Here is a 113214-nt window from a genome sequence, read left to right as displayed (position 1 = left end):
GTCGCCGAGCAGCACCTCGGTCAGGCGCAGATACGCGTCCCGGTCGAGCAGCGCCCGAGCGACCCGGTGCGCGTGGAGCCGGACCCCCGTCTCGCGGTGCCCCAGAAGCGCACGCAACTCCCCCTCCAGCAGCGCCGGTTCGATGTCCAGCGACCGCTCGGTGAGCACGGCCAGCGCGCGGCGGACCCGCCGGGGCTCCGGCGACCGCAGCAGGGCGACCAACTCCCCGTACGGGAGGGAGCCCCCGTCCCGTACGGGCGCGGTGGCTCGGGCGCGGAGGGCGCGGAGCGCCGCCTGCTGCCGTGCGGCGGCCTCCGGGCCGTACGGCGGTCCGTCGACGAGGACGATCCCGGCCTCGGGGTGCTTCTCGGCCAGCCGGGCGAGGAGAGGCGTGCGCCGGAGGCGACGACCGGTGAGCAGGGCGAGCAGGCCCACCTCTCCCGCGGCGAGCCGATCCTCCAGGTGGACCGCCAGGGCGTCGCCGTTCACGGACCGAAGCGCGGCGTACGCGTCGGCCCGCGCCTCGGTCGGGCCGTGCTGCCACAGGTCCACGAGCAGGGGCAGCAGCGGTGCGAGCCGCCGTTCGTCGCGGACGGCGGCGGCGAGCCGGGCGACCCGGTCGGGCCGGAGCTCCGGATTCCGCAGGGACTCGGGGGCCGCCTCCGTCAGGGCGTCCGCCAGGGCGGCGCCCGCGTCGCGGACCGCCGACTCGTCGACCCGGCCGCGCAGGTACGCGTCGAGCACGGCGGCGCGCGGCGCCGGTTCGGGCCAGTGGACGAGGGTGCGGGCGGCCGTGTTCCGCTCCTTCGGGTCGCCGGTCCCCAGCGACAGGAGCAGCCGGTCCCGTCCTACGGCGGAACGGAGCTCGTCCGGGTGCGAGTGCTGCGCCGCCGCCGGTCCGGGTTCGGCTTCCGCCAGGTTCCACGGCGGTGTGTCGAGCGGCTGAAGGGACGTCATCCAGTCGACCAACGCCTCCCGTACGTGCTCCGCCGCCCCGCCCCACACCTCCACCAGGGCGGCCGACAGCGCACGCGATCCCGCCGGGCGCGGCCGCCGCCGGAAGTCCGCCAAGATCCCCACATTCCCCGCGGCGGCGGCGAGTTCGCCGTACCAGGCCGATCGCGGGACCTCACCGGCCTCGACGCCGAACGCCTCCCGCAGCACCCGGATCCCCGCCTCCGTCGGCTCGGGGCCGCGCGCTGCGCAGGCGAGTTCGCGGTCGAGATCGGCGCGGACGACGACCGCACCGGCGAGCCGCAGCAGCGGCAGGGTGGAGCGGCGACCCGAGCGGCGCACCGGCAACCCGCGTACGGCGGCGATGACTTCGGAGCGGTCGGCGACTCGGCCGGCGACGGACTCCAGCAGGCCGAGGAGCCCGTCCCGCTCTTCTCCCTCCGCCTCCGCGAGGCCGTCGAGGAGGAACGTGGCGTGACGGGCGAGCGCCGCGCGCTCGTGCACCGACCACGGCGCCGGGCAGATCTCCGTCGGCAGCACCGCCAGGACGGCCCTCCGGGCCCCGGCCGTGGTGGCGGCGAGCTCCAGCCACTCGGAGAGGTAGGGGCGCGTCGCGCCGAGCCGGACCGCGCGCCGTCGGGACGCGGCGAGGCGCAGGGCGGCGTCCGGGTCCCAGCCCTCCTCCGTGAGGCGGCGCAGGTCGGACTCGGCCTGGCCCGTTTCGGGCGCCGTGGTGGCGAGCGCGGCGCGCAGGCGGGCCCGGGCGGACGCCTCGGTGGCGTGGTCCGCCGCCTCGGAGAGCGTGGCGGCGAGGGTGTCGCCGAGGAGGGCGCGCAGGGCGTCGAGGAGGTGGTCCCGCAGGCCGGGGTTGTCGTCGTGGGCCAGGCGGTCGAGCAGGGCGGGGACGGCCCGGGGCGTTCCGGCGGTGGCGAGCGCGCGGGCAGCGGTCTTGCGGACGTTCATGACGGGGTGGGCCAGACAGGCGGCGATCGCGTCCGACGCCCAGCGGGCCCCGGCGTCGCCGAGGGCGCTCAGGGTCTGCCGGACGGTCTGCGGGTCGCGGTCGGGGCCGGTGAGCGCGAGGAGCGTGGCGGACACGGCCGCGACGCCGTCGCCGGTGGCGTCCCGGGCGAGGAGGGCGACGACGTGCTTGCGGACGTGCCGGTCGGGGTGGCGCAGAAGGTGGTGGACGCGGCGCCGGACCGTGCGGTGCGGGGCCTGCGGAAGGTCGAGCAGCACCCGGAGCAGGACGGCCTGTTCGCCCGGCGTGAGTCCGGGCCGGTCGAGCAGGCCGAGGACGACGTCCGTGACGAGCGCCGGACCGGCCTCGTCCCGGAGCGCGTCCAGGAGGCAGACCGGGCGGATCCTGCCGCGCTCCCTGAGCCGGCGCCCCAGGGAACCCAGCGCGTTCACGGCGGCCTCCGGCACCACCGGCTCCGCGTCGGGCACGGGTGCCGCGCCGCCGGGCTCCCAGGCGGCGGCCGCCTCCCCGGCGATCCGCAGCAGCAGGTCGGCGAGAACGGGCAGGAGACCCGGGCCGGCGTGCGCGGCCAGGCGTTCCAGGGCGGCGAGGGGACGGTCCGGGTCCAGGTGGGCCGCGAGGAGGGCGAGTTCGCGCTCGTCGGGTCCGCCGAGGTCGGCGGCGATCCGGGCGGGCAGCTCGGCCGCGTCGAGTCGGGCGAGCAGCTGCCGCCGCACCTCGGGGTCGTCGTTCAGCAGCCAGACGAGTTCCAGGGCTCGCTTCCGATGACCGCGCAACGCCCGTTCGACGCGGGCGGGTTCAGGCCTCGCAGTGTCGTCCGGGGCGACCGCGTCGACACCGAGGCCCGTGCCCAGGACGCGTACCGTCCGCTCGCCGCCCACGGCCTCCAGCGCGTCGAGCGCGTCGGCGGGGGCGTGCGGGAGGGCGTCCAGGACGGCGTCCTCGGTGCCGGGGTCGCGCAGGGCACGCACGGCCTTCAGGAACGGCCCGGGTGCCTGGGCGCGCGGCAGCAGGCGCGCGATCTCCTCGGCGACCGGCAAACCCCCGGCCCCCTGCCCGTCGAGCGCGACGAGCAGGTCGAGCCGGCGCGGCCACCCCGGATCGGCCGGGGGCGCGTCGACGAGCAGACGCAGCAGTGCGTGCCGCGCGGTGAAGAGCACCGTCGCGACGGCCTCGGCCGGCACGGTGTGGTCGGCGAGCGCGAGGGCCAGGACGGCCGGCACGTCCGCGTCGGTGACGAAGTGGCCGCGCCGGTGCATCGCCCGCAGACAGTCGACCGCGGGCCCTGCGAGCAGCAGCGGGTCCGTCCCGGCGAGGTCCAGGACGGCGGTCACGTCCTCCCGCCGCGCCCACCCGCCGTACAGGGCCAGCGCCCGCCTCCGTACCCGGGGCGGCGTACGGTCCGCGTCCATGGCCACCCACCGGAGCAGGTCTCCGTGCCCGTGCGCGGCAGCCGCGGTGAGCGCCGCGTCGACGACCGCGGCCGACATCCGCGGCGGGGGTGGTGCGAACTGCTCGGACGACGAGGGCAGAACGGGCGACGGGAGCAGCGCGGGCGGCGCGGGCGGCGAAGACGGTGCGGGCGACGGGGGCGGCGCGGGTGACGGGGGCGACGGGGATGGCCCGGGCACCTCGGATGATGCGGGCGACCCGGGCGACTCGGACGACCCGGATGCCCCGGCGAGGTCCGCTGACCCGGACGCCGCAGGCGCCTCCGGGGTCCCACAGGTCGCGGACACACCGCACGTCCTGTACGCCCCGGACACGCCGCACGTCCCGCACGTCCCGGACACCCCGCACACCCCAGGCGTTCCGGAGACCGCGAGCAGACCGGCCCACCGGGCTCGTGGCAGCGGCTCGGACGCGGCCCAGGGCGCGGCGAGTTCGATCAGGGCGTCCCGCACCACGGTCTCCGCGGACGAGTCCAGCAGCCCGTTCAGGACGCCGCGCACGTAGCGGGGCGCGAGCCCGCCGGTCCGCAGCCCCTCCCCGGCCAGCCGCAGCGCCTCCGCCTCCAGCACGGCGTCCCCGGTGCCGGCGAGGGCGCCGACGAGTTCCGCCACGCGCGCGGGCGCGCCCGCGTGGGGCGCTCCGACGGCTCCGGCCGGCTCCACGCGCGCGTGGACCCCCCGGACCGCCTGGTACAGCACCTCTCCGCGCGCCTCGCGCCCGAGCACCGCCGCGGGGTCCCGTACGAGCTCCGCCCGCACCAACGCCACCCGCACGGACGGCGCGAGCACGTCGTCCGGCCACTCCCGCCACCCCCGTGGGGGCACCCCGGCGGCGGCCGCGGCGAGCGCCGCCTCGGGGCTCACCGGGAAGGGTTCGGGAAGCTCCGGCCACGGGCCGGCCTGCGGGTTCGACGGTGGACGCACCCAGGGATCGTACGGTCCGGGAATTCGGATGAGGGGACGGAGGCCCGTCTGGCACACTCGCCCCGCAGACAGAAAGGCTCGAACGTGCACGCGAAGGACACGGCCCCCAGGGCCGACGAACCCGCCGACGCCCAGGGGCCGTACGAGACGCACGTGACCGTCCGCTGCACGACCCGGCCCGAACGGGACCGCCTGGAGGCGTGGGCGGCGCGCCGGGGCCTGAAGCTCACCACGATCGTGCTCGCGCGGGGCCGGACGCCCGTCCAGCCGATGCTCACCCTCCCCGACCGGACGGGGCACCCGTCGCTGGTGGCCGCGCTGCGGGCGGACGGGTTCGAGCCGGTGCGGGTGAAGGTCGAGACCGTGCCGTGGAGCACGGAGCCGGCCGGGCCGGGCGGCGGCTACCACGAGCACCACCTCAAGCTGGCGCTGCCGTCTCCCTACGACCGTGCCGCGCTCGAAGCGCTGGTCGTCCCCCACGGGGCCCACGTGTCGTGGAACGCCCGCCGCGTCCTGCCCGGCCCGGAGGGCCGCCACGAACGCTTCGTGACGCAGCGGCACCCCGGCCCGGCGCCCGACGCGCTCCGCGCCTGCGACGCCCTCCTCGCGGACCTGCTGGCCGCCGGATACGCCGTGGTCGGCGAGGAGCGCGAACGGGTCCTCCACGACAGCGACCTCACGGTGGACGCGGGCTGGCTGGAACCCGACGACGGCACCGGTACCACGGACCGTCCCGACACCCCGGAGAAGACGGCATGAGCGACGACGGCACGAACGACACCGACACCAGCGGCGACACGAGCAGCGACACCGGCACCGGCGCGACGTGGACCGATCCCATCCCGAACGGCCCCGGCACGGCCGGTGAGTCGGCCGCCGAGTACCGGCGGCGCCAGAGCGCGCACCCGAGCACGCTGACCGCCGGCGTCGGGGCGGCGGCCGTCCGGCACCGCGCCTTCGACCCCGCCCTGAAGCACTTCCGGGACGCCTTCCGTCCCACGGACGACGTCATCGAGGACCCGCGGCTGCGCGCACGCTGGCAGGCCGCCCGCCGCTCCGCCCTCGACCTCGTCCTGGCGTCGGTCGCCGGATCGGCGTGGGCGGACTCCCTCGTGCTGCGGGGCAGCATGCTGATGTCGGCGTGGTTCGGGGAGGCCGCCCGGCCGCCGAAGGACATCGACTTCGTCGTGGTCCCCGAGACCTGGCGCATCGAGGAGCCCCGGACCAGGACCATGCTCGACGACATCGCCCGGTCCGCCGACCGGCTCGCCCGCACGCTCGACCTGGACCTGGTGATCGACGCGGCCGGCGCCGTGACCGAGTACATCTGGACGTACGAACGGGTCCCCGGCCACCGTCTCGTGCTGCCGTGGAGCGCGCCCGGCCTGCCCGGTGGGCAGGTGCAGCTCGACTTCGTCTTCCACGAGCGCCTGCCGACCCCGCCGCGGCCGGCGGACGTCGCCGGCGTGCGCGTGCGGGCGGCGGACCGCGAACTGTCGCTGGCGTGGAAGCTGCTCTGGCTGAGCTGCGACATGTATCCGCAGGCCAAGGACCTGTACGACGCCGTCCTGCTCGCCGAGAGCTGCACCCTGCCGCGCGCGCTCCTGGAGGCGGTCATGGACGAGGCCGACGAGTGGCCGCTGGGCGTCGGCGTACCGCTCGACCTAGCCGTCTTCGAGCGGGCGGCCCGCGAAGTCGACTGGTCGGCCTTCCCCGACGACCACGGAGACGCCGACGCGGCGTCCGGCCCGTCCCTCCGCGAGGAGCTGGCGTCCCGCCTGGTGGCGGCGCTGGCCCCGACGTTCGCCTCCTGAGCGGCCCCCGGCCGGGCGCCGGAGGGGCGTTGTCAGACCCTCCCGACAAGATGGGTCCATGACCGCGATTCCCGCCGCTGAGGCGCACTTCGTCCTGTCCGGTTCCGCCGACTACGCGGACGCCCTCGACCGGCTGCGTGCCGCGTCCGGTGCCTACTACGCGGGCGGGAACAGCCCGTTGGACGACGCCTCGTACGACGCGCTGCGGCTGGCCGTGCTCGCGTGGGAGGCGGCGCACCCGGGCGAGGCGCCCGGCTCGCCGACCGGGCTCGTGGCGGACGGCGCCGCGCCGGAGGGCGACGTCGCGCACACCACCCCGCTGCTGAGCCTGGACAACGTGTTCGGGCCCGAGCAGCTGGTCGCGTGGGGCGCCTCGCTCCAGCGGCGGCTCGGCCGGCCGGCGGAGGGCGGGTTCACCGTCGAGCCGAAGCTGGACGGCGCCGCGGTCGCCGCCCGGTACCGGGACGGGCGGCTGGTGCGGGTGGTCACGCGCGGCGACGGGACGCACGGCGAGGACGTCAGCCACGTGGTGGGTTCGGTCGTCGGGCTGCCCGAGCGGCTGGCGGAGCCGGTGACGTTCGAGGTGCGGGGCGAAGTCCTCTTCACGCACGAGCAGTTCGAGACGGCGCAGCGGGTGCGCGCCGAGCACGGCGGCGCGCCGTTCGCGAACCCGCGGAACGCGGTGGCGGGGACGCTTCGGGCCAAGGACCGGCCGTACCGCCTGGAGATGGCGTTCTGGGCGTACGGCGCCGTGGACCTGGACGGCGGATCGTTTCTGCCGGTGGGTGCGACGCACGCCGAGGTGCTGGCGGCGGTCGCCGCGGCCGGCGTCCGGACGACGGCCGACACCCCCGCCGGGCTGCACGTGGTCGACACCGTCGCCGAGGCCCAGGCCCGGGTGGACGCCATCGGCGCGCTGCGCGCCGGGCTCCCCTTCGGCATCGACGGGGTCGTGGTGAAGGCGAACAGCGCGGCCGAGCAGGCCGAGGCGGGTCTCGGCAGCCGTTTCCCGTACTGGGCCGTCGCGTACAAGCTGTCGGCGGTCGAGCGGCAGACGGTGCTGCGGGACGTCGTGTGGGAGGTCGGCCGCACGGGCGTGCTGGCGCCGACCGCCGTCCTCGACGCGGTCGAGATCGACGGCTCCACGGTCTCCCGCGCCACCCTCCACAACCCGGCGGACATCACCCGCCGCGACCTCCACCTCGGCGACACCGTGACCGTCCACAAGGCCGGCGACATCATCCCGCGGGTGCAGGCGCCGGTGGTCGAGCTGCGTCCGGAGGACGCCGTGCCGGTCCCGCTGCCGTCCGCGTGCCCGAACTGCGGCGGCGACATCGACAGGAGCCAGGAGCGCTGGCGGTGCGCGAAGGGCGCCGGGTGCGCGCTCGCCCCGCTCGTCGAGTACGCCGCCGGGCGCGACGTCCTCGACATCGACGGCCTGGGCAGGACGTACGTCAAGGCGCTGATCGACGCCGGCATGGTCACCGACGTGGCCGACCTGTTCACCCTCACCGAGGAGCAGCTGGCGGTCGCCTCGGGCAGCGCCCGGCGCGGCGCGAAGCTCGCGGAGCAGGTGGAGCTGGCCCGCAGTCGCCCGCTGAGCCGGGTCTTCTGTGCCCTCGGCATCCGGGGCACCGGCCGCCGCATGTCGCGGCGGCTCGCCGCCCACTTCGGCACGATGGAGGCGATCCGCGCCGCGAGCGCCGAGGACCTGCTGGCGGTGGAGGGCATCGGCCCGGAGAAGGCCCCGGTCGTCGTCGCCGAGCTGGCGGCGCTCGCCCCCGTGGTCGACAAACTGGTCGCGGCGGGCGTGAACATGACGGAACCTCAGCCGTCCGGACGCCCGGCGGCCGATGAGGCGGAGCCGGCGGACGCCGAAGGGTCCGCACCCGCGGCCGGCCCCCTCGCCGGCAAGACGGTCGTCGTCACGGGAAAGATGACCGGCCGGCTCGACGGCTTCGGCCGCTCGCGGATGAACGAGCTGATCGAGCGGGCCGGCGGCCGGGCGGGCAGCGGCGTCAACGGAAGGACGAGCTACCTCGTCGCCGCCGCCTCCCCCACGGGCAAGCCCAGTTCGAAGACGGTGGCCGCCGAGAAGCTCGGTGTCGAGGTCCTCACCCCGGAGGCCTTCGCCGAGCTGGTGGCCGACCACCTCTGACGGCCCGGCCCGTCGCGCCCCGGCCCCGCCCGGCGGCGGATGCGCCGCCGGGCGGGGCCGGGGCGGCAGGGTCGGTGCTAGGGCCTGTCGTCAAACTCCCGCCGTCGCCCGGAGGGCGGCCCCGCGGCGTCAGGTGCGTGCTCTCGGCGTGCCGGGCGCGAGGCCTCGTACGGGACGTACTTGGCCTTGTGCCCGGTGCGGCGAGAGTGCGTGCATGGCGTCGCGGGGCAGGCGGGAGTTCGACGACAGGCCCTAGACCGCCCCGCCGCCCTGCGCGGGCGTGCGCCGGCGCGGCCGTCGCTCGCCGCCGCGTGCGGCGGACGTGGCGGGACCGTCGGCCTTGGCCGCGCCCGCCGAGCCGGAGGACGTACGGCGAGCGGTTCCCCGCCCGCCGGCGGCGGAGGCCCGTCCGCCGGTCTTGGCGCCCCCGGCGGCAGCGGCGCCACCGCGGGCACCCGCACCACCGCGGCCACCCGTGCCGGCGCCGGCCTTCGCTTCACCGCCGTTGCCGGAGCCACGGGTGCCACGGGCGCCTCCGTTGCCACCGGCGCCACGGGTGCCCGCCTCGCCGCGGGCTCCGGCGGCGGCACCGGTGCCGCCGCCCCCGCCGCGGCGTCGCCGCGGCGGACGGGCACCGGCTTCGCCCGCCGGCTTGCGGGCGGGGCGGGAGGCCGCCGGGGCGGCCTGCTGGGGCACCTCGATGGTGACGGCGACGCCGGACGGCTCGCGGGCGCCGGTGAGGGTGGTCAGCTCCGCGTCGCTCGACTTCAGGCGGGTCGTGCGGGGCTGGATGCCCGCGTCCCGCATCAGCTTGGTGACCTCGTGCTTCTCCTCCGGCAGGACCAGCGTGACGACGCTGCCCGAGCCGCCGGCGCGGGCGGTGCGGCCGCCGCGGTGCAGGTAGTCCTTGTGGTCGCCCGGCGGGTCGACGTTCACGACGAGGTCGAGGTCGTCGACGTGGATGCCGCGGGCCGCGACGTTCGTCGCCACCAGCGCCGTGACCTGGCCGTTCTTGAACTGCTCCAGGGTGCGGTTGCGCTGCGGCTGGGTGCGGCCGCCGTGCAGCGCCGCCGCCCGGACGCCGACGGACAGCAGCCGCTTGGCGAGCCGGTCCGCCGACCGCTTGGTGTCGAGGAAGAGGATGACCCGGCCGTCACGGGCCGCGATGCGGGTGGTGACGGCCTTCTTGTCGGTGGCGTCCTGCACGTGGAGCACGTGGTGCTCCATCGTGGTGACCGCCCCGGCCGACGGGTCGACGGAGTGCACCACCGGGTCCGTGAGGAAGCGCTTCACCAGCTGGTCGATGTTGCGGTCCAGGGTGGCGGAGAACAGCATCCGCTGACCGTCGTCCCGCACCTGCTTGATCAGCTTGGTGATCTGCGGCAGGAAGCCCATGTCGGTCATCTGGTCGGCCTCGTCCAGGACCGTGATGCGGACGTCGTCGAGGACGCAGTCGCCGCGCTCGACGAGGTCGTTGAGACGGCCGGGGCTCGCCACGACCACCTCGACGCCGCGCCGCAGCGTGGCCGCCTGCTTGGTGATCGAGAGACCGCCGACGATGGTGGCCATCCGGAGGTTCACGGCGGTCGCGTACGGGGCGAGGGAGTCCGTCACCTGCTGCGCCAGCTCGCGGGTGGGCACCAGGACCAGCGCGAGCGGCGCCCTGGACTCGGCCCGCAGCCCGGCCGTGCGGGCGAGCAGCGCGAGCCCGAAGGCGAGGGTCTTGCCGGAGCCGGTCCGTCCGCGCGCCAGCACGTCACGGCCGGCGAGCGAGTCGGGCAGGGTGGCGCCCTGGATCGGGAAGGGCGTGGTCACGCCCTGCGCGGTGAGGGTCGCGAGCAGTCCCGCCGGCATGTCCAGGGCGGCGAAGTCGTCCACGGCCGGGAGGGCGGGCGTCGCGCTCTCCGGCATGCGGAACTCGCCGACCGAGGCCGAGGAGGCCACCGAGGAAGGAACGGAGAGGGGAACGGAGCCTCGCTTGCTCGACTTCCGGGGCCTGCGGGACATAAAAATTCTGCCTTTCTTCGAACAGCACAAACCGGGGTCCGCACCACGAAGGTGCGAACCCCGGCGGGCGACGGACTGACGTCCGGCGGCGATCAGGCGGGGACGATGTTCTCCGCCTGGGGGCCCTTCTGGCCCTGCGTGACGTCGAACGTGACGCGCTGGCCTTCCTGGAGCTCACGGAAGCCGGAGGCGTTGATGTTCGAGTAGTGGGCGAACACGTCCGGACCGCCACCGTCCTGCTCGATGAAGCCGAAGCCCTTTTCCGCGTTGAACCACTTCACGGTTCCCTGTGCCATGACCTTCTCCTTCTGTAGGCAGAGGCCCCATCCGGAGATGCCGGTAAAACGAATAATGCGCCTGCGGAAAAGCATTCCGGTCAGGCGCACATAGGTTCATGGGTACCACAACTGCAACACGACCACCGTAGCACGATCCGGGCCGCGAGTCAGGGGAGGGGCGCACCGATTCGCCGAACGCCCCTCCCCCGCTTCCCGCCCGGCGGCTCAGGCGGTGACGGCCGCCAGCAGGTTCGCCGCGATCATGAGGACGACCCCGAGCCGGTGCACGGCGAAGCCGGTGCGGCGGGCCCGCATGATGTCGCCGGACCGGAAGCCGAGCAGGTACTGGCGCAGCCGCAGCAGCGAGGCGGGCAGCATCACCAGGACGAACCACCAGGGGGCGACGCCCACGAGGCTCGCGACGGCGATCGTCAGGAACTCGGCGAGGGAGAGCGCGCCGATGAACCGGGCGTTGCCGCGCTCCGAGACCAGGGCCGCGACGGTGGGCCGGCCCACCGCGCGGTCGCCCTCCACGTCGTTGGTGTTCGAGTAGACGCCGAACATCAGCGGGCCGAAACCGAAGAGCACGGCCTGGACCAGCAGGAATCCGGTGGCCTGCCCGGTGACCATGCCGTACGGGAGGATCACCAGGGCGAAGCCGAGGGCGACCAGGTAGAGCTCCTGGAAACCGTGGTAGCTGAGCTTGACCCCGTAGGAGTACTGGAGCGTCACCACCCACAGCACGACCAGCCCGATCGTGGTCCAGGCGGGCCGGTGCGGGGCGAGGAGGGCGGTCGCCCCGAACAGCAGGGCGGCCAGGACGGTACTCCCCCAGGCGAAGCGCAGCGCCTCGGGCACCGTGAGCGTCCCCGCCACGAGCGGCTTGCGCTGGACGTTGCGCAGCGGGTGGTCGGGGCCGTAGTTGGTGATGTCGCTGCCGTCGCGGAAGCCCGTGACGTCGTCGAAGGCGGTCATCGCCATGAGCAGGAGGACCTGCCCGACGAGGAAGACGCCGAAGAGGGCGGCGGTCCGCCCGGTGAGCGCGTCGGCGGGCGGCAGGACGGCGGAGAGGGCGATGAAGGTGCCCAGGTAGTAGTCGTAGACGTCCAGCTTGCCGAGCCGCGCGTAGATCCGGAGCCTGCCGGCGGCGGGGGCGGCGGTCGGCCCGTCGGGGGCGGGCGCGGTGGTCGTCGTGAGCGTGGAGTCTGTCATGTCGCCTCGGAGCGTGGGGTGGAGAGGGGGACACCGGCGGGGCGGCGGCCCTGCACGGAGTAGAGGACGCCGGTCGCGGCGGCGAACCCCGGGTCGCGCATCAGCGCGCCGAGCCGGTCGAGCTCGGCGGGGGTGAAGCCCTCGTCGAGGAGCCGGGGCGCGAGATGGGCGAGGTGGTGGAGCTGGAGGCCGAGCGCGGGGGTGCCGGGGGCGCGCACCAGGACGTGCGGCCGGATGCGCAGGCCGGTGAGGCCCGCCTCGCGCAGGGCGGCGGGGGCGCGGCGGCCCCAGGTGGGGTCCCCGCCGGCCGCGCGCATCAGGCCGGTCTTGGCGGTGGTGAAGCGCTCGTACAGCCGGGCGTCCTCCGGGGAGGGCGCGAGGAGGCACGGTTCGTGCCCGGCGTCGAACTCGTCGACCTGGAGGAGTCCGCCGGGTCGCAGCGCGCGGACCAGCCGGGCGAGGACGGCCCGGCGCTCGGGCAGGTGCTGGAGGACCAGGCGGGCGATGACGAGGTCGTAGGCCGCTTCGGGCAGCGGGTCGGTGACGACGTCGTGGGCGAGGACGGTCAGCCCGGGCGCCGGGGCGATCCGGCCCGGTTTGATGTCGGTGGCGGTGACGGTCCCGCCGGGCGAGACCAGCCGCAGCAGCGCGTGCGCGACGCTGCCGGCGCCGGCGCCGATCTCCAAACAGTCCATGCCGGGCGTCACTCCGGCCTCCCGGAGGTGGCCGAGGGTGAGGGGGTCGAGGGCGCCTTCGAGGGAGGCGTGGTGGCGGGCGCTGTGCGGGCTGTCGTTGTCGAAGACGTAGCCGCCGGGCGCGGCGGGCGGGGGCGCGGTCACGTCAGGTCCAGCGGCCGGTGCCGCAGGTCTCGGCGCTGCCGGTGAGCTGTTCGAGCAGGACGGCGCGGCGGACCTTGCCGGTGGCGGTGCGCGGGACGTCGTCCCAGGCGACGACGGCGGGTTCGGCGAGCGGCGGGAGGCCGTCGGCGGCGTGCTTCCAGTGCGCCGGGTCGAGGGTGCCGTCCTCGGTGACGACGACGGGGAGCGGCGGGGCGCCGCCGGTCCGGGCGAGGACGACGCACTCCAGGGCCTCGGGGAGCCGGTCCTCCAGCATGTCCTCGGTCCGGAGGCAGCTGAAGCCGGGGAGGTGGTCGACCTCGCGGTCGAGGAGCCGGACGCTGCCGTCGCGGGCGATCGTCCCGATGTCGCCGGTGTTCCACCAGGGGCCGTGCGCCTTGGCCGCCCAGCGTTCCGACTCGCCGGGGTAGTCGGGGGCGAGCGCCCTGGTGCGGCAGAGGAGGAGCCCGGGGGTGCCGGCGGGCACCGGGAGGAAGGTGTCCGGGTCGACGGCCTTGAGGCGGGTCTTCAGGGGGACGGGGCGCCCGAGGTCGCGCGCGGTCGTCGGGGTGCCGTCGGCGGCCCGGGCGACGGAGCGGCGGGTGTGGAAGGCGAAGGTCAGCGGCCCGGTCTCGCTCTGTCCCCAGCCCTGCATCCACAGCGGCCGGCGCCGGGTGCTCGCCTGGAGGTAGGAGCGGATGACCGGCGGGTGCACGGCGTCGTAGGTGCTGATGTAGGTGCGGACGTCCCGGAAGGGCTGGTCGAGGCGGCGGGTGAGCGGGCGGAGCCGTACGTAGTGGGAGGGCAGCGCCTCGACGACGGTCGGCGGGTGGGCGCGCAGCAGCAGGTCGGCGGTGTCGGGCCGGCCCTGGGAGTCGATCGAGATGTGCCGGGGGCCGCGGACGGGGGCGACGGCGGTCCAGCAGATGGTGCGGCCGTGGGCGTAGGAGCTGGCGTTGAAGAGGCTGTCGTCGCGGCGCAGGCCGATGCGGGGGGTCGGCAGGGTCTCGAAGCGGGCGAGGTGGTGGATGAGGGTGCGGGTGGTGTGGGCGACGAGTTTCGGTACGCCGGTGGTGCCGCTGGTGTGGACGACGACCAGGGGGGCGTCGTCGTCGCGGGGGTGCGGTCCGGGGTCGGGCCGGCCGCCGAGTTCGTCGATGTGGACGGTGCCGTCGGGGAGCCCGTCGCGGGGGCCGAGGACGACGGTGGTGCGGGCGGTCCCGGCGAGGTCGACGGCGGGGTCGCGGCGCAGGACGTCGGCGTCGGTGACGAGGACGGTGGGGGCGCAGCGGTCCAGGAGGACGCGCAGGACCTCGGGCGCGAGCCGGTCGGAGAGTTTGACGGGGACGGCGCCGGTGCGGACGGCGGCGCAGGCGAGGAGGTCGTAGTCCCAGTGGTTGGCCTTGACGATGGCGACGCGGTCGCCGGGGCCGGCGCCGGCGGCGGCGAGGGCGCCGGCGGTCTCCCGGACGAGCAGGGCGAGTTCCGGGACGGTCCATTCGGTGGCGCCGGCGCCGGTGGGCGAGGGGGCCAGGTCGAAGGGGCGGTCGAGGTGGACGCGGGTGGCGGTGCCGGATTCGGCGAGTTCGTCGAAGAGGGTGCCCAGGTCGTGGGGGGTCATGCGGCGGTCTCCTGGGGGGCGGTACGGCCCCGGTGGGGGGCGAGGTGGGCGAGGACGCGGGCCGCGGCGAGGGCTCCGGAGCGGGCGGCGCCCTCGCTGGAGGGCCGGGCGGCGACCCAGTCGCCGGCGTACTCGACGGCGCGGGCCGGGCGGCGCAGGAAGGCGGCGCGGACGGCGAGGGCGCGGGGGGTGAGCTCGGGCATGGCCTCGGGCCAGTGGTGGACGTGGGTGGCGGTGAGGGCGGCGCCGAGGCCGGGGACGTACCGTTCGGCGGCGGCGGTGAGCCGGCGGGCGGCTTCCTCCTCGGTACCGGCGGCGAGTTCGGGGAGGTGCCGCGGCGAGGCGAGCAGGCTGATCAGGCCGGCACCGGCGGGGGCCCGGTCGGCGCACTTGAGGTGGTCGGCGATGACGCAGGAGAGCAGGGGTTCCTCGACGGCGGGGGTGAGCAGGGCGTAGCCGCCGCCGCGGGGGGCGAGGCGCCGGTCGAGGGCGCAGCTGACCTTGAACATGGGCCGGAAGGTGGAGGCGGCGACGTAGCCGGCGTCGGCCGGGTGGGGGCCTCCGGTGAGCTTCAGGGCGACCGGGGCGGGCACGGCGAGGACGACGGCGCGGGCGGTGAGGGTGGTGCCGTCGACGGTGAGCCGGGCGTGGTCGCCGTGGTCGGTGACCTCGTCGACCCGTCGGCCGTACCGGGTGTCGAGTCCGGCGGCGAGGCGGGTGGCGAGGAGGTCCATGCCGCCCCGGTAGGTGCGCCAGGCGGAGACGGGTCCGACGGCGAGGAGCAGGCCGACGAGGGGTGCGGCGGCGCTGCGTCCGGCGTCCCAGCCGAAGAAGGCGGAGGAGAGCGGTTGGAGCAGGTGGTCGTGGAGGTCGGGGTGGTAGGCGCGGGCGGCGTCGGCGACGGTGTCGGAGCCGAGCGGGGTGGTCTCGGGGTGGTCGTGGTCGATCTCGGCGCGGCGGCGTCCGCTCCAGGCGAGGAAGCGGGCCAGGGAGGGGCGGGCGGCGGGCACGAGTCCGGCGCCGGTGAGGACGGCCCGGGGTTCGCCGACGCCGTTGTGGGGTCGGCCGCCGCGCCACACGGCCATGGGGCGGCCGATCCGGGGCACGTCGTGGGGGGTGAGTCCGGCGCGGCGGATCAGCTGCCAGGTGGCGCGGTAGCCCTGGGCGGAGATCTGTTCGGCCCCGGTGTCGATGGTGTAGCCGTCGCGGCGGACGCTGCGCATCCGGCCGCCGGGGGCGTCGGCGGCCTCGAAGACGCACACCTCGTGGCCGTTGCGGCGCAGTTCGTGGGCGGCGGCGAGTCCGGCGAGGCCGGAGCCGATGACGGCGATGTCGAGGTCAGGGGTCATGCGGGGGTACTCCGTGCGGGGCGGGGGCGGGGGGCGCGGCCCGCCCGGGGCGGTGCGGTCACCGGCGGGTGCGCAGGACGTGGCCGCGGACGGCGTCGGTGACGCGTTCGACCTGGCTGTCGGTGAGCCGGTGGTGGACGGGCAGGGAGAGGTGGCGGCGGGCGGCGTCGCGGGCGTGCGGCAGGCCGGGGCCGGGGCGTGCGGCGGCGACGGGGGCGAAGGCGGTCTGCTCGGGGAGGGTCCTCGGGTAGTAGACGTGGGTGTCGACGCCCGCGGCGGAGAGGTGGTCGCGCAGGGCGTCCCGGTCGTCGGCGAGCAGGGTGTAGACGTAGTAGCAGCGGCCGTCGGTGCCGGGCGGCGGGGTGGTGATGCCGGGCAGTCCGGCGAGGTGTTCGGTGTAGTGGGCGGCGATGCGGGCGCGTCGCTCCAGGCGGGCGTCGAGGCCGGCGAGCCGGTGGAGCTGGAAGGCGGCCTGGATCTCGTCGAAGCGGCTGTTGACGCCGATCCGGTGGTGGAGGAAGCGGTGGACGCCGTCCTGGCCGTGGTTGCGGAGCATGCGGACGGTGCGGCCGGTCTCCTCGTCGCGGGTGACGACGGCGCCGCCTTCGCCGGGCATGCCGAAGGACTTGACCTGGACGAAGGAGTAGAGCCCGGCGTCGCCCCACAGTCCGGCGGGGGTGCCGTCGAGGACGGCGCCCTGGGCGACGGCGGAGTCCTCGACGAGCCGCAGGCCGTGCTCGGCGGCGAGGGCGGTGAAGCGGGGCATGTCGGCCATGACGGAGAACATGTGGGCCGGCATCAGGGCCTTGGTGCGTCCGGTGACGCGGGTCTCGGCGTCGGCCGGGTCGAGGGTGAGGGTGAGGGGGTCGATGTCGCCGAAGACGGGGACGGCGCCGGTGTGGAGGACGGCGGCGGCGAGCGGGGCGCAGCCGAAGGCGGGGACGATCACCTCGTCGCCGTCGCCGATGCCGAGCGCGGTGAGGATCAGTTGGAGGGCGGAGGTGCCGCTGGAGCAGGCGACGACGTCGGCGGCGCCGAGCCGGGCGCGCAGGGCGTCCTCGAAGGCGCGGGTGCGGTCGCCGAGGATGAACTTCTGGTCGGCTCCGGTACCGATCTCGTACAGGAGCCGCAGCAGGGTGTCGCGGTCCTCGTGGAAGAGGTCGGGCGGGAAGAAGGGGACGCGGTCGCCGGGGGCGGCGGTCGGCTCGGCGGGCCGGTCGCTGGTGGTGGTCATGCGGGCACCTTCCCGGTGTGGAACGCGTGGACGGCCGCGCAGACCCGGTCGACCTCGGCCTCGGTGAGATCGGCGTGGAGGGGCAGGGCGACGGCGGCGCGGGCGGCGGCCTCGGCGGCGGGGAAGTCGCCGGGGCGGTGGCCGAGTCCGGCGAAGCAGGGCTGGAGGTGGAGCGGGCGCGGGTAGTACGTCTCGGTGCCGATGCCCTGGTCCTGGAGGTGGTCGACGAGCGCGTCGCGCCGTTCGGTCTCGATCAGGTAGACGTAGAAGACCTCGTCGGGGGCGCCGGTGACGGCGGGCAGCCGGGTGACGCCGGGCGTGTCGCGCAGGCCCTCGTCGTAGCGCCGGGCCAGGGCGGCGCGGTGGCGGATGTCCTCGTCGAGGACGGTGAGCTTGGCGAGCAGGACGGCGGCCTGGAGGTCGTCCATCTTGCTGTTGTGGCCGATGTGCACGGTCTCGTTGGAGATGCCGGGGAAGTGGGCGAGGGTGCGCCCGGTGCGGCCGTGGTGGCGGAGGGCTGCCACGTGCTCGGCGAGGTCCGGGTCGTCGGTGAGGACGGCGCCGGCGTCGCCGAGCGCGCCGAGGGTCTTGCTGGGGAAGAAGGAGAGCACGCCGCCGCGGCCGTGCAGCCCGGCGTGGACGCCGTGCTGCCGCATGCCGATGCCTTCGGCGCTGTCCTCCAGGAGCGTGAGGCCCCGGTCGGCGGCGTAGGCGGAGAGCGCGGCCATGTCGGCCATCCGGGAGAAGAGGTGGACGGGCATCAGGAACCGGGCGCCGTCCGCGTCCTCGTCCCGGATCGTGTGGGGGCTCATGGCGTACGTGTCCGGTTCGACGTCCGTGAAGACGGGCCGGCCGCCGGCCAGGACGACGGCGCTGGCGGTGGCGACGAAGGAGTACGTGGGGACGAGGACCCGGTCCCCCGGGCGCAGCCCGCAGGCGCGGAGCAGGAGCACCAGGGCGTCGGTGCCGCTGTTCACGCCGATGACGTGGCGGGCGCCGGTGTACCGCGCGAGGGCGTCTTCCAGGCGGCCGACCTGGCGGGAATGCGAGAACTTGCCGTCGGCGAAAATCTCGTCCACTCCGGCCCGCAGTTCCGGCCAGATCTTTTCGAACGTCTTCGCCTGGGAGAAAAAGGGAATGCTGGATCGCGTCACGCGGAAACAATTCTTCTCGGCCGACGGGACGCCGGCGTCAACTGGGGCCGGGGAGAAGGCCCGAGAGGGATGAGGGGCCGGTCACTGCCTGCCCTGGAAGCCTGCCGGGCGAGCGTAACAGCGCGAAGATCGGCGTCACGAATCCTCAAAGGAAATTCATACTTCTCGGTGATCATGTCACCGATTTCCTTGACCGGTGTCGCGCACGGCGGCGAGATTCTTCGCTGCGTCCCGCCCGAATCACCGAATGGAACAACCGTATGAGGCAGCCCCTGATCATCGGACTGGGCCGGGCCGGCGCCGGGCTGCACCTGCGGGCCCTGCGCACCGCCCTGGACCGCTCGCCCGGCCTGTGGCACGGGCCGGTGGTCGCCGTCGATCCCCGGCCCGGCGAGCGGGCCCCGGTCCCGGACGGGGTCACCGTGACGGCCACGCTCGGCGAGGCCCGCGCCCTGCTGCCCCCGGAGCGGGCCGTGGTCCACGTCTGCACCCCGCCCGCCACCCGGGTCGCCGTCCTCGCCGAGCTGGCCGCCGCCGGCTACCGCGACCTCGTCGTGGAGAAGCCGCTCGCCGCCGACGCGGACCGACTGGACGCCGTCACCGAGCTGGTGGACCGGTACGCCCTGCGGGTCGCGGTGGTGGCCCACTGGCCCGCCTCCGCTCTCGCCGACCGGCTGCGCGCCCCCCTCGCCTCGGGGGAGCGGGGGCGGCTGCTGCGCATCGACGTCATCCAGCACAAGCCGCGCTTCACCCGCGGGCTGCGCCCCGACGACGGCCACCCCACCGCCTTCGACGTGGAGTTGCCGCACTCCCTGGGTCTGGTCCTGTCGCTCGCGGGCCCCGCCGAGGCGACCGACGCCCGGCTGACCGACCTGCGGATCGGGGAGACGGTACGCCCCGGCCTGGGCGGCGCCGTGCTCGACCTGCTCCACGCGAACGGGGTGCGCACCCGCATCCACTCCGACCTCACCGCCCCGGTGCGCGAGCGGCGGGTCGCCCTCACCTTCGAACGCGGCGCCCTGGTGGGCCACTTCGCGCCGAGCGACGCCGACGACCACGTCCAACTGGACGTCGACGGGCGCCGCGAGGTGTTCCGCGACGACGCCCTGACCGCCTTCCTGCACCGGACCTACACCCGCTTCGCCACCGTCCCCGCCGAGGAACCCTCCTGGGGCGCCGACTTCGCCCTGCACGCCGACGTGGTCCGCATCCTCGACGCGGCCAAGCGGCTCTGCGCGGCGGACGCGGCCGGCGGGCGCGACGAGGAGGTCCGCCGTGCCGTGGCCCGTTGACCTGACCGGCCGGATCACCGGCATCGGCGACGAGGCCGCCCCGGGACTCGACGACCAGATCGCCGTCGCGCGGGAGTTGGGCTGGTCGTCCCTGGAGCTCCGCAGCCTCGACGGCACCGCCCTCGCCGACCTTCCGGCGCGGGCCGTACGGGAGGCCGCGGCGCGGCTGCACGCGGCGGGGCTCGGCGTCGTCTGCCTCGACTCCCGGATCGGCAACTGGGCCCGCCCGGTGACCGGCCCCTTCTCCGCCGACCTGGACGAGCTGGACCGGCTCGCCGAGCACGGCAGGGTGCTGGGCTGCCGCAGCCTGCGCGTCATGTCGTGGACCGACGGCGGGCTGCCCGAGGAGGAGTGGGCGGCCGCGGCGATCGACCGGATGCGGCGGCTCGCCCGCCGGGCCGAGCGGCTCGGCGTCGAACTGCTCCACGAGAACTGCGCCGGCTGGGCCGGCTCCGACGCCGACCGGACGCTGCGGCTCCTCGCCGAGGTGGACAGCCCGGCACTGCGCGTCCTCTTCGACATCGGCAACGGCGTCCCGTACGGCTACGACGGCCTCGCCCTCCTGGAACGGCTGCTGCCGCACGTCGCCCACGTCCACGTCAAGGACGCGCTGCCCGGCGACCGCCCCGGCGAGGCCGTGTACACGCTGCCCGGCGAGGGCGTCGCCCGGGTCGCCGACTGCGTACGGCTCCTGGAGGAGCACGGCTACCGGGGCGCGTACTCGCTCGAACCCCATCTCGCGGTGGTCCCGCACGAGGGCGTCCGCGGCGGGGGCACCGACACGGCCGACCCCTTCGTGCGGGCCGCCCGGCGTCTGGCCGACCTCCCGGTCCCCGCCCCCGCGGTCCCCTCCCCCAGCCCGGCCCCCGACCGGCCCCGCACTCCCGCCGGTGTCGACACGGGCCTGCTGCTCCACCTCCTCCACACGCCCACCGCCGGCCCCCTGGAGACCGGCCCCGACGCGCCGCACCACCTGACGGCAGCCCTGCGCGCCTACGCCACCGCGGCGGCCCGGCACGGCCTCACGACGGTGCGCCTCGGCCCCCCGTCCGCCGAGGCGGTGCTGCGCGACGACACCCCCCGGCCGGTGCGCCGGGCGGTCGCCGCCGACCCCTCGTTCCTGGCCGGCCAGCCGAGCCTCCTGCTGCGCCTCGGCCCCGAACTTCCGCGCGAGCGCACGGTGATGTTCAACGTGCACCTGGACACGGTCGCCGGCGGCGGCCCGCCGGCCTTCGACGGAGCCCGGTTCCACGGCCGGGGCGCCGTCGACGCGAAGGGCCCCGCGGTCGCGCTGCTCGCCGGGATCGCGGAGGCCGCCGCGCGCCGTCCCGCGATCGGGCGGGACGTCGCGGTCCTCGTCCAGGCCGTGGCCGGCGAGGAGGGCGGGGCGCTCGGCACCTTCGGCACCCGGCCGCTCGTGGAGGCGGGCCACGTCGGCCGGCTCAACGTGTTCTGCGAGCCGACCGGGCTGCGCCACCTGCCGCGCGCCACCGCCGCCGCCACCGCCCGCGTCACGGTCGAGGGCGAGGACGCCGTCGACGACCGGCCCGGCGCCGGCCACAACGCCACCGTCCTCCTCGGCTTCCTCGCGCAGCACCTCGCCGCCGCCCTCGGCCGGGCACCCGTCGGCGGGCCGCCGCCCACGGTCTGCGTGGCGGGGCTGCACACCGGCACCCTGCACAACAAGGTGCACGGCACCGGCGGTCTGCTGCTGAACCTCCCCTACGCCACCGCCGAGGCGGGCGCGGCCGCCGAGCGGGCGCTCGCCCGCGCCCTCGACGAGGGGCTCCGGGAGTTCACCGCCCGCTTCTCCGGCCTGCCCCTGTTCGCCCGCACGGCGGCCGACGCGGCCCGCATCACCCGCCTCGACTGGGAGAAGCGCGGCCTGCCCGCGCTCGGCCCCCAACCCGCCTGGGGCGAGGAGCTGATGGCCCGCGCGGGCATCCCCCGGTGGCCCGACGACGAGCCCGCCTTCACCTGCGACGCGATCTGGCTGGACGGCACGGAGACCACCTTCACCACGGTGTTCGGCCCGGGCTCCCTGGACGCCAACGGGGCCCACGCCCCGGGCGAGTTCGTCGACCTCGCCGATCTGGAGGCCTTCGCGGACCGCGTCGCCGCACTGCTGACGGCCTTCGCCGACGACCTCCGGTCCGGCGCGGAACACCGCGCCCTGCCGGTACCTACCGAGAAAGCAGGAACCGCATGACGTCCACGCTGCCCGACGGCGCCGTCCCCCGGAGCACCGGTCCGGCACCCGGAGAGGGCCGGGAGGTGACGGTCGCGTACGAGACGCTGCTCGACGAGACCGCCGCCCGCTTCGTCCGGCTCGGACTCCCCGAGGGCCGGGCCCGGCTGGCCGCCGAGGCGCTCTGCTACGGCGACCTGACCGGCATGGACTCGCACGGTGTCTTCAACCTCGCCCGCCTCTACGAGCCGCTGCTGCGCTCCGGCCGCGCCGACCCCCGCGCCGAACCGCTGATCCTGCGCGACCTCGGCCCCTGTGTGGCCGTCGACCACCGGCGGGCGCTCGGCCTGTGGGCGGCGTCGGAGGCGATGGACCTCGCCGTGGAGCGCGCCGCCCGCTGCGGCATCGGCCTCGTGTCGGTGCGCGGCGCCACCCACTTCGGCTGCGCGGGCGTGCACGCCAAGCGGGCCGCGGACCGGGGCATGATCGGCGTCGTCGCCTCGAACTGCGGCGGCCAGCGCATCGCCCGCCCGCCGCTCGGCGCCGCCGCCCTCCTGGGGACCAACCCGCTGAGCGTGGCGGCCCCCGCCCTCGAAGACCGCCCGTTCGTCCTGGACATGAGCACCACCGTCGTCCCCACCGGCCGCGTCCGCACGGCCGCCCGCGACGGCCGCGAGGTCCCCGAGGGCTGGCTCACCGACGACGCCGGACGGCCGGTGCGGGACGCGTCCGCCTACGACCGGGGCGAGGCCTGGCTGGGCTGGCTCGGCGGCACCCCCGCGACCGGTGCCTTCAAGGGCTTCGGCCTCGGCCTCGCCGTGGAACTCCTCGCCGCCGTGCTGCCCGGCGCGGCCAGCGGCCCCTCCCCCGCCGCCCTGGAGGGTGACGGCAGGCCGGGCGGCACCGACGACGACATCGGCTTCCTCGTCCTCGCCGTCGCGCCCCACGTGCTCCGCGACGGCTTCGACGACGACGCCCGCGCGATGTTCGGCACGATCCTCGACTGCCCGCCGCTGCCCGGCCGGGGACCGGTCCGCTACCCCGGTCACCCGGAGGCCGAACGGGCCGAGCGGCGGCGCGCCTCGGGCGTCCCGCTCTCCGCCGCGCTCCACGCCGAACTGACCGCCCTCGGCCTCCGCCTCCCGCTCACCCCGGAGGAGAACCGATGACGGCCGCCACCGGGCGCCCCCTGCGCCTGGGAATCGCCGGGCTCGGGGTGATCTCCCGCTTCTACGTGGCCGCCGCCGAGCGGATGCCCGAGTGGGAGCTCGCCGCGGTCTGCGACCTGCGCGAGGAGGCCCTGGCGCCGTTCCGGGGCCGAGTCGCCTGCCACACCGACCACCGGGAGCTGCTCGCCGCCGGCCCGCTGGACGCCCTGGTCGTCGCCGTGCCGAACCACGCGCACGCCGAGGTGTGCGCGGACGCGCTCCGGGCCGGCGTCCCGGTCTGCGTGGAGAAGCCGCTCGCCCTCGACCCGGCGGACGGCCACCGTCTGGCCGCGCTCTCGAAGGAGTACGGCGTCCCGCTGCTCACCGCCTTCCACCGCCGCCACAACGACCGGGTCCTCGCCCTGCGCGACCGGCTGCCCGCGCCGGACGCGCCGGTGCGGGTGGAGTCCGTACGGGTGCGGTACCTGGAGCGGATCGAGGAGCACATCGGCACCGACACCTGGTACCTGGACCCGGCCCGCTGCGGCGGCGGCTGCGTCGCGGACAACGGCCCCAACGCCTTCGACCTCGTCCGCCTGCTGCTGGGCGAGGCCCCGCTGGAGGTCGTCGCGGCGAAGGTGGGCCGGGACGGTGCCGGCACCGACCGGCAGGCCGTGGTCGAGCTGGCCGGTCCGGGCGGCCGCGGTGTGGTGGAGCTGGACTGGTCGTACCCCGGGGAGGTCAAGGACGTGGTGGTGCGGCTGAGCGACGGCACCGAGCTCTCCGCGGACATGCTGGGCGGCCGGCCGGGCTTCAAGGAGTCCCTGTGGCACGAGTACGAGGGCGTGCTGAGGGAGGTCGCGGGGCTCCGCGCCCTGCCCGACCCGTCCCGGGCCGTCGAGGGCGGGCTGGCCGCGCTGGGCCTGGTCGCCGACGTCTACGCGAGGGAGGCGGCCCCGTGACCGCGACCCCGGTGGTGCCGGCCGCCTCCCTGGACGCCGGCCGGCACGAGAACGGCGCCAAGCGCGCGGTGCGCGGGACGCTGGTGAAGGTGCTGCTGCACGAGCGCACGGACCGGGGCATGACTCTGGAGCCGTTCGCGGCCCGCTGCGTCCGCCGGGGCGAGGTCCACGAGCTGTTGACGACCGACCGGTGGACCGACGTGCCGGGCGCGCGGGTGGACCGGGTCGGCTTCCTCGGCTTCGTGGAGCTGGAGGCCGGCGGGGTCGTCGACCGGGGCGACACGGTGCTGATCGGCGGGGAGCCGGTGGGCACGGTGCTCGGTTTCGACGGCTGCCACCTGCCCAACCACTACAACATCGTGATCCTCTCGCCCCGGCTGCTCACCGGCCGGTCGCTGGCCCTCGAACCCGAGACGACCGTGGTCTTCGCCCCGGCCGGCTGAGCCGGGTGCGGCGCGCACAGGAGAACGGCCGGCCGGCACCCCCCGAGAGGGTGCCGGCCGGCCGCCGTCGGCGCGGGGAGGCTCAGCCGAGCAGCTCGACGTCGAGCTCACCGGTGTGGAACTTGCGCACCGCGTCGAGCAGCTCGGTCTCGGAGAGCGAGCCGTCCTTGTCGGCGTCGATCTGCTGGAAGGCGGCACGGCCCTCCCGCTCGTCCAGGCCGATGGCGCCGAGCCAGGCGGCGAACTCGGACTCGTCGATGACGCCGTCCTCGTTCTTGTCGGCGAGGGCGACGATGCCCTTGGTGACCGGGCCGAGGACCGGGTTGAAGGTGGCGGCGCCACCCTCGACGACCTCACCGGCGGCCTGGAGGAACTGCGCGCGGTTGATCTGACCCTGCGCGGAGACGCCCGCCTTGTCGGCGAGCAGTTCGAACATCGCGGTGAAGCCGTCGCGGAGCTGCTTGCCCTTCGCCGACTCGGGGGTCTCGCCGAAGGCGCGGGCGATGTTGGCGGCCTCGGTGACGAAGTCCGAGGGCTCCAGCACGCCGTCGCCGTTCACGTCCCACTTCTCGAAACGCTTGGCCAGACGCTCCTGGGCGATGGTCATGAGATTTTCTCCTTAGATCTTTCCGTGGTGCCGTTCGGACGGGCGTCCGGACGGCCTTTCCTCGGTCCCGCCCTGCGCGCCGGGGCCGGACCGGAGGTCTGTGGGGTGCGGGGCAGCGTCAGAGCCGCACCACGCGTCTGCCCTCCGCCGTCCCCCGGGTGTCCAGGACCGGGCAGTCCGCGCCGTCCCAGTCGGCGGACCGGTACGCGGCGTGCTCCTGGAGCAGCACCACCAGGTCGCTGTCGGCGAGGGCCTGTGCGCACGAGCGCCGGCGGGGGACGGGAACGCCGTCCACCTCGAAGCGTTCGACGTACGGGTCGTGGTAGGAGAGCCGGACGCCGAGCGCGCCGAGGGCCCGGGCGACGGGGTACGCGGGTGACTCCCGGGTGTCGGAGATGTCGGCCTTGTAGGCGACGCCGAGCAGCGTCACCCTCGCCCCGGCGGGGTCCTTCCCCGCGGCGACGAGCAGGTCGCGGGCCCGGTCCGCGACGTGTCCGGGCATGGCGTCGAGGACGGCGCGGGCGGCGCCCAGGGTGTGGAAGGTGAAGCCCTGTTCGGCGGCGTGGCTCATCAGGTAGCGGGGGTCGACGGGGATGCAGTGGCCGCCGACGCCCGGGCCCGGCCGGAAGGCCGAGTAGCCGAAGGGCTTGGTGTCGGCGCAGCGCAGCACGTCCCAGATGTCGATGCCGACCCGGTCGCAGTAGAGGGCCACCTCGTCGACCAGCGCGATGTTGACGTACCGGTAGGCGTTCTCGAGGAGTTTGGCCATCTCCGCCTCGCGCGTCCCGGCGGCGACGACGACCTCGTCGACGAGCCGCTCGTAGAAGGCGGTCGCGTGCTTGGCGCAGAGCTCGGTGCAGCCGCTGACGACCTTGGGGGTGCTGCGCAGGCTGTAGCGGCGGTTGCCGGGGTCGATGCGCTCGGGCGAGTACGCGAGGTGGAAGTCCCCGCCCACGCGCAGCCCGTGCGCTTCGAGGAGGGGCCGGACGATCTCCTCCGTGGTGCCCGGGTGGCTGGTGGACTCGACGCAGACGAGCACGCCGGGTTCCAGGTGGCGGGCGACCGTGCGAACGGCCGTCGTCAGGGGTAACAGGTCGGGCTCTCCGGCCGGGGTGAGGCCGGTGGGCACGCAGATGACGACGGTGTGGGCGCCGGCGAGGACCGAGGGGTCGGTGGAGGCCCGGAAGCCGGCGGCGCGCATCGCCGCGACGTCCTCGTCCGGGATGTCCTCGATGTGCGAGCGCCCCCGGCCGAGTCCCTCCACCACCTCGGTGTCGACGTCGAAGCCGACGGTCGCGAGTCCTGCTTCGCAGGCCCGGCGGGCCAGCGGAAGACCGACGTAGCCGAGACCGACCACGGCGACTTCTGTGAACATGCGTCCCCCCGTGATTCACTTCCCGCACAAGGAAGTTGAATCAAAGATTCCGTTTGCATTGACAGGATTGCATGCGATTTCGCGTCTCCGCGCAATCAATGCGCGAGTTCGCTCGCATGAGTGAAAGGCCCTGCCTCCAGGTCGACGCGAACCGTCGCGCCGACCGGGGTGGCACCGCCGAAGGCCTCCGCGGCCCGGGCGGTGACGGTGCGCCGGCAGACCTTCCCGGTGGGCCGCAGCGGCATCCGGTCGAGCACCAGGAGGTACTCGGGAAACTTGCGGCGCTCCAGCCCCCGGGCCGCGAGGTGCGCGGTCACGGCGTCCAGGGCCGGCGCCGGCACCCCCGGAGCCGGGCGTACGACCGCGCACAGCCGCTCACCGAACTCCTCGTCGGGCACGGGCACGCACACCGCCTCCGCGATCCGGGGGTCGGTACCCAGCTCCCGTTCCACCTCAGCGGGACTGATGGTGTAACCGCCCCTGATCACCACGTTCTTGAGCCGTCCCAGGACCCGCAGCCGACCCGCCGCGTCGAGGGCGCCGAGGTCTCCGGAGCGGACCCAGCCCGTCTCCGTGCGGTAGCGGGCGTCGAGTTCGGGGGCACCCACGTAACACAGCGGGGTCATCGGACCCTTGGCCTGGATCTCGCCGGGCTCTCCCACGGCCGCCGGCGTGCCGTCCGGGCGGACGATCCGGATCGCGGCCACGGCGGGGTCGGGAACGCCGGCGGTGTCCCCGGCCGGGGTGACGGTGTGACAGTTGACGCCGTCGGAGGAGCCGTAGACGGTCACGACCGGCACGCCGAAGCGCTCCCGGCAGGCGGTCGCGGTGGAGTCGGGCAGCGCGGCGCCGCTGGAGACCACGGCCCGCAGGCCCGGGGCGGGTTCCCCCGGCAGGCGGGGCAGGTCCGCCATCCGCCGCAGCATGGTCGGCACCCCGAAGAAATGGGTGGGCCGGTGGTCGACGATCGCCCGGAGCGCCTCGCGGGCGTCGAAGCGCTCGCGCGTGATCAGGGTGGCGCCGAGCGCGGCGAGCGCCACCGGGACGCCGAGCGAGCCGTACGAGGAGGCCAGCGGGACGAGGACGAGGAAGCGGGGCGGCTCCGCCGGGAAACCGGCGAGGGCGCGTACGTACGCGGCCCGGCCCCCGGCGATCGCCTGGTGGCTGTAGGCGACCAGCTTCGGTTCGGCCTCGGAACCGGAGGAGACGAGGAACCGCGCCGGGGCGCCGGCCTCGGCGGGACGGTCCGCCGGCCGGAAGGCCGTCCGGGGCACGGCACGGTCCAGGCCGTCCGCGCCGGACGACGTACGGAACACCGCGCGCGTCCACGGCAGTTCCGCCGCCACCCGGGCGTCCTCCGGTTCGCTGAGGACGGCTCCGCCCGCCCGGGAGCGGGACAGCAGCGCGCGGGTGTCGCGGACCCCACCGCCGAGCGGGTACGGCAGGGCGACCGCACCGAGGGCGTAGACGGCGAGTTCGGCCGCGGCGGCGAGCCGCCCGTTGGGCAGGCGCAGCGCGACGACGTCCCGGGCGCCGAGCCCCGCCTCCGCGAACAGGCCCGCCACGCGCAGCACGTCGGCGTACAGCTCGCCGTAGGTGAGGGTGCCGCGGTCGTCGACCACCGCCTCGCGGCCGGGGAAGGCGAGGGCGTTGCGCCGGAAGAGGGTGAAGAGGTCGGCGTCGGGACACAGCCCCCGGGCCTCCCAGGCGGCACGGTCGGCGCGCGGCACCCGGTCGGGCAGCTCCAGGCCGTTGCGGGAACGCCAGAGGGTCTCCCGCACGGCGGACGTCGCGGTCATCGGGGTTCTGCCTTCCGGGTGGTTCGGGTGGGGCGTGGGGCCTCGGCGCGCCGGACGCGGGCGTCCGGCGCGCGTGGACGGGCGGCCGCGTCAGCGCGTGGGAGCGGCGGATCCGGGGCGGCGGTGCCTCACGTGGAGGCCTCCTCGGTGAACGTCCAGGGCGCGGCCGGGCGGGCGAACGGGTGGTGCTCGTCCGGCGGGAGGACGGCGCGGGCGAACGCGGGGTCGCGGGCGAGGCCGGCCAGATCGGTGCGGACGGCGACCGACGGCAGTCCGGCCGCGCGGAGGCCGGCCAGCCACTCCTCCGTCGTACGGCTCCGCAGCCGCTCCCGCACGCCGTCGGGACCGTGCGCGCCGACGGCCCGGGCGAGCTCCGCGGGCCTGGAGCGGGCCCGGGCGCCGAGGTGGAGCAGGCCGTCGGCGGTGGGCAGCGGGTGGTCGAGCGGGGAGAGGGCGACCCGGCGGCCGGCCCGGGGCACCAGGGCGGCGGCGGAGAGCAGCGAGGAGTGGACGCGGGCGCCCCGGTGGGTGTGCTCGCGGGTGAGGAGACCGGCGAGGACGGCCTGGGCCAGGACCAGTCCGCCGAGGACGTCGGTGACGGTCATCAGGGAGGGGGCCGGGGGTTCCTCCGAGGGGCGGAGGGCGGCGGCGAGGCCGCCGTGGACCTGGGCGAGGTAGTCGGTGCCGATCGGCGGGACGGGACCGAGGGCGGTGCCGAATCCGGAGGCGGAGGCGTGCACCAGGCGGGGGTGGAGGGCGTGCAGCGCGTCGGCGTCCAGGCCGAGGGCGCGGTCCTTTCCGGGGGCCCAGTTGTGGAGGAAGACATCGGCGCCGGCGGCGAGTTCGGCGACGGCGGCGCGGCCCCGGCGGGTCGTGAGATCGGCCTCGACGACGGTCTTGCCGTGGTTGAGCGCGGAGAAGCGGACCGAGCAGCCGGCGGCGACCGGCGGGAGGTGGCGCAGGGGGTCGCCGCCCGGCGGCTCGACGCGTACGACTTCGGCGCCGAGCATGCGCAGGACGTGGCCGGCCATGGGGCCCTGGACGCGGCGGGCCGACTCGACGATCCGTACGCCGGCCAGCGGCAGGGCGTCCCCGCGGAGCGGCGCGGCGGCCGGAGGCCGGGGCGGGGCGTGGGGGGCGGGGTCGAGCGTCCAGGGGGCGAGGCCGGGCGGGGGCGTCGTGGACGCGCCGACCTCGGCGACGGAGACGCCGTGTGCGGCACCCGCCTCGTGTACGGCAGCGAGGGGCAGGGCCAGGACGGCGTCCCGGAGCTCGGCGGGGAGGGGGCAGACCGCCGTTCCGAAGCGGGACTGGAAGGGCAGCCAGCCGCGGCCGGCCGTGCGCGGCGGGACGCCCAGTCGGCTCCAGAATCCGGCCCAGGCTTCGGGGTCGAGCGTCTCGATCTCGACGCGGGCGCCGTCGGCCGTGACGAGCGTGGCGAGTCCGGACGGGCCGCCGGGCGGTGGGGCGTCGTCGGGCGCGGTGGCGGCGGCGAGGTACTGGGTGACCGTGAGCAGCGCCCCCTGCGCGAGGGAGGTGCCGGTGCGCAGGGGCGGGCGGCCCTGGGCGCGGGCGAACAGGGCGGCCGTGACGCCCTGGGCGGCGAGCACGCCGGTGACGGCGGAGACGTACTCCGCGGTGAGCGGGGCGGGGGCGCCGGTGGCCCGGCCGTGCACGTGCATGACGCCGCAGGCGGCTTGGACGGCCCGCTCGTCGCCGGCGTCGATGCCGACGGGACCGGTGCCGCCGACGGTCCAGGCGGGTCGGTTCCGGTCGCCGCCCGGCAGGGCGCCGAGGGTGCGGTCGAGCAGCGCCCCGGCCACGGTGCGGGCGGTGCGGGCGGGGTCGGCGGGGGCGGAGTGTGCCCTGGTGCGGGCCTCCTCGGACAGGGTCACCTACGCCGACCGCCTTCCCCGTCCCGCCGCATGCGCCGTCCCTCTCCCGCCTCGAAACGATCTTTCCAACGGGGGAGAACAGCGGACGGGCGTCGGGGGCACGGCCATCGGCCCGGCTTCCGCCCGACGGGCGAGCGTTCGCACGGCCGTCGGGGAGCAGTACCGGCCACTGCGGGGACGGGGCGGATCCGTGAGCGGGCGGCGCCGGATCTTCTGCGTGCCGGTCAGGTGCGGGTGACGGCCGGGGAGAGGGCGTGCAGGCGGAGCGCCAGCTGTATCTCCAGGGCCCGGGACGGCGCCTGCCAGTCGGGGCCGAGGAGCCGTCCGACCCGCTCCAGGCGCTGTGCCACGGTGTTCACGTGGACGTGCAGGTCGTCCTTGGTGCGGGCCGGGCTCATGCCGCTGGCGAAGTAGGCGTCGAGGGTGCGCACCAGGTCGGTGCCGCGTCGCCGGTCGTAGGCGACGACCTGCCCGATGGTGCGCTCCACGAAGCCTCCGATGTCGCGGCCGTCGGCGAGCAGCAGGCCGAGGAAGCCCAGGTCCGCCGCGGCGGCGCCCTCGCCCGCGCGCCGCAGGAGTCCGAGGGCGTCGAGGCAGCGGCGGGCCTCCTGGTACGCGCCCGCGACCCGGTCCGGGTGGTCGAGTGGGTCCCGGACGGGGGCGGAGGCGCCGACGGTGACCGGTTCGCGGAGGGTGCCGCCGAGGTGGCGGGCGGTCTGGCGGGCCAGTGCCGAGGCGTCCTCCCCGGGGCCCAGCGGCAGCAGGAGGACCGTACCGCCGTCCCGGGCGGAGGCGAGGCCGCCGCGGGTGGCGGCGAGGTGGGAGGCGGCGGACCGGAGCCGCTGCCGGTCGGCGCTCTCCCTGCCGGACCGCTCGGTCTCGTCGGCGGGGCCGGTGCGGTCGACGCGGGCCGCGAGGACCACGTGCGGGGCGTCGCTGTCGGCGCGGAGGCGGGCGGCGCGCTCGCGCAGCAGGCGGCGGTCGCGGTCGGGGGCGTCGAGGAGGTCGTCGAGCAGTTCGCCCCGTACCCGCTGTTCTGCCTCGCCGGCCGAGCGGCGGGCGAGCAGCAGCAGGGAGGTGACGAGGGCGGCCCGCTCCAGGGTCCGCAGGTCGACGGGGTCGAGGTCGGGGCGGCCGCGCAGCACGAGGGCGCCGAGGTGCTCGCCCCCGGCGGAGACGGCGGCGATCCAGTCGTCGCCCTCGCGGACCGCGTGCCCGCCGGAGCGGCGGGCGGCGCCCTCGGGGGTGGTCCCGGTGAACTCGACGGTGCCGCCGAGGACCTCGGAGACGGCCTCGGCGACGTCGTGGACGCCGCCGCCGCGCAGCACCAGTTCGGAGAGGCGGTCGTGGACCTCGGAGGCGCGCTCGATGACGGCGCTGTGCGCGCGGATGATGTCGTTGGCCCGCTCCAGCTCGGCGAGGGCGGAGCGGGTCTCGGCGAGCAGGTTGGCCGTGTCGATGGCGACGGCCGCGTGGGCGGCGAAGGAGCCGAGGAGGGCGACCTGCTCGCGCTCGAAGACCCTGGCGCGGCGGTCGGCGGCGAAGAGCACCCCGATGACCTGGCTCCCGAGGCTCAGCGGCACGCCGAGGATGGCGACCAGGCCCTCGTCGCGGACGGCGGAATCGATGGTGCCGGTGTGCTGGAAGCGGTCGTCGCCGAAGTAGTCGGCGGTGACGTAGGGGCGGGCGGTCTGGGCGACCAGGCCGCCGAGCCCTTCGCCCATGCCGAGGCGCACCTGCTGGAAGCGGGCGGAGACGGAGCCCTCGGTGACCCTCATGTAGGTGTCGCCGGCCACCGGGTCGTTGAGGCTCAGGTAGGAGACCTCGGTGCCCAGGAGGGCGCGGGCCCGCTGGACGATGGCGCGCAGCACGGCGTCGAGGTCGCGGAGTCCCGCGAGGTCGTGGGCGGTGGCGAAGAGCGCGGACAGCTCCGCCTCGCGCCGTCGCCGGCCCTCCAGGTCGGCGCGGACCCGCAGGGCGAGCTGCTTCGCCTCTTCGAGCCCGGCCAGCACCTCGGGCTCGGCGCCGCTCGCGCGGGCGAGGAGCACGGGCCGGTCGTATGCCTCCGTGGCGGCTCCCCGGGCGAGGAGTTCCAGATAGGAGACGTGTTCATGGGACATGGACACAGGAATACCGGGCGGACGCGGGCCCGCACCACCCCTGTGGACGGCCCCTGTGGACGACTCCCGCCGAGTTCGTGCGGTTGCCGGGCCGTGGGCTCAGTCGTCGGTCGCGGTGCGGAACCAGGTGGGGCCGTCGGCGAGCGCCTTCTCGATCCTGCGCAGCGAGAAGCGCTTCATCTCGGGGAGGGCGTCGACCTCGAACCAGCCGACGTCGATCGACTCGTCGTCGTTGACCCGGGCCTCGCCTCCGACGGCACGGCAGACGAAGGACACGTCCATGAACTGGCAGATGTCGCCGTTGGCGTAGACGACGGGCTTGCGCAGGGTCTCGACGAGGAGCACCCGCTCGGGCACGCAGCGCACCCCGGTCTCCTCCTCGACCTCGCGGACCGCGCAGTCCGCGGGCTGCTCGCCGGGCTCGAGGATGCCGCCGATGACGGCCCAGGCGCCGGTGTCGGCGCGGCGGCCCAGCAGGACCCGGCCCCGGTCGTCGAGGACGACGGCGCTGACGCCGGGCAGGAAGAGCAGCTGGTGCCCGGCGGTCCTGCGCAGTTCGCGGATGAAGTCGGGGGTGGCCATGGGTCCGACCCTAGATCATCTTCCGGGCCGGCCCGCGGGCTCAGGTACGCGTGCGGCGGGCGCGGACGCCCCGGGCGGCGGCCCAGCCGAGGCCGGCGGCCGCGACGGCGGCGAGCAGGGCCTCGGGGAGGGTGCCGAGCCGGGTGGCGGGGGTCCGCGTGGAGCGCAGCGGAACCTCCTCGACCAGGTAGTCCGGGGTGAACATGGCGGTCTGCGCGACGATCTCGCCGTCGGGGCGGATGACGGCGCTGACGCCGCTGGTCACCGGGACGACGACGGCCCGGCTGTGCTCCACGGCCCGGACGCGGGACATGGCGAGCTGCTGGTAGGTCATCTCGCTGCGGCCGAAGGTGGCGTTGTTGCTGGGGACGGTGAGCAGCTGCGCCCCGTGGGTGACGGTGTCGCGGACGGCCCAGTCGAAGGCGGCCTCGTAGCAGGTGGCGAGACCGACCTTGGTGCCGGCGAGGTCGAAGACGCCGACCTCGGTGCCGGGGCCGAAGTCGCGGGCGACGCGGTCGACGTCGCTGTTGAAGAGGCGGACGACGGACCGCAGGGGGATGTACTCGCCGAAGGGCTGGACGTGCCGCTTGTCGTAGGTGGCGACGGGTCCCTTGCCGGGCTCCCACTGGATGAGGGTGTTGCGGAGCTTGCCGGTGGGCGGGGAGACCACGGCGCCGACGACCGTGGGGGCCCGCACGGCGTCGACCGCGCCCTCGATGACGGCGGCGGCGTCCGGGTTGGCGTAGGGGTCGATGTCGGAGGAGTTCTCCGGCCACAGGACGAAGTCCGGCTGCGGCGCGGTCCCGGCCTTCACCTCGGCGGCGAGTTCGCGGGTGCGGGCGGCGTGGTTGTCGAGGACCTGGCGGCGCTGGGAGTTGAAGTCGAGGCCGAGGCGGGGGACGTTGCCCTGGATGGCGGCGACGGTGGCGGTGCCGTCCTCGGGGGCGGCGCTGACGAGCGGCAGGGCGGCGAGGGCGCCGGTGACCGGGACGAGCACGGAGAGCGCGGCGGCGGCCAGGGGCCCGCGCGGGACGGTGCCGGTGGCGCGGTGGAGGCGGACCAGGCGGACGGCCTCGTAGAGGCCGAAGCCGCAGAGGGCGACGGCGAAGCCGAGCACGGGGGTGCCGCCGACGGCGGCGAGGGGCAGGAAGATCCCGTCGGCCTGGCCGAAGGCGATCTTGCCCCAGGGGAAGCCGCCGAAGGGCACGCGCGCGCGTGCCGCCTCGCCGAGGATCCACACCCCGGCGGCGAGGACGGGCCACCAGGGAAGGCGCGAGACGGCGGCGACGCCGAGTCCGACGACGGCGACGAAGAGCGCCTCGACGGCGGCGAGGGCGAGCCACGGCACCGGGCCGACCTCCTCGCCCGTCCAGACGAGGAGCGGCAGCAGGAAGCCGAGCCCGGCGAGGTAGCCGAGTCCGAAGCCGGCGCGGAGGCGGCGCCCGTGGAGGGCCAGGGCGAGGAGCGCGAAGGCGGGCAGCGCGAGCCACCACAGGGGGCGCGGGGGGAAGCTCAGGTAGAGCAGGACGCCGGAGAGCAGGGCCGTTCCGGGGCGGACGAACCGCTGGAGCCGGGCGAGACGGCGCGGCCGGTCTTCGGTCGCGGTCGGATCGTCGGCGGCTCCGGCCGCCTCGGGGGTGATGGTGGTGCTCACCTTGCGGAGTGTACGTGCCGTGCCTGTCGACGCCCGGTCCGGCATCGGGCGGCGCCGAGGGCCGCGCCGGGCCCCGGGAGAGCGGGCCATCGGTACGCGCGCGTGCCGGTCAGGCGCCGGCGGGGGTCTGGGGCGGGGCCGGGTGGCGCAGGCGCCCCCGGATGGTGTCGACCGCCCCTTCGGCGCCGTCGACGGTGACGGTGAAGCTGCGTCCGTCGGCGAGGCGGAGCACCAGGCCCTCGCCCCGGCGCACGACGACGGCGGTGCCCCGGTCGGGGCGCCAGCGGTAGCCCCAGCCGCCCCAGTGGCGAGGGGTGACCCGGGGCGCGTAGTCGGCGTCGACGACCTCCGTGAGGAGGATGGTCCGGCGGGGGACGCCGATGTGGCCGCAGCGGACCTCCATGGCCCGGTCGTCGACGCGGACCTCCACGTGGACGAAGGCGAGGGTGCCGAAGAGGACGAGGAGGCCGGCGGCGACGCAGCCGAAGACGGCCATGACGAGCGCGGCGACGCCGGAGGTCCAGGCGGACACGACGGCGAGGGTGATCCCGAGGGCCAGGAAGGCGGCGCCCGCGACGGCGGCGATCCACTGGAAACGGTTGGTCGCGCGGCCGGTCCAGACGGCGGGCGGACGCCCGTCGGCACGCACCTGGCCGGATTCCTTCCTCATGTCCGGAAGACTACCCAGGGGTGTCCGGTCCCGCGCGCCGGAGCGCGTCCGCCCGGTGACCCTGGGTGACGGCGGCGGATCCGCCCCGCGGTCAGAGGGAGGGGGCCGGGGCGGCGGCCAGGAGCCGTCCGGCGGCGTACTCCAGGACGGCGGCCGGAAGGGAGCCGGGGCGGCCGCTCAGCAGGACGGAGAGGGTGCCGGTCGGCTCGGCGTCGGGGGCGGGCGCGGCGCCGACGCGGCGCAGCGCCTGGGCGGCGACGGCGTCGGCGGAGCCGTGGAAGACGAGCGGCGGCAGGCCGGGACTGCGGCGGGGAGCCAGGGCGGCGAGGATGCGGTCCTCGACGAGTTCGTAGTGGGTGCAGCCGAGGACGAGCGCCCGGATGTCCGGCGGCGTGAGCGCGGCGGCTGCCTCGACGGCCCGGTCGATGGCCTCGGGGTCGGCGTGCTCGACGGCGTCGGCGAGGCCGGGACAGGGCACCTCGGTGACCTCGGCGCCTCCGGCGAACTCGCGGATGAGGCCGCGCTGGTAGTCGCTGCCGGTGGTGGCGGGGGTCGCCCAGATGGCGACCTTGCCGCCGGCCGCGGCGGCCGGCTTGATCGCCGGGACGGTGCCGACGACCGGGACGGCCGGTTCGAGGGCGGCGCGCAGCGCGGGCAGGGCGTGGACGGTGGCGGTGTTGCAGGCCACGATCAGGGCGTCGGGCCGGTGGGCGGCGGCGGCGCGGGCGACGGCGAGGGCGCGGCCGGTGAGGTCCTCGGGGGTACGCGGTCCCCACGGCATGCCGTCGGGGTCGTTGGAGAGCAGCAGCTCGGCGTCCGGGCGGAGCCGGCGCACCGCGGCGGCCGCCGGGAGGAGGCCGATTCCGGAGTCCATGAGCGCGATCTTCACCCGGTCACCCTAGCCGATGGGCCTTGTGTCCCCGGCGTTCTGGGGCAGACTGCGACAAATGAGCACCCTCGCCTGGTTCGCCGCGCTCTCCCTCGCCGTCTGGGTCTGGCTCCTGCTCGGCCAGGGCTTCTTCTGGCGCACGGACCAGCGCCTTCCGAAGGCCCGCCCGGGCAGAGGCCCCGCGCGCGCGGGGACGGCGGCGTGGCCCGACGTCGTCGTGGTGGTGCCCGCGCGGGACGAGGCCGGGGTCCTGCCGCTGAGCCTGCCGTCGTTGCTGGCCCAGGACTACCCGGGCCGGGCCGAGGTGATCCTGGTGGACGACGGGAGCACCGACGGGACGGGCCGGCTGGCCGCCGGGCTGGCCGCGCGGCACGACGGGCTGCCGCTCACGGTGGTGTCGCCGGGCGAGCCGGGGCCCGGGTGGACGGGGAAGCTGTGGGCGCTGCGGCACGGGATGGCGCTGGCACGCGCGCGGGGACCGGAGTTCCTGCTCCTCACGGACGCGGACATCGCCCATGAACCCGACAGTCTGCGTCGGCTGGTGTCCGCGGCGCGGGACGACGACCGCGACCTGGTGTCGCAGATGGCCCGGCTGCGGGTGGCGACCTTCTGGGAGCGGCTCGTGGTCCCCGCCTTCGTCTACTTCTTCGCCCAGCTCTACCCGTTCCGCTGGATCAACGCGGCCCGGCCGCGGGCGACGGCGGCGGCCGGGGGGTGTGTGCTGCTGCGGACGGAGACGGCGGTGAAGGCCGACGTGCCGGACGCGATCCGTACGTCGGTGATCGACGACGTGTCGCTCGCCCGGGCGGTGCGGGAGGCCGGGGGCCGGATCTGGCTGGGACTCGCCGACCGGGTCGACTCGGTGCGCCCGTATCCGGGGCTCGGGGAGCTGTGGCGGATGGTGACGCGGAGCGCGTACGCCCAGTTGCGCTACAGCCCGCCGCTCCTGCTGGGGACGGTCGCCGGCCTGGCTCTCGTCTACCTGGTGCCGCCGGCCGCGCTGGTGGCCGGGCTGGTCGCGGGGGACGCGCCGGCGGCGTGGGCGGGCGGGGCGGCCTGGGCGGTGATGACGGGGACGTACGTCCCGATGCTGCGCTACTACCGCCAGTCGCCGGGGACGGCGCCGCTGCTGCCGTTCACCGCCTTCCTCTATCTGCTGATGACGGTGGATTCGGCGGTGCGTCACCATCGGGGCCGGGGCGGGGCGTGGAAGGGCCGGGTCCACCCCGGACCCCGGGCGGCGACGGGTGGCGGGGAATTCACTCCCCGCCACGGGGAGTAACGCGGCGAATTCGGCCTGTGTACATCTCGCCGTTCGATGTCGGATCGGCTTTCCGACTTACCCAAGATCACTTCTCCTCTCCCCTTCCGGCCGCATTTTCTTTATGCGTTCTTCATACCGGGCGAGGTCGCCGGAGCCGCGCGGTCCGACCCAGCGGTAACCCCCTCTCAACTCGGGTTTTACGCGATCATGGGACAGTGGCGTGCCCGTTTTCTACGCGTTCGCTCTGGTTGGGGATCCACGGCCGCCGGAACCCCGTCAAAGAAGGCGTTGAGCAGGCTCCCCAATCGGCAGATCGTGGGCTTAACTTATGTGCCATGACCTCCCCCCGCTCCAGCTATGGAGGCGGTTACCACACCGCGCCGTCCTTCCCGGACACCCCTATCTACGACTCCCTGGTCGCGGAGCGGGGCACGCCTCAGATCGCCCCGATCCGAGTGCCCGCCGCGTACGAGGCCCCCGTCGGCTATCCGGCGCCCGCGCCGACCGGCTCCTATCTGCCGGCGCTGCCGGCCGCCCTGCCCGCCCTCCCGGCGGCACCGTCCCCCCAGCCCGCCCCCGGCTACTTCGGCGGCAGCGGTTACGGATATCCGCAGCCGGCCCCGCAGATGGCGGCGCCCGCGCCGCTCCAGCCGGCCCCGACGCCGTACATCCCGCAGCAGCCCGCGTCGCCGCGCGGCTACCCGGGCGGGCCGGTCCCGCAGCCGGCCCGGCCGGCCGCCACCGGCTACGAGGCGATGCGCCCCGCCGCCCCGCGCCCCGCACCGGCGCCGGTCCCGGCCCCCGCGCAGTACCACGACCCGTACAACCGCCCCTACCAGGGCGGTGGTTACTGACGGCGCGCGGACCGGTGAGGCCGGGGACGGAGCGGCTGGCAGGATGAGCCCATGGCTGATCCCGTCCTCCGCTCCGTCCACGTCCATCCGGTGAAGGCCCTCCGCGCGCTCGACCGCGCGGAGGCAGAGGTGCAGCCCTGGGGACTCGCGCACGACCGGCGCTGGGCGGTCGTCGACGCCGCCGGCACCGTCATGACCCAGCGCCGCCACCCCCGGCTCGCCCTCGCCGCCGCCGAACCCCTCCAGGACGGCGGCCTGCGGCTGACCGCCCCGGGTCGCGCACCGCTCGTGGTTCCGGTGCCCGAGCCCTCGACCACGCTGACCGCGGACCTCTTCGACAAGGACGTGGAGACGGTGCCCGCCGGCGAACCGGCCGCCGCCTGGTTCTCCGCCCATCTGGACACCGACGCGCGCCTCGTGCACCTGGACGCGCCCGAGCACCGGCGCCCGATCGACCCCGCGTACGCGCTCCCCGGCGAGACCGTGAGCCTCGCCGACGGCTATCCGCTGCTCGTCGCCTCCAGCGCCTCCCTCGACGCCCTCAACGCGCTCATCGCCGCGGGCGACCACGCCCACGAGGGCCCGCTGCCCATGAGCCGCTTCCGGCCCAACCTCGTCGTCGACGGCACCGAGGCCTGGGCGGAGGACGGCTGGACCCGGCTCGCCGTGGGCGAGGTGACCTTCCGGGTCGCCAAGCCGTGCGGGCGGTGCGTGGTGACCACCACCGACCAGGCGACCGCGGCGCGCGGCAAGGAGCCGCTGCGCACCCTCGGCCGGCACCGCAAGCGGGACGGCAAGCTCGTCTTCGGCCAGAACCTCGTCCCCGAACACCGCGGCACCGTCCGCGTCGGCGACCCGGTGAAGATCCTCGACTGACCCCCGGCCTCGCCGCTCGACAGGCGAACCCCGCACCCCGAGGGCAGACTCGTCGGAGGACCGACGAACGAGGGGGTTGCGGCACATGCGCGCAGTCACCGGACTCTGGCGCTGGCGGCACAATCCCCTGCGCCGCACGACGGACCTGGTCGAGGCGTGGGTGGCGCTCGTGGCCGTCCTCGCGCTGTGCCTGGCGGTGCCCGCGGCCGGCTGGGCGGCCGGCGCCGCCGCCCAGCACTCGCTCCAGCGCGCGGTCCACGCCCAGCAGCAGGGCCGCGCGGAGACCACGGCCCATGTGCTCCGGCCCGCCCCCGCGGCCCGGAGCGCCACGGCGTCGAGCGACCAGGCCGCCGAACAGCGCTTCCGGCGCGCGGTCGTCGCCCGGTGGACCGCCCCCGACGGCACCACCCGCACGGGCACCGTCACCACCTCCCGGGCCGACTCCGCGCCCGGCGACGCCTTCTCCCTCTGGACCGACCGGGACGGCCGGCCCGTCGCCGCGCCGCTGGCCCGCGACACGGCCCGCGCCCACGCCGTCCTCGTCGGCCTGATGGCGGCCGTCCTCGCCGGGGCCGGCGTCGAGCTGGTCCGGCGCCTGGTCATGCGGCGCCTCCGCTGCAGGCGGTACGCCCGCCTGGACCGCGCCTGGGCGGAGGTCGGCCCCGACTGGGGCCGTACCGGCGCCGGCAGCTGACCCCGTCCCGGAACCAGGGGTTCCGTGCCCCGTAAGGGTGCGGCTCGACGACCCGTCAACCCCGCGCCGCCGCGCGCGCTACGGTGGGCACCGGGTCCGGTACGACGTCGACGGCACGAGGCGGGGGCAGAGCACACCCATGGCAGAGGGCACGGTCCAGGTGACGCACACCGGCACGTCGCGGTGGCGGCGCCGCACGGGCGAATACGCCTCCCTCGCCGCCGCGCTGGAGGCGGCCGGGGACGGCGACGTCCTCACCGTCGCGCCCGGCACGTACCGCGAGAACCTCGTGGTGACCCGGGCGGTGACGCTGCGGGGACCGGAGGACGGGACGGGACCGGTGCGCATCGCGCCGCCGGACGGGGTGCCGCTGACGCTGCGCGCCTCGGCGATCGTGCGGGACCTGCACATCGAGGGCCAGGACGTGGCGGCCCCGGCGCTGCTCGTCGAGGACGGCACCCCCGAAGTCCTCGACCTGCGGATCATGACGCGCTCGGCCGCCGGGATCGAGGTGCGCGGGCAGGCCAGGCCGACGGTCCGGCGGTGCACGATCGACAACCCGGCGGGCGTGGGCATCGCGGCCGTCGACGGCGCCGGCGGCGTCTTCGAGGAGTGCGAGGTCGTGGCGGCCGGGCAGGCAGGGGTGGCCGTGCGCGGCGGGGCGCACCCCCGGCTCGAACGGTGCCGGGTGCACCACGCCTCCGGCGCCGGGATCGCCGTCACCGGCGAGGGCAGCGGCCTGGAGGGCGTCGGCTGCGAGGTGTACGAGATCAAGGGCGCCGGGCTGCAGATCGCGGGCCGCGCGACCGCGCACCTCGTGGACTCCTCCGTGCACCGCACCTCCGCCGACGGCGTGACCCTGGACACCGACGCCGTGCTCACGCTCTCCGACTGCGACATCCACGACGTGCCGGAGAACGCCGTGGACCTGCGGTCGCGTTCGGTGCTGACGCTCACCCGGTCGACCGTGCGCCGCTTCGGGCGCAACGGCCTGTCGGTGTGGGACCCGGGCACCCGCGTGGACGCCCACCGGTGCGAGATCCACGACAGCACCGGCGACTATCCGGCGGTGTGGGTGAGCGACGGGGCGAGCGCCGTGCTCGACGCGTGCCGGGTGCACGACGTGCCGGACGCCCTGTTCGTGCTCGACCGGGGCTCCCGGGTGGACGTCGTGGACAGCGACCTCACGCAGGTGCGGAACACCGCCGTGTCGGTGAGCGACGGCGCCACCGCCCAGCTCGACGACTGCCGGATCAAGGAGGCGTCCACCGGGGCGTGGTTCCGCGACCACGGCAGCGGCGGCACCCTCGCCAACTGCACGGTGGACACCGTGCAGACGGGCGTCATCGTCACCAAGGGCGCGGACCCCACGGTCGAGCGCTGTGTCGTCACCTCCCCGGCCGAGGCCGGCTTCTACGTGTCGGCGGAGGGCCGGGGGACCTTCCTGGGCTGCCGCGTCACGGGCAGCGGCGGATACGGCTTCCACGTGATGGACGGCTGCCGGACGGTGCTGCGCCGCTGCCGGACCGAGCGGTGCGCGCGGGGCGGGTACGAGTTCCCCGAGGACGGGCCCGTCGTGGAGGACTGCACCGGGGACGAGAGCGCCGTGCGGACGCCGCCGGCGCCCGTTCCCGCGGCTCCGGCACCGGTCCTGACGGCGGCCCGGCACGCCCCCGGCCTGCTCGACGCCCCTCCCCCGCCGCGCACCGCCGCCGCGCCCGCGCCGGCCGCCGTGGCCGCGCCGGTCCCCGCGCCGAGGTCCTCGGACGACGTGCTGGGGGCGCTCGACGCGCTGGTCGGCCTGGACAGCGTGAAGCACGAGGTGCGGACGCTCACCAACATGATCGAGGTGGGCCGCAAACGGCAGGAGGCGGGCCTGAAGGCCGCCTCGGTCCGCCGCCACCTCGTCTTCACCGGCAACCCGGGCACCGGGAAGACGACCGTCGCCCGCCTCTACGGCGAGATCCTCGCCTCGCTCGGCGTCCTGGAGCGCGGCCATCTCGTGGAGGTCTCCCGGGTCGACCTGGTCGGCGAGCACATCGGGTCGACCGCGATCCGCACCCAGGAGGCGTTCGACCGGGCGCGCGGCGGGGTGCTGTTCGTGGACGAGGCGTACGCGCTGTCGCCGGAGGACTCGGGGCGGGACTTCGGGCGCGAGGCGATCGACACGCTGGTGAAGCTGATGGAGGACCACCGGGACGCGGTGGTGGTGATCGTCGCCGGGTACACCGCCGAGATGGAGCGGTTCCTCACCGTCAACCCCGGTGTGGCGTCCCGTTTCTCACGGACCATCAGTTTCGGTGACTACACGCCGGAGGAGTTGCTGCGGATCGTGCGGCAGCAGGCGGACGAGCACGAGTACCGGCTCGCGGAGGGCGCCGACGACGCCCTCCTCGCGTACTTCGAGAAGCTGCCGAAGGGTCCGGCGTTCGGCAACGGGCGGACCGCGCGGCAGACGTTCGAGTCGATGGTGGAACGGCACGCGGGCCGGGTCGCGGTGCTCGCCGAGGCGAGCACCGACGACCTGACCCTGCTCTATCCGGAGGACCTGCCGGAACTGCCCTGATCGGAGCGGCTCGGCCCCGGACCGGCGTCGTCCGGCAGGCCGACGGTGCGCTGCCGGGGCATCGCGGGCAGGAGCCGGTCGAGGAGGGCGGACCGGCAGATCGCGAAGGCCGGGTCGGCCTGGTAGTCGGAGTGGCCGCGGACCGGTTCGGGCAGCGGGTGGGTGTGGGTGCGTCCGTACGCGACCGGGTCGCGCAGCTCCGGTGCGTCGACGGCCGGGCGGCCGTCCTCGGCGGGGACGCGGACGGGGCCGCCGATGGGATCGGTGGCACGGTGCAGATTGGTCCAGCAGCGCACGGCTCGGTGGAGCCCGCGCAGCGCCTCGGCACCGAAGTAGGCCGGGAACCAGCGGCCGTAGAGCCGTTCCAGCGGTGAGCCGTAGGTGAGGAGGGCGACCCGCGCGCGGGTCTCGGTCGGCAGCTGCCAGACGGCCGCGGCGGCGAGGACGCTGCCCTGGGAGTGGCCGGAGATGACGAGCCGGCCGCCGGTGTGCCGGGTCCAGGAGCTCATCCGCCAGGTGAGGTCGGGCACGGCCCGCTCGGCGTAGCAGGGCGGCGCGAAGGGGTGGGCGGCGCGCGGCCAGAAGGTGCCGACGTCCCAGAGGATGCCTATGGTGCGGCGGGCGGAGGCGTCGCGGTAGGCGCGGCGGCCCCAGGTGACGAAGAGCAGGAAGCCGAAGCCGATCATCCAGGAGCCGAGCGCCTGGGTGGTGGAGGCGAGGGCGGCGATCGCGGGAGGAGCACCGGAGAAGGCGCTCCCCGGGACCTCTCCGCTCGTCCAGGCGCCGGCGACGGACGCGGCGCCGAGGAACAGGGCGGTGCCGGCGACGACGCCGATCAGGACGGGCGCGGAGTCGGTGAGCGAGGCGCGGGCGCGGCTGGTGGCGATCTGGCCGGTACGCACCGCGTCGGGGCGCTCGCCGGCGTAGTCCGCCTCGACGGCGGCCCGCAGTCGACGGGTCGCGAGGGCGGTCCGGACGCCGAGGAGGGCGGCGGGCAGGAGCAGCAGCAGGAGCAGGACGGGGATGACGGACGCCTGCCAGGTGAGGAGGACGGGCGGGCCGGCGAGGCGGCCGGTCTCGCCGAGGCGGTCGGCGACCCACTGGGCGACGCCGCCGGACATGACCCCGCCCAGGGCGCAGGCCAGGGTGGCGGTGGCGGGGCCGCCGAGTCCGGCGAGGGCGGTACGGGGGTCGCGCCGGGGCCGCTGGAGCAGCAGGGCGACGGCGCCGAGGGCGACGACGAGACCGCCCTGGGCGACGGTGAGGGCGCCGAAGGCGGCGTTCCCGGGGAGGGTGCCGGCGGAGGTCCAGCCGGGCCGGTCCCAGGCGGTGTGCAGGACGGTCAGGGCGAGCAGGGCGAGCGCGGCGGTGGGGAGCCGGGTGAAGACGGCGCTGTCGACGCGCTGGTCGAGCCGGCGTTCGCTGCGGCCGCGTGCGCAGACCGACCACAGGACGACGGCGGCGGTCGCCAGGAGGGCGGCCCGCAGAGCGAGTCCGGTGGCGGCGAGGGCGCCCGTGTCGTGGCGGGCGGACGCGGCGGCGAGGGCGCCGGCCACGGTGAGGAGGCCGGCGGCGGTGTGCGCGGCGCGCAGCCGGGCGACGAGCCGCCTCCCGTACCAGAATCCGGGCCTTCCGAGCGCCGGCCGCGGGTCCTCGGGCACCGGCCCGGACGGCGCTGTGGCGGGCGGCACGGGTCCGGGCGGGTCCTCGTCGGTGGGCGGACGCTGGGCCTCGTACGCGCTCCAGGTGCGGTGGGAGAGGTACCAGAGGAGTCCGACGAGGGCGGCCGGGAGGGCGGCGGCGAGGGCGAGGCGGCGGCCGGGCGCGGACCACCAGCCACCGCGGTCGGCGGCGAGGAAGCCGAGCCAGGGGCGGCCGTCGGCGCAGCCGGCGGTCCCGGCGCACTGCCAGGCCGTCAGGTCGAGGGCGACCTCGCAGGCGGCGGCGGTGAGCAGGGCGGTGAGCGTGAGGGCGAGGAGGCGGACGAGGACGCCGTAGAGGCGGACCAGTCCCGGACGGCCGGTGGCGGGGGGCCGCATCCAGTGGGCGAGGTTGACGACCATGAACGGCAGGAGCAGCAGCCAGAGGGCGCGGGCGCCGTCGCCGGAGGTGAGGTGGGACCAGACGTACGCCTCCGGAACCGGCCGCGCGGCGTACCGCTCGGGGTGTTCCTCGGCGTCGAGGTCCTCGGCGCGCCGGTGCACGGCGGCGGTGTCGTCTCCGGTGACCCGTACGGTCCTCGGGTCGTCCAGCATCGACTGCGGGGTGGCACCGCCGACCCCGTGGACGAGGAGTTCGAGCGCGGCGCCCCCGTGCTCCGGGGCGGGTGTGGCAGGGGACACTTAGGAGTCCTCCTCGCGGGAGTGGGAGGATGCGACGTCGGCTCCAGGATCGCGGACGAGCGTGTGCCCGCGCACGTCTCTCACCGAATCCGACAGCCATCCCCTCGTCTCCTGCGGAAGGAACGGCCCCGGCGGTGACTGACAATCAGAACCTCCTCGCGGAGCAGCGGCGCGCCCTGATCCTCGACGAGGTGCGGCGGCGCGGCGGCGTACGGGTGAACGAACTGACCCGGCGGCTCGGCGTCTCGGACATGACGATCCGCCGTGACCTGGACGCGCTGGCCCGGCAGGGCATGGTCGCGAAGGTGCACGGCGGGGCCGTTCCGGTGTCGGAGCCGAGCACGCACGAGCCGGGCTTCGAGGCGAAGTCGGTGCTGGAGCCGAGCGCGAAGGACGAGATCGCGCGCGAGGCCGCCTCGCTGGTGCTGCCGGGTTCGGCGATCGCGCTGTCGGGCGGGACGACGACGTACGCGCTGGCGCGGCAGCTCCTCGACGTCCCGGACCTGACCGTGGTGACGAACTCGGTCCGGGTGGCGGACGTCTTCCACGAGGCGCGCCAGACGGCCGGCGAGGGCCGGCGGGCGGCGACGGTGGTGCTGACGGGCGGGGTGCGGACGCCGTCGGACGCGCTGGTGGGCCCGGTGGCGGACCGGGCGGTGCGCTCGCTCCACTTCGACCTGCTCTTCCTGGGCGTGCACGGCCTGTCGGTGGAGGCGGGCCTGTCGACGCCGAACCTGGCGGAGGCGGAGACGAACGGCTGCCTGATCCGGTCGGCGCGCCGCGTGGTGGTGGTCGCGGACCACACCAAGTGGGGGACGGTGGGCCTGAGTTCCTTCGGAACCCTCGACGAGGTGGACACCTGGGTGACCGACCGGGGCATGGCCGCGGAGGTGCGGTCCGAGGTCGCCGAGCACGTGCCGGGACTGCTGGTGGCCGGCGGGACGTCGGGGTGAGCCTCTTCCGGGTGGTGCGCGTGGTGCCGCTGGCCCCGGCGGAGGCGTGGCGGCGGCTGACGGACTGGCCGGCGCACGGCCGGCGGGTGCCGCTGACGCGCACCACGGTCCTGACGTCCGGCCCGAGCCGGGTCGGGACCCGCTTCACGGCCCGCACCGGGATCGGGCGGCTGGGCTTCGACGACCCGATGGAGGTGACGCGCTGGCAGCCGCCGCGCGGCGACGGGCCCGGCCTGTGCCGCCTGGAGAAGTACGGGCGGCCGGTCCGGGGGTGGGCCGAGATCGAGGTCGCTCCCGAGCCCGGCGGCACCCGGGTGGTGTGGACCGAGGACCTGTCGGTGCGCGGACTGCCGCGCGCCTTCGACGGGGTGCTGGCCCGGGCGGGGCGGGCGGTCTTCGGCCGCGCGCTGGACGGCCTGCTGGGGACGCCGACCGGGGACCGGCGGTGACGCGGCTGTCGGGTTCGGGCGGGAGCGCCCGCCGGGGTCAGGGGTGACGAGTCCGTCGCGGACCGGTGCGGCGCCCGACGGCGACGGTGGTGACGGGGCCCCGTCGCGGTCCGGTGGGCGCGCCCGCTGGGGACGGTGGTGACGGGGCCCCGTCGCGGTCCGGTGGGCGCGCCCGCTGGGGACGGTGGTGACGGGTCGGCGGTGGTCCGATAACGGCGCCCGCCGGGGGGCGGTGGTCACCGGGCCGTCGCGGTCCGGTGGGGGCGTCTTTCCGGACGGTGCCGCGCCCGCCGACCACCTTGTCTCGAACGGGCTTTCGCGCTGACGGGTGGTCAGTTAGGGTGCGTCTTCCACTCATCCGGGAGGTCCGGTCCATGCCACGCCGACTGCGGCCGGTGGAGCTCGGCTTCACCGCCACCGCGCCCGTCCGCCTCGCCTTCGAGGCCACCCTCCTGGCGCCGCCGGCGGCGGTCTACCGCTCGATCGCGGTGGAGGTGGGCAGCCTGCCCGCCTGGTTCACCGCGGTCGCCTCGGCGGTCCCGCTCGACGACGGGGCGCGCCGGACGGTACGGCTGCGCGGCGGGGTCCGGTTCGAGGAGACCGTCCTGGCCTCCGAACCGGACCTGCGCTACGCCTACCGGGTCGACCTCACCAACGCGCCCGCGGTCTCCGCGCTGGCCGAGGAGTGGACCCTGGCGCCGGACGGCGCCGGGACCCGGCTGCGCTGGACGATGGCCGCCGACGGCCCCGCCCCTTTCCGCGCCGGGCTGCGGCTCGCCTCCCCCGGCCTCGGCCTGTCCTTCCGCCGCGCCGCCGCCGCGCTGGACCGGCGGCTCACTCCGGCCAGACGCCCGTCGCCAGGAAGCGCTCGATAGCGACGGCGTACGGGGCGATGTCGAGGCCCTGCTCCGCGAGCCACGCGTCCGAGTAGTACTTGTCGAGGTAGCGGTCGCCCGGGTCGCACAACAGGGTGACGACGCTGCCGGTGCGCTCCTCGGCGACCATCTCCGCGACGATCTTGAGGGCGCTCCACAGGCCGGTGCCGGTGGAACCGCCCGCCTTCCGCCCGATCGCGCCCTCCAGGGCGCGGACGGCGGCGACGCTCGCCGCGTCCGGGACCTTCATCATGCGGTCGACGGCGCCGGGCACGAAGCTGGGCTCCATCCGGGGCCGGCCGATGCCCTCGATGCGGGAGCCGCAGTCGGAGGTGGCGTCGGGGTCGTGGTGCACCCAGCCGTCGAAGAAGCAGGAGTTCTCCGGGTCGGCGACGCAGATCCGGGTGTTCTGCTGGGTGTAGTGGACGTAGCGGGCGATGGTGGCAGAGGTGCCGCCGGTGCCGGCGGTGGCGACGATCCAGGCCGGCTCGGGGTACCGCTCCAGGCGCAGCTGCTGGTAGATCGACTCGGCGATGTTGTTGTTGCCGCGCCAGTCGGTGGCCCGCTCGGCGTAGGTGAATTGGTCCATGTAGTGGCCGCCGGTGCGCGCCGCGAGCGCCGCCGCCTCCTCGTACATGGTGCGCGAGTCGTCGACGAAGTGACACTGGCCGCCGTGGAATTCGATGAGCCGGCACTTCTCGGGGCTGGTGGTGCGGGGCATCACGGCGACGAAGGGGACGCCGATGAGCTTCGCGAAGTACGCCTCCGAGACGGCGGTCGAACCGCTGGACGCCTCGATGACGGGCTTGCCGGGCCGGATCCAGCCGTTGCAGAGCGCGTACAGGAAGAGCGAGCGGGCGAGGCGGTGCTTGAGGCTGCCCGTCGGGTGGGTGGACTCGTCCTTGAGGTAGAGGTCGATCCCCCACTTCTCCGGGAGCGGGAAGCGCAGGAGGTGGGTGTCGGCGGAGCGGTTGGCGTCGGCCTGGACCTTGCGGACGGCCTCCTTCAGCCAGGCGCGGTAGGCCGGGTCGGTGCGGTCGACGTCCACGGTGGCCATCGCCCCGCCCGTCTGGGGGGTGCTGCTGGCGGCGGTGCTCAAGGGTGCTCTCCTCGCTGTCCCGCCGGGTCGGAACCCGGCTTCCCGCTCTCGACGATACCGCTCCGACCTGGGCAAACGTTCACTTTGACGGTCCATAGGAACGCCTTGGGGAACACCTGCGCGGGGGTCTCTGGCGTCCGGGCCGACGGCCCGGCACACTGGGAGGGACCGGCAGTCGGAAGGGGTGGATCGCCATGGCGGAACCGGAGTTCAGCGCCCGGGGCGTACGGATCGAGCGGTGGCCGCGCTCGCTGACCCGGGCCGGGGAGGTCCGCATCGAGGACGGCCGGCTCGCGCTGCTCACGAGTTACGGCTCCGAGATCGACAGCGCGCCCGTCAAGGCGGTGCGGGCGGGCCGCCCGTGGTTCGCGAAGGCCGACGAGACGGTGGCGACCGTGAACGGCACGCGCTATCGGCTGACCATGGACGCCGCCGGGGAGGACGACGACCGGGACGCCGAGCAGGCGGGCCGCTTCCTGGCCGCGCTCAGGCGGGCGGGCGGCGCCGAGTGAGGCCCGTGGCGGGGCGCTGACCTGCGGAAGCTCGCGGCGGGTTGCGGCTCGGTGACGGCTGGTTCACGCTGGAACCACCTCACTGAGGGTTCAACGGTGGTGACACTGCGCTCAGTGCGCCGCCCTGACGTACCGCATGACAGATCCGAATCTCCGTTCTTCAGGACTACTTCGGGGAGTCGCAGCCGTGATCAGCGAGCCGAGCAGGTTTTACGCGGTGGAGCTCCAGGCCCTGCCGTCGCGGATCGGTCAGATCCGCAGGATCGTCGCCGCCCATCTGCGTCATTGGCGCCTCGACGCCCTGGTCGATCCCGTCCAACTGGGAGTGACCGAGCTGTTGAGCAATGTGCACCGCCATGCGCAGCCCGACAAGGAGTGCACCGTCGAGCTGGAACTCCTGCTCGACCGGCTGACCGTCTCGGTCCGGGACAACGATCCCCGGATGCCGGTGGCGACGGAGTCGGCCTTCCTCGATCCGTCGGACGAACCGGACGGGCTCGCCACCTCGGGCCGCGGCCTCGCCATCGTCGGGGCGCTCAGCGACAGCTGGGGCGTGCGCCCGTGGGGCGCGAGCGGCAAGGTCGTCTGGTTCACCCTGACGGCACCGCCGCCCACCCCCGGGCCGGCCGCGGTCGGCGCCGAGGCGGGGTTCGGCTTCGAGCTCGGGCTCGACGCGGTGCCGCTCGCCCCGGTCGTCTCGTACAGCCGGCTCGCCGGCGTCCCCGTGGGCACGCCGGCGGAGGCCCCGGCGCTCGCGGCGAGCGGCGCACGCCCCTGAGCCGGGCGCCGGGGCCCGCGGGTCAGACGGTGGCGACCAGCGTCAGGTACGCGATGCCGAGGACGTTCCGGTAGCCGTTCAGCCAGCCGGAGCGCTGCCGGTCGACCCGCTCGCGGGTCTCGGCCGCCAGCGGGTGGTCCGGGTGGGCGGCCAGCCAGAGCTCCGTGTCGTACCGGTAGCCGGACTCGAAGTCCTCCCACTCGTCGCGGCTCGCCGTCTCGATCCACGCCGGGCGGAACCCCGCGGCGATCGCCAGGTCGACGAGCTCGCCCAGCGGGTGGTGGTCGCCGGTGCTCGCGCCGGGCCACATCCCCGCGAGCTCCGCCTCGGTGGGGGTCCGCTCCCAGAAGCCCTCGCCGAGCACGACCAGGCCGCCGGGGCGGACCAGCCGGCGCAGCTCGCGCAGCGCCTGAGCCGGGTCGTGCGGCAGCTCCGGGTCGCACAGCGCCTGGCTGGAGCCGAGGCAGAGGACCGCGTCGACGGGGCCGCGCTCGCTGCCCCGGGCGGACTCCTCGACGAAGGCGACCCGGTCGGCGAGCCCCCGCTCCGCCGCGAGCGCCCGCCCGCGGGCGAGGTCCTCGGCCTCGATGTCGACGCCGATGCCCTTGGCGCCGGGCGCGGCGTCGAGGATCCGCAGCAGCAACTCGCCCCAGCCGCAGCCGATGTCGAGGACGTCGGCCGGGCCGGAGTCGGCGATGCGGCGGACCAGCCGCGCGGCCCGCTCCTCGGAGAGCGGGCCGTGGAAGGTGAGGCTGCCCAGGCGGGGCGGGAGCGGGGCGTCGTCAGAGATCATGGACCGGGACGTTACCCGTCGGCGCCCCGGACGCCCACCCCGTTTTCCGCGGGGTCGCCGGATCGGGCCGGGGCTCCGGCCAGGGCGGTGAGGGGGTCGTCGAGGACCGGCTGCCAGGCCAGTTCGGCCGCACCCACCAGGCTGTTGTGGTCCAGGGTGCAGGGCAGGATCGGGACGCCGCCGCTGCGGCCCCACAGGCTGCGGTCGGCGACGACCGCGCGCAGCCGTTCCGGATCGGCGTCGAGCAGCTCGCGGTGGAGGCCGCCGAGGATGATCCGGTCCGGGTTGAGGATGTTCACCAGGCCGGCCAGGCCCAGGCCGAGACGGTCGATCAGCTCCTCCACCGCCGCCCGCACCCCCGGGTCGTCCGGCGCGGTCCGCAGCAGGTCGCGGGCCTGCTGGAGCAGGGACACCTCCGGGCCCGGCGCCCGGCCGGCCACCGTGAGGAAGGCCAGCGGGTCGGTCTCCACGTCCAGGCAGCCGCGGCCGCCGCAGTGGCACGGCCGGCCCTCCGGGTTGACCGTCAGATGGCCCACCTCCAGGGCGAGCCCCGAACTGCCGGTGTGCAGACGCCCGTCGAGGACGAGCGCCCCGCCGACGCCCCGGTGGCCGGTCGCCACGCACAGCAGGTCGCGGGCGCCGCGCCCGGCGCCGTGCCGGTGCTCGGCGAGCGCGGCGAGGTTGACGTCGTTGGCGGTGAAGGCCGGGCCCTCGATGCCGGCGGCACGGATCCGCTCGGCGAAGATCTCGCGGACCGGCGCCCCGGCCGGCCAGGCCAGGTGGAGCGGGTTGAGCGCGGTGCCCTCGGGCTCGGCGACCGCGGAGGGAACGGCGAGGCCGGCGCCGACGCAGTGCCGCCCGCTCTCGCGGAGCAGCGCCGCGCCCGCGTCCACGACGGCGCCGAGGACCTGCGCCGGGTCGGCCGAGACCGTCACCGAGCCGGGGACGGTGGCGACGAGGGTGCCGCCGAGGCCGATCAGCGCGGCCCGGAACCCGTCCGCGTGGACCTGGGCGGCGAGCGCCACGGGCCCCTTCTCGTCGACGGCGAGCCGGTGCGACGGCCGGCCCTGGGAACCGGCGGCGGCCCCGGGGTTGGAGTCGACCCTGATGAGCCCGAGGGCCTCCAGCTCGGCGGCGACGGCACCGGCGGTGGCCCGGGTGACGCCCAGCTCGGCGGTGAGGACGGCCCGCGTCGGCGCCCGGCCGGTGTGCACCAGCTCCAGCGCGGGGCCGAGCGCGCTGCGCCCCCTGTCCAGCCGAGTACGCGTCGTCGTCGCCTTGCCGTTCATGCGCCCGAGTCTGCCATGATCGGGGCCGCGCTCCGGACCCGGCCGGACCGCTCCCCCGCCCCGGCCACGACGGCCTGACAGGCCCCGGCGGCACGGGCTCCGGCGGCGCGAGGCCCGACCGTGGGGGGCCCGGCAGCGCGGGCCCCGGGCACGCGAGTCCCGGCGGCGCGAGGGCGCCGGGAGGAGCGGGAGCGGCGGGAGCGGCGGAAGCGGCGGAAGCGCGATGCCCGCCTCACGCGCTGGAAGGCCGAGGTGGGCGACTTCTTCGGCGGCGTCGCCCCGGACTCCACCCACGACGGGCTGCGCGCCGTCGCGCACAAGCACCCCGTCTTCCGTGTCACCGCGGCGGGAGACACGCGAGGGCGGGCACGGCCCCGGAGGCCCGCGCCCGCCCTCGTACCCCGGCGGCGGCCGGTCGTCAGAGCGCCCCGGCGGCCTCCTCCGGAGCGGCGGCGTCCTCCTCGTCCTTCCGGGTCACGCCACGGCCCGCCGGACCGACGCCCGAGTCCGTGTCCATGCGCTTGTCGAGCACGTCGAGGGCACGCCGGGCCAGGCCGTTCGAGCGGACCATGCCGCCGAGCGTGGCCGAGCCCCGGGTGATGTCCGCGAACGCCTTCCAGGCCGGCCGCACCCCGGTGATCACCGCGTGCAGCAGTCCCGGACGGCGCTCGAAGACCGCGAGCATCCGCCGCCCGACCGCCATCTCCACCCCGAGCCCCGCCTTGATCGCGAAGGCGTAGTTCAGCGCCTGGCGCCGGGCGTCCACCGCGTCGGCGGCCTCCGCGACCCGGACCGCCCACTCGCCGGCGAGCCGGCCGGAGCGGAGCGCGTACGAGATGCCCTCGCGGGTCCACGGTTCGAGCAGGCCCGCCGCGTCGCCGCAGACGAGGACCCGGCCGCGGGAGAGCGGGGAGTCGTCGGTGCGGCAGCGGGTGAGGTGGCCGGAGGAGAGCGCGGGCTCGAAGCCGGCGAGGCCGAGCCGGGCGACGAAGTCCTCCAGGTACCGCTTGGTCGCGGCGCCCTCGCCGCGCGCCGAGATGACGCCGACCGTGAGGGTGTCGCCCTTGGGGAACACCCAGCCGTAACTGCCGGGCATCGGACCCCAGTCGATGAGGATCCGGCCCTTCCAGTCCTCCGCCACCGACGGCGGCACCGGGATCTCCGCCTCCAGGCCCAGGTCCACCTGGCCGAGCTTCACCCCGACGTGCGCCCCTATCCGGCTGGCGCTGCCGTCCGCGCCGACCACGGCCCGCGCCAGCACCGTCTCGCCGTCGGCGAGCACCACCGCGACCGTCCGCCGGTCGGGCACGGAGGGGCCGTGCTGCTCCACCCGGGTCACGGTCGCGCCGGTGCGCAGCTGGGCGCCGGCCTTCTGGGCGTGCTCGACGAGCTGGGCGTCGAACTCGGGCCGGTTGACGAGGCCGAAGAGCATCCGGCGCGAGCGGCGGGTGCGGGCGAAGCGGCCTTCGAGGGAGAAGGTGACCGCGTGCACCCGGTCCAGGAAGGGGAGTTCGAAGCCGGGCGGCAGGGAGTCGCGGGAGGGGCCGATGATGCCGCCGCCGCAGGTCTTGTACCGGGGCAGTTCGGCCTTCTCCAGGAGCAGCACCCGGCGACCGGCGACCGCCGCGGCGTAGGCGGCCGAGGCGCCGGCCGGGCCGGCGCCGACGACCACGACGTCCCAGACGTCGGACCGGTCGCCGTCCGCCCCGGAACCGGGTTCCTCGACGGGCTCCGCCTCCGGCGCGGCGTCCGCCGCCGCATCCGCCACCGCGTCACCCGAAGCGTCCGTCGCCGCGCCCGCCGACGGGCCGGACGACTCGACCGCCGGGGCCGGATCGCCGGGCGCGAGCGGCTCGATGGGCTCCGGTCCGGCGTTCTCTGCGTTCTCGCTGCTCACGATGTGCTTCTGCTCCTGATCCGACCGGCGTCTGCTTCCCGCATCCTACGGCTCGGTAGGCCTGAGCCCGGTCGTAGGATCGACGGTGCGAACGCCGTACCACCCGATACGCCGTTCGTTCCCCCCGACTCTCAACGTCGCACCCACGAGGAGCGTGCCCATGTCCCCGAATCCGATCGCCGAGACCGTCCGGTCCCTGATGCCTCGCGCGAAGGCCGAGCTGACGGAGCTGGTCGCCTTCGAGTCGGTCGCGGACGAGGCCGTGGCGCCCCGGAGCGAGTGCGAGGCCGCCGCGAACTGGGTCGCCGACGCCCTGCGCGCCGAGGACTTCCAGGACGTGGCGCTGCTCGACACCCCGGACGGTTCGCAGGCGGTCTACGGCATTCTGCCGGGCCCGGCGGACGCTCCGACCGTACTCCTCTACGCCCACTACGACGTGCAGCCGAAGCTCGACGAGTCGGCGTGGCTGACCCCGCCGTTCCAGCTGACGGAGCGGGAGGACGGCCGCTGGTACGGCCGCGGCGCCGCCGACTGCAAGGGCGGCTTCATCCTGCACCTGCTCGCGCTGCGGGCCCTCAAGGCCAACGGCGGCGTGCCGGTGACCGTCAAGATGATCGTCGAGGGCTCGGAGGAGCAGGGCACCGGTGGTCTGGAGAGATACGCCGAGGAGCACCCCGAGCTGCTGGCCGCCGACACCATCGTGGTCGGCGACGCGGGCAACTTCCGCGTCGGTCTGCCGACGGTGACCGCCACCCTGCGCGGCATGACGATGATCCGGGTGCGGATCGACACCCTGGAGGGCAACCTCCACTCGGGCCAGTTCGGCGGCGCCGCTCCGGACGCGCTCGCCGCGCTCATCCGGGTCCTGGACTCGCTGCGGGCCGAGGACGGCTCGACGGTGATCGACGGACTGCCGGCGGACGCCGTGTGGGAGGGCCTCCAGTACCCCGAGGAGCAGTTCCGGGCCGACGCCAAGGTGCTGCCGGGCGTGGACCTGCCGGGCTCCGGGTCGGTCGCCGACCGCATCTGGGCGCGTCCCGCGGTCACCGTCATCGGCATCGACTGCCACCCCGTGGCGGGCGCCACCCCCTCGATCCCGCGCACCGCCCGCGCGCAGCTGAGCCTGCGGGTGCCGCCCGGCCAGGACGCGGCCGAGGCGACCGAGCTGCTCTTCGCCCACATCGAGAAGCACACGCCGTGGAACGCGCGGGTGACCCTGGAGCAGGTCGGCCAGGGCCAGCCGTTCCAGGCGGACACGTCCAGCCCGGCGTACGCGTCGATGGCCGAGGCGATGCGGGTGGCGTACCCCGGCCAGGAGATGCAGGCCGCCGGCATGGGCGGCTCGATCCCGCTGTGCAACACGCTCGCCACCCTCTATCCGGAGGCGGAGATCCTGCTCATCGGCCTGAGCGAGCCGGAGGCGCAGATCCACGCGGTCAACGAGTCCGTGTCCCCGGAGGAGCTGGAGCGGCTCTCCGTCGCCGAGGCGCTGTTCCTGGCGAACTACGCGGAGGCACGCCGGGCCTGACGCGCCGACGGCCGCCGGGGCCCGGCGCCCCCGGCGGCCGTCCGGGCCCGGCCTCGCACGGCCGCCGGGGCCGGTCCTCCCGACCGGTCCCGGCGGCCTTCCGTTTGCGCGCTGGGCGAAGCTCGCCGAGAGCGTAGAAGCCCCCGACGGGCGGATCCGCCGCGTACGTTCGGCGCATGGAAGCCTTCGAGATCACGCCCCGGCTGCACCTGCTCGACCACGGCATCGGGCAGGCGTACCTCTGGCGCGACGACCGCGAACTGACCCTGGTGGACGCCGGCTGGGCCGGCTCGGCGGACGCCACGGACGAGGCGATACGGGCCGCGGGTCTGGACCCGGACCGGCTCGCCCGGATCGTCCTCACCCACGGCCACCGCGACCACGTGGGGGCGGCGCAGGAGCTGGCCGACCGGCACGGCGCCGAGATCGTCGCGCACCGGCTCGACGCGCCCTATGTGCGCGGCGAGCTGCCGATGCCGCTGCCCGACCTCCTGGACTGGGAGCGCCCGATCTGGGACCACGGCCTCACCTGTCCGGAGGCGCCGCCCACCCGGGTGGACCGGGAGGTCGAGGACGGCGAGGAGCTCGGCTTCGGGGACGGGGCGGTCGCGGTGCACGTCCCCGGCCACACCCCCGGCTCGATCGCGATCCATCTCCCCCGTCACGGTGTGCTCTTCGCGGGCGACACGGTGGCGTCGGTGCGGGGCGTGACCTTCGGCGTGATGCACGTGGACCGCGCGCGGGCCCTGGAATCGTTCGGTCGGCTGGCGGAGCTGCGCCCGTCGGTGCTGTGCTGCGGGCACGGGCCCGCGGTGACGGAGAACACGGCGGAGCGGCTCTCGGCGGCCGTGGCGGCGGGCGCCGTCGCACCGGGCTGACGCGTTCCGGATGCACCGGTGGACCGGAGCCGCGCCGCCGATCCGGCCCCACCCCGGGCACGAGGGCGGCAGGGCCCTTCCCGGGCCGGGCCGACGCGGTGTCAGCCCACCGGTACGCCCGCCTCCAGGTTGAGCACCGTGCCGCGTTCGCGGGCGCGCAGGGCCCAGCGGAGGCGGTCGTACCGCACGGGCGGGAGGAGGTCGGCGGCCTCCTCCTCGGTGACGAAGCGCCAGGCGCGCAGTTCGGCGCCGGGGAGCCGGAGCCGGTCACGGTCGCGGGCGGCGAGGCGCCCGCCGTCGAAGAGCAGGCGGAGGCCGCCGAAGCCGGGCGGCTGGGGGCGCTCCCAGTCGACGAGGAGCAGCCGGGGCACGGCGTCGAGTTCGAGGCCGATCTCCTCGGCGACCTCGCGCATCCCGGCGCGGGCGGGTGGTTCGCCGGGCTCGACGACGCCTCCGGGGAACTCCCAGCCGGGTTTGTAGGTGGGGTCGACGAGGAGGAAGCGGTCCTGGTCGTCGAAGAGGAGGACGCCGGCGGCGAGCGTCTCGCGGGTCGGCTCGGGCGTCTGGACGATCCCGCAGGGTGCGGCGAGGCCGCCTTGGACGGCGTCGGCGACGGCCCTGGCCGTCTCGGCGACGGTGAGTCCCGAGCTGTCGACGGCGTGGGCGTCGGCGCCGAGCCAGCCGGCGACGGCCTCCCGGTAGGGCGGCAGGTGGGCGCGGCACCAGCGGCGGACGTCGGCGTCGACCCCGGGGTCGCCGTAGTCGGCGCGGCCGTCGATCCGGGATCGCAGGATCGTTTCCTCGGGTGCCAGGAGCACATGCCGGACATCGATGCGGCGGGCGGCGAGTCCGCCGAAGATCTCGTCCCGGTACTCCTGCCTCAGCAGCGTCATCGGGACGACGAGCACCCCGCCGACCTCGGCGTGCAGGGCGGCCGCGGTGTCCACCACCAGCCGGCGCCAGATCGGCAGGTCCTGGTAGTCGTCCACCTCGGCGAGGCGCTTGTCGGGGAGGAGCCGGCGCAGCGCGGCGCCGGTCGCCTCGGGGTCGTACAGCGTGCTGTGCGGGATCAGTCCGACCAGTTCGCGCGCGGTGCTCGACTTGCCCGCGCCGAAAGCACCGTTGATCCAGACGATCACGATTCCCCCCTCATCGACGGCCCCCTGTGGCTTGCCCGCAACACCCTGCCACGGAAACCACGAACACACGTCCGGGGCCGAGCCGTAACGCTTCGGGGCCTGAGCTCGTTGAGAACGGCGAGCACGAGGGGGTGCGAGATGGACCGTACGGTTCTGAAGCGGTTTCCCGCGGGCGGACCGCGAGGGCACTGGCCCGCCGAGGAGTACGCGGGCGCGCGCCGCGACGAGGGAGTGCCGGCCCGGGTGGTGATGGACCTGGCGTCGGACACCTTCCTGGTCGTGGTGGAACAGCGCGCGCCGCGGCGGACGGAGCCCCGGCCCGCTCCCGTACGCGAGTGACCGCCGCACCGGCCGCACCGCCCGTGCGTACGCCCGGCCCCGACCGACGCGGCCCGGCCGGCGCAGCCCGGCGGTCCCGGGTGAACGGTGGTCCGGGGAGCGCGCCCAGGTGGGGGCCCGGTGAGGGCGCCCGGCGGTCCCGGGTGAACGCGCCCGGCGGTCCCGGGTGAACCCCCCGGTCGGCCCGGTCCCACGTCTCCCCGCGCGTACGGCGGCCGGTCAGTGGGGTTCGCGGGTCGCGGCGGCCGCGCCCAGGAGGCCCGCGTCGGTGCCGGTGGCGGCGGGGACGACGGCCAGGTCGCGGGCGAAGGAGAGGGTGGCGTAGTCGGCGAGGGCGCGGCGCAGCGGGGCGAAGAGGACCTCGCCCGCGCCGGCGACTCCGCCGCCGATCACCGCGATGTCGACCTCGACGAGGTGCGCGGTGGCGGCGATGCCGGCCGCGAGGGCGCGGGCGGCCCGTTCGAAGGCGGCGACCGCGGCCGGGTGGCCGGCGCGCGCGGCCCCGGCCACCGCGGCGGCGGAGGCGTCGCCGTCGGGGCCGGGCCGCCAGCCGCCGTCGAGGGCGTGCCGGGCGATGTGCGGACCGCTGGCGAGGCGTTCGACGCAGCCGCGGCCGCCGCAGGCGCAGGGGGCTCCGTCCAGGTCGACGCTGAGGTGGCCGATGTGGCCGGCGTTCCCGGTGGGGCCGGGGTGGAGGCGGCCGCCGAGGACGAGGCCGCCGCCGACGCCGGTCGAGACGACGAGGCCGAGGGCGTCGGTGTGACCGCGGGCGGCGCCGAGCCAGTGCTCGGCGGCCGTCATGGCGACGCCGTCGCCGACGAGGGTGACCGGCCGGCCGCCCGCATGCTCCCGGACCCGCTCGACCAGGGGGAAGCCGCGCCAGCCCGGCACGTTGACGGGGCTGACGGTGCCCCGGGCGGCGTCGACCGGGCCCGCGCTGCCGATGCCCACGGCCTCGGCGGCGGCCCAGGCCGGGGAGGTCGCGAGCGCGTCGAGCACCGCGCCGACCGCGCCGAAGACGGTCTCCGCGTCCTCCCCCGCCGGGGTCGGCCGCTGCGTCCGGGCCAGGATCCGCCCGTCGACGTCGACCAGCGCCCCGGCGATCTTGGTGCCCCCGACGTCGAGCGCGGCGACGGGTGCGGAGGCGGGGCGGGGAGCGGGCGCGGTGGGCATGGGCCTCAGGTTCTCACGGGGCCGTTCGGCGGCCTCGGGCCCGTACCGGAAAGCGCTGGGATGACAACGTTTTCGACGCTCTATGCTCGGTCGACAGCGCATGATCCGCCGGTGGCCGCCCCCGCCGGCGCCCCCACCAGGAGGATTCCCGCACCGTGGCCGACACCACCCGCCCCGAGCCCCGCTACGGCAACCGGCCCACGATGAAGGACGTCGCCGCCCGGGCGGGCGTCGGCCTGAAGACGGTCTCGCGGGTCGTGAACGGCGAGCCGGGGGTCACGCCGGAGACCGAGGGGCGGGTCCGCGAGGCCATCGACGCGCTCGGCTTCCGCCGCAACGACAGCGCCCGGGTCCTGCGGAAGGGCCGGACGGCGACCGTCGGACTCGTCCTGGAGGACCTGGCCGACCCGTTCTACGGGCAGCTCAGCCGCGCCGTGGAGGAGGTCGCGCGGGCCCACGGCACGCTGCTGATCAACGGCTCCAGCGCGGCGGACCCCGGCCGGGAGCAGGAGCTGGCGCTGACGCTCTGCGCGCGCCGGGTGGACGGGCTGATCGTCATCCCGGCCGGGGACGACCACCGGTATCTGGAGCCGGAGATGCGTGCGGGCGTGGCCACGGTCTTCGCCGACCGGCCGGCCGGGCTCCTCGACGCGGACGCCGTCCTCTCGGACGGCTTCGGCGGCGCCCGGGAGGGCGTGGCCCACCTGATCGCCCGCGGTCACCGGCGGATCGGCTTCGTGGGCGACCGGCCGCGGATCCACACGGCGGCGGAGCGGCTGCGCGGCTACCGGGCGGCGATGGAGGACGCGGGGCTGCCGGTGGACGAGCGGTGGGTGGCGTCGGGGCCCACCGATCCGGAGCGGGTGGCGGCGGCGCTCACCGGGATGCTGTCCGGCCCCGAGCCGGTGACGGCGCTCTTCGCGGGCAACAACCGGGTCACCGTCACCGCCGTCCGGGTGCTCGCCGGGCGGTCCGGCGAGCACCCGGTGGCGCTGGTCGGCTTCGACGACGTCGAGCTCGGCGACGTCCTGGGCGTCACGGTGATCGCGCAGGATCCGGTGGCGCTCGGCCGGACGGCCGCCGAGCTGCTCTTCCGGCGGCTCGACGGGGCCGCGGGGGCGCCCCGCCGGGTCGTCATCGGGACGCGGCTCCTCGCCCGGGGTTCGGGCGAGGTCCCGCCGCCGCCGTCCGGCTGAGCGGGATCAGCGACCGGCGCCGGCGGTGAGGTCGCCGCGGCGCGGGGCGGCGAAGCGCTCCACGTCGGCGCGGGTCATGCCGGTGAGGGCGTCGACCTCGGCCGTGTCGAGGGCGCCGCACTGGAGGCCGCGCAGCAGGTAGGAGGAGAGCGCCTTGGCGGTCGCCGGCTCGTCCATGACGTCGCCGCCGGCGTGGTTGGCGTAGGCGGAGAGGCGCTTGGCCGCGGTCTCGAAGCCCTCGCGGTAGAAGGCGAAGACGGCGGCGTATCGGGTCGGGATGTGACCCGGGTGCATGTCCCAGCCCTGGTAGTAGGCGCGGGCCAGGGCGCGGCGGGTGAGGCCGTAGTGGAGCCTCCACGCCTCGTGGACGTGGGCGGTGGAGCCGACCGGGAGGACGTTGGTGGAGCCGTCGGAGACGCGGACGCCGGTGCCGGCGGCGGCGACCTGCATGATCGCCTTGGCGTGGTCGGCGGCCGGGTGGTCGCTGGCCTGGTAGGCGGCGGAGACGCCGAGGCAGGCGCTGTAGTCGAAGGTGCCGTAGTGCAGGCCGGTGGCCCGGCCCTCGGCGGCGTCGATCATGCGGGCGACGGCGGCGGTGCCGTCGGCGGCGAGGATCGACTGGCTGGTCTCGATCTGGATCTCGAAGCCGAGGCGGCCGGCGTCGAGGCCGTGCGTCTTCTCGAAGGCCTCCAGGAGGCGGACGAAGGCGGTGACCTGCTCGGGGTAGGTGACCTTCGGGAGGGTGAGGACGAGGCCGTCCGGCAGGCCGCCGCTCTCCAGGAGGCCGGTGAGGAAGACGTCGGTGGTGCGGATGCCGCGGTCGCGGACGGCGGCCTCCATGCACTTCATGCGGATGCCCATGTAGGGGGCGGCGGTCCCGTCGGCGTACGCCTCGTTGATCAGACGGGCGGCGCGGGCCGCGTCGTGGTCCTCGGCGGCCCCGCCGCCCCCGGCGTAGCCGTCCTCGAAGTCGACGCGGAGGTCCTCGATGGGCTCGCGCTCCAGCTTGGCGCGGACGCGGGTGTAGACGTCCTCCGCGAGCGCGTCGGAGAGGCCGAGGACGGCCGCGAAGGAGGCGGCGTCGGGGGCGTGCTCGTCGAGCGCGGCGAGGGCCTGGTCGCCCCAGGAGCGGATGGTGCCGGCGTCGAAGACGTTGCCGGGGACGTAGACGGTGTGGACGGGCTGGCGGGTGCCGGGGTCGCCCGGGTAGCGGCGGTCGAGCTCGGCGTCCACCGCGGCGAGGGAGGCGCTGATGCCCTCGCTGACCGCGCCCGCGAGGCTCGTCGACACCTTCTCCTGCTGACCCATCCCTGATCCTCCTGTTTTCCGCTTCACGGAATCAACAATCCGTATAGCGAAGTTAGTAGGCCGTCGGACCTGCGTCAATGGTTGTCCGAAACGGCCGGGGGCCGCACGGCGAAACTCGCCGTGCGGCCCCCGGGACCTGCGGAAGCGCTGGTCGTCAGCCCTTGCGGGCCTGGACCTCCTGGGTCAGGACCGGGACGACGTCGAAGAGGTCGCCCACCACGCCGTAGTCGACGAGGTCGAAGATCGGCGCCTCGGCGTCCTTGTTGATCGCGACGATCGTCTTCGAGGTCTGCATGCCGGCGCGGTGCTGGATCGCGCCGGAGATGCCCGCCGCGATGTACAGCTGCGGGGAGACCGACTTGCCGGTCTGGCCGACCTGGTTGGAGTGCGGGTACCAGCCGGCGTCGACGGCGGCGCGGGAGGCGCCGACGGCCGCGCCGAGCGAGTCGGCGAGGGCCTCGATGACCGCGAAGTTCTCGGCGCCGTTGACGCCGCGGCCGCCGGAGACCACGATCGCGGCCTCGGTCAGCTCGGGGCGGCCGGTCGACTCGCGCGGGGTGCGCGCGGTGACCTTGGTGCCGGTGGCCTTCTCCGAGAAGGAGACGGACAGGGCCTCGACGGCGCCGGCGGCCGGGGCGGCCTCGACGGGGGCCGAGTTCGGCTTGACCGTGATGACCGGGGTGCCCTTGGAGACGCGCGACTTGGTGGTGAAGGAGGCGGCGAACGCGGACTGCGTCGCGACCGGGCCCTCGTCACCGGCCTCCAGGTCCACGGCGTCGGTGATGATGCCGGAGCCGATGCGGACCGCGAGGCGGGCCGCGATCTCCTTGTTCTCGGCGGAGGACGGGACGAGCACGGCGGCCGGGGAGACGGCGTCGTACGCGGCCTGGAGCGCGTCGACCTTCGGGACGACGAGGTAGTCGGCGAACTCGGGGGCGTCGGCCGTCAGGACGCGGGTGGCGCCGTGCTCGCCGAGGACGGCGGCGGTGTCGGCGGCGCCGTTGCCCAGCGCGACGGCGACCGGCTCGCCGATGCGGCGGGCGAGGGTCAGCAGCTCCAGGGTGGGCTTGCGGACGGCTCCGTCGACGTGGTCGACGTAGACGAGAATCTCAGCCATGGGACTTCAATCTCCTGCGAACGAAAAGGGGAGGGCCTGAGGGGACGGCGCGGCTCGGGAGCCTTAGATGAACTTCTGGCTCGCGAGGTACTCGGCGAGCTGCTTGCCGCCCTCGCCCTCGTCCTTGACGATCGTGCCCGCGGTGCGCGCCGGACGCTCGTCGGCGGAGTCGACGGCGGTCCAGGAGCCCTCCAGGCCGACCTCGTCCTCGTCGATGTCCAGGTCGTCGAGCTCCAGCTCCTCGACCGGCTTCTTCTTGGCGGCCATGATGCCCTTGAAGGACGGGTAGCGGGCCTCGCCCGACTGGTCCGTCACGGAGACGACGGCCGGGAGGGAGGCCTCCAGCTGCTCGGAGGCGGTGTCGCCGTCGCGGCGGCCGGTGACCTTGCCGTCCTCGACCTTGACCTCGGAGAGCAGGGTGACCTGCGGGACGCCCAGGCGCTCGGCCAGGATCGCCGGGAGGACGCCCATGGTGCCGTCGGTGGAGGCCATGCCGGCGATGACCAGGTCGTAGCCGGTCTTCTCGATCGCCTTGGCGAGCACCAGGGAGGTGGCCATGACGTCGGAGCCGTGGATGGACTCGTCGTCGACGTGGACGGCCTTGTCGGCGCCCATGGAGAGCGCCTTGCGGAGCGCGTCGCGCGCGTCCTCGGGGCCGACGGTGAGGACGGTCACCTCGGCGTCGTCCGCCTCCTCGGCGATCTGCAGCGCCTGCTCGACCGCGTACTCGTCGAGCTCCGACAGGAGACCGTCGACGTCCTCGCGGTCGACCGTCAGGTCGTCGGCGAACTTCCGGTCGCCAGTGGCGTCCGGCACGTACTTCACACAGACAACGATCCTCAAGCTCACGCCGGCTCTCCTACTGCATCGTCTTAACGGGGCTGCCTTGTTGCTCGCAGCATAGGCGCCTGAAGGGCGGGTTTCCGGCCGGGGCGCCGGACGCCTCGACCAGATATTACTCGTCAGTACACCCAGTTCGTGACCAGTAAGCAAGCGCTCAGCACTGTGATCTGCCCAACGCGCGCGAGGGCGCCGCCGCGGGAACTCTCAGTCGCGCAGCGCGTTGAAGCGCCCCTGGTGGTACAGGAGCGGACGGCCCGCGCCACCGGGGTCCCCCGCGACGGCCTCGGCTATGACGATCCGGTGGTCGCCGGCGGGCACCCGGGCCACCACCCGGCAGACCAGCCAGGCCTGCACCCCGTCGAGCACGGGCACGCCCTCGGGGCCCCGGCTCCAGCGGGTCGGCGCGGCGAACCGGTCGGCGCCGCTGCGCGCGAAGGTGGTCGCCAGTTCCTCCTGGTGCTCGCCGAGGATGTGCACGCCGATGTGCTCCGCCTCGGCGAGCACGGGCCAGCTGGAGGAGCCGGTGCCCACGCCGAAGGAGATCAGCGGCGGGTCGGCGGCGACGGAGTTGAGCGAGGTGGCGGTGAAGCCGACGGGGCGTTCGCCGTGGGCGGTGATCACGGCGACGCCGGCGGCGTGGCGCCGGAAGACGGAGCGCAGCAGCTCGGGCGAGGCGGAGCGGTGGGCTCCGGTCGTGGGAACGGCGCGGAGCTCGGGCGAGACCGTCATGGAGTCGTCCTTCGTGCGGGGCGGTGTGGAGCGGGGTCCGGGGGCGTCAGAGGCCCGGACAGCGCGCGCTCGCGTGGCGGCCCAGGTCCACGTCGGCCCGGCCGTAGAGAAGGAGGTCACCGGTCACTCCGTCAGGGTGACGACGGGTGACCGCCCTGGTCAAGTGCGTACCGCGATGTGGGAGATGTGTCACCGCGTCAGAACCGGGGACCGTCCGGTCCGCTGCGGGGCCGGTGCCGGGCCGGCTCACAGCGCGTGACCGAGGGCGGCGATGACGTCCGCCGTGCGGGGCTGTCCGACGGCCCGGCGCACGATCGCGCCGGCCGCGTCGAGGACGAGGACGGTCGGGGTACGGGTCACTCCGAGGTCGCGCACGAGGCCGAGGTGCTCCTCGGCGTCGATCTCCACGTGCGCCACGCCCGGCACCATGGCGGCCACCCCGTCGAGCACCCGCCGTGTCGCCCGGCAGGGCTGGCAGAAGGCGCTGGAGAACTGGACGAGGGTCGCCCGCTCCCCCAGCGGCACGCCGCCGAGGAGTTCCGGCCCGAGCCGTCGCGTCGCCTCCACCGTCATTCCGCGTTCTCCCGCCATCCCTCGTCCTCCGGCATCCTCGGGCGCCGATTCCGCGTCCTTCTTCCCGTGCAGCGTCGCACGGAACCGAACGATTCCCGCCACGACCACCGCGAGTGACGAGAATCTCCCCGTACGAAGCCGCCTGGACTGGTCACGGCGGCCCACATGGGGCACGATCTGCCCAAAGCCGAAAACCTACGGCCGCGTAACTTCGCCGGGAGAGCCCTCCCACAGGCCGAGAAGAAGGGGTATCTCTCGCATGGCAGAACTCGTGTACCGACCGGTGATCGGCGCCGCGCTGACGATGTTCAAGGCGCTCGATCTCAAGATCGACACACAGGGTTCGGAGAACATCCCGCGGACCGGCGGCGCCGTCCTGGTCAGCAACCACATCAGCTACCTGGACTTCATCTTCGACGGTCTGGCCGCGCTGCCGCAGAAGCGGCTCGTCCGCTTCATGGCGAAGGAGTCCGTCTTCCGCCACAAGGTCTCCGGGCCGCTGATGCGGGCGATGAAGCACATCCCGGTAGACCGCTCCCAGGGCGAGCACGCGTACAAGCACGCCCTGGAGGCGCTGCGGGCGGGCGAGATCGTCGGCGTGTTCCCCGAGGCGACCATCTCGGAGTCGTTCACGCTGAAGAGCTTCAAGTCGGGCGCCGCCCGGCTCGCGCAGGAGGCCGGGGTGCCGCTGATCCCCATGGCCCTGTGGGGCACGCAGCGGATCTGGACGAAGGGCCGGCCGCGGAACTTCAAGCGGGCGCACATCCCGGTGACGATCCGGGTCGGGGAGCCGGTGGAGGCCCCCGCCGACCAGTTCGCGGGCGCGATCACGCGCCGGCTGCGCGACCGGGTCCAGGAGCTCCTGGAGGCCGCTCAGCGCGCCTACCCGGTGCGCCCGAAGGACGCCACGGACACCTGGTGGATCCCCGCGCACCTGGGCGGCACGGCGCCGACCCCGGAGCAGCTGAAGGCCGCCGGTAACTAGCCGCGGCGCGGGAGCCTCGCCCGGGGGCGCGGACGGCGATCCGCGCCCCCGGGCGAAGAGACGTCACTCGGGGTCGTGACGACCGTCCCGGCCGAAGGAGCGCCGGCGCGTCACTCGGGGTCGCGGACGGTGATCCGTGCCCCGGGGCTGACCTTGCGGAGTGCCTCGGCGAGCTCCTGGCCGGCGGTGAGGAGTTCCTCCCGGCTCATGGGGGCCAGGGACTCCAGCAGGAAGAGGGCGTCGGTGGTGTCGTCGTCGATGCGGGTGCGCGGCCCCTGGCGCCAGTTCCAGCGGCGGCAGGTGACGCCCCGCTCGTCGCACCAGACGATCTCGCCGGGCTCGGGGTGCTCCACGGTCTCCTCGCCGCCGGCGACGGTGACGAACTCCTCCTCGCCGGTGGCCCGGACGAGCCGCATGCCGCCCTGGATCCGGTTCAGGTCCTCGCCGCCCACGGGGATGAGGTGGGCGACGCTGATCGCGTTGTAGGCGTCGACGAGGCGGTTGATCCGTGGCAGCCCGCCGTCCGCGAGGGCGCGGCGGGCGAGCGCCTCCGCGGAGTTGCGGGTGCGGGACGGCTTGGCGCCGAAGGCGGTGTACGCGGCGCGCCAGGCGGCGACGTGCGGGTCCTGGTCCGGGGTGCGGCCGTCGAGACGGGCGGCGAGCCGGGCGGCGGCCTCGTCGAGGAGGGCCGCGCTGGTGGCGTCGCTGGGGCCGTTGACGAGCCCGCGGGCCTCCAGGGCGAGGGGGGTGAAGCCGGGGACGAGGGCGCGCACCTCGTCGGAGACGGTGAGCGTCAGGGGCATGGGCGCCGTTCCTTGCTGCCGGGGGTCACAGGTCCGTGGGGAGGGTCCGCCACAGGTGGGGCCGGTCGGTCGCGGCCTGGAGCGCGCGGAGGACGACCGGATTTGGTTCAGCATAGAGCACTGGGTAGTCCACTTCATTGACCTCCGGCCGTACGACCCAGGCCAGACGCTCCTCACCCACCGAGAACTGGGCGTCCACGCCGGGCGGGACGTTCCCGCGCACGTCCTGCCGGGCCCACCGCTCCTCGCCGGGCAGCAGGACGGCGGCCAGTCCGTGGATCACCGGATGCGCACCGTCCTCGTCGGCGAGGCGCTGGCAGCAGAGGGCCGCGGGGATCCCCCGGGCGCGCAGGAGGGCGGCGTACGCGACGGACTTGGCGTAGCAGATGCCGGTGCCCTGCCGCAGGACGTCGGAGGCGCGCCAGGTGACGCGGAGGTCCCCCGAGTCCTGGGAGTGCGGGATGGCGTCGCGGACGTACTCATAGGCGGCCTTGGCGTATGAGTATGCGTCCGCATGGGCGGCGGCGATGTGGTCCGCCGCGGCTCGGACGAGCGGATGGTCGCGGTCGACCGCCTCGCCGGCCGCGAGATACGGGGCGATGTCACGGTACTGCTGGATGAGTTCCACGATCCGCGAGCATAGGAATGCGGCCGAGCGGAGTCAATCATTTTCCGCTCGACCGCATAGCTATTCATTCACTGTCAGCGGGCCAGTTCTTCTTTCAGAGCCTGGAGGAAGGCGTCGACGTCGTCCTCCGTGGTGTCGAAGGAGCACATCCACCGCACGTCGCCGGCCTGCTCGTCCCAGAAGTAGAAGCGGAACCGCTTCTGCAGCCGACGGCTGACCTCGTGCGGGAGGCGCGCGAAGACCGCGTTGGCCTGCACCGGGTAGAGGATCTCCACCCCGTCCAGGGCGCGCACGCCGTCCGCGAGGCGGCGGGCCATCGCGTTGGCCTGGCGGGCGTTGCGCAGCCACAGGTCCTTGGCGAGCAGCGCCTCCAGCTGCACCGACAGGAAGCGCATCTTGGACGCGAGCTGCATGGACAGCTTGCGCAGGTGCTTCATGTGGCTGACCGCGTCCGGGTTGAGGACGATCACGGCCTCGCCGAAGAGCATGCCGTTCTTCGTGCCGCCGTAGGAGACGACGTCGACGCCCACCGCGTTGGTGAAGGCGCGCATCGGCACGTCGAGGGAGGCGGCCGCGTTGGCTATCCGGGCGCCGTCGAGGTGCACCTTCATGCCCTTGGAGTGGGCGTGCTCGACGATGGCGCGGACCTCGTCCACGGTGTAGACGGTGCCCAGCTCGGTGTTCTGGGTGATGGAGACGACCTGGGGCATCGCCCGGTGCTCGTCCTCCCAGCCCCACGCCTGCCGGTCGATGAGCTCGGGGGTGAGCTTGCCGTCCGGGGTGGGCACGGCGAGCAGCTTGAGGCCGCCCATGCGCTCCGGCGCACCGCCCTCGTCCACGTTGATGTGGGCGCTCTCGGCGCAGATCACGGCGCCCCAGCGGTCGGTGAGCGCCTGGAGGGCGGTCACGTTCGACCCGGTGCCGTTGAAGACCGGGAAGGCCTCGGCGTGCGGGCCGAAGTGGCTGTGCACGATCCGCTGGAGGTGGTCGGTGTAGTCGTCCTCGCCGTAGGCGACCTGGTGGCCGTCGTTGGCGAGGGCGATCGCCGCGAGGATCTCGGGGTGGACGCCGGCGTAGTTGTCGCTCGCGAAGCCCCGGACCGACGGGTCGTGGTGACGACGGGCGTCGGTCCGGTGTCCGAGGGCGGCGGTCACGGTGCGGGGGTCAGCCACAGGCGCTGTCCATTCACTTCCTGGGCGGGCCTGTCCCACAGGCCGGCGATCTCGTCGGCCAGGTCCTTGACGTCGGTGAAGCCCGCGAACTTCGCGTTGGGGCGTTCGGCGCGCATCGCGTCGTGCACCAATGCCTTGATCACCAGGATGGCAGCCGCCGCCTGGGGGCCGTCCTCACCCCCCAGCTTGCGGAAGGAGTCCGCCATGGCCAGCGTCCACGCCTCGGCCGCGGCCTTGCCCGCGTTGTACGCGGCGTTGTTGGCCTGCGGCTTGTGGGCGCCGACCTGGCTGATGAGCGCGTAGCGGCCGCGGCCGCCGCTGCGGAGCAGGGCGTCGTGGAAGGCCAGCGAGGTGTGCTGGACGGTGCGGATCAGGAGCTTCTCCAGGAAGTCCCAGTCCTTCAGGTCGGTCTCGGTGAAGGAGGAGCTGCCGCGCCAGCCGCCCACGAGGTGGACGAGCCCGTCGATCCGGCCGAACTCCTTCTCCGTCTTGTCCGCCCAGCCGCGCGTGGCGTCGAGGTCGAGGAGGTCCACGGTGTCGCCGACGACCTTGGCGCCGTGCACCTCGCGGGCCGCCTCGACGGCCTCGGCGAGCCGGGCCGGGTCGGCGTCGGCGGCGACCACGGTCGCGCCGGCGCCGGCGAGGCGCAGCAGCGCCGCCCGGCCGGCGGGTCCCGCCGCGCCGGCCACCGCGATGACCGCGCCGTCGAGGGGTCCACCGTTTCCGCCGGTGTTCATGGGCGCCTCCTCCGTGTGCTGCGTACCGTCGGTCACGCGGCGACCCGCTCGGGCATGTCCGCGGCGGTGATGCCCTTGGTGTCGGCGATCACGCCCTTCATCTTCTTGGAAAGGGCCTCGAAGAACATGCTGAGCGGAAACTCGTCGGGAAGCACGTCGTCGACGAGCTTGCGCGGCGGGAGCGTGAGGTCCAGGGCGTCGGGGCCCTTGGCCCACTTGGAGCCGGGGTGCGGGGCGAGGTAGCCGGAGACGAACTCGTACGCCTTGATCCAGTGGACCAGCTTCGGGCGGTCGATGCCGTCGCGGTAGAGGGTCTCGATGTCCGAGCAGAGGCGGTTGGTGACCTCGGGGGCGCGGTCCCAGTCGATGGTGAGGACGTTGTCCGTCCAGCGCACCACGTCGTTCTTGTGGAGGTACGCGAAGAGGAGCTGGCCGCCCAGGCCGTCGTAGTTCCGGTTCCGGTCGCCGGTGAGCGGGAAGCGGAACATCCGGTCGAAGAGGACCGCGTACTGCACGTCGCGGCCGTGGGAGTTGCCCTCGGCCTCCAGCTTCACGGCCTCCTTGAAGGCGGTGAGGTCGCAGCGGAGCTCTTCGAGTCCGTACATCCAGAACGGCTGGCGCTGCTTGATCATGAAGGGGTCGAACGGCAGGTCGCCGCGGCTGTGGGCGCGGTCGTGGACCAGGTCCCAGAGGGCGAAGGCCTGCTCGCAGCGGCTCTGGTCGTCGAGCATCGCGGCGATGTCCGCGGGCAGTTCGAGGCCCAGGGTGTCGACGGCGGCCTCGGTGACCTTGCGGAAGCGGGCGGCCTCGCGGTCGCAGAAGATGCCGCCCCAGGTGAAGCGCTCGGGGACCTCGCGGACGGCGACGGTCTCCGGGAAGAGGACGGCCGAGTTGGTGTCGTACCCGGCGGTGAAGTCCTCGAAGGTGATGCCGATGTAGCCCGGGTTGTCGTAGCGGGTGGCCTCCAGCTCGGCGAGCCAGTCGGGCCAGACCATGCGGAGGACGACGGCCTCGAAGTTGCGGTCCGGGTTGCCGTTCTGCGTGTACATCGGGAAGAGCACGAGGTGCTGGAGACCGTCCTCGCGGCCGGAGGCCGGGTGGAAGGCCAGCAGCGAGTCCAGGAAGTCCGGGACGCCGAAGCCGCCCTCGGACCACTTGCGGAGGTCGGCGACGAGGGCGCGGTGGTACGCGGCGTCGTGCGGCACGAGCGGGGAGAGCTGCTCGACGGCGGCCACCAGCCGGTCCACGGTCAGCTCGACGAGGGAGCGCGCGGGGGCGCCCTCGGCCTCGAAGTCGACCGAACCGTCGGCACGCTGCCAGACGCGGATCTCCTCCACGGCGTTCTTGAGCTCCGGCCAGGCGGGGTGGTCGATGACGCGGGCGGTGGCTATGCCCTCGCCGGTCACGTCGTGCACAAGAATTTCCGTCATGCCTCTTCCTCCACAGGAGAACCTTGCGTAAAGGAACCGTAATCGCGCATGACTCCTGACCGCAAGGGGAGGAAGAGAGATTCTCTTGCGAGACACCCCCTCGACCGCATTTTTTCCTGTCAGCCGGGGGGTGAACACGTGCTTCCGGCGGAAGGATCAGACCAGCGGCTTCACGAGGAGCTCGAAGCGGAGGTCGTCGCGCCGGGGCCGACCGAAGCGCTCGTCGCCGTACGGGAAGGGGCTCGTCTCGCCGGTGCGCCGGTAGCCGCGCCGCTCGTACCAGGCGATCAGCTCCTCCCGGGCGGTGATCACCGTCATGTGCATCTCGCGGACGTCCCACAGCTCGCGGACCCGGCGTTCGGCCTCGGCGATGATCCGCTTGCCGAGGCCGGCTCCCTGGAGCTCGGGCCGGACCGCGAACATGCCGAAGTAGGCGGCCTCGCCGCGGTGCTCCAGCTGGCAGCAGGCGACCGTGTCGCCGTCCCGCTCCACGAGCAGCAGCACGCTGCCCGGGGCGGCGATCACGGCCGCCACGCCCTCCGGGTCGGTCCGCTGGCCGTCCAGGAGGTCCGCCTCGGTGGTCCATCCGGCCCGGCTCGCGTCGCCCCGGTAGGCCGACTCGACGAGCGGCACCACCACCGGCACGTCGCCGAGCACCGCCTGCCGGTAGGTGAGGACGCCGGGCTCCTGGCTCGCGGCGGTGTCGGGAACGGGCGTGGCGGTGTCCATCGTGCGGGGCTCCCCTCGGGCGCTGTCGACCGGCGTGCGCGGTCGGACCGAGCCTAACGCGCGCCGCCTCACCCCCTTCCGTACGCCTGTGCGCGCCCGTGCGCCCGCGTGCGCGCACCCGGCGGCGGGCAGTCCCTCCACGGGGCACGAGGCGAGGGGGGTGTGCCGTGCACGGACCGGCCCTGTCGGGGTGGCTGCTCGTCGCGCTCTGCGCGGCCGTCGGGGCCTACTGCGCGCTGCGGAGCCGCGCCAGCGCGGGCGAGGAGCGGCGGGCCGCGCGCGCGGAGGCGGTGATGGGCTTCGGGATGGCGGCGATGGCGCTGCCGCCCGCCGTGCTCACCCCGCCGTCCTGGAGCTGGGCGGGGTACGCGGCGCTCTTCGGCGCGGCGGCCGCGGCCGACCTCGTCGCGGCCCGCCGGGACGCGCACCGGCTGCACCACGCGGTCGGCTCCCTCACCATGGTCTACATGGCGCTCACGATGGCCCCGGCGGCGGCGACCGGCGCGCAGGGGGTGCACGCGGCGCACGGGACGGGGGCGGCGGCCGGGGGGACGCCCCTGCTCACCGGCGGGCTGCTCCTCTACTACGCGGTGTACGTGCTCCGCTCCGGGGCCCGCCTCGTCCCCGCCGGACCGCACCCGCCCCCGGGGAGACCGGCGGGCGGCGGGGCGCCCGGCTGGGCGAACCGGCCCGAGCTCACCCTGGCCTGCCGGCTGTCGATGGGGCTCGCCACGCTGGCGATGCTGTGCACGCTCTGAGCCCCCGCGTCCCGCGCGGGCGTTCGGATCACCACCGGCGAAACCGTGGCGTACGTCACTTGGCGGCTGAGGCCATACCCCCGGGGAGCACCCGCTCATAGGGTGACGCCCATGTGGGTCTCCCTCGCGCTGCTCCTGCTCGGCGTCCTGACCGCGCTCACCGCCCCCCGGCTGCTCGCCCGGGCCGACTGGGCGGAGCGAGAACCGGTCGTGGCGCTCTGGGTGTGGCAGTGCGTGGTGGCCGCGATCCTGGTCAGCTTCGCGCTCTCGATGACCTTCAGCGCCTCCGTCGCCTGGCAGGCCGTGCGCGGGCAGGTCTTCGCGCCCGCGCCGCGCGCGGTCCTCGACGCGTACGAACTCTCCACCCACGGCGGCCCCTGGTCGGCGGCGCTGGCCGTGGTCCTCGCGGCCGGCGGGCTGTGGACCGGCGCCATGCTCGGGCGGGAGATCGGGCTCGCCCGCGCCCGCCGCCGCAAGCGCCGCGACGACCTGCTGGTCCGCGCCCCGCAGCTGCCCGGAGAGGAGCCGGACGGCGGGCGGCTCGTCGTCCTGGAGGGCGAGCGCCCCGACGCCTGGTGGCTGCCCGGCGCCACGCCCCGGCTCGTCGTCACCACCGCCGCACTGCGCCGCCTGAAGGGCCGTCAGCTCGACGCGCTGCTCGCCCACGAGCAGGGGCACGCCCGGGCCCGGCACGACTGGCTGCTCCACTGTTCCGGCGCGCTCGCCTCCGGTTTCCCCGGCGTCCCGGTCTTCATCGCCTTCCGCGAGGAGATGCACCGACTGGTCGAGCTCGCCGCCGACGACGTGGCCTCCCGCCGCTTCGGGCGGCTCACCGTCGCGCTCGCCCTGGTGGAACTGAACGAGGAACGGGGCGTGTTCGCCGCCCCGCCCGGCACCGGCCCCGAGGCCGGCCTCCCCCGGCGCGTCGACCGCCTCCTCGCCGCCACCCCCCGGCTCCCCGCCGCCCACCGCCTGCGCCTGACGGCGACGGCGGCCCTGGTCCCCGCGGTCCCGGTGCTCATCGCCGCCTTCCCCGGCCTGGCCGCCCTCGGCTGACGCGGTGCCCGCGGGGAGGAGCGCTCCGGCGGAGATGCGGCGCCGTGACCCGCGACCCGCGGGACGGCGCCCGCGGAGCGGGTCGCGGCCCGCGATCCGGCAGGATCGAGGAATGCGAAATTCCGCGATGGTCTCCGGAGGGCTCGCCCTGATCCTGCTCGTGCTCGTGGCGGCCGAATGGTCCCCGCTCCTCGCCTTCGACCGCTCGGTCGACGAGGCGCTGCACAGACACGCCCTCGCCCATCCCGGCCTCACCCGCGTCAACCGGGTGCTGAGCGACTGGGTGTGGGACCCGTGGACGCTGCGGGCGCTGGCCGTCGTCGTGGCGCTCCTGCTCCTGCGGCGCGGGCACCGGCGCCTCGCGCTGTGGGTGGTGGGGACCCTCCTGGCCGCGGCGGGGGTGCAGCAGGGCGTGAAGGCGCTGGTGGGCCGGGAGCGGCCGGTGTGGCGGGAGCCGGTGGACACGGCGTCGTTCGCCGCCTTCCCGTCGGGACACGCGATGACGGCCGCGGTGGTCTGCGGGCTGCTGCTCTGGGTGTTCGCGCTGGTGGGGCGGGAGCCGTGGTACGGCTGGGGGACGGCGGTCGGCCTCGCGGTGGTGTCGGTGCTCGGGGTCGGGTGGACCCGTGTCCACCTCGGGGTGCACTGGCCCTCGGACGTCCTGGCCGGCTGGCTGATGGGGTGGTGCTGCGTGGCCGTCGCCGTCGTCGCGTACCGGAGGAGGACCGGCGGCGGGCCCCTTCCGGCGCCCACGGGCGAGTCGCGCGAGCGGGGAGGGGAAGGAACATGACGAGGCCGCCCGTCCTGGACGATCCCCCGTGTCGCCCAGGAAAGGCGGCCTCCCCGCCGTCGCGCCGCGAAGGCGGGACGACGAGCCACGCTGAGTATATTGGCCGCGAGCCAGTCAACGCAGGAGCCCAGCATGACGCCGCGTAGCCCATCGGTCAACGAAGAGCTTCGCCGACGCTCCCGGGAGCGGATCCTGACGGCCACCGTGGACCTCGTCGGACGCCGGGGATACGAGGCGACGACCCTCGGGGACATCGCCCGGGAGGCGGGTGTGGCGCGCGGTCTCGTGTCGTACTACTTCCCCGGCAAGCGCCCGTTGCTGCAGTCCGCGGTGCACCGGCTGATGCACCTCACGCTCGCCGAGGCGCTGGAGCGCGCGCCGCGCACCGAGGACGGCAGGGAGCGGCTCGCCCGCGCGATCGACGCGATCCTGGGGCTTGCAGTGGACCGCCCGACGCTGATGCGCACGCACATGGCCGGCATCCTCCAGGCCGAGGGCTTCGTGCGCTGCGAGGAGCAGCAGCGGCTCGCCTTCCTGCTGCGGGACACGGTGGAGCGGTACGGCTCCGAGGACGTGGACCGGGACTATCCGCTGTTGCGGGCGCTGCTGATGGGCGCGGTGGTGGCGGTGCTGCTGCCGGGGGCGCCGATGCCGATGGCACGGCTGCGGGCGGAACTGTTCCACCGCTACGGCCTGGACTGGGAGAGCGGCGCGCCGCCGGACGGTGGTCCGCCCGACGGCGCGCTCTGAGGCGGCCGGGTCAGTCGAGGTCGCCGAAGTCCTCGAAGTAGTCCGGCTGGGTCTGGACGTTGAGCTCGTCCATCCGGATCCGCTTCGCGGGGTCGGTGCGCCGGTCGGAGATCTTCAGGACGTCGAGGCCCCGGGCGATCTCGTTCGAGTAGACGTGGCCGTTGTAGTAGTACGCGGACCACGAGCCGCCGATGGTGAGGGCGGTGTCGGAGACCGGGCCGCGGTCGAAGTAGCCGATCTCCTTCGGGTGCGCCGAGTCGGTGAAGTCCCAGACCGAGACGCCGCCCTGGTACCACGCCTGGACCATGAGGTCCTTGCCCTTGACCGGGATCAGCGAGCCGTTGTGGGCGACGCAGTTCTCGGTGGCGGCCTGGTGGCGCGGGATCTTGAAGTAGCTGCGGAAGACGAGCTGGCGGTTCTTGCCCTTGCCGGTGATGTCGTAGATGCCGTTGGCACCGCGGTTCGGACCGACGGCCGCGTTGCAGGTGGCGCCGCTGCCGCCGCCGAGCTCGTCGGTGAAGACGACCTTGTTCGCCTTCTGGTTGAAGGTGGCGGAGTGCCAGAAGGCGAAGTTGACGTTGTCCTGGACCTGGTCGATCACCCGGGGGTGCTCGGGGTCGGAGACGTCGAAGAGGATGCCGTCGCCCATGCAGGCACCGGCGGCGAGGTCCTTGCCGGGCAGCACGGTGATGTCGTGGCAGCCGGTGGTCTTGGAGACGCCCGGGTTGGTCGGGGCGCCGGGGTTGCCGCCGCCGTCGGGGCCCTCACCGGGGAAGAGGACGGGGAAGTTGACGACCCTGGCCTGCTCGGGCGCCGCGCGGGGCACCTTGATGACCGAGATGCCGTCGTGCGGCGGCCGGCAGTCGGGGAAGGCCACGTTGGGCGAGTAGGAGGAGACGTACACGTACACGTCCTTGCGCTGCGGCAGGAGCGTGTGGGTGTGGGAGCCGCACGCGGTCTCGACGGAGGCGACGTACTTCGGGTTCGTGACGTCGCTGATGTCGAAGATCTTCATGCCCTCCCAGGACTCCTTGACGGAGGCCGGCTGCGTCGTGCTGGCGCACGAGTCGTCGCTGCGGGAGGAGTCGGTGGAGAGGAAGAGGAGGTCCCCGGAGACGGAGATGTCGTTCTGGGAGCCGGGGCAGAGCACCTGGGCGACGGTCTTCGGGGCCTTCGGGTCGCTGATGTCGAAGATCCGGAAGCCGTCGTAGTTGCCCGCGAAGGCGTACGAGCCCTGGAAGGCGAGGTCGGTGTTGAGGCTGGGGAGCGCGTCCTTGGGGACGTTCGCCAGGAGTTGGATGTTGTCGGTCTTCACGATCTCGTCGACGCCGGGTATCGCGCCGCTCTCGATCGCCGCCCGCGCCTCGGCGGCCTGCGCGGCCGGGACGGGCGCCTGGGCCGGGGCGTCTCCCGGATCGGGGGTGGCGGCGGCCGTGCCGCCGACGAGCAGTGCCGCCAGGAGGCCGGCCGCGGCGGTGGCCGCGCCGAACCGTCTGATCCGGGAGCGTGGACTCTGCGGGGTGGGCAACGAGGTCACTCCGTCCTCCGTGTTCTCCGTTCAATGCTGAACGGTGCTGGATCCCGGCAGTATGTTCCTTGGCGTGCACATCCCAACAGATGGCAACACAGATGTAATGAGGGAATCCGCGCGACTCCCCGGAAGGAACTGCTAGGAACGGCTCCTGAGCCCGCAAAACCCCTTGGAGGCACCGTTGCTGAACCGCCACCGCCGACGCGCCGCACTCGCCGGGGCCCTCGCCGCACTGGCCGTACTCGCCCTGGGCGCCTGCGAGTCGGACTCCGGAGCCGCCGCGCCGGAACCGGCGCCGACCGGGACGGCCGCGGCGGTCGTGGCACCGGGCCGACCGGGCGAGCCGGCCCGGCGGATCTCACCGGAGGAGGCGGCGAGCCTGCTCCCCGACGAGCGGCCGAACGGCGCGGACTTCCGGTACGTGCAGATGATGGTGGCGCACCACCGGCAGGCCCTGACGATGACCGCGCTGGCCCCGAGCCGCGCCGGCTCGGCGGGGGTCAGGAAGGTGGCCGAGCGGATCGCGGCGGCGCAGCAGCCGGAGATCGGCGCGATGGAGGGGTGGCTGACCACCCACGGCGGACCGCGCGACCAGGGCGCCCACGACCATCACGCCATGCCCGGCATGGCCACCGAGGCCCAGCTGGCGGAGCTGCGGGAGGCGCGGGGCGCGGCCTTCGACGACCTGTTCCTGGAGCTGATGGTGCGGCACCACGAGGGGGCCGTGACGATGGCGGCCGAGGTGCTCGGCCAGGGCAACAACATCCAGGTGGAGGAGATGGCGAACGACGTGATCGCGCAGCAGACCGCCGAGATCAACCGGATGCGGTCGCTGTGATTCCGGCGCCTCCGGGCGCTCCGCTCGGGTCCTGGCGGGCGGACTGGGCCTCGGCCGCCGCCAGGACGGTGTCGAGGAGGCCGGGGAAGAGGGCGTCGAGGTCGTCGCGGCGCAGGCCGTTGAGCTTGGCCGTGCCGCGGTAGCCCTGCCGGATGACGCCGGCCTCGCGGAGCACCCGGAAGTGGTGGGTGGTGGTCGACTTGGTGACGGGGAGGACGAAGTACGAACAGCTCAGTTCGGTCTCCGCGGCGGCCAGTTCGCGGACGATGCGCAGCCGGACGGCGTCGGAGAGGGCGTGCAGCACCGACTCCAGGCGGATCTCCTCGCGCCCGGGGTGCTCCAGGAGGCGGGTGCTGGCGGGGGTCGTCATGGCGGCGGCTCCACTTTCTCCGGAGGGTCGTACCGGGCGGCCTTCATTGTACGAGGATCCTCGTAGTTTGACAGTCGCCGTACTACGATGGGTATCGTACGAGCATCCCGCCGGGCCTCCCCACGCCCGGCACCCCGGCCGTCCCGAAACGGAGCCCCCGATGAGCGCCGCCCTCTTCGAGCCCTACCCCCTCCGCTCGCTGACCGTCCCCAACCGCGTCTGGATGGCGCCGATGTGCCAGTACTCCGCGGAGGTCTTCGGGCCGAACGCCGGTGTCGCCACCGACTGGCACTTCGCCCACTACGGCTCCCGGGCCACCGGCGGCGCGGGACTGATCCTCGTCGAGGCCACCGCCGTCGCCCCCGAGGGCCGCATCAGCCCCGCCGACCTCGGCCTGTGGAACGACACCCAGACCGAGGCGCTGCGCCGGATCGCCTCCTTCCTCAAGGCGCAGGGCACCGTCCCCGGCATCCAGCTCGCCCACGCCGGCCGCAAGGCCTCCACCCAGCGCCCGTGGCTCGGCCGCGGCCCCGCTCCGGCCGAGGAGGCCTGGCAGCCGGTCGCGCCGAGCCCGCTCCCCTTCGACGAGGGCTATCCGGTGCCCACCGAGCTGACCGAGGACGGCATCCGCGAGATCGTCGGACAGTTCGCGGCCGCCGCCCGCCGCGCCCTGGCCGCCGGCTTCGAGGTCGCCGAGGTGCACGGCGCCCACGGCTACCTGATCGGCGAGTTCCTCTCCCCGCACAGCAACCGCCGCACCGACGCCTACGGCGGCTCCTTCGAGAACCGCACCCGGCTCGCCCTGGAGGTCGTGGACGCGGTCCGCGCCGTCTGGCCCGAGGAACTGCCGCTCTTCTTCCGCGTCTCGGCCACCGACTGGCTGGAGGAGGCCGGCTGGACCCCGGACGAGACCGTCCGCTTCGCCGCCCTCCTGCGCGAGCACGGCGTCGACCTGCTCGACGTCTCCAGCGGCGGCAACGGCGGGCCCGCCTCGATCCCCGTCGGCCCCGGCTACCAGGTGCCCTTCGCCGCCCGCGTCAAGGCCGAGACCGGACTTCCGGTCGCCGCCGTCGGACTCATCACCGAGCCCGCGCAGGCCGAGAAGATCCTCGCCAACGGCGAGGCCGACGCGGTCCTGCTCGGCCGCGAGCTGCTCCGCGACGCCTCCTGGCCGCGCCGGGCCGCCCGCGAGCTCGGGGCCACCACCCTCACGCCGCCGCAGTACGCCTGGGCGATCTGACCCACCCCCCTGGAACACCCCGTGACCAGGCGGTCACGGGGTGTCCCGGGGGCCGTTGTCAGTGGCCGGGTGCAGACTGGCCCGTATCCGCGACAACGGCGTCCTGGAGGTGGGCCCCATGCCCGACGTACTTCTCACCGTAGGCACCCGCAAGGGACTCTTCATCGGCCGCAGGCACGACGGGCGCTGGGAGTTCGACGACCCCCACTTCCCGGCCCAGGCCGTCTACTCGGTGGCCATCGACACCCGGCCGGACACCCCCCGGCTCCTGGTCGGCGGCGACAGCTCCCACTGGGGGCCGTCCGTCTTCCACTCCGACGACCTCGGCCGGACCTGGGCCGAACCGCCCGCGCCCGCCGTCAAGTTCCCCCAGGACACCGGCGCCTCCCTGGAGCGCGTCTGGCAGCTCCATCCCGCCCCGGCCCACTCCCCCGGGGTCGTCTACGCCGGCACCGAACCGGCCGCGCTCTTCCGCTCCAAGGACGGCGGAGCCACCTTCTCCCTGGTCCGGCCGCTCTGGGAGCACCCGAGCCGCTCGGCGTGGGTGCCGGGCGGCGGGGGCGAGGCCGTGCACACGGTCGTCACCGACGGGCGCGATCCGGACGCCGTCACCGTGGCCGTCTCCACCGCGGGCGTCTTCCGCAGCCGGGACGGCGGCGCCTCATGGGCCCCCGCGAACCGCGGTGTCTCGGCGTCCTTCCTGCCCGATCCGCACCCGGAGTTCGGCCAGTGCGTCCACAAGATCGCACAGGACGCGGGCGATCCGGACCGGCTCTACCTCCAGAACCACTGGGGCGTCTACCGCAGCGACGACGCCGGCGACAGCTGGACCGACATCGGCGGCTCGCTCCCCTCCGACTTCGGCTTCGCCGCCGCGGCGCACCCGCACCGCCCCGGCACCGCCTACGTCTTCCCCATCGCCGCCGACTCCGACCGGGTCCCGGCCGAGCGCCGCTGCCGGGTCTTCCGGACCACGGACGCCGGCGCAAGCTGGGAGCCGCTGCACCGGGGCCTCCCCCAGGGCGACCACTACGGCACGGTCCTCCGCGACGCCCTGTGCACCGACGACGCCGACCCGGCCGGCGTCTACTTCGGCAACCGCAACGGCGAGGTGTACGCCAGCGCCGACGACGGCGACAGCTGGCAGCTGCTCGCCGAGCACCTGCCCGACGTGCTGTGCGTACGGGCGGCGGTCGTCTGAGGTCCCCGCCGCCGCACCGCCGTCGGCGCACCGCTCAGGGCAGCAGCCAGTCCACCGGCTCCGCGCCCTGGGCGACCAGCATCTCGTTGGCCCGGCTGAAGGGCCGGGAGCCGAAGAAGCCCCGGTCGGCCGAGCGGGGGGACGGGTGCGCCGACTCGACCGCCGGCAGATTCCCGAGCAGCGGACGGGCGTTGCGGGCGTCGCGGCCCCAGAGGATGGAGACCAGCGGCTTGCCGCGCGCGGCAAGGGCGCGGATGGCCTGCTCGGTGACCTCCTCCCAGCCCTTGTTGCGGTGCGCGCCCGCGTTGCGGGGGGACGTGGTCAGCGTCCTGTTGAGCAGCAGGACGCCCTGCCGGGTCCAGGGGGTGAGGTCGCCGTTCGACGGGCGGGGGTGGCCCAGGTCGGTGTGCATCTCCCAGAAGATGTTCAGGAGGCTCCCCGGAAGCTCCCGCACCTCGGGCGCCACCGCGAAGCTCAGGCCGATTGCCATCCCCGGTGTGGGGTAGGGGTCCTGACCGACGATCAGGACCCGCACGTCGTCAAAGGGCTGCTGGAAGGCGCGCAGCACGTTCGGCCCCGACGGCAGGTAGGTGCGGCCCGCGGCGATCTCCGCGCGCAGGAAGTCGCCCATCTCGGCGACCCGGCCCGCGACGGGCTCCAGGGCCTTGGCCCAGCCGGGCTCCACCAGTTCGTTCAACGGTCTCGCAGTCACGGTCCGTCACTCTAGCGGCCTACACCGACAACGCCCTCCGGCCTAGACTTCGGGCCCCAGGAACCCACCGGGAAGGGACGGTTGCAGGGTGGACTTCGAGAGCGGCCACGGCGGCGGACCGAGCGACCCGGTGGTCGTCGGCATCGACTCGGGCGGGTCGGGGCTCCGTGTCGCCCTCGCTCGGGCCGCCGACGGCACGGTGCTGGACCGGACGGCCGCACCCGGCCCCGTGCGGACCGGTCCCGACGGGATCTCCGCCGCCCACTTCCTGGAGTGCGCGCTGCCCGCCGTCGCGGCGCTGCGGGCCCGGGCCGGGGACGACCGACCGGTGCTCGCCGCGGCCGTGGGCGCCGCCGGGATGGCGACGCTCGGCGAGGAGCTGCGGGCGGTCCTCCCCGGTACCTTCGCCGAGGCGTGGGGGGTGCGCGGGACGGTGCTCGCCGCCGACGCCGTCACCGCCTACGCGGGAGCGCTCGGCACCCGGCCGGGCGCGGTCGTCGCCGGCGGCACGGGGCTGATCGCCCTCGGCACCGACCTGACTGGCTGGCGCCGCGCCGACGGCTGGGGCCACCTCCTGGGCGACTGCGGCGGCGGCGCCTGGATCGGCCGGGCGGGCCTGGAGGCGGCGATGCGGGCGTACGACGGGCGGCGGGGCGGTTCCCCGGCCCTGCTGGCCCGGGCCGAGAAGGTCCACGGCCCGGCCGCCGGACTGCCCGCCGCGCTCTACCCCCGCACCGACCGGCCGGCGGTCCTCGCCGCCTTCGCCCCCGAGGTCGCGGCCTGCGCGGCCGAGGGCGAGCCCGTCGCGGCCGGGATCCTGGAGCGGGCCGCCGGGCACATCGCCGAGGCCGCCGAGGCGGCCTGCCCGCCGGATCCGGCGGCCGTGGTGGCGTTCACCGGCGGGCTGTTCCGGCTCGGCGACCCGCTCCTCGTACCGCTGCGCGCGGCGCTCGCCGAGCGACTGCCCGGGATCCGGACCGTCGCTCCCGCGGGGGACCCGCTCCACGGCGCCCTGACGCTGGCCGTCGGGCACGCCGCCGGTGCCGAGGGGCTGCCGGAGGACCCCGCGCTGCTCCGCCGCCTCTGACCCCGCCGCCCCGCACGACGGGCATCGCCGCTGGTCCAGGGCGTGCGGGGGCCCGATCGCGACCCCGTCCACGATCCGGCGCACCCCCGACCGGACATACAGGGGCAGATGGCGCATGATCGCACCTCACCGAACGCTCCCGTCCGCAAAACCAGTAGCATGCGGCGCCATGAGCACCCCCACTGGGCCCGCCAACGGCCTGCCTGTACGAATGCCGCGCCCCCGCCCGTCAGGGCGGCACCGTCGCCCCGACCCGGCGGCGGCGCCCGAGGGCGCTCCCGCGCTGGTGCTCGCCGTCCCCGGCGCGCCCTCGTCCGCCATACGTTCGCTGGCCGAGGAGCTGGTGAGCATCGCCCGGTCCGAGCTGCCCGGCCTGGAGGCCGCGATCGGCTTCGTGGACGGCGACGGCGCGGAGTACCCGACGCTCGCCGGCGTGCTGACCGCCGCCGCGGAGCTCCGCGAGGAGCGGTACCGGATCGCGCTGGCCGCCGGCCGCGAGGTCGAGGCCCCGCAGGGCCCGGCCGCGATCGTCGTCCCGCTGCTCGCGGGCCCGGACAGCGCCGTCATGCGCCAGGTCCGCCAGGCCGTGATGGACAGCGGCAACACCGCGGAGCTGACCGACGTGCTCGGCCCGCACCCGCTGCTGGCCGAGGCGCTGCACGTGCGCCTCTCGGAGGCCGGCCTCGCCCGCGCCGACCGCGCGCGGCTCTTCACCGTCGCCACGGCCGCGGACGGCATCGTCCTCGCCACGGTCGGCGGCGAGGAGGCCGTCCAGGCCGCCGGCATCACGGGCATGCTGCTCGCGGCCCGGCTCGCCGTGCCGGTGATGGCCGCCGCGCTCGACCAGGAGGGCTCGATCGCCTCCGTCGCCGAGCAGCTGCGCGAGGCCGGTGCGGTGCAGCTGGCGCTGGCGCCGTACCTGATCGGCCCGGAGCTGGCCGAGGGCCTGCTCGACGAGGCGTCGAAGGAGGCCGGCTGCCCGGCGGCCGAGGCGCTGGGCTCCTACCCGGCCATCGGCAAGCTGATCCTGTCGCAGTACTCGGCCGTGCTCGGCCTCCCGCAGCACGGCGCGGCCCCGGCGCACTGACACCGCGGAACCGCGCGAGGGCCCGCACCGACCACCGTCGGCGCGGGCCCTTCCGCATGCGCCGCGCGTCCCCGGGGCGCGGCGCTCCGGCGCGTCAGCCGAAGACGACGCAGGTGACCGCCGGAACCTCGACCGAGCCCGCCCGCACGGGGGTGCCGGTCTCGGGTTCGACGTCGAACCAGGTGACGTCGCCGGAGCGCTCGTTCGCCGCGTACAGCCGGCGTCCGGCCGGGTCGAGGGCCAGATCGCGGGGCCACGCTCCGCCGCAGGGGACGGTGGTGGAGCGGATCGCCTCGTCGCCCGCCGGGGACAGGACCAGGACGGCGACGGTGTCGGTGCCCCGCACGGCGACCCAGAGGAACCGTCCGTCGGGCGCCACGACGACGGCGGAGGGGTACGCGGGTCCCGCGGCGTCCGTGTCCACGAGCGGGATCTCCGCGAGCGGCGTCAGCTCGCCGGCCCGGGCGTCCCAGCGGCAGACGGTGACGGCGGGCTCCAGCTCGCCGACGACGTACAGATGGCCGCCCGCCGGGTGGAAGGCGAGGTGGCGGGGGCCGTAGCCGGGCCGCAGGGCGGTCTCGCCGTGGAGGCGCAGGGCGCCGGTGGCGGGGTCGAGGGCGCAGACCCGGACGGAGTCGGTACCGAGGTCCACGGTGAGGACCCAGCGCCCGCTCGGGTCGGGAAGGACCTGGTGGGCGTGGGGGCCGGCCTGCCGGTCGGCGACCGGGCCGCTGCCCTCGTGGTGGAGGACGGCGGTGGCGGCGCCGGGGACGCCGTCCTCGCCCAGCGGCAGCGCGGTGACGCTGCCCGACGTGTAGTTGGCGGTGAGGAGGTGCCCGGCGGTGACCGCGAGGTGGGTGGGGCCGGCGCCGTCGACGGGCACGGGGGCGCCCAGCGGGCGCGGCGCGGGCCCGGGGACGAGGGCGGCGACGGCGCCCGGATCGGTCTCGGAGACGGCGTAGAGGACGCCGCCGGAGAGGGCGAGGTAGGACGGGTCGGCGACGGCGTCGGTGGCGCCGGTGACGGTCAGCGCGCCGGTCACCGGGTCGACGTCGGCGGCGAGGACGCCGCGCCCGCCCGCCGAGGTGAAGGAGCCGAGGTAGGCGCGTACCGGCCCCGTCCCCCGCCCATGTGTCTCGTCGGTCCCGCCCACGGCGCCTCCCTGCCCCGGGGCCGGTCGCTGCGACCGGCCGTCTGCGGGCGACGTTAGCAGGGGGTCTAGACCAAGCCTGAGCGGCCGGGCGGAGTCCGTCAGGAGCGGACCGGGAGGGAGCCGCGCGGGGTGCGCAGCGGCTCGTCCAGGGCGGCGAGCAGCCGCTCCAGACCGCTGACGTGACCGAGGGCGGCGGGCGCCGGGTGGGGGACGGATTCCGGCTCGGCGGCCGGCGCGGGGCGGCTCGAACCCGGCGAGGTGAGGCCTTCGACGGCCGTCTCCACCCGCCAGCAGGCGGCGGCGAGCCGGGCGTCGTGGCTGGCGTCCGGGTCGGCGGCGACGGCCGCCAGGCCGCGCACCTCGGCGGCGCACTCGTCGAGGAGGGCCAGCACCTTGCGGGCGCGGGCCTTGCGGCCCCGGAAGGGGCTCAGCGGGTGGACCAGCGGGGCGAGGGAGAGCCGCACCCGGCCGAGGACCAGATCGAGCTCGGCGACGTGCGGGCTCGGGTCGGCGGCCTCGTCGCCCGCGAGGCGCCGCTCGGAGGCGGCGGTCGCCGCGTGGACGGCGCGCAGGGCGCGCTGGATCCAGGCGTCGTTGATGGCGTGGGTGGTGACCGGGAGGATCAGCAGGACCGCGAGGGCGGCGCAGACGGCGCCGACGACGGTCTCCTCCAGGCGGAGCACGAGGAGCGCCGGGTCGAGGACGCCGAGGAGTCCGTAGAGCAGGCCGGCCATGACGGTGACCGCGAGCATCATCCAGCTGTAGGAGAGCGGCGCGGTGTAGAAGATCCCGAAGACGCAGACGGCCACCAGCAGGGCGGTGGGCAGCGGCGCGCCGTGCAGCGGGAGGGCGACGACCATGCCGACGGCGATGCCCAGGAGGGTGCCGAGGAAGCGGCGGAAGCCGCGGACCAGGGTCTCGCCGCGCGAGACGGTGTTCACGAAGATCCACCAGGTGGTGCCGACGGCCCAGTACCAGCGGTCCTCGGAGAGGACCTGGCCGATGCCGAGGGCGACGGCGCAGGCGGCGGTGGCCTGGATCGCCTGCCGGGTGGTGATCCGGGCGAGCCCGGTGCCGGGCAGCGGGGCGGGCGCGGCGGGCGGCGGGGTGCGCCGCTCGATCGGCCAGAGCACGAACCGTACGGCCCCGGCCGCCGCGAGGGCGATGCCCACGGCCGCGTACAGCTCGGGAAGCTGGGCCGGCAGGGCGTGCAGGAACTGGGTGCTGAAGAAGTTCATGAAGGCGAAGATGCCGAGCGCGTGGCCGCGCGGGCCCCAGCGCCGGGCGTAGACGCCGGCGAGGACGACCAGCAGGAAGGAGGCGTCCCGCAGCAGGGTGTGGTCGTGCAGCAGGGTGGCCAGCGCGAGCACCGGGAAGCCGGCGAGCGGCAGCAGCAGGGTGGTGACGGCCTGGCCGCGGACGGTGGCGTCGGCGACGGTGAACAGGGCGAGCAGCGCCGCCAGTCCTCCGGTGATCGACGCGGTGAGCGAGAAACCGGCCAGTTCGGCGACGGTCACCGCGAGCGCGATGCCGAGCACCGCTCGCAATCCGGTCCTGAGCCGGAGGAGCCCCGGGTCCGGAGCCACGAACATCCTCTTCACGACGGTCGGCCGCCCCCTCGTCTTGCCGCTCGCCCGCCGCACGACCTGCCCCGGGGGTGGTGGGGCGCGTACGGACACGACGAAGGCGCCGGCGTCCGGAGCGGCCTCGTCGCCGTCCCGGCGCTGCGGCGCCGCAATCTTCTGATGGACACAAGAAAAACACCGACCGGGCCCTTGGCTCAAATCGCCTTCGAAACGCTGGGCCATTGGCTCGGTGTCCGCCCGGGCGGCCGGCCCGTCTGTGGGCCGGTGGACCAGCGGGGGCGCCCAGGTGCCCGGACGCTCAGCGCGCGGCGCTCAGGTGAGGGCGGCGGGCGGGGCCGCGGACCGGCGCAGCAGGGCGGCGAGGCCGGTGTGGCCGCGACGCTCGGCGTGCTCCAGGGCGGTGGTGCCGTACGCGTCGGCGAGCCGGGGGTCGGCCCCGGCGGCGAGCAGCAGCGCGACGACCTTCTGGTGGGCCGGGCCGCCGTCGCCGAGGATGACGGCCTCCAGGAGGGCGGTCCATCCGAGGTCGTTGACGTGGTCGACGTCGATCGGGGTGTCGCGCAGGACGGTCCGGACGTACGGCACGTGGCCGCGTTCGGCGGCGGGGATGAGGCTGGTGCCGCCGAAGCGATTCGTCAGCCGGAAGTCGGGGGCGGGCTCCGCGGCGAGCAGCACCCGCAGCATGGCGACGCTGCCGGTGACGCCGGTGACCAGCCAGGGTGTGTCGAGCCGGGCGTCCCGGGCGTCGGGGTCGGCGCCGGCGTCGACGAGCGCGCGGGCGGCCTCGACGTGGTCGCCGAGGGCGGCGAGCAGGAGCGGGGAGCGCAGCTCCTCGTCGCGGGTCTCGGTCGGGGCTCCGTCGGCGAGCGCGGCGCGGACGCCGACGGCGTCGCCCCGGCGGGCGGCGGCGAGGAGACGGTGGTGGGGCGTGGCGGTCACGGCGGCCTCCTCGGGCGTGGGGGCGGGTGCGCGGGGGTGCATGGGTGCGGGACGGGGCTGACGGCGTGCGGGCGGGCACGCCGGGGCGTGGGGGGTGGTGCACAGGGGGGTGCGGGGGTGCGGGGCGGGGCCGACGGCGTCCGGGCGGGCGTGCCGGGGCGCCGTCGGGGCTTCACGGGCCCCGGCGGGGACTCCGCGGGGCATCGCGGCCGCGGGCGCCGTCGGGGCTTCGGGGGCCCCGCCGGGGGCCCGGCGGGGTTACTTGGCGAGGGCGTCGACGCCGGCCTGGGCGAACTTCTGGTCGAGGTCGCCGGAGGGGGCGCCGGCGACGCCGATGCCGGCGATCGGGGCGTTCTTGGCGGTGACGGGGGCGCCGCCGCCGAGGAAGAGGGTGCCCGGGATGTCCTTCAGGTTCGGGGCCTGCTCCAGGCGCTTGACGAGCTCGGAGGTCGGGGCGTTCCAGGAGACGGCGGTGAACGCCTTCTTCACGGCCGACTCGTAGGACTGCGGGCCGGCGCCGTCGCCGCGCAGGGTGACGATCGTGTTGCCGTTGCGGTCGACGACGGCGACGGAGACCCTCTGGTTCTCCTTCGCCGCGGCGTCGAGGACGGCCTCGGCGGCCTTGGTGGCGGCGTCGATCGTCAGGTGGGTGCTGGTGGTCGTGTTCTTGTTCTTCGCGTCGGCCTTGACGGCGGCGGCGGGGACGGCGGCCGGGGGCGCGGCGTTGGCGGAGACCGCGCCGAAGGCACCGGCGCCCAGGGCGACCAGGGCCGCACCGCCGGTCAGGACACGGGCGCGCTTCGAGATCTGCTGCATGGACGGAACTCCTCCGGCTCGGTGGGAGGCACTCGCGCCGTCCCGCTCTGCCTCCATCCTGGGTCCGCCCCCGCGCCCGGACGGTCGGCCCGGCGGATGGTCGTCCGGACCCGCCCGGCGGACCGGGGGGTCAGCCGATCGGACGACCCCGGACCGCGCCGACCCGCGGTACGCGCGCCGGTCCATCCGCTGCGGGCGCCGGCTGGGTCGGGTCCGCCCACTGGGTAAAGTCGGGACCATTCCGGCGCATCGCCCCGCCGGACCGAACCTGACACCGGCGCGGCCCGCACCGGTGAGCACCGAGAGGCAGGCCGGCACGCCATGGCGGTGGACGAACTCGACACCCGCATCCTGCGGCTCCTGATCGAGCAGCCGCGCACCAGCGTGCGGGAGTACGCGCGCATCCTGGGCATCGCCCGGGGCACCGTGCAGGCGCGCATCGACCGGCTGGAGCGGGACGGGGTGATCACCGCGACCGGGCCGGTCCTCTCCCCCGCCGCACTCGGCCATCCGGTGCTGGCCTTCGTGCACGTGGAGGTCACGCAGGGCCGCCTCGACGAGGTCGGCGACGCGCTGGCCGCCGTGCCGGAGATCGTCGAGGCGTTCTCCATCACCGGCGGCGGCGACCTGCTCACGCGCGTGGTGGCCCGGGACGCGGGCCATCTGGAGGACGTCATCCAGCGGCTCATCCGGCTGCCGGGCGTGGTCCGCACCCGCACCGAGATCGCGCTGCGCGAACGGGTCGCCCACCGGATGCTGCCCCTGGTGGAGTCGATGGGCCGGGCCGGTGCGGAGCGACGGACCGGGGGACGGTGAGCCGGCCGGCATCGAGCGGGCGGGGGCTGAGCCCAGGACGGGTGAGCCGGCGGATATAGAGCGGGCAGGGGGGCGACCCCGGCACGGGCGGGCCCCCGCGTGTCGAGCGGGGAGGGGGATGAGCCCGGGGGTCCGTGAGCCGACGAGTCGGCGACTTCGGGTGGTCGTCCAGTCCGGATGGCCGCCGCGTCGGCGGGGTGGGGAGCCGGTGCCGGAGGGCCGGGTGAAACCCGGGTGCGGGGCGGGCGGCGGCGTGGCAGGGTACGGGCGTTCCCGCGCCCGCGCACCTCCTCACGTACCGGAGCCTCCCATGGCGACACCCGAACGACTCGTGCCCCTGCTCGCCGAATTCGACTTCGCCCGCAAGCGGCTGACGGACCGTCTGTCGGGGCCGGTGGTGGACAGCGGCAACGGCACGGACGTGCCGGTGGGCCCGATGACCGACGCCGAGTACCTGTGGGAGCCCGCGCCGGGGTGCTGGTCCGTACGGCGGCGGGCCGACGGCCCCGGTCCGGCCGCCGCGCTGCTGACCGGCGCCGGCGAGTGGGGCCGGGAGACCGCCCCGTACCCGCACCCCGTGCCGCCGCCGTTCACCACGCTCGCCTGGCGGCTCACCCACCTCAGCGAGCTGCTGGCGCTCCGCGCCGACCACACCCACGGCAGCCGTTCGCTGACCCGCGACGACTACCGCGCGCCCGGCGACGCGGCCGCGGCCGTCGCCGACTTCGACGCCTCGGCCGGGGCGTGGCGGGCGGCGCTGCTCTCCGTCGACGACAAGGACCTGGACACGGTCGGGCACTGCTCCTACCCGCACGGCGGCGACCCGGAGGAACCGTTCCTGGAGGTCGTGTGGTGGGTCAACCAGGAACTCCTGCACCACGGGGCGGAGATCGCCCTGCTGCGCGACCTGTACCGGATCCTCGCCCGCCCCACCGGCTGACGCTCAGCCGGTCGTGCGGGCCAGGACGAGGGCCACGTCGTCCTGGGCCGGGTGCACGAGGAGCCGGGCCAGTACGCCGTCGCACACCTCGTCCAGGGTGCCGCCCGCCCGGTCGATGGCGTGCTCCAGGGCGCGGCGCAGCTCGCCCATCCCGTCGTCGAGGTCCCGGTCCCTGGCCTCGATCAGTCCGTCCGTGTAGAGCACCAGCAGTCCGCCGGGCGGCAGCGGGAGCTCCTCGGTGCCGAAGTCGTGGACGCCGGTGCCGAGCGGGGTGCCCGGCGGCGACCGCAGGAAGGACACCTCGCCGTCGGGCGTGACGACGGCGGGCGGGAGGTGGCCGGCCCGGGCGATCGTCCAGGTGCCGGTGGCCGGGGAGTGCACGGCGTACAGGCAGGTCGCCATGGTGTCCTCGCCGAGGTCGGCGACGACGGCGTCGAGGGAGCGCAGCATCTCGGTGGGCGGGATGTCGTGGCGGGCCAGGGTCCGCACGGCGGTGCGCAACTGGCCCATGACGGCGGCCGCGTGGATGCCGTGGCCCATCACGTCGCCGATGACGAGCCCGGTGCGGCCGCCGGGCAGCTCGATCACGTCGAACCAGTCGCCGCCCACGTCGTGGGCGCTCGCGGGCAGGTAGCGACCGGTGAGGTCGAGTCCCGGGACGGCGGGCAGGGCGCTGTTGGTGAGGCTGCGCTGGAGCGCGAGGGCGGCGGCGCGCTGGGTGGTGTAGAGCCGGGCGTTGTCGATGTTGAGCGCGGCCCGGGCGACGACCTCGTCGATGAGCACCGCGTCCTGGTCGTCGAAGGGTTCCCGGGTCTTCAGGCGGGTGACGGTGACGGCGCCGAGGACCTGGCCGCGGGCGACGAGCGGCACGGTGCGGGCGGAGCCGAAGCGGGTCGACAGGTACGCGCGCAGCGACTCGGCGGCCTTGCCGGGGAAGAGGACCGGGATGTCCTTGTCGGTGAGGAAGGTGGGCCGGCCGTCGAGGACGAGCCGCTCGTACGCGGATCCGGCGGGCAGCTGGAAGGTCTGGCCGGGGCCCAGGAGCGGGCTCGGCGGCACCGGATCGGGGAAGACGGCGGCGATGCGGCGCAGCACGCCCCGGGAGGAGGCGGCCGGGTCGTCGGGCTCCAGGACCGCCTCCAGCATCTGCACGTCGGCCGAGTCGCAGAGCTGGGGCACGAGGAAGCGGACCACCTCGTCCGCGGTCTGCCACAGGTCGAGGGTGGTGCCGATGCGCGCGCCGGCCTCGGCGAGCAGGGCGAAGCGGTGCCGGGCCCGCTCGACCTCCAGGTGTGCCTCCTGGCTCTCGGTGATGTCGACGAGGGAGGCGATGAGACCGAGGGGCCGTCCGGAGCGCGCGGGGTCCGCCGCGCTGTCGGCGGTCCCGGCGGCGCCGTCGCCACCCGGAAGGGAGCGGGTGCCGCGGTCGATGAGGGGCGCGTAGGAGCAGGACCAGATGTGGTCGCGGCCCGGGTCGGCGGGGGTGCGGCCCACGCGGCGGGCGTCGATGACGGGCGTACCGGAGTCGAGGACCTGCCGCATCAGGGACTCCAGGGAGGCGGCGTTGACTCCGGGGACGACCTCGGTGAGGCGGCGGCCGACGTGTTCGGCGGCGGCCACGCCGTTCATCCGGGCCAGGGCGTCGTTGACCCGCAGGAAGCGCAGGTCGGGGCCGAGCAGGGCGAGCCCTATGGGCGACTGGGTGAAGAGGCTCTCCATGGCGGCGAGGTTCTCCCGCATCCGCAGGACCTCGGAGGTCTCCACGGCGATGAGCATGGCGCCGGGCCGGCCCGCCGGGTCGGCGGCGGGGACGATCCACATCTCCATGGGGACGGTGTGGCCGTCGCGGTGGCGGACCGGGAGCGTGCCGACCATGGTCTCGCCGGCCTGGACGCGGCGGGTGAGCCGGTCGGCGAGCTCGCGGTTGGCGTCGGGCACGAGGAGCGGGGAGGCGGGCAGCCCGAGGACGTGCTCGGGGCGGTGGCCGAGCAGGTCCTGGGCGGCGAGCGACCACTCGACGATCCGCCCCTCGGCGTCCTCGCGCCACAGCGCGATCGGGAGCAGTTCCCGGAGCACGCCCGCGTCCCCGACGGCCGCCCGCGGCGGCTGCGGAACCCTGCTCGGTGACGACTGATGAGCGTCCACGCATCGACCTACGCATCGGCCTGGCCCCGGAGGGCAATCCCTGTCGGATCACCCTAGCCGAGGAGCCGTCGGGGGGCTTGCGAGGCGCCTCCGTTCGGTGAGCGCCCGCCTCCACGGGATCAGAAGGCGAAGATCGCCCCGGTGCGGGCGTTCAGCTCGCAGGTGTTGCCGTACTGGCGGGCGAAGGAGACGGACCGACCGTGCCAGAACCCTTCGGCGCGGACCTCGACGGGGTCGTAGAGGAGGATGCATGCCGTGTCGGAGTCGCGGTCGACGCGCCCCTGGGAGGCGTCGAGGTCGGCGCAGGCGACGTCGGCGCGGGGGTGGTCGCCGGCGGCCGGGTCGCAGTGGAGGGTGACGGAGCGCGCGGCGGGCGCGGACACGTCGGCGGCGTCGGGCGACAGGGCGGTGGTGGCCGGGGCGGGGCCGGTGACGGTGAGCCGCAGGGCCGTCGTGGGGGCGGGGAGGACCGGTCCCTCGTCGGAGGCGGAGCCGCCGATCATGGGCGCGGTGAGGAGGAGGGCGGCCAGCAGGGCCGCGGGGGTGTGCGGATTCATGCCGGGTCAACGAGCCTCGGGGACCGGGAGTCACCTTCCGGCTTCCGGAGGGCCGGCGGGCGCGCCGTGGCAAGGACTCGCCAGGTGGCGGAGGCCCGGGCGGCGAGAAGGCGCCACGCGCGCCGCGCGGAGGACGAGGGCGTACGGCTGACGGAGTGGCCGATTCCGGCGGGTCGGGGCGGCAGGCGCCTTGGCGCGCGGGGCCCGTCAGGGTTCCCGCGCACGGCCGGACGGCCGGATCCCGCCGGTGGTCACGCAAACCGCCCATGGATGCACAGGGCATCGCTGTTCACGTGCGTCCGGCGCCCCTCCGCACGCCCTGGCGAAGCCGATCTTCCGGAGCGCACTCTGGTCCGTGAGCACGAACGGGAGGGGTGGCACGTGGAGCGCGACAGGGGCGGGGGCACGACGGGGCACGTCGAGCACGGCGACGCGGACGTCGCCGAGGTGCGGGCGCACGGCTGGAGCGACCGGGTCGTCGCCGAGGTGGTCGGGCTCGTCGGCCTCGACCCGCTCACCGGCGCCTTCAACCTCCTCGCCGGCATCCGGCCGGACGAGGAGGAGGGAGCGGACGAGGAGGGGCCGCGGAGGGTCGGACGACCGGCGGGAGCTCCTTCTCCATCAGCGTGAAGGACTTCGCCGGGCCGCCCGGTTGCGGCTTGCCGTCCTTCCGGCCGACGACACGGTAGCCGGCGTCGCGGTAGTAGGAGGCGAGCTTCGGGTTGGTGGCGAGGCAGTCCAGGCGCACCCGGGTGCGGCCGGCCGCGGCCACCCGCTCCTCGGCGGCCGCCAGCAGCAGCCGTCCGGCGCCGGGGGCGACATCGCGGTCCACCATGAGCCGGTGGACGTACCCGGCGACGGGTGGCTGGGGGCCCCAGGCGTCCTCGTCGTCCCACCACAGTTCCCAGGCACCGGCGACGCGCCCGTCCCGCTCCGCGAGCCAGACCTCGCCGTGCGCCATGATCCGGCGGAAGTGGTCCTCGCCCAGCTCGCCTGGCCGCCACTGGCCGGTGATCCCCCGCTCCAGCATCCAGCGGGCCGCGTCGTCCCGGAGCCGTACGAGGGTGGCGAGGTCGGCCTCGCCCGCCGGGCGGTGGTGCAGCGTGATCATGCGACCGATCCTCGCACGGGGCTCGCCGGCGGGGAGGGGGCGACCGTTCGCGACGGGGTGGTGAAGGAGACGGCGGCGGCCGGGTCGGTGACCTCGGCGTCGGAGCCGAGGGAGTAGGCGGCGACGCGGGAGACCACCGCGGCCGGGACCGCGTCGGCGACGCCGGGGACGGCCGGGCAGTCCTGGGTGGCGTGGGCGTCGTACGGGACGACGACCCGGTAGCCGCGGTCCAGGGCCGTACGGGCGGTGGCCCGGACGCACATCTCCGACATCACCCCGCAGACGGCGACGGCACGGCTGCCGTGTGCGTCGAGCACCGCGCCCAGGGTCGTCTCCTCGAAGCCGTCGTCGTACGGCTTGCGGATCACGAACTCGGTGGGGCCGGGTTTGACGCGGTGGTGCAACTCCCATCCGGGAGTGTGGGGTTCGTCCTCGGCACCGGGCGGGCCGTCGTTCTGGAGGTGGACGACGAGCGCGCCGGCGGCGCGGGCCCGGGCGATCAGCCCGGCGGTGCGGTCGACGAGCCGGGCGGCGTCGGGCACGGCGCCTTCGCCGGTGACGAAGGCCGTCTGCACGTCGACGAGGAGGAGCGTGTCGACCGACGGAAGCGGAGGGTCGGACGGGAGCGGGGAATCCGTCGCGATCGGGGAGTCGGACGGGAGCGACGAGGCCGCCGGGCGCGGGGAGTCGGGGTCGGGGTCGGGCGGGACGGGGTGCGCGGTCATGCGGTCATCATCACGCGGCCGACCGCGGCCGCTCCACGGGGTTTCCGGCCGTCGCCGCCCTGCGGAGCAGCACCTGCCCGGTCGCCCCGGTGGTGAACAGCCCGCCGAGCAGGGCGAGGAGGGAGACGGCGCCGCCCGAGCTCCAGTCGACGTCCGCGGCGCGGGCGGCGAGGACGATCCCGCAGGCGACGGCGACCGCGGGGACGGCCCGGAGGGCGGGGCGGCTGCGCGTCAGGTCGTCCTCGGCGAGCGAGGCCAGGACGCCGGTGCCGAGCGCGAGCGCCCAGACGCCGAGGCCTTGGGCGTCGGCGCGGTTCACCGTCCACGGCACGAACGCGCTCCAGAAGCCCGGCAGGAAGAGGAGCCCGGCGCCGGTGCCGAGCCACCCCGAGCCGAGGACCGCGAGCAGCGGCCTGGACCAGGCGGGCACGGGCACCGCCCCGCCGGTCCGGGAGGGCGCGGTACCCGGCGGACCCGTGCGCACCGCCCCGGCCGGCCTGCGGTACTGGGCGGCGAGGCAGCCGACCGACGCCAGGGCGAGGAGGGCCACGACGGGCACCCAGCCGAGGCTGAAGAGGACCAGGAAGAGCGGGCCGCCGGTGGCGGCCCGGAGGGCGCCGGGGTTAAGGAGGGTGACGGCGAGCAGTCCGGTCAGGACGACGACCAGCGGCAGGTAGAGGCTCCGCGCCTCCTCCCAGTCGTCGGCTCGGCCCAGGGTGAGCAGGGCGGGTGCCACGCCCGCCATGGCCGCGCCGATGAGGCCCGGGCTGAGGGCCTCGGGGGAGGCCCAGGCGCCCACCGCGTGCCCGGTGAGGGCCGCGACGGCGAGGAGGGCGCCGACACCGAGGCTGACGAGGCCCACGACGGTGCCCATCACGGCGACGGCGGCGGACAGTTCGCGTCCGGGACGGCGGTCGGGGGCGCTCACCGGTCCTCCTCCCCCGTCGCGGCGGCGCCGCCGAGCGCCGGTACGGGTGCCGGGGGCGGGGGCTGCGGGGCCCGGCGGCGCAGGAGTTCGCGTCCGGCGAGGACACGGAGGCCGACGACGGTGACGGCGGCGTAGGCGAGCATGCCGCAGCCGATGCCGGCCGCGGCGGTGAGGGCCGTCGCCCGGTCGAGGCCCATGGCCCGCTCCAGGACGGGCACCATGACCGCGGAGAAGGCGGGGGCGAGGAGCAGGGCGGCGAGGTGGAGGCGCCACTCCTCGCGCGCCCAGCCGTTGCCGGCGCGGCGCGCCCCGGCGGCCCGGGCGGCGAGGACGGCGTACACGACCGCGTACGGCAGCAGGTAGGCGAGGAGCAGCCGGCGTCCGGCGGTGCCCTGGTCGAGGAAGGCGGGGACGAGCGCGGCGAGGCCGGCGGCGCCCGCGAGGTGGGCGAGGACCATCACCGGCCCCGGCGCCCAGGTGCCGGTGAGGCCGGGGACGGAGGTGCGCCGGTCGAGCGCGCGGGTGGCGAGCAGGGCGCCGAAGGAGACCAGCGCGCCCAGGTGCATGATCGCGACCCGGTTGACGTCCTGGAGGGACAGGCCCGGGTAGAGCGCGGGCAGGAGGCTCCATTCGATGCGGAGCAGCGGCGCGGTCATCAGGAAGCCGTAGCAGAGCAGCAGCCAGCGCTGGTGGAGGTCGGGGAAGCCCTTGTAGGCGGCGAGGGTGCCGAAGGTGACGCTGCCCACCGTGCCGACCAGGATGACGGCGAGCACGATCCAGAAGGCGGCGCCGCTGAACGCCCGCTCCGGGGGCGTCCGGACCAGGTAGACGGCGGCGCCGGCCATCGACACGTACACGGTCGCGGCGAAGACGGCGCCGAGGGCGCGGTGGAGGCGGATCCGGCGGCGGACGGCGCTGAGCAGCTGGACGGGGCCCAGGAGCATGAGCAGGCCGCCGAGGACGGAGTGGACGATCAGCGGGACGAGGCTACGGCCGTACGGGCCCATGCGGTCGCGGACGGCGTCGGCGACGAACTCGGGCGAGACCGCGCGGCCGAGGAGCCACTCGCCGACGGCGGGCGCGCCGGGGCGGGCGTAGGGCCAGAGCTCGGTGAACGCGATCGGCGCGTACGCGAGGCAGACCGCCGTCAGCGCGACCACGGCCACCCTTCCGCGTCCGGTGCTGGTGGGACGCCCCACGGCGGTCCTCCTCTGCGAGGTGCGCGCGTCTGCGCGGGTGCGCGGGCTGCGCGCGGCTGCGCGATAGTCCACTCTGGACTATGAGGGACGGTAGGGGGCGCCCGCGACCGAGGTCAACCGGTCGGTAACAAAGTCGTGTTACCGGCGGTCAGCGCTGCTCGGGGTCGACCGGGTCGGTCCCGTCGGCCGCCTCGGGCTCGCGGCTGCCGACCCAGTGCCAGAAGTCGACCATCATCCGCTCGTACCGGATGCCGAACTCCAGCGCCTCGCGCTGCCCGCGGCTCAGCAGCTCGCCGACCTCGCCCGCCAGTCCCTCGTACTCCTCCAGGGTGCGCCGGTGCTCGGCGACCTGGACGGGGGCGTGGACGCGCGGGCTCGCCCCGAACCAGAGCTTCAGGATGCCCCGTTCGCGCGCCTCGACCGGAGCGAAGGAGGGGTCGGCGAGCCAGCCGCGCAGCGCCGCCGCCCCCTCCTCCGTGAGCCGCATCAGCCGTCGGTTCCGGCCGCCCTCCTGGCGCACCTCCGAGAGCAGTCCGGCCTCCAGGAGGCGGTCGCACTGGGCGTACACCTGGGCGTGCGGCACGGACCAGAAGGGGGCGACGGTCCGCGCGGCCTCGACCTTGACGTCGTACGGACTGGCCTCGCCCAGCGCGTCGATGATGCCGAGGACGAGGAAGGAGGGCGTGGTCAGCCGGACTTCGGACATGCGGAGACCGTATCGCGGTGCCTCAGACCGGGTGCTGCGCCCGGGCGCGGGGACCTGTGGACAGCGGCGAGGGCAGCGGGCGCAGCACGGGCTCGGGCCGCAGCAGCTCGTCGAGGCCGGTGAGGCGGACCAGGCGGTGGATCCACGGCTGGTCGCAGACGAGCTGGAAGTGCGCACCGCGCGCGCGGGCGCTCCGGGCGCAGTGGGCGAGCAGGCCGAGGCCGGTGGCGTCGCAGAAGCCCAGCGGACGGATGTCGACGGCGAGGGCGTCGGCCTCGCGGACGAGCGCGTCGAGTTCGGGCCGCAGATGGCGGACGAGGACCAGGTCCAGTTCGCCACGGAGCACGGCGACGGTCAGGGCGCCAGCCGCACGGACGGCGAGATGGGGGTCATGACGGGGGATCAACTGCATCGGACGCTCCACAGGGTGGGTCCAAGTGTCAGGTCGAGGGTGGCCGTAGTCAGGGCGGGAGGGACGTTTCGCCTTGGCCTCAGTCACCGGATCCGGTGAATACACGTCCCCCGGTACGTCGGACGCGCGTGCGAGGGGTCAGGGGTGCTCCGTGCCGAACGGGGCGGCGAGCCGGTGCGGTCGGCGGCCGGCGGTCCCGGGGAATGCCGAGCACGCGGGCGGTCTCGGGGGCGGTACGGCCGGCCCCAGGACACCAGCAGCGCCGGCGGGGTCTGGCGAGCCGGTCGGCTCGGCCGGGCTGCTGCTCCGCGCAGGAAGCGGGGCCCGGGCGGCGAGCAGTCGGCCGACGGGGGCGGCCCGCGGCAGAGGCCCCCCCCCCCGGGCCCCCGGCCCCACCTCGGCCAGGACGAGGCCCCGCAGGAAAACCCCCGTGCCCCCCGTGCCGACCCCGCCCTGATCCCCACCTTCATCCCCGCCCCGACCGCCGTCCGGCAGTCGAGCGCGGCGTCGGCGCGCGCGACGGCGGGGCCGAGGACGACGGCGCGCCCGCGCCGCGCGGTACGGATCCGATCGAGCGGCCCGGCCGGCCCTCGCCCCGCAGCGCCGTCCGGCAGCGGCACGGTCAGCGCCAGGTCGTCGCCGCGCCGGACGGAGAGGAGTCCGGCGTCCCGCCGGGCGCCGCCGGGCCGGCCACCGTCGGGCCGCCTCGTCGGCGGCCCGCCCCCCCGGAGCCGGGAGCGGGCCGTTCCGTGCGGTCAGTGCGCGGCCGGCGCCCCGAACCAGCGCTCCAGCCGCGCGCGCAGCTCCGACGGGTCGTCGCCGGCCCAGACGACGTGGCCGTCCGGACGCAGCAGCGCCGCGGGCGCGCCGGGCTCGTCGCCGGTGGGGGTGACGACGTCCACCCGGTCCTCCCAGCCCGCCGCCGAGAGCGTTCCCGTCCGGTCGAGGAGCAGTCCGCGGCCGGTCCGCGCCGCCTCGTAGAGGCGTCCCTCCTTCAGCGGCACGTCGCGCAGCCGGCGGCCGACCAGTTCGGGATCCCCGTCCTCCGCGTAGTCGTAGCGGATGTCGATCGCGATGAGCTTGGCGATCAGGTGCCGGTTGACCTCGTCGAACTCCATCAGCTCCGCGAGCAGCCGGCGCACCGCGCGCGCTCCCGGCTCCTCGGACATCAGCTCCATCTGGGCGCGGGTGTTGTCGAGCACGGCGGCGGCGACCGGATGGCGCTCGGAGTGGTAGGTGTCGAGCAGCCCCTCGGGCGCCCAGCCCCGCACCTCCGCGGCCAGCTTCCAGCCGAGGTTGAAGGCGTCCTGCACGCCGAGGTTGAGGCCCTGGCCTCCGGTCGGCGGGTGGATGTGGGCGGCGTCGCCGGCGAGCAGGACCCGGCCCTCGCGATAGCGCTCCGCCTGCCGGGTGCCGTCGCCGAAGCGGGAGATCCAGCGGGGGTCGCGGACGCCGAAGTCGGTTCCCCCGACCGCGATCAGACGCTCCCTCAGTTCGTCGAGGGTCGGCGCGGAACGGTCCCGCGAGAGCCCGGCGGCGGGCACGACGACCCGGAAGAGCCCGTCGCCGAGCGGCATCACGCCGTACCGCATCTGCGTCTTGCGGACCTCGGCCACCACCGGGACGACCTCCTCCCAGGGGACCCCGATGCGCACCTCGGCGATCAGCGTCTCGTGCCGGGCGGGCACCCCGGGGAAGCCGATCCCGGTCAGGGCGCGCACCGTGCTGCGCCCGCCGTCGCAGCCGACGAGCCAGCGGGCCCGCAGCCGGCTGCCGTCGGCGAGCTCGGCCGTGACGCCCTCCGCGTCCTGGTCGAGCCCGACCAGTTCCCGGCCGCGCCGCAGCTCCACGCCCAGTTCGCGGGCGTGCTCGTCGAGGATCTCCTCGGTGACGTTCTGCGGGATGCCGAGGACGTAGGAGTGGGCGGTGTCGAGCCCCTCGGGCCAGGAGGTGCCGAGCCCGGCGAAGAAGCCGCCGACCCGGTACTGCTGTCCGCGGGCGAGGAAGCGGTCGAGGAGGCCGCGCTGGTCCATCACCTCGATGCTGCGGACGTGCAGCCCGAGCGCGCGGCTGTGACCGGTCGGCTCGGCCGCCTTCTCCAGGACGAGCGGTCGCAGGCCCCACAGGCGCAGCTCGGACGCGAGCACGAGCCCGGTCGGCCCGCCGCCGATCACGAGGACATCGGCATCGAACATGAACGTTCCCCCATCTGTTTGCGCTGTTCAGGCGCCGATTCTGCGCCACTCGGGGGGCCTTGCCGCAAGGCCCCCCGTGCGCTATACGTTGAAGAGGGCAGTCGACGGGGGCGCGGCCGTCCGGATCACCTCTCAGCGCAGGTCGAGCCGCATGAGGATCCGGGGATGCCCGGCGAGCACCGAGGTGGTGTCGGCGGCCCACACGAAGCCGGCCCGTTCGAAGTTCTTCCGCAGCCCCGCGTAGGCCATCGTCATGTCCACGCGGGCGTCGCCGTTGTCCAGCGGGTACGCCTCCACCGCCGGCGCCCCGTGTGCGCGGGCGAACTCGACCGCGCCCGCGATCAGGGCGTGGCTGACGCCCTTCTTGCGGTGACCGGGGCGGACCCGGACGCACCAGAGTGACCAGACCGGCAGGTCGTCGACGTGCGGAATCTTCCGGTTGCGGGCGAAGGTGGTCTCGGCGCGGGGCGCGACGGCGGCCCAGCCGGCCGGTTCTCCGTCGTCGTAGGCGAGGACGCCCGGCGGCGGCTCCTGGGCGCACAGGCCGGCGACGTACTCGCCCCTGGCCGGTTCGCGCAGCTCGTTGTTGAGCTTGGACGGGATGCGGTAGCTCAGGCAGAAACACACATTGGCCGTGGGCGACTTGGGGCCGATCACGGCACGGACGTCCTCGTAGACGGAGGCCGGGCGCACGTCGATGGTCATGCCCCCACCCTGGCACGGACGCCGCCGCCCGTCAGGCCGTCGGGCGCGGTCCCGGGACCGGCCCGGGCGCCCGCGGACCCCGCCCGTGCGCGGCGCCGACGTGCGCGGCCCGGTATCGGTGCCCGACCCCGGGCGGCGCGCGTGGCCGGGGACGTACCCCTGCTCGGGGCTGCTCCGAACGACGGACCGGGGAGGGTGTCAGACGCGGAGTTCGCGCGCCTCGAAGCGGCCCTGGCCGAGGACGAGGACGAAGGTGATCTGCTGGCCCTCGGAGAGGGAGCGGACCCCGTCCTCGACGTCCTCCGCCCGGAAGAAGACGGGTTCCTCCGATCCCACGGGCAGCACGAAGCCGTATCCGGCGCGGCGGTTGAAGGACTGCACGAATCCGGTGGTGCGGTTCTCCACGGCGACCTCCTTCGCTCCGGGCGCTCACGGCGCCCCACCGGAGGTGTACCCCGTGCGGCCCGGCTCCGCATCCGGGCCGGCCGGGCGGTTCGGGCCGTCCGGGCCCTCCGGGAGCCGGGCGTCGGAACTCAGAACACGGAGAGGCCCGTGATGGTGGTGAAGCGGTCGAGGGCGGCGACGCCGGCGACCGAGTTGCCCCGCTCGTCGAGGCCCGGGCTCCACACGCACAGGGTGCAGCGGCCGGGGACGACGGCGATGATCCCGCCGCCCACGCCGCTCTTGCCGGGCAGCCCGACGCGGTAGGCGAAGTCTCCGGCGGCGTCGTAGGTGCCGCAGGTCAGCATGACGGCGTTGATCTGCTTGGCCTGGCTGCGGGTGAGCAGCCGGCTGCCGTCGGCGCGGACGCCGTGCCGGGCGAGGAAGCCGGTGGCGACGGCGAGGTCGGCGCAGGACGCCTCGACGGAGCACTGCCGGAAGTACTCGCGCAGCAGGGTGGGGACGGGGGTGGAGATGTTGCCGTAGGAGGCCATGAAGTGGGCGAGGGCGGCGTTGCGGTCGCCGTGTTCGCCCTCGGAGGCGGCGACGTCCCGGTCGAAGTCGAGGTCGTCGTTGCCGCTCTCGGCGCGCAGGAAGTCCCGCAGGACCCCGGAGGCGTCGCCGGTGAGCCGGTGGAGCCGGTCGGTGACGACGAGCGCGCCCGCGTTGATGAACGGGTTGCGGGGGATGCCGTTCTCGTACTCCAGCTGCACGAGCGAGTTGAAGGGGTTGCCGGAGGGCTCGCGGCCCACGTGCTCCCACAGCTCGTCGCCCTCCTTGTCGAGGGCGAGCGCGAGACTGAAGACCTTGGTGACGGACTGGGTGGAGAAGGGCCGCTGCCACTCCCCCACCCCGTAGACGCTGCCGTCCACCTCAGCGACGGCCATGCCGAACAGGTTGGGGTCCCCGGCGGCGAGCGCCGGGATGTAGTCGGCCGGGCGGCCACGGCCGGCGAGGCCCTCGATCTCCTCGGCGACGCGTTCGAGGACGGGCAGGAAGGACTGCATCATGATCACATCATGCAGTCCCGGGGGCGCGGGCGACGCCCGGTGTCTTCCGGAGGGCCGGTTCCCGGCCCCCGCGCTCCCGCCGGAGGACCCGTACGCGCTCCGCCCCGCCTTCCCCCGCGGAGGGCGCGGGCCCGGCCGCACATCCGGGCCCGTGCCTCCCGGCGGTCAGCCCGCGACGCGGGCCATCCACTCCTCGACCTCGGCGGAGGTGCGGGGCAGCGCCGCGGACAGGTTCTCGTGGCCCTCCTCCGTGACCAGCAGGTCGTCCTCGATGCGGACGCCGATGCCGCGCCACTCGGCGGGCACGGTGAGGTCGTCGGGCTGGAAGTAGAGGCCCGGCTCCACGGTGAGGACCATGCCCGGCACGAGGACGCCGTCGACGTACTCCTCGTTCCGCGCGGAGGCGCAGTCGTGCACGTCGAGCCCGAGCATGTGGCCCGTTCCCGCCATGGTGAAGCGCCGCTGGAGGCCGAGCTCGTACGCGCGGTCCACCGGCCCCTCGATGAAGCCCCACTCGACCAGCCTCGCCGCCAGGTGCCGCTGGGCGGCCTCGTGGAAGGCGCGGTAGGGGGCGCCGGGCTTCACCGCGTCGAAGCCGGCCTGCTGGGCCTCGTACACGGCGTCGTACACCTGCCGCTGGACGTCGGTGAAAGTGCCGCTGATGGGGAGGGTGCGGGTGACGTCGGCGGTGTAGAGGGAGTGGGTCTCCACGCCCGCGTCGAAGAGGAGCAGCTCGCCGGGGCGGACGGGGCCGTCGTTGGAGGTCCAGTGCATGATCGTGGCGTGGTCGCCGGCGGCGCAGATGGAGCCGTAGCCGACCGAGTTGCCCTCCAGGCGGGCGCGGCGGAAGAAGGTGCCCTCGATCCAGCGCTCGGAGGTGGCGACGGCGGTGGAGAGGTCGCCGATGGCGTCGGTGAAGCCGCGGACGGTGGAGTCGACGGCCTTGCGGAGCTCGCCGATCTCCCAGGCGTCCTTGACCAGGCGGAGCTCGCTGAGCGCGTCCTCCAGTTCGGTGTCCCGCTCCTCGTCGGTGGTGACGGCCGCCTCCAGGGCGGGGTCGACGCCGCGCAGGATCCGGGTGGGCACGCCGGCGCCCGCCGCCAGGTGGGCGGGGAGTTCGCGGACGTCGCGGCAGGCCAGTCCGAGGACCCGCTCGGCCTCGGCGAGGGAGAGCCGGCGGCCCATCCACAGCTCGGCGGTGTAGCCGATCCAGAAGGTGTCGTCGTCGCGGCCGTCGCGGGGCAGCACATAGCCGTACGCGTCGTGGCCGCCGTCCGCGCGGGGCTCCAGGACCAGGGCGCAGTCGCGGGCCTGGTCGCCGGTCATGTGGACGTACGCGGAGTGCGGGCGGAAGGGGTACGTGTCGTCGTTCGAGCGGACCTTGAGGTTGCCGGACGGGATCACCAGGCGCTCGCCGGGGAAGCGCGCGGAGAGCGCGGCGCGCCGGGCGGCGGCGTAGGGCGCCTGCTCGGACTCGGTCAGGTCGTGCCGCTCGGTGTCGGCCCAGCCGGTCCGCATGAGCGCGGAGAGTTCCTCGGATATGCCGTCGTACAGGCCGTTCTTGCGACCCTTCGCCACGTCGTGCTCCTTCGTCGAGTCCCTCGCGGGGAACCGCCGGTCGTCGGCGGCTCACGGACCGTAGCCCGCCCCGCCGGGCCGTGGGGCCGGAGAGTGCCAGTGGCACGGATCGGACACACGGGGGTGCGGGCGGCGGCCAGAATGGGGCCATGGCGAAGGAGAGACTGGGCGAGGCGCTGCGGCTCCTGGGCCTCGGCGAGACGGCGGCGCGGGTCTACCGCGCGCTCCTGGAGCGGGCGCCGGCGCCGCTGGCGGCCGTCGGCGCGGCGGTCGGGGTCGAGGGGGCGGCGCTGGCGGAGGCGTACGGGGAGCTCGTCGACGCCGGGCTCGCGAGCCCGGCGGTCGACGACGGCGACACGGTGGCTCCGGTGCCGCCCGCGGCGGGCCTGGAGATCCTCGGCCGGCACCGGGCGGCGGAGCTCGACGAGTCGCGGATCACCGTGGGCGGCGCCTTCGAGTCGTTCCGGCGGCAGCGGCTCGCCGCGTACAACGACGACCTGGTGGAGGTGGTGACCGGGGAGGCGATCGGGCCGCGGATGCGGCAGGCGTGGGCGAGCGCCCGGCAGCAGATCCGGCAGCTGGACTCGCCGCCGTACTTCGCGGTCCCCGGCGCCACCGACGACGCCCTGGCGACCCTCGCCCGCGGCGTCACCCAGCGGGTCATCTACTCCCGGGCCTCGCTGGAGCAGCCCGGCCATCTGGAGCGGTCGATCGAGCCGGTGATCGCGGCCGGCGAGCAGGCCCGGGTGCTGCCGTCCGTACCGGTCAAGCTGGTGATCATCGACGAGGCGTACGCGCTGGTGTCGCTGTCGATCCGGGAGGCCGACGTGTTCACCACGATGCTGGTGGTGCAGCCGTGCGGCCTGTTCTCGGCGCTTGTGGCGCTCTTCGAGCAGTCCTGGCGGGACGCGCTGCCCTTCCACGGCCGCACCGCGCTCCCGGGCGGCCTCCCGCCGGCCGACCGGCGGCTGCTGTGGCTGCTGGCCGGGGGTGCGGCGGACGAGGTGATCGCCCGGAAGATCGGGGTCAGCCGCCGCACCCTCTTCCGTCGCATCCAGGTCCTGATGGCCCGGCTCGGCGCCACCAACCGCTTCCAGCTGGCGCTCCAGGCACAGCGGCACGGCTGGCTCTGACCTGCGGGGTCCCTGCCCCCGGCCGGGGGCGGGGACCCCGCAGGCCCACGGGCCCCGGGGCGGGAGCTCCGCAGGTTCGCGGGCCCCCGACCCCGGGCGCCCCGCAGGTTCGCGGCCCCCTGGGTCAGGCGCCCAGGTGCTTGCGCAGGAAGGTGTACATCAGGGCCTTGTTGCGAGCGGCCTGCGCGTTGTCCGTGGCGCCCGCGTGCCCGCCGCCGGTGTTCTCGTGGAAGAGGACCGGGTGCCCCAGCTCGCGCAGCCGCGCCGCCGCCTTGCGCGCGTGCCCGGGATGGACCCGGTCGTCGCGCGTCGAGGTGGTGAGCAGCACCGGCGGGTAGGGGGCGTCGGCGGTGAGCCGGTGGTAGGGGGAAAGGTCCCGCAGGTGCGGCAGGTCGGCCTCGTCGTCGGGGTCGCCGTACTCGGCGATCCAGGAGGCGCCGGCGAGCAGCTTGTGGAAGCGGACCATGTCGAGCAGCGGCACCTGGCAGACGATCGCGCCGAACAGCTCGGGGTAGCGGGTCAGCATGGCGCCCATGAGGAGGCCGCCGTTGCTGCCGCCGGCCGCGCCGAGCCGCTCCGGGGTGGTGATGCCCCGGGCCACGAGGTCGCGGGCGACGGCCGCGAAGTCCTCGAAGGCCCGGTGCCGGTGGACGCCGAGCGCGGCCCGGTGCCAGTCGGGGCCGTACTCGCCGCCGCCCCGGATGTTGGCGATGACGTAGGTGCCGCCGCTCTCCAACCAGCCGCGGCCGGTGAGCGAGGCGTAGGACGGGGTGAGGGAGACCTCGAAGCCGCCGTAGCCGTACAGCAGGGTCGGGCCGGGGCCCTCGGAGCGGTCCGGGCCGATGACGAAGTACGGGACGCGGGTCCCGTCGTCGGAGACGGCGAAGGCCTGCTCGACGGAGAGCCCGGTGATGTCGAAGCGGGCGGGCGCCTGACGCAGGACCTCGGTGTCGCCGCCGATGTCGCCGCGGGTGAGCGTGGACGGCTGGAGGAAGCCCGAGACGTCGAGGAAGTACTCGTCGGAGACGTCCGGGTCGGTGTCGGTGACGGCGACCGCCGACAGCGGCGGGACGTCGGCGAGCGGGGCCCTCGACCAGCCGCCCTCCTCGCGCGGGGTGAGCACCTCGATGCGGGTGCTGACGTCCCGCATGGTCTCCAGGATCAGGTGGTGGCGGGTCCAGGAGTGTCCGGCGAGCGCCGTCCGCTCGTCGGGGACGAACAGGGCCTCGGCGGTGCGGTCGCCGGCCAGGAAGGCGTCGAAGCCGAAGGCGAGGAGGGCGCCGGCGGGGTGCCCGAGCCACGGCGACTTGAGGGTGACGATCAGGTGCTTGCGGTGGGCGTAGACCTCGGCGTCCTCGGGGACCTCGATCCGCACGAGCCGGTCGCCGGCGGTGACGAGGTGGGTCTCGCTGCGGAAGAAGTCGAGGGACCGGCCGACGAAGTCGCGCTCGTAACCGGGGGTGGGGTCGTGCCAGGCCCAGGCGGAGACGTCGGAGGGCTCGCCCTCGAAGAGGGTGACGGCCTCGGCGAGCGGGGTGCCGCGCCGCCAGCGGCGGACCGTGCGCGGGTAGCCGGCGTCGGTGAGCGAGCCGGGGCCGTGGTCGGTGCCGACGAAGACGGTGTCGGCGTCGACCCAGCCGATGCTCGTCTTCGCCTCCGGGACGGTGAAGCCGTCCTCGACGAAGCCGCGGGACGGCAGGTCGAACTCGCGGACGACGACGGCGTCGCCGCCGTCGCGGGAGAGGCTGACCAGCGCCCGGTCGTGGTCGGGCCGCCGCACCCGGGCCCCGGCCCACACCCACTTCTCGCCCTCGGCCTCGGCGAGCGCGTCCACGTCGAGCAGCACCTCCCATTCGGGGGCGTCCTTGCGGTACTGCTCCAGGGTGGTGCGCCGCCACAGGCCCCGTACGTGTGCGGCGTCCTGCCAGAAGTTGTAGAGGTAGGGGCCCCGGCGGGTGGTGTACGGGATGCGGTCGACGGCGTCGAGCACCTCGCGCAGGCGCTCCGCGAAGGCGTCGAAGCCGGGATCGGAGGCCAACTCGGCCTCCGTCTCGGCGTTCCGCTCGGCCACCCAGGCGAGGGCTGCCTCGCTGTCCACGTCTTCCAGCCACAGGTACGGATCGTCATGATTCACGCGGGCCATTCTCCCCCGCCGCCGGGCGGAGGGGCCCGCTCAGTCGGCGACCAGCTTGTGCACCACGGTCCCGTCGGCGTCGACCGCCAGGTAGCCCGTCGCGGAGTAATCGTTGGTGCGGTAGACGAGGAGGGTCGGGCGGTCCTTGTTGAAGGACCAGCGCTGCGCGATCAGGTACCGCGAGGTGGCCGCCTCGACCTTCAGTTCGCGGTCGGCGCGCTTCGCCAGCTCCGGCAGGTCGTCCCAGGGCATCCGGGTCGGGTCGAACGGCTGCTCGTCGGCACGGGAGGAGCTGATGGTGCCACCCACCCCCTGCCGGCTGACCTCGCCGTCCCGGTACTGGTACCGGTCGTAGGTCCTCGCGCCGGGCCTGGTGGGGATCTCCGCGATCACGTACTCCTCGTAGACGAACAGCTGCTTGACGGTGGACACACCGGTGGCGTCCCGGAAGGCGGCGACGGCGGTGCGGACCCCGGCGGGCGTGAGGTGGGAACCGGCGGCCGGGGTGGACGTCGGAGCGCTGGTCGTCGAGGTGCCGCCGGGTGAGGCGGTGCGGTCGGCGGTGCCGCCGGGCGAGGCGGTGCCGGTCTGCTTGCCGTCGGCGGAGCCGAGGGCGCCGGTTCCGCCGCCGTCGCCGTTCGGTAGGAACTGGGAGATGCCGAGGGCGAGGAGTGCCGCCGACAGGACCAGGCCGCCGGCGATCCTGGCCAGGCGCCGGCGCCGGTCGGGCGCGCGGGCCGGGACGGGCGGGCGGTGGTCGGGCCGGGCGTACGGGTGGGGCGGGGGTGCCGGATGGGGCAGGAGTGCCGGGTGGGCGACGGGTGTCGGCGGGCCGAAGCCCGCGGGCACGGCGTCGGCCGGGCCGTCCGCGGCCGCCTCGGCCTCGGCGAGGAGGAGTTCGAGGAGCGCGCCGTCCGGACGCAGCGCCGGGTCGCGGACCAGGAGGCGGGCGAGGACGGGGGCGAGGGCGCCGGAGCGGACCGGCGCCGGGATCGGGTCGTCGAGGACGGCGACGACGGTGGCGAGGCTGGTGGCGCGGCGCAGCGGGTGGTACCCCTCGGTGGCCACGTACAGGAGCATCCCGAGGGACCACAGGTCGGAGGCCGGGTTGCCCTCCTCGCCGCGGACGCGCTCGGGGGCGATGAACTCGGCGGATCCGATGAGGTCGCCGGAGGCGGTGAGCCGGGAGGTCGACTCGTCGAGGACGGCGATGCCGAAGTCGGTGAGCACGGCGCCGCCTTCGGCGCGCAGCAGCACGTTGGCGGGCTTGACGTCGCGGTGCTGGATGCCGGCGGCGTGGGCGGCGCGCAGGGCGCCGAGGACCTGCCGGCCGAGGGCGATCGCCTCGCGGACGGACATCGGCCCGGCGGCGAGCCGGTCGGCGACCGAGCTGCCCTCGACCAGTTCCATGACGATCCACGGGGCCGAGCCGTCGGCGGGTTCGACGATGTGGTGGACCGTCACGACGTGCGGGTGCGAGAGCCGGGCGAGCGCCCGGGCCTCGCGGACGGCCCGGGCCCGCAGCTGCTCCGTGAGGCCGGGGTGGGCCGCCTCGGCGGCGGGGTCGGGCGGGCGGACCTCCTTGAGGGCGACGTCCCGGTCGAGGGCGATGTCGCGGGCCCGCCAGACGGTGCCCATGCCACCGCTGCCGAGCCGGGAGACCAGCCTGAACCGTCCGTCGACGAGCGGTCTGCCGTCGTCGTCACTCGTGCTCATGAGCGGTCATCGTAGGCGGCCGGGGTGACAGCCGTCGGCCCGGGCGGCGCACCGGAGCGCGCCGCCCGGACCCGCGGGGTCAGGGCTTCATCTCGTACGCGTCGGACAGCGCCTCGACGCGGGACCAGACGCGGGCGGTGCGGGCCTCGTCGACGACGGGCCGGCGGACCGCGCCGAGCGCCCAGGCCTGCTGCGCCTCGGTGGCGGAGTCCTTGCCGTGGAGTTCGACGGCGTGGGCGGAGAAGTCCCGGACGAGGACGGCGAAGAGCTCGTCGAGCACGTCCTCGTCGAGGCCGGTGAGGGCGGCCTGCTCCAGGACGAGCTGGGCGTGGACGACGAGCGCGAAGAGCTGGCCGACGGCGAGGAGCAGGTCCAGGTCGCGGCTCTGGGTCTCGTCGGGCGCGGCGGTGCGGACGAAGTCGCAGAGCGCGTCGGCCTGTTCGCGGAAGCGGGCGACGTTGGGGAGCCGGTCGTACGCGTCGAAGGCCGGCCGCCAGTCGTGGAAGCGGACGGAGCCGAGGCCGCGGGCGGGTCCCTGACGGAAGAGGAAGGTGTCGTCGGCGGCGTCGAGACGGGTGGGGACGGGCTCGTAGGCGGCCGGGGCGAGGAGGTGGTTGCCCATGAACTTGAGGATCAGGGCCAGGTTGACGTGGACCGTGCCCTCCAGCTTCGGCAGGCCGCGGATCTCGACGGCGGCCTGCGCGAAGTAGTTGTCCTTCTCGAAGCCCTTGGCGGCGATGACGTCCCACATGAGGTCGATGACCTTCTCGCCCTCGGTGGTCACCTTCATCTTCGTCATGGGGTTGAAGAGGAGGTAGCGGCGGTCGTCGGGTCCGGCGGTGCGGAAGTAGTCGACGGCGCGGTCGCTGAAGAGCTTCATGCCGACCAGGCGCACGTAGGCGTCGGTGAGCTCGCGGCGCACGTGCGGGAAGGCGGTGACGGGGCGGCCGTAGAGGACGCGGTTCTGCGCGTGGGTGACGGCCTCGTACATCGCGTGCTCGCAGATGCCGATGGAGGCGGTGCAGAGGTTGAACTTGCCGACGTTGACGGTGTTCAGGGCGGCGTCGAAGGCGGCGCGGCCGGTGTGGAGGACGTCGGCGGCGGCGACCGGGTAGTCCTCCAGGCGGAACTCGCTGACGTACTTCGAGGAGTCGACGACGTTCTTGACCAGGTGGTAGGCCGGGTGACGGCTGTCGGCGGCGAAGAAGACGTAGCCGTCGGGGCCCTCGACGTCGGTGCGGCGGCCGAAGACGGAGACCAGGCCCGCCTTGTTGCCGTTGCCGATGTAGTACTTGGAGCCGGTGGCGCGGAAGCCGCCCTCGCCGTCGGGGGTGAGCAGCATGTCGGTGGAGTAGATGTCGGCGCCGTGCGTCTTCTCGGAGAGGCCGAAGGCGAACACCTCTCCCTGGTCGAGGAGTTCGGCGGCGCGGGCGCGGGCGTCGGCGTTGTCGCTCTGCCAGACCGGGCCGAGGCCGAGGATGGTGACCTGCCAGGCGTACCAGTAGTCGAGCCCGTAGAAGCCGAGGATCTCGTTGAGGGCGGCGATGCGGGCGGTGTCCCACCGCTTGTCGCCCTGGCCCTCGCCGGCCTCGGCCGCCGGGGTCAGGAAGGTGGCGAAGAGCCCTTCCTCGGCGGCGAAGGCGAGGAAGTCGCCGAGCCAGGCGCGGGTCCGGTAGTCCTCGATGATCCGGCGCTTGCCGCGCTCCTCGAACCAGTCGACGGTGGCGCGCAGCAGCCTGCGGGTCTCGGGGTCGAAGTGCGCGGGGTCGTAGGTGCGGGGGTTGAACAGGAGCGCGTCGGTCATGGGGCAACCGCCTTGGTGTTGAGGGTGGGTGAGGGTGGGTGGATGAGGGGTAAATGGATGAGACTGACTGGGTAAGGGCGCGGGCCGGTTCCGGGGGCCTCAGAACCGGCGCAGGGTGGCGAGGACGTCGTCGAGCCAGGCGATCATCATGCGTTCGTACGCGATGCCGCCGCGCAGCACGACGTACTGGAGCTCGCGCTCGGGGTCCGGGGGCCCGTCGGGCGCGGCCGGGAAGTCGCGCTCCTCGCCGGCGAGGTAGTGGGCGAGGCGGTCGGCGTGCGCCTGCCGGTGCCGCTCGACCTCGCGGACGAGTCCGGCCGGGTCGTCGAAGGCCGCGCCCCGGATCTTCACGGCGAGGTCGTGCCGGACGCTCTCGGGCTCGATCGGTTCGTGCAGCCAGGAGCTGAGCGCCGCGTGCCCGAGGTCGGCGACGGAGTACTCCTTCTTGTCCGGCCGCCCTTGCTGGGGCACTTCGCGGGCGGCCACCCAGCCGTCGTTCTCCATCCGCTTGAGGACGCGGTAGATCTGCTGGTGGGTGGCGGTCCAGAAGTAGCCGATGGACCGCTCGAACCGGCGGGCCAGTTCGTATCCGGACCCCGGCTTCTCCAGCAGGGACACGAGGATCGCGTGTTCGAGCGCCATACCGACGATCCTGCTATGCAACTGGTTGCATAGCAAGGCGGTCGGCCACCGATGAGACACGCCTCACGGCTGTGATCGCCGGCGCTGCTCGGCGGACGGCGGCGCTGGCCGGCGCCCGCGGCGCCCGTCGCCGTCGGTGAAAGTCCCCCCTGCTCGAATCGGCGGATGAGTGAGACCTCCGTCGACCTCGATGTCGTCACGGTGCGGTCCGGTGCGCTTGTCCTGGGGGCGGCGGCTGGATCGATCAATGGCCCGAGCCCGGTGACCCGTTGACCGTACGGGCACGGGCGACGCCGACGGAGAGCCGATCCGGCTCGGTGACCTGCCGGTCGACCGCTGCGGCATGGTCCTCGGGGACGCCCGCGCCCTCGACTCGTCGTCGGGCCGGGGGGGGCGAGTCGGTCGACGGACTCGCTGGCGTCCGGTGCCGGGGAAAGGCCCTTATGGGCGGCTCGACGCCCGTCAGCAGACGCCGACCGGAACCGCCGACGACCGCTGGCGACCGCCGACAACCGCTGAGAGGTCGTCGTTCCACCTCAGCCCAGACGCCGCACCCCTCCCCCGGCTACCGATGAGGTCACGACGGCCCGCTCTTCCCGGGCCCCTCTCACGCCATCTGGAAGACCAGGGAGAGGACCTCCGCGAGGCGCCGTTTCAGCGGCTCGGCGTGCGGGGTCCGTACGGGGCCGGGGCCCCCGGTCCGGGGGCGTACGCCGACGTCGGCGAGGAGGTACAGCATCCGCAGGGTACGCATGGCGTTGGAGACGTGCGCCGCCGTCGTGGGGACGCCGGGCGGCCGCCCGGCGGCGAAGGCCGCCTCGACCGGCTCCAGCCAGCGCAGCGCCTCGGCCTCGGTCAGCTCGGGCCGGTTCAGGGTGCGGGCGATGCCCTGCGCGAGCCGGTCGTCCTCCTGCTGGTCGAAGACGTGGTCGGTGGGGGCCACGAGCCGCTCGGCCGCGAGGGCGAGCATGCCGCCCGGGTCGACCTCCGGGTGGGAGCCGAAGGTGCCGAGCAGGTCGGCCCCGTGCGCGACGGCGTGCAGCCAGCCGAGCCGGGCGTCGTGGCCGCGCAGGTCGGTCTCGGCGGGGTACCACCGCCGGAAGGCGGCGAGCCACGCCGGGTCGAAGTCGCCGCGGGCGACGATCATGTCGAGGACGAGCGGGGCGAAGGTACGCGCCTGGACCTCGGGGTCGCCGAAACGGGCGGCCATCACGGCACCCAGGCGCGCGCGCAGCGGCCGGTCGATCACGTCGCGCTCGATCCAGGTCCGCAGCACGACGTGAGGCGCGCCGTCGCGGAGGTCGGGATCGGGGTGTCGCAGCGCCTCGGCCAGCTCGTCGGCGAGCGCGGGCAGGTCGGCGGCGGCAGGGGCGGGACAACCGTCCTCGTAGAGGCGGAGCCAGCGGGCCGCGTCGATGGGCGGCGTCCGGTCGTTCTTGATCACGGTCTCACCCTCGGCGGCGCGCCCGGAGATGGTCAACCGATTATCGGACGGACCGGTCGGGGTGGTGGACGGGACCGGCCGGGGCCGGCCGAGTCGGGTCGGGTCGGGTTACGGGAAGGGGGGCGGGCCGGCCGAGGTGGGCCGAGACGGGGCCGCCCTGTCAGTCGGGCTGGCTAGGCTCGGCCGCATGACGACGACGCACCTGGTGGACGCGGCGTGGGACCGCATCGATCGCTGGCTCCTGACGCACGCGCCGCGCACCTTCGCCACGCTCGCACCGCCCGCACGGGAGGAGGACATCCGTGCGACCGAGCGGGAGTTGGGGGTCGCCTTCCCGCCGGACCTCCGCGCCTCGCTGCTGCGTCACGACGGCACCCGGCCGGGGCCGGAAGCGCTCCGCTTCGACACCCACGACCGACTCCTCGGGCTCCGGGGCATGGTGGAGGCGACCGGCTTCCTGCGGTCGATCGCGGCGGACCTGTACGACGAGGAGGAGGAAGAGGAGGAGGAGGAGAACGAAGACGGAGCGGATGGCTACTGGGCGCACGGCTACGTGCAGTTCGGCTCGTACGAGGTCACCGCCGACGGTGTCGTCATCGACTGCGATCCGCGCCGGGACACGTACGGCACGATCGGCCGCTTCTTCGACGAGATCGGCACCACCTTCGGCAAGGCCGACTCGCTGGGCGCCTATCTGACGCGGCTGGCGGACGGCCTGGAGGGCACGGCGCACCCGGCACCGGTGGTCTTCGCCGGACGGCTCATCTGGGAGGGACCGTCCGAACGCCTCCCGGAGTGGCGGCACGCCGGTGCGCCGCTCCCCGGCCCTGGCGTGGAACTCCCCCCGCTCGACCTGCCCGAGGACCCGACGGAACGCCTGAAGGTGGGTTGCCTGTACGGCTTGGGCGAGCTCGCCGCCCTCGTCGCCACCCTCCCTCCGGAGCGCATCGCCGCGGCGGCCGGCAAACAGGCCCGCCGCCTGGCCGAGGAGACCGGCCTCGCGGCGTACCCGGAGCTGGCCGACGCCCTGGCTGCCCTCGATGCCTCGAACACGTCCGGCACCTCGGCGTCCGCCCCTCCGCTGGACAGCCCCGCCCTCCTGCGCCTGCGTGCCGTGAAGGCGTGGGCGGAGTCGTCCGGCGACCGCGTCCGGGCCGCGGCCGCCGTCGAACTGGCCCACGCCGTACGGGGCTCCGCCTACCGTGCGGTCGCCCAGATCCCCACGACCCGGGCCCTGTACGTCCGCCTGTGGCGCGACGACCTCCACGCCGACCTCGGGGGCCCGCCGCTCCCGCCGCAACCCGACGACACCTTCTGGGCCCGACTCCGCAACCCGGCCATCGACGCGGACGCGTACGCCGACTGGCACAGACAGAAGAACGCCTCCGCCCCCACGCCGTGAGTGCGGTCGGCTCCGCACACGTCGCGGTCGCATGCCGCCAGGTGGCCTCGCGCCTCCCCGCCCTGTCAGGTCGAGCTCGCCGACTGCCTTGAGGGATGATCCCCTGCGTGAGTGAAGAGGTAGGTGCAGGCGCGGCCGGCGCTCGTGCGTGGGATGAGCGGCTGGGCTGGGCATTCGGGCTGATAGCGGATGATCCGGCCACGAGAACCGCGGCGCTTGTTCGTCTGGCTGAGGCCCAGCGTAAGGTCGCGGCAGCACGCGGCCGATCCAACGAGATGTGGTTGCTGACGCACCCTCTGGGAGCGAGCGAGCAGTACCAGGAGCCGGCCTTTCTACAGGCACGACAGAAGTATCAGCAGGCTCAGAGCGGTTCACTGCCTGATGGGGTGTGGAGTCGCCCTGTGAGTGGAGATCTGGCGACGTGGCCGGGTTGCCCTATGCCCTGCTCTTCTTGGAGTGGGAGGCGAGGTTCCCGCAGGAGTGGACCCGGCATGCGAAGTCGTGGGGTACGAAGCAGAGCCTGATCCGGGACATGGCCCGCACCCATCAGGACGAGGCGGTCAAGGCGACGCTCACCGACCTGGTCGAGATCGTCGTCCGACGCGCTTATCGCTGCAAAGACCGCGAATACGTGCGGGTTGCCCGAGCCGTCGACAGCGCCGATGTGCGCGGCAGGCTCGATCGTGCCGTCGATTCGGACAGCCCGTGGGCCCGGTGCAGGCCGGGTATGTTCTCTGGCTCCTCGACCACCCCGAGCTGCCGAATACCCGTCGTGTCTGGCGGGCCTGGGTGGCGGGTCGGGCCGCCGCGTTGATCTGACCGGGAAGAGTCCCGTGATCATGGAGTGCTCTACGCCTCGTGATCCGCCTGGAAATCGTGCCAGCCGCGCTGCCACGCCGATCCCGCCCGCCTTGGACCAGCTCCACGAGGGGCCCGACATCGCGCCCACCGGGGTACCCTATCTGCTGCAGCGTCTGGCTGAGGTACCCGACCCGCGCGATCCGCGCGTAGTGCGGCACGCGCTCGCCCCCGCTCTCACCCTGACTGCCTCCGTGCGCGGTGCCGGCCGGGGCGACCTCCCTGCTCGCGGTCGGCGAGTGCAGCGCGCGCCCCGCCGCCCGCACTGGAGCGGCTCGGCGCCCGCTCTGACCCGGCGCTGCCCCAGCGCCAGGTCCCGGCCGAGACGACGGTCCGCCGACCGCGAGCCGGCTGGAGCCGGGGCCGCGCGGCCTGTCCGTGGAGGGGAAGTCCTTGCGCGGGGCGGCGAAGGCCCGGGGGCGGGGCGGCCCTGAAACGCGGAAAAGCCCCGCACCATGAGGTGCGGGGCTTTCCCACAATGATTGTTCGGCGGCGTCCTACTCTCCCACAGGGTCCCCCCTGCAGTACCATCGGCGCTGAAAGGCTTAGCTTC

The 113214-nt window shown here is 75.2% G+C and carries 98 protein-coding genes (1 of these 98 only partly in view); 37 read left to right on the top strand and 61 right to left on the bottom strand.

All coding sequences use genetic code 11. From position 1 onward, the window contains the following. Window positions 1–4311, bottom strand: the 5' portion of a protein-coding gene (locus tag ACFZCF_RS31135; protein WP_391290428.1) for a HEAT repeat domain-containing protein. The gene continues 246 nt to the left of window position 1, outside the view; the window shows 4311 of its 4557 coding nt (coding positions 1–4311); its start codon is at window positions 4309–4311; its stop codon lies beyond the left edge, outside the window. A gap of 84 nt (window positions 4312–4395) precedes the next feature. Between ACFZCF_RS31135 and ACFZCF_RS31130 the strand changes: the two genes are divergently transcribed. From ACFZCF_RS31130 to ligA, 3 genes are read left to right on the top strand one after another with little or no spacing between them, the layout of a single operon-like run. Continuing rightward, a complete protein-coding gene (locus ACFZCF_RS31130) occupies window positions 4396–5070 on the top strand; it encodes a hypothetical protein (protein WP_391290426.1) in 675 nt (224 codons plus the stop codon). Beyond that, the gene (locus ACFZCF_RS31125) at window positions 5067–6125 is read left to right on the top strand and encodes a nucleotidyl transferase AbiEii/AbiGii toxin family protein (RefSeq protein ID WP_391290425.1); all 1059 of its coding nucleotides are present in this window, start codon (window positions 5067–5069) and stop codon (window positions 6123–6125) included. Before ACFZCF_RS31130 ends, ACFZCF_RS31125 begins: the two co-directional genes overlap by 4 nt. A 58-nt stretch (window positions 6126–6183) precedes the next feature. After that, window positions 6184–8283 (top strand): NAD-dependent DNA ligase LigA, encoded by a 2100-nt coding sequence (gene ligA, locus ACFZCF_RS31120; RefSeq protein WP_391290423.1) that lies wholly within the window; start codon window positions 6184–6186, stop codon window positions 8281–8283. 252 nt (window positions 8284–8535) lie between these two features. On the opposite strand, the gene ACFZCF_RS31115 is transcribed toward ligA, so the two are convergent. From ACFZCF_RS31115 to ACFZCF_RS31080, 8 genes are all read right to left on the bottom strand, one after another. Next, window positions 8536–10290: a DEAD/DEAH box helicase gene (locus ACFZCF_RS31115; RefSeq protein WP_391290421.1), complete on the bottom strand. Its 1755-nt coding sequence runs from the start codon at window positions 10288–10290 to the stop codon at window positions 8536–8538. A 92-nt stretch (window positions 10291–10382) separates the two neighbouring features. After that, a complete protein-coding gene (locus tag ACFZCF_RS31110; protein ID WP_169093332.1) occupies window positions 10383–10586 on the bottom strand; it encodes a cold-shock protein in 204 nt (67 codons plus the stop codon). Window positions 10587–10793: 207 nt separating this feature from the next. Then, window positions 10794–11780 carry a UbiA family prenyltransferase gene (locus ACFZCF_RS31105; protein WP_391290419.1) on the bottom strand — a complete coding sequence of 329 codons (987 nt, stop codon included), beginning with the start codon at window positions 11778–11780 and terminating at the stop codon, window positions 10794–10796. Then, window positions 11777–12619, bottom strand: coding sequence for a methyltransferase (locus ACFZCF_RS31100; protein WP_391290418.1), 843 nt, complete (start codon window positions 12617–12619; stop codon window positions 11777–11779). The genes ACFZCF_RS31105 and ACFZCF_RS31100 overlap by 4 nt, the downstream gene beginning before the upstream one ends. Window position 12620: 1 nt before the next feature. After that, complete coding sequence (locus ACFZCF_RS31095; RefSeq protein WP_388449737.1) at window positions 12621–14237, bottom strand: AMP-binding protein; 1617 nt, start codon at window positions 14235–14237, stop codon at window positions 12621–12623. Then, window positions 14234–15586 (bottom strand): protoporphyrinogen/coproporphyrinogen oxidase, encoded by a 1353-nt coding sequence (locus tag ACFZCF_RS31090; protein WP_388449738.1) that lies wholly within the window; start codon window positions 15584–15586, stop codon window positions 14234–14236. The genes ACFZCF_RS31095 and ACFZCF_RS31090 overlap by 4 nt, the downstream gene beginning before the upstream one ends. Window positions 15587–15644: 58 nt before the next feature. Next, a complete protein-coding gene (locus ACFZCF_RS31085; protein WP_388449739.1) occupies window positions 15645–16820 on the bottom strand; it encodes a DegT/DnrJ/EryC1/StrS family aminotransferase in 1176 nt (391 codons plus the stop codon). Next, window positions 16817–17899 carry an aminotransferase class I/II-fold pyridoxal phosphate-dependent enzyme gene (locus ACFZCF_RS31080; RefSeq protein ID WP_391290415.1) on the bottom strand — a complete coding sequence of 361 codons (1083 nt, stop codon included), beginning with the start codon at window positions 17897–17899 and terminating at the stop codon, window positions 16817–16819. The genes ACFZCF_RS31085 and ACFZCF_RS31080 overlap by 4 nt, the downstream gene beginning before the upstream one ends. Before the next feature lie 335 nt (window positions 17900–18234). Here ACFZCF_RS31080 and ACFZCF_RS31075 point away from each other — a divergent pair, with 335 nt between their 5' ends. From ACFZCF_RS31075 to ACFZCF_RS31055, 5 genes are read left to right on the top strand one after another with little or no spacing between them, the layout of a single operon-like run. Beyond that, a complete protein-coding gene (locus tag ACFZCF_RS31075) occupies window positions 18235–19266 on the top strand; it encodes a Gfo/Idh/MocA family oxidoreductase (protein ID WP_391290413.1) in 1032 nt (343 codons plus the stop codon). Beyond that, entirely contained in the window at window positions 19250–21475 is a 2226-nt protein-coding gene (locus tag ACFZCF_RS31070) for a M20/M25/M40 family metallo-hydrolase (protein ID WP_391290411.1), read from the top strand. The genes ACFZCF_RS31075 and ACFZCF_RS31070 overlap by 17 nt, the downstream gene beginning before the upstream one ends. Beyond that, window positions 21472–22623 carry an Ldh family oxidoreductase gene (locus ACFZCF_RS31065; RefSeq protein ID WP_391290409.1) on the top strand — a complete coding sequence of 384 codons (1152 nt, stop codon included), beginning with the start codon at window positions 21472–21474 and terminating at the stop codon, window positions 22621–22623. Before ACFZCF_RS31070 ends, ACFZCF_RS31065 begins: the two co-directional genes overlap by 4 nt. Next, complete coding sequence (locus tag ACFZCF_RS31060; RefSeq protein WP_391290407.1) at window positions 22620–23564, top strand: Gfo/Idh/MocA family oxidoreductase; 945 nt, start codon at window positions 22620–22622, stop codon at window positions 23562–23564. Before ACFZCF_RS31065 ends, ACFZCF_RS31060 begins: the two co-directional genes overlap by 4 nt. Further along, window positions 23561–24007: a DUF6917 domain-containing protein gene (locus ACFZCF_RS31055; RefSeq protein WP_388449745.1), complete on the top strand. Its 447-nt coding sequence runs from the start codon at window positions 23561–23563 to the stop codon at window positions 24005–24007. The genes ACFZCF_RS31060 and ACFZCF_RS31055 overlap by 4 nt, the downstream gene beginning before the upstream one ends. An 82-nt stretch (window positions 24008–24089) precedes the next feature. Here the strand turns inward: ACFZCF_RS31055 and ACFZCF_RS31050 are convergent, their stop codons facing one another. From ACFZCF_RS31050 to ACFZCF_RS31010, 9 genes are all read right to left on the bottom strand, one after another. Further along, window positions 24090–24614 carry an EF-hand domain-containing protein gene (locus ACFZCF_RS31050; protein ID WP_388449746.1) on the bottom strand — a complete coding sequence of 175 codons (525 nt, stop codon included), beginning with the start codon at window positions 24612–24614 and terminating at the stop codon, window positions 24090–24092. Window positions 24615–24732: 118 nt separating this feature from the next. After that, window positions 24733–25989, bottom strand: a complete 1257-nt coding sequence (locus tag ACFZCF_RS31045) for a nucleotide sugar dehydrogenase (RefSeq protein WP_388449747.1) — start codon at window positions 25987–25989, stop codon at window positions 24733–24735. A gap of 95 nt (window positions 25990–26084) precedes the next feature. Then, a complete protein-coding gene (locus ACFZCF_RS31040) occupies window positions 26085–27788 on the bottom strand; it encodes an AMP-binding protein (protein WP_391290404.1) in 1704 nt (567 codons plus the stop codon). A 128-nt stretch (window positions 27789–27916) separates the two neighbouring features. Beyond that, window positions 27917–29683, bottom strand: a complete 1767-nt coding sequence (locus ACFZCF_RS31035) for a CoA transferase (RefSeq protein ID WP_391290403.1) — start codon at window positions 29681–29683, stop codon at window positions 27917–27919. Window positions 29684–29907: 224 nt separating this feature from the next. Beyond that, entirely contained in the window at window positions 29908–31803 is a 1896-nt protein-coding gene (locus ACFZCF_RS31030) for a helix-turn-helix domain-containing protein (RefSeq protein ID WP_388449750.1), read from the bottom strand. Window positions 31804–31902: 99 nt separating this feature from the next. Continuing rightward, window positions 31903–32385, bottom strand: coding sequence for an NUDIX domain-containing protein (locus ACFZCF_RS31025; protein WP_388449751.1), 483 nt, complete (start codon window positions 32383–32385; stop codon window positions 31903–31905). 40 nt (window positions 32386–32425) lie between these two features. Continuing rightward, a complete protein-coding gene (lnt, locus tag ACFZCF_RS31020; protein ID WP_391290400.1) occupies window positions 32426–34039 on the bottom strand; it encodes an apolipoprotein N-acyltransferase in 1614 nt (537 codons plus the stop codon). 109 nt (window positions 34040–34148) lie between these two features. Next, complete coding sequence (locus ACFZCF_RS31015) at window positions 34149–34709, bottom strand: hypothetical protein (protein WP_388449753.1); 561 nt, start codon at window positions 34707–34709, stop codon at window positions 34149–34151. A 91-nt stretch (window positions 34710–34800) separates the two neighbouring features. Further along, on the bottom strand, window positions 34801–35598 hold the full coding sequence (locus ACFZCF_RS31010) for a glutamate racemase (RefSeq protein WP_388449754.1): 798 nt from the start codon (window positions 35596–35598) through the stop codon (window positions 34801–34803). A gap of 58 nt (window positions 35599–35656) precedes the next feature. Here ACFZCF_RS31010 and ACFZCF_RS31005 point away from each other — a divergent pair, with 58 nt between their 5' ends. The 5 genes from ACFZCF_RS31005 (at window position 35657) to ACFZCF_RS30985 (ending at window position 41852) form a co-directional block, all read left to right on the top strand. Further along, the gene (locus ACFZCF_RS31005) at window positions 35657–36880 is read left to right on the top strand and encodes a glycosyltransferase (protein WP_391290398.1); all 1224 of its coding nucleotides are present in this window, start codon (window positions 35657–35659) and stop codon (window positions 36878–36880) included. 317 nt (window positions 36881–37197) lie between these two features. Then, window positions 37198–37716 carry a DUF6643 family protein gene (locus tag ACFZCF_RS31000; RefSeq protein ID WP_391290396.1) on the top strand — a complete coding sequence of 173 codons (519 nt, stop codon included), beginning with the start codon at window positions 37198–37200 and terminating at the stop codon, window positions 37714–37716. Window positions 37717–37767: 51 nt separating this feature from the next. Beyond that, window positions 37768–38592, top strand: coding sequence for an MOSC domain-containing protein (locus ACFZCF_RS30995; protein ID WP_388449757.1), 825 nt, complete (start codon window positions 37768–37770; stop codon window positions 38590–38592). A gap of 85 nt (window positions 38593–38677) precedes the next feature. Continuing rightward, on the top strand, window positions 38678–39286 hold the full coding sequence (locus tag ACFZCF_RS30990) for a hypothetical protein (protein WP_388449758.1): 609 nt from the start codon (window positions 38678–38680) through the stop codon (window positions 39284–39286). A gap of 139 nt (window positions 39287–39425) precedes the next feature. Next, window positions 39426–41852 carry a right-handed parallel beta-helix repeat-containing protein gene (locus tag ACFZCF_RS30985; protein WP_391290392.1) on the top strand — a complete coding sequence of 809 codons (2427 nt, stop codon included), beginning with the start codon at window positions 39426–39428 and terminating at the stop codon, window positions 41850–41852. Here ACFZCF_RS30985 and ACFZCF_RS30980 read toward each other — a convergent pair. Then, window positions 41822–44194 carry a hypothetical protein gene (locus ACFZCF_RS30980; protein ID WP_391290390.1) on the bottom strand — a complete coding sequence of 791 codons (2373 nt, stop codon included), beginning with the start codon at window positions 44192–44194 and terminating at the stop codon, window positions 41822–41824. The genes ACFZCF_RS30985 and ACFZCF_RS30980 overlap by 31 nt on opposite strands. Window positions 44195–44328: 134 nt before the next feature. On the opposite strand from ACFZCF_RS30980, the gene ACFZCF_RS30975 reads away from it, so the two are divergent. From ACFZCF_RS30975 to ACFZCF_RS30965, 3 genes are all read left to right on the top strand, one after another. Continuing rightward, window positions 44329–45147 carry a DeoR/GlpR family DNA-binding transcription regulator gene (locus ACFZCF_RS30975; RefSeq protein ID WP_388449761.1) on the top strand — a complete coding sequence of 273 codons (819 nt, stop codon included), beginning with the start codon at window positions 44329–44331 and terminating at the stop codon, window positions 45145–45147. Next, a complete protein-coding gene (locus tag ACFZCF_RS30970) occupies window positions 45144–45596 on the top strand; it encodes an SRPBCC family protein (RefSeq protein ID WP_391290387.1) in 453 nt (150 codons plus the stop codon). Before ACFZCF_RS30975 ends, ACFZCF_RS30970 begins: the two co-directional genes overlap by 4 nt. Before the next feature lie 374 nt (window positions 45597–45970). Beyond that, complete coding sequence (locus ACFZCF_RS30965; protein ID WP_391290386.1) at window positions 45971–46471, top strand: SRPBCC family protein; 501 nt, start codon at window positions 45971–45973, stop codon at window positions 46469–46471. On the opposite strand, the gene ACFZCF_RS30960 is transcribed toward ACFZCF_RS30965, so the two are convergent. Next, complete coding sequence (locus tag ACFZCF_RS30960; protein ID WP_388449846.1) at window positions 46431–47528, bottom strand: PLP-dependent cysteine synthase family protein; 1098 nt, start codon at window positions 47526–47528, stop codon at window positions 46431–46433. The two genes, ACFZCF_RS30965 and ACFZCF_RS30960, sit on opposite strands and share 41 nt — an antisense overlap. Window positions 47529–47764: 236 nt before the next feature. Between ACFZCF_RS30960 and ACFZCF_RS30955 the strand changes: the two genes are divergently transcribed. Continuing rightward, the gene (locus tag ACFZCF_RS30955; protein ID WP_388449764.1) at window positions 47765–48082 is read left to right on the top strand and encodes a hypothetical protein; all 318 of its coding nucleotides are present in this window, start codon (window positions 47765–47767) and stop codon (window positions 48080–48082) included. 187 nt (window positions 48083–48269) lie between these two features. Continuing rightward, a complete protein-coding gene (locus ACFZCF_RS30950) occupies window positions 48270–48860 on the top strand; it encodes an ATP-binding protein (protein WP_391290385.1) in 591 nt (196 codons plus the stop codon). Between the two features lie 22 nt (window positions 48861–48882). On the opposite strand, the gene ACFZCF_RS30945 is transcribed toward ACFZCF_RS30950, so the two are convergent. The 3 genes from ACFZCF_RS30945 to ACFZCF_RS30935 all read right to left on the bottom strand — a co-directional run bounded on the left by ACFZCF_RS30945 (window position 48883) and on the right by ACFZCF_RS30935 (window position 52839). Then, window positions 48883–49653: an SAM-dependent methyltransferase gene (locus tag ACFZCF_RS30945; protein WP_388449766.1), complete on the bottom strand. Its 771-nt coding sequence runs from the start codon at window positions 49651–49653 to the stop codon at window positions 48883–48885. Between the two features lie 11 nt (window positions 49654–49664). Continuing rightward, window positions 49665–50942, bottom strand: coding sequence for an ROK family protein (locus ACFZCF_RS30940; protein WP_391290382.1), 1278 nt, complete (start codon window positions 50940–50942; stop codon window positions 49665–49667). Window positions 50943–51360: 418 nt separating this feature from the next. Further along, window positions 51361–52839: a geranylgeranyl reductase family protein gene (locus tag ACFZCF_RS30935; protein WP_391290381.1), complete on the bottom strand. Its 1479-nt coding sequence runs from the start codon at window positions 52837–52839 to the stop codon at window positions 51361–51363. Between the two features lie 160 nt (window positions 52840–52999). Here ACFZCF_RS30935 and ACFZCF_RS30930 point away from each other — a divergent pair, with 160 nt between their 5' ends. Both ACFZCF_RS30930 and ACFZCF_RS30925 read left to right on the top strand, forming a co-directional pair. Then, a complete protein-coding gene (locus tag ACFZCF_RS30930) occupies window positions 53000–54367 on the top strand; it encodes a dipeptidase (RefSeq protein WP_388449769.1) in 1368 nt (455 codons plus the stop codon). Between the two features lie 176 nt (window positions 54368–54543). Then, window positions 54544–55245: an MBL fold metallo-hydrolase gene (locus tag ACFZCF_RS30925; protein WP_391290379.1), complete on the top strand. Its 702-nt coding sequence runs from the start codon at window positions 54544–54546 to the stop codon at window positions 55243–55245. Window positions 55246–55346: 101 nt separating this feature from the next. On the opposite strand, the gene ACFZCF_RS30920 is transcribed toward ACFZCF_RS30925, so the two are convergent. Further along, window positions 55347–56384 carry an NUDIX domain-containing protein gene (locus tag ACFZCF_RS30920; protein ID WP_391290376.1) on the bottom strand — a complete coding sequence of 346 codons (1038 nt, stop codon included), beginning with the start codon at window positions 56382–56384 and terminating at the stop codon, window positions 55347–55349. Between the two features lie 138 nt (window positions 56385–56522). Here ACFZCF_RS30920 and ACFZCF_RS30915 point away from each other — a divergent pair, with 138 nt between their 5' ends. Beyond that, window positions 56523–56723, top strand: coding sequence for a hypothetical protein (locus ACFZCF_RS30915; protein ID WP_388449772.1), 201 nt, complete (start codon window positions 56523–56525; stop codon window positions 56721–56723). Window positions 56724–56942: 219 nt separating this feature from the next. Here ACFZCF_RS30915 and ACFZCF_RS30910 read toward each other — a convergent pair whose 3' ends face one another. Continuing rightward, window positions 56943–57896: an ROK family protein gene (locus ACFZCF_RS30910; protein WP_391290374.1), complete on the bottom strand. Its 954-nt coding sequence runs from the start codon at window positions 57894–57896 to the stop codon at window positions 56943–56945. A 155-nt stretch (window positions 57897–58051) separates the two neighbouring features. On the opposite strand from ACFZCF_RS30910, the gene ACFZCF_RS30905 reads away from it, so the two are divergent. Then, window positions 58052–59092 (top strand): substrate-binding domain-containing protein, encoded by a 1041-nt coding sequence (locus tag ACFZCF_RS30905; protein ID WP_391290372.1) that lies wholly within the window; start codon window positions 58052–58054, stop codon window positions 59090–59092. Between the two features lie 6 nt (window positions 59093–59098). On the opposite strand, the gene ACFZCF_RS30900 is transcribed toward ACFZCF_RS30905, so the two are convergent. From ACFZCF_RS30900 to ACFZCF_RS30880, 5 genes are all read right to left on the bottom strand, one after another. Beyond that, window positions 59099–60400: a DUF6986 family protein gene (locus ACFZCF_RS30900; protein ID WP_391290371.1), complete on the bottom strand. Its 1302-nt coding sequence runs from the start codon at window positions 60398–60400 to the stop codon at window positions 59099–59101. Between the two features lie 154 nt (window positions 60401–60554). Beyond that, complete coding sequence (locus ACFZCF_RS30895) at window positions 60555–61517, bottom strand: FAD-binding protein (RefSeq protein ID WP_391290369.1); 963 nt, start codon at window positions 61515–61517, stop codon at window positions 60555–60557. A gap of 63 nt (window positions 61518–61580) precedes the next feature. Then, window positions 61581–62366: an electron transfer flavoprotein subunit beta/FixA family protein gene (locus tag ACFZCF_RS30890; RefSeq protein ID WP_282692304.1), complete on the bottom strand. Its 786-nt coding sequence runs from the start codon at window positions 62364–62366 to the stop codon at window positions 61581–61583. A 198-nt stretch (window positions 62367–62564) separates the two neighbouring features. Beyond that, window positions 62565–63089: a flavin reductase family protein gene (locus tag ACFZCF_RS30885; protein ID WP_388449777.1), complete on the bottom strand. Its 525-nt coding sequence runs from the start codon at window positions 63087–63089 to the stop codon at window positions 62565–62567. 246 nt (window positions 63090–63335) lie between these two features. After that, window positions 63336–63680 (bottom strand): thioredoxin domain-containing protein, encoded by a 345-nt coding sequence (locus ACFZCF_RS30880; RefSeq protein ID WP_391290367.1) that lies wholly within the window; start codon window positions 63678–63680, stop codon window positions 63336–63338. A gap of 241 nt (window positions 63681–63921) precedes the next feature. Here ACFZCF_RS30880 and ACFZCF_RS30875 point away from each other — a divergent pair, with 241 nt between their 5' ends. Further along, complete coding sequence (locus tag ACFZCF_RS30875) at window positions 63922–64647, top strand: lysophospholipid acyltransferase family protein (RefSeq protein ID WP_388449779.1); 726 nt, start codon at window positions 63922–63924, stop codon at window positions 64645–64647. Window positions 64648–64757: 110 nt separating this feature from the next. Here ACFZCF_RS30875 and ACFZCF_RS30870 read toward each other — a convergent pair whose 3' ends face one another. The 6 genes from ACFZCF_RS30870 to ACFZCF_RS30845 form a co-directional block, all read right to left on the bottom strand. Next, window positions 64758–65450, bottom strand: coding sequence for a phenylalanine--tRNA ligase beta subunit-related protein (locus tag ACFZCF_RS30870; protein WP_391290366.1), 693 nt, complete (start codon window positions 65448–65450; stop codon window positions 64758–64760). A 25-nt stretch (window positions 65451–65475) separates the two neighbouring features. Continuing rightward, window positions 65476–66078 carry a transglutaminase domain-containing protein gene (locus tag ACFZCF_RS30865; protein ID WP_391290364.1) on the bottom strand — a complete coding sequence of 201 codons (603 nt, stop codon included), beginning with the start codon at window positions 66076–66078 and terminating at the stop codon, window positions 65476–65478. 74 nt (window positions 66079–66152) lie between these two features. Further along, window positions 66153–67250, bottom strand: coding sequence for a beta-eliminating lyase-related protein (locus tag ACFZCF_RS30860; RefSeq protein ID WP_391290363.1), 1098 nt, complete (start codon window positions 67248–67250; stop codon window positions 66153–66155). Further along, a complete protein-coding gene (locus ACFZCF_RS30855) occupies window positions 67229–67987 on the bottom strand; it encodes an SDR family NAD(P)-dependent oxidoreductase (RefSeq protein ID WP_391290361.1) in 759 nt (252 codons plus the stop codon). The genes ACFZCF_RS30860 and ACFZCF_RS30855 overlap by 22 nt, the downstream gene beginning before the upstream one ends. A gap of 32 nt (window positions 67988–68019) precedes the next feature. Further along, complete coding sequence (locus tag ACFZCF_RS30850; RefSeq protein ID WP_388449784.1) at window positions 68020–69417, bottom strand: DUF6421 family protein; 1398 nt, start codon at window positions 69415–69417, stop codon at window positions 68020–68022. A 156-nt stretch (window positions 69418–69573) separates the two neighbouring features. Next, window positions 69574–70146 (bottom strand): GNAT family N-acetyltransferase, encoded by a 573-nt coding sequence (locus tag ACFZCF_RS30845; protein WP_388449785.1) that lies wholly within the window; start codon window positions 70144–70146, stop codon window positions 69574–69576. Between the two features lie 167 nt (window positions 70147–70313). On the opposite strand from ACFZCF_RS30845, the gene ACFZCF_RS30840 reads away from it, so the two are divergent. The 4 genes from ACFZCF_RS30840 (at window position 70314) to ACFZCF_RS30825 (ending at window position 73500) form a co-directional block, all read left to right on the top strand. Then, a complete protein-coding gene (locus ACFZCF_RS30840) occupies window positions 70314–70904 on the top strand; it encodes a DUF5134 domain-containing protein (RefSeq protein ID WP_391290358.1) in 591 nt (196 codons plus the stop codon). 111 nt (window positions 70905–71015) lie between these two features. Then, entirely contained in the window at window positions 71016–71960 is a 945-nt protein-coding gene (locus ACFZCF_RS30835) for a M48 family metalloprotease (RefSeq protein ID WP_391290356.1), read from the top strand. Between the two features lie 34 nt (window positions 71961–71994). Continuing rightward, complete coding sequence (locus ACFZCF_RS30830; protein WP_391290354.1) at window positions 71995–72750, top strand: phosphatase PAP2 family protein; 756 nt, start codon at window positions 71995–71997, stop codon at window positions 72748–72750. Window positions 72751–72882: 132 nt separating this feature from the next. Further along, entirely contained in the window at window positions 72883–73500 is a 618-nt protein-coding gene (locus tag ACFZCF_RS30825; RefSeq protein ID WP_391290353.1) for a TetR family transcriptional regulator, read from the top strand. A gap of 10 nt (window positions 73501–73510) precedes the next feature. Here the strand turns inward: ACFZCF_RS30825 and ACFZCF_RS30820 are convergent, their stop codons facing one another. Continuing rightward, window positions 73511–75028: an LVIVD repeat-containing protein gene (locus tag ACFZCF_RS30820; protein ID WP_391290432.1), complete on the bottom strand. Its 1518-nt coding sequence runs from the start codon at window positions 75026–75028 to the stop codon at window positions 73511–73513. 184 nt (window positions 75029–75212) lie between these two features. Between ACFZCF_RS30820 and ACFZCF_RS30815 the strand changes: the two genes are divergently transcribed. Then, window positions 75213–75869 (top strand): DUF305 domain-containing protein, encoded by a 657-nt coding sequence (locus ACFZCF_RS30815; protein ID WP_388449790.1) that lies wholly within the window; start codon window positions 75213–75215, stop codon window positions 75867–75869. Here the strand turns inward: ACFZCF_RS30815 and ACFZCF_RS30810 are convergent. Further along, on the bottom strand, window positions 75847–76239 hold the full coding sequence (locus ACFZCF_RS30810; RefSeq protein WP_388449791.1) for an ArsR/SmtB family transcription factor: 393 nt from the start codon (window positions 76237–76239) through the stop codon (window positions 75847–75849). The two genes, ACFZCF_RS30815 and ACFZCF_RS30810, sit on opposite strands and share 23 nt — an antisense overlap. Window positions 76240–76399: 160 nt before the next feature. On the opposite strand from ACFZCF_RS30810, the gene ACFZCF_RS30805 reads away from it, so the two are divergent. Both ACFZCF_RS30805 and ACFZCF_RS30800 read left to right on the top strand, forming a co-directional pair. Then, the gene (locus ACFZCF_RS30805) at window positions 76400–77479 is read left to right on the top strand and encodes an NADH:flavin oxidoreductase/NADH oxidase (protein WP_391290351.1); all 1080 of its coding nucleotides are present in this window, start codon (window positions 76400–76402) and stop codon (window positions 77477–77479) included. Between the two features lie 118 nt (window positions 77480–77597). Further along, the gene (locus ACFZCF_RS30800) at window positions 77598–78680 is read left to right on the top strand and encodes a WD40/YVTN/BNR-like repeat-containing protein (protein WP_391290349.1); all 1083 of its coding nucleotides are present in this window, start codon (window positions 77598–77600) and stop codon (window positions 78678–78680) included. Window positions 78681–78714: 34 nt separating this feature from the next. Here the strand turns inward: ACFZCF_RS30800 and ACFZCF_RS30795 are convergent, their stop codons facing one another. Continuing rightward, window positions 78715–79392, bottom strand: coding sequence for a uracil-DNA glycosylase (locus ACFZCF_RS30795; RefSeq protein WP_388449794.1), 678 nt, complete (start codon window positions 79390–79392; stop codon window positions 78715–78717). A gap of 88 nt (window positions 79393–79480) precedes the next feature. On the opposite strand from ACFZCF_RS30795, the gene ACFZCF_RS30790 reads away from it, so the two are divergent. Both ACFZCF_RS30790 and ACFZCF_RS30785 read left to right on the top strand, forming a co-directional pair. Beyond that, window positions 79481–80479 carry a BadF/BadG/BcrA/BcrD ATPase family protein gene (locus ACFZCF_RS30790; protein ID WP_391290347.1) on the top strand — a complete coding sequence of 333 codons (999 nt, stop codon included), beginning with the start codon at window positions 79481–79483 and terminating at the stop codon, window positions 80477–80479. Window positions 80480–80648: 169 nt separating this feature from the next. Beyond that, the gene (locus tag ACFZCF_RS30785) at window positions 80649–81566 is read left to right on the top strand and encodes a sirohydrochlorin chelatase (RefSeq protein ID WP_388449796.1); all 918 of its coding nucleotides are present in this window, start codon (window positions 80649–80651) and stop codon (window positions 81564–81566) included. A gap of 94 nt (window positions 81567–81660) precedes the next feature. Here the strand turns inward: ACFZCF_RS30785 and ACFZCF_RS30780 are convergent, their stop codons facing one another. From ACFZCF_RS30780 to ACFZCF_RS30765, 4 genes are all read right to left on the bottom strand, one after another. Beyond that, window positions 81661–82719: a beta-propeller fold lactonase family protein gene (locus ACFZCF_RS30780; RefSeq protein ID WP_391290345.1), complete on the bottom strand. Its 1059-nt coding sequence runs from the start codon at window positions 82717–82719 to the stop codon at window positions 81661–81663. Window positions 82720–82817: 98 nt separating this feature from the next. Further along, complete coding sequence (locus ACFZCF_RS30775; RefSeq protein ID WP_391290343.1) at window positions 82818–84311, bottom strand: FUSC family protein; 1494 nt, start codon at window positions 84309–84311, stop codon at window positions 82818–82820. A 306-nt stretch (window positions 84312–84617) separates the two neighbouring features. Beyond that, entirely contained in the window at window positions 84618–85244 is a 627-nt protein-coding gene (locus tag ACFZCF_RS30770; protein WP_391290341.1) for an ankyrin repeat domain-containing protein, read from the bottom strand. Between the two features lie 258 nt (window positions 85245–85502). Continuing rightward, window positions 85503–86060, bottom strand: coding sequence for a heme-binding protein (locus ACFZCF_RS30765; protein WP_391290339.1), 558 nt, complete (start codon window positions 86058–86060; stop codon window positions 85503–85505). A 321-nt stretch (window positions 86061–86381) separates the two neighbouring features. Between ACFZCF_RS30765 and ACFZCF_RS30760 the strand changes: the two genes are divergently transcribed. Beyond that, window positions 86382–86876: an Lrp/AsnC family transcriptional regulator gene (locus tag ACFZCF_RS30760; protein WP_388449801.1), complete on the top strand. Its 495-nt coding sequence runs from the start codon at window positions 86382–86384 to the stop codon at window positions 86874–86876. A 310-nt stretch (window positions 86877–87186) separates the two neighbouring features. Beyond that, on the top strand, window positions 87187–87816 hold the full coding sequence (locus ACFZCF_RS30755) for a DinB family protein (RefSeq protein ID WP_391290337.1): 630 nt from the start codon (window positions 87187–87189) through the stop codon (window positions 87814–87816). A 3-nt stretch (window positions 87817–87819) separates the two neighbouring features. On the opposite strand, the gene ACFZCF_RS30750 is transcribed toward ACFZCF_RS30755, so the two are convergent. The 13 genes from ACFZCF_RS30750 to ACFZCF_RS30690 form a co-directional block, all read right to left on the bottom strand. After that, window positions 87820–89961, bottom strand: a complete 2142-nt coding sequence (locus ACFZCF_RS30750; protein WP_391290336.1) for a SpoIIE family protein phosphatase — start codon at window positions 89959–89961, stop codon at window positions 87820–87822. Window positions 89962–90080: 119 nt separating this feature from the next. Next, a complete protein-coding gene (locus tag ACFZCF_RS30745) occupies window positions 90081–90518 on the bottom strand; it encodes an SSI family serine proteinase inhibitor (protein ID WP_391290334.1) in 438 nt (145 codons plus the stop codon). Between the two features lie 526 nt (window positions 90519–91044). Next, the gene (locus ACFZCF_RS30740; RefSeq protein WP_391290332.1) at window positions 91045–91629 is read right to left on the bottom strand and encodes a GNAT family N-acetyltransferase; all 585 of its coding nucleotides are present in this window, start codon (window positions 91627–91629) and stop codon (window positions 91045–91047) included. Next, window positions 91626–92354 carry an isochorismatase family protein gene (locus ACFZCF_RS30735; RefSeq protein WP_391290330.1) on the bottom strand — a complete coding sequence of 243 codons (729 nt, stop codon included), beginning with the start codon at window positions 92352–92354 and terminating at the stop codon, window positions 91626–91628. Before ACFZCF_RS30735 ends, ACFZCF_RS30740 begins: the two co-directional genes overlap by 4 nt. A gap of 10 nt (window positions 92355–92364) precedes the next feature. Then, window positions 92365–93282, bottom strand: a complete 918-nt coding sequence (locus tag ACFZCF_RS30730; protein ID WP_391290328.1) for a hypothetical protein — start codon at window positions 93280–93282, stop codon at window positions 92365–92367. Then, entirely contained in the window at window positions 93279–94481 is a 1203-nt protein-coding gene (locus tag ACFZCF_RS30725; RefSeq protein ID WP_391290327.1) for a DUF2306 domain-containing protein, read from the bottom strand. The genes ACFZCF_RS30730 and ACFZCF_RS30725 overlap by 4 nt, the downstream gene beginning before the upstream one ends. A gap of 148 nt (window positions 94482–94629) precedes the next feature. Further along, complete coding sequence (locus ACFZCF_RS30720) at window positions 94630–95187, bottom strand: helix-turn-helix transcriptional regulator (RefSeq protein WP_391290325.1); 558 nt, start codon at window positions 95185–95187, stop codon at window positions 94630–94632. A 22-nt stretch (window positions 95188–95209) separates the two neighbouring features. Beyond that, window positions 95210–95599, bottom strand: coding sequence for an STAS domain-containing protein (locus tag ACFZCF_RS30715; protein ID WP_391290323.1), 390 nt, complete (start codon window positions 95597–95599; stop codon window positions 95210–95212). A gap of 755 nt (window positions 95600–96354) precedes the next feature. After that, the gene (rox, locus tag ACFZCF_RS30710; protein WP_388449817.1) at window positions 96355–97794 is read right to left on the bottom strand and encodes a rifampin monooxygenase; all 1440 of its coding nucleotides are present in this window, start codon (window positions 97792–97794) and stop codon (window positions 96355–96357) included. A 132-nt stretch (window positions 97795–97926) separates the two neighbouring features. Then, on the bottom strand, window positions 97927–98499 hold the full coding sequence (locus ACFZCF_RS30705; protein WP_391290321.1) for a GNAT family N-acetyltransferase: 573 nt from the start codon (window positions 98497–98499) through the stop codon (window positions 97927–97929). Between the two features lie 198 nt (window positions 98500–98697). Beyond that, window positions 98698–98904, bottom strand: a complete 207-nt coding sequence (locus ACFZCF_RS30700) for a cold-shock protein (RefSeq protein WP_388449820.1) — start codon at window positions 98902–98904, stop codon at window positions 98698–98700. A 128-nt stretch (window positions 98905–99032) separates the two neighbouring features. Next, window positions 99033–99950, bottom strand: coding sequence for a glutaminase (locus tag ACFZCF_RS30695; protein ID WP_391290319.1), 918 nt, complete (start codon window positions 99948–99950; stop codon window positions 99033–99035). A 165-nt stretch (window positions 99951–100115) separates the two neighbouring features. Next, a complete protein-coding gene (locus tag ACFZCF_RS30690; RefSeq protein WP_391290318.1) occupies window positions 100116–101528 on the bottom strand; it encodes an aminopeptidase P N-terminal domain-containing protein in 1413 nt (470 codons plus the stop codon). Window positions 101529–101677: 149 nt separating this feature from the next. Here ACFZCF_RS30690 and ACFZCF_RS30685 point away from each other — a divergent pair, with 149 nt between their 5' ends. After that, window positions 101678–102661 (top strand): LuxR family transcriptional regulator, encoded by a 984-nt coding sequence (locus tag ACFZCF_RS30685; protein WP_391290316.1) that lies wholly within the window; start codon window positions 101678–101680, stop codon window positions 102659–102661. 124 nt (window positions 102662–102785) lie between these two features. Here ACFZCF_RS30685 and ACFZCF_RS30680 read toward each other — a convergent pair whose 3' ends face one another. From ACFZCF_RS30680 to ACFZCF_RS30660, 5 genes are all read right to left on the bottom strand, one after another. Further along, window positions 102786–104804 (bottom strand): prolyl oligopeptidase family serine peptidase, encoded by a 2019-nt coding sequence (locus ACFZCF_RS30680; protein WP_391290314.1) that lies wholly within the window; start codon window positions 104802–104804, stop codon window positions 102786–102788. A gap of 30 nt (window positions 104805–104834) precedes the next feature. After that, window positions 104835–106511 (bottom strand): protein kinase, encoded by a 1677-nt coding sequence (locus tag ACFZCF_RS30675; RefSeq protein WP_391290312.1) that lies wholly within the window; start codon window positions 106509–106511, stop codon window positions 104835–104837. A 79-nt stretch (window positions 106512–106590) separates the two neighbouring features. Then, entirely contained in the window at window positions 106591–108315 is a 1725-nt protein-coding gene (locus ACFZCF_RS30670) for an acyl-CoA dehydrogenase family protein (RefSeq protein WP_388449832.1), read from the bottom strand. Window positions 108316–108414: 99 nt separating this feature from the next. Then, window positions 108415–108957, bottom strand: coding sequence for a helix-turn-helix transcriptional regulator (locus ACFZCF_RS30665; RefSeq protein ID WP_391290310.1), 543 nt, complete (start codon window positions 108955–108957; stop codon window positions 108415–108417). Between the two features lie 607 nt (window positions 108958–109564). Beyond that, window positions 109565–110437, bottom strand: a complete 873-nt coding sequence (locus ACFZCF_RS30660) for a DUF2785 domain-containing protein (RefSeq protein WP_391290309.1) — start codon at window positions 110435–110437, stop codon at window positions 109565–109567. 151 nt (window positions 110438–110588) lie between these two features. On the opposite strand from ACFZCF_RS30660, the gene ACFZCF_RS30655 reads away from it, so the two are divergent. Together ACFZCF_RS30655 and ACFZCF_RS30650 are read left to right on the top strand one after the other, a co-directional pair. Next, window positions 110589–111803 carry an SMI1/KNR4 family protein gene (locus tag ACFZCF_RS30655; protein WP_391290307.1) on the top strand — a complete coding sequence of 405 codons (1215 nt, stop codon included), beginning with the start codon at window positions 110589–110591 and terminating at the stop codon, window positions 111801–111803. A 421-nt stretch (window positions 111804–112224) separates the two neighbouring features. Further along, complete coding sequence (locus tag ACFZCF_RS30650; RefSeq protein WP_391290305.1) at window positions 112225–112617, top strand: hypothetical protein; 393 nt, start codon at window positions 112225–112227, stop codon at window positions 112615–112617. The last annotated feature ends 597 nt before the right edge of the window (window positions 112618–113214 follow it).

The organism is Streptomyces sp. NPDC007945 (genome assembly GCF_042958885.1).
GTDB lineage: Bacteria > Actinomycetota > Actinomycetes > Streptomycetales > Streptomycetaceae > Streptomyces.
The sequence above is the reverse complement of the archived record's forward strand: the minus strand, read 5'-3'. Positions and strand labels throughout refer to the sequence as shown.

What these genes read in the sequence shown, in the direction of transcription:
- ACFZCF_RS31045 (WP_388449747.1), bottom strand. Translation starts at nt 25,989, where the DNA reads ATGTTCACAGAAGTCGCCGTGGTCGGTCTCGGCTACGTCGGTCTTCCG.
- ACFZCF_RS31025 (WP_388449751.1), bottom strand. Translation starts at nt 32,385, where the DNA reads ATGGCCACCCCCGACTTCATCCGCGAACTGCGCAGGACCGCCGGGCAC.
- ACFZCF_RS31090 (WP_388449738.1), bottom strand. Translation starts at nt 15,586, where the DNA reads ATGACCCCTGACCTCGACATCGCCGTCATCGGCTCCGGCCTCGCCGGA.
- ACFZCF_RS31015 (WP_388449753.1), bottom strand. Translation starts at nt 34,709, where the DNA reads ATGAGGAAGGAATCCGGCCAGGTGCGTGCCGACGGGCGTCCGCCCGCC.
- ACFZCF_RS31060 (WP_391290407.1), top strand. Translation starts at nt 22,620, where the DNA reads ATGACGGCCGCCACCGGGCGCCCCCTGCGCCTGGGAATCGCCGGGCTC.
- ACFZCF_RS30965 (WP_391290386.1), top strand. Translation starts at nt 45,971, where the DNA reads ATGCCACGCCGACTGCGGCCGGTGGAGCTCGGCTTCACCGCCACCGCG.
- ACFZCF_RS31040 (WP_391290404.1), bottom strand. Translation starts at nt 27,788, where the DNA reads ATGACCGCGACGTCCGCCGTGCGGGAGACCCTCTGGCGTTCCCGCAAC.
- ACFZCF_RS30875 (WP_388449779.1), top strand. Translation starts at nt 63,922, where the DNA reads ATGGCAGAACTCGTGTACCGACCGGTGATCGGCGCCGCGCTGACGATG.
- ACFZCF_RS30785 (WP_388449796.1), top strand. Translation starts at nt 80,649, where the DNA reads ATGAGCACCCCCACTGGGCCCGCCAACGGCCTGCCTGTACGAATGCCG.
- ACFZCF_RS30940 (WP_391290382.1), bottom strand. Translation starts at nt 50,942, where the DNA reads ATGAACGGCAAGGCGACGACGACGCGTACTCGGCTGGACAGGGGGCGC.
- ACFZCF_RS30850 (WP_388449784.1), bottom strand. Translation starts at nt 69,417, where the DNA reads ATGACGGAAATTCTTGTGCACGACGTGACCGGCGAGGGCATAGCCACC.
- ACFZCF_RS31095 (WP_388449737.1), bottom strand. Translation starts at nt 14,237, where the DNA reads ATGACCCCCCACGACCTGGGCACCCTCTTCGACGAACTCGCCGAATCC.
- ACFZCF_RS31005 (WP_391290398.1), top strand. Translation starts at nt 35,657, where the DNA reads ATGAGCACCCTCGCCTGGTTCGCCGCGCTCTCCCTCGCCGTCTGGGTC.
- ACFZCF_RS30830 (WP_391290354.1), top strand. Translation starts at nt 71,995, where the DNA reads ATGCGGCGCCGTGACCCGCGACCCGCGGGACGGCGCCCGCGGAGCGGG.
- ACFZCF_RS30915 (WP_388449772.1), top strand. Translation starts at nt 56,523, where the DNA reads ATGGACCGTACGGTTCTGAAGCGGTTTCCCGCGGGCGGACCGCGAGGG.
- ACFZCF_RS30775 (WP_391290343.1), bottom strand. Translation starts at nt 84,311, where the DNA reads ATGTTCGTGGCTCCGGACCCGGGGCTCCTCCGGCTCAGGACCGGATTG.
- ACFZCF_RS30695 (WP_391290319.1), bottom strand. Translation starts at nt 99,950, where the DNA reads ATGATGCAGTCCTTCCTGCCCGTCCTCGAACGCGTCGCCGAGGAGATC.
- ACFZCF_RS30825 (WP_391290353.1), top strand. Translation starts at nt 72,883, where the DNA reads ATGACGCCGCGTAGCCCATCGGTCAACGAAGAGCTTCGCCGACGCTCC.
- ACFZCF_RS30740 (WP_391290332.1), bottom strand. Translation starts at nt 91,629, where the DNA reads ATGATCACGCTGCACCACCGCCCGGCGGGCGAGGCCGACCTCGCCACC.
- ACFZCF_RS30735 (WP_391290330.1), bottom strand. Translation starts at nt 92,354, where the DNA reads ATGACCGCGCACCCCGTCCCGCCCGACCCCGACCCCGACTCCCCGCGC.
- rox (WP_388449817.1), bottom strand. Translation starts at nt 97,794, where the DNA reads ATGTTCGATGCCGATGTCCTCGTGATCGGCGGCGGGCCGACCGGGCTC.
- ACFZCF_RS30885 (WP_388449777.1), bottom strand. Translation starts at nt 63,089, where the DNA reads ATGACGGTCTCGCCCGAGCTCCGCGCCGTTCCCACGACCGGAGCCCAC.
- ACFZCF_RS30655 (WP_391290307.1), top strand. Translation starts at nt 110,589, where the DNA reads ATGACGACGACGCACCTGGTGGACGCGGCGTGGGACCGCATCGATCGC.
- ACFZCF_RS30715 (WP_391290323.1), bottom strand. Translation starts at nt 95,599, where the DNA reads ATGCAGTTGATCCCCCGTCATGACCCCCATCTCGCCGTCCGTGCGGCT.
- ACFZCF_RS30900 (WP_391290371.1), bottom strand. Translation starts at nt 60,400, where the DNA reads ATGGGTCAGCAGGAGAAGGTGTCGACGAGCCTCGCGGGCGCGGTCAGC.
- ACFZCF_RS30685 (WP_391290316.1), top strand. Translation starts at nt 101,678, where the DNA reads ATGGCGAAGGAGAGACTGGGCGAGGCGCTGCGGCTCCTGGGCCTCGGC.
- ACFZCF_RS30800 (WP_391290349.1), top strand. Translation starts at nt 77,598, where the DNA reads ATGCCCGACGTACTTCTCACCGTAGGCACCCGCAAGGGACTCTTCATC.
- ACFZCF_RS30955 (WP_388449764.1), top strand. Translation starts at nt 47,765, where the DNA reads ATGGCGGAACCGGAGTTCAGCGCCCGGGGCGTACGGATCGAGCGGTGG.
- ACFZCF_RS30995 (WP_388449757.1), top strand. Translation starts at nt 37,768, where the DNA reads ATGGCTGATCCCGTCCTCCGCTCCGTCCACGTCCATCCGGTGAAGGCC.
- ligA (WP_391290423.1), top strand. Translation starts at nt 6,184, where the DNA reads ATGACCGCGATTCCCGCCGCTGAGGCGCACTTCGTCCTGTCCGGTTCC.
- ACFZCF_RS31065 (WP_391290409.1), top strand. Translation starts at nt 21,472, where the DNA reads ATGACGTCCACGCTGCCCGACGGCGCCGTCCCCCGGAGCACCGGTCCG.
- ACFZCF_RS30870 (WP_391290366.1), bottom strand. Translation starts at nt 65,450, where the DNA reads ATGCCCCTGACGCTCACCGTCTCCGACGAGGTGCGCGCCCTCGTCCCC.
- ACFZCF_RS30680 (WP_391290314.1), bottom strand. Translation starts at nt 104,804, where the DNA reads ATGGCCCGCGTGAATCATGACGATCCGTACCTGTGGCTGGAAGACGTG.
- ACFZCF_RS31030 (WP_388449750.1), bottom strand. Translation starts at nt 31,803, where the DNA reads ATGTCCCATGAACACGTCTCCTATCTGGAACTCCTCGCCCGGGGAGCC.
- ACFZCF_RS31085 (WP_388449739.1), bottom strand. Translation starts at nt 16,820, where the DNA reads ATGACCACCACCAGCGACCGGCCCGCCGAGCCGACCGCCGCCCCCGGC.
- ACFZCF_RS30960 (WP_388449846.1), bottom strand. Translation starts at nt 47,528, where the DNA reads ATGGCCACCGTGGACGTCGACCGCACCGACCCGGCCTACCGCGCCTGG.
- ACFZCF_RS31125 (WP_391290425.1), top strand. Translation starts at nt 5,067, where the DNA reads ATGAGCGACGACGGCACGAACGACACCGACACCAGCGGCGACACGAGC.
- ACFZCF_RS30835 (WP_391290356.1), top strand. Translation starts at nt 71,016, where the DNA reads ATGTGGGTCTCCCTCGCGCTGCTCCTGCTCGGCGTCCTGACCGCGCTC.
- ACFZCF_RS30910 (WP_391290374.1), bottom strand. Translation starts at nt 57,896, where the DNA reads ATGCCCACCGCGCCCGCTCCCCGCCCCGCCTCCGCACCCGTCGCCGCG.
- ACFZCF_RS30990 (WP_388449758.1), top strand. Translation starts at nt 38,678, where the DNA reads ATGCGCGCAGTCACCGGACTCTGGCGCTGGCGGCACAATCCCCTGCGC.
- ACFZCF_RS30670 (WP_388449832.1), bottom strand. Translation starts at nt 108,315, where the DNA reads ATGACCGACGCGCTCCTGTTCAACCCCCGCACCTACGACCCCGCGCAC.
- ACFZCF_RS30665 (WP_391290310.1), bottom strand. Translation starts at nt 108,957, where the DNA reads ATGGCGCTCGAACACGCGATCCTCGTGTCCCTGCTGGAGAAGCCGGGG.
- ACFZCF_RS30930 (WP_388449769.1), top strand. Translation starts at nt 53,000, where the DNA reads ATGTCCCCGAATCCGATCGCCGAGACCGTCCGGTCCCTGATGCCTCGC.
- ACFZCF_RS30845 (WP_388449785.1), bottom strand. Translation starts at nt 70,146, where the DNA reads ATGGACACCGCCACGCCCGTTCCCGACACCGCCGCGAGCCAGGAGCCC.
- ACFZCF_RS30745 (WP_391290334.1), bottom strand. Translation starts at nt 90,518, where the DNA reads ATGAATCCGCACACCCCCGCGGCCCTGCTGGCCGCCCTCCTCCTCACC.
- ACFZCF_RS31000 (WP_391290396.1), top strand. Translation starts at nt 37,198, where the DNA reads ATGACCTCCCCCCGCTCCAGCTATGGAGGCGGTTACCACACCGCGCCG.
- ACFZCF_RS31115 (WP_391290421.1), bottom strand. Translation starts at nt 10,290, where the DNA reads ATGTCCCGCAGGCCCCGGAAGTCGAGCAAGCGAGGCTCCGTTCCCCTC.
- ACFZCF_RS31110 (WP_169093332.1), bottom strand. Translation starts at nt 10,586, where the DNA reads ATGGCACAGGGAACCGTGAAGTGGTTCAACGCGGAAAAGGGCTTCGGC.
- ACFZCF_RS30985 (WP_391290392.1), top strand. Translation starts at nt 39,426, where the DNA reads ATGGCAGAGGGCACGGTCCAGGTGACGCACACCGGCACGTCGCGGTGG.
- ACFZCF_RS30755 (WP_391290337.1), top strand. Translation starts at nt 87,187, where the DNA reads ATGGCGACACCCGAACGACTCGTGCCCCTGCTCGCCGAATTCGACTTC.
- ACFZCF_RS30705 (WP_391290321.1), bottom strand. Translation starts at nt 98,499, where the DNA reads ATGACCATCGACGTGCGCCCGGCCTCCGTCTACGAGGACGTCCGTGCC.
- ACFZCF_RS31105 (WP_391290419.1), bottom strand. Translation starts at nt 11,780, where the DNA reads ATGACAGACTCCACGCTCACGACGACCACCGCGCCCGCCCCCGACGGG.
- ACFZCF_RS31075 (WP_391290413.1), top strand. Translation starts at nt 18,235, where the DNA reads ATGAGGCAGCCCCTGATCATCGGACTGGGCCGGGCCGGCGCCGGGCTG.
- ACFZCF_RS31050 (WP_388449746.1), bottom strand. Translation starts at nt 24,614, where the DNA reads ATGACCATCGCCCAGGAGCGTCTGGCCAAGCGTTTCGAGAAGTGGGAC.
- ACFZCF_RS30675 (WP_391290312.1), bottom strand. Translation starts at nt 106,511, where the DNA reads ATGAGCACGAGTGACGACGACGGCAGACCGCTCGTCGACGGACGGTTC.
- ACFZCF_RS30765 (WP_391290339.1), bottom strand. Translation starts at nt 86,060, where the DNA reads ATGCAGCAGATCTCGAAGCGCGCCCGTGTCCTGACCGGCGGTGCGGCC.
- ACFZCF_RS30805 (WP_391290351.1), top strand. Translation starts at nt 76,400, where the DNA reads ATGAGCGCCGCCCTCTTCGAGCCCTACCCCCTCCGCTCGCTGACCGTC.
- ACFZCF_RS30880 (WP_391290367.1), bottom strand. Translation starts at nt 63,680, where the DNA reads ATGGCGGGAGAACGCGGAATGACGGTGGAGGCGACGCGACGGCTCGGG.
- ACFZCF_RS30855 (WP_391290361.1), bottom strand. Translation starts at nt 67,987, where the DNA reads ATGAACACCGGCGGAAACGGTGGACCCCTCGACGGCGCGGTCATCGCG.
- ACFZCF_RS30760 (WP_388449801.1), top strand. Translation starts at nt 86,382, where the DNA reads ATGGCGGTGGACGAACTCGACACCCGCATCCTGCGGCTCCTGATCGAG.
- ACFZCF_RS30810 (WP_388449791.1), bottom strand. Translation starts at nt 76,239, where the DNA reads ATGACGACCCCCGCCAGCACCCGCCTCCTGGAGCACCCCGGGCGCGAG.
- ACFZCF_RS30720 (WP_391290325.1), bottom strand. Translation starts at nt 95,187, where the DNA reads ATGTCCGAAGTCCGGCTGACCACGCCCTCCTTCCTCGTCCTCGGCATC.
- ACFZCF_RS30925 (WP_391290379.1), top strand. Translation starts at nt 54,544, where the DNA reads ATGGAAGCCTTCGAGATCACGCCCCGGCTGCACCTGCTCGACCACGGC.
- ACFZCF_RS30945 (WP_388449766.1), bottom strand. Translation starts at nt 49,653, where the DNA reads ATGATCTCTGACGACGCCCCGCTCCCGCCCCGCCTGGGCAGCCTCACC.
- ACFZCF_RS30895 (WP_391290369.1), bottom strand. Translation starts at nt 61,517, where the DNA reads ATGGCTGAGATTCTCGTCTACGTCGACCACGTCGACGGAGCCGTCCGC.